The organism is Bacillus sp. FJAT-26390, from assembly GCF_001682865.1.
Taxonomy (GTDB): domain Bacteria; phylum Bacillota; class Bacilli; order Paenibacillales; family Paenibacillaceae; genus Pristimantibacillus.
In genome coordinates this window covers 862989-978331 of record NZ_MAQX01000011.1, presented here as the reverse complement: position 1 = coordinate 978331, position 115343 = coordinate 862989, and the positions used below count along the sequence as shown (strand labels likewise).

Below are 115343 nucleotides of genomic sequence, written 5' to 3'. Positions count from 1 at the left end.
CCCGCAAATCATGGATGATGCGAAGCTTGAGAACAAGATTAAAGATTTGGGATATGGCACGATCAAGCTTGCCGATGATTCGGATGAGAGCGCAGGCGACTACAAAAAACGTGAAATAAGAATGCAGCAGCTGCGCCTTGGCGTTGCGATCCTCCTTTCACTGCCGCTGCTGTGGGCGATGGCTGGGCATTTCACGTTCACTGACTTCATTCCGGTGCCGGAATTGTTTATGAACGCTTGGTTTCAGCTGGCATTAGCTGCCCCTGTCCAGTTCATAATCGGGTGGCCGTTTTATGTAGGAGCCTTCAAAGCGCTGCGCAACGGATCTGCCAACATGGATGTGCTTGTGGCGCTTGGCACTTCGGCTGCTTTCTTCTATAGTCTCTACGTAACGCTGCAAACATTAAGCCAGACGGGACATGGCGCGCACGAGGTCGAGCTTTATTACGAAACGAGCGCCGTGCTGATCACGCTGATTGTGCTTGGCAAGCTGCTGGAAGCATTAGCGAAAGGAAGATCATCCGAAGCGATCAAGACGCTTATGGGATTGCAAGCCCAGACGGCTATCGTGATTCGGGACGGCTCTGAGCAGCGCGTGGCGATTGAAGAAGTAGTCGCAGGGGATGTGCTGATCGTGAAGCCAGGCGACAAAATCCCGGTTGACGGCATCGTGCTGGAGGGTGCTTCTACAGTTGATGAATCGATGCTGACCGGTGAGAGCATGCCGGTAGAGAAGCGGCAAGGCGATATGTTAATCGGCGCTACGATCAATAAAAACGGCGCGATGCGCATGCAAGCGGAAAAAGTCGGCAAGCAGACGGCACTCGCGCAAATTATTCGAGTGGTGGAAGAAGCGCAGGGCTCAAAAGCGCCGATTCAGCGGGTAGCGGACCGAATATCGGGCATATTCGTGCCGATCGTAACGGCTTTGGCTTTAATCGCTTTTTTGGTCTGGTATTTCTTCGTAGAGCCCGGTGACATTGGGAATGCGCTGGAGAAGGCGATTGCCGTTCTAGTTATCGCTTGTCCTTGCGCGCTTGGTCTTGCAACGCCAACCTCTATTATGGCTGGCTCGGGAAGAGCGGCTGAGCTTGGCGTGTTGTTCAAGGGCGGGGAACATTTGGAGAGCACGCATCATATTGATACGGTTGTGCTGGACAAAACCGGTACGGTTACGAAAGGCAAACCAGAGTTAACCGATGCTAGAGTGGCGGCTGGCTTCGACGAGGCGAAGCTGCTGAGCTGGGTTGGCGCGGCAGAGAGAAGCTCGGAGCATCCGGTTGCGGAAGCGCTCGTAGCAGGCATTGCGGCTCGGGGAATCGACCTGCCCAGTGCAGAACAGTTCGAGGCGGTGCCGGGCTTTGGGATTGAAGCGCAGGTAGAAGGCCAACAATTGTTAGTAGGCACCCGGAAGCTGATGGAGAAGCATGGCGTTGATATCGAATCGGTAAGGGAAGAACAGCAGCAGCTGGAAACGGAAGGCAAGACGGTAATGCTCATTGCCGTTAATGGAAAATACGCTGGCCTCGTTGCCGTAGCCGATACCGTCAAGGAAACGTCGGCGGCAGCCGTTGCTCGCTTGAAAGAAATGGGATTAGAAGTCATCATGCTCACTGGCGACAATGAGCGTACGGCGAAGGCGATCGCAAGTCTTGTCGGCATTGACCGCGTGCTTGCCGAGGTGCTGCCGGAACAGAAAGCGAAAGCTGTGCAAGAGCTGCAAGCAGAAGGAAGAAAGGTCGCCATGGTAGGCGATGGAATGAACGATGCGCCGGCACTTGTAGCAGCCGATATCGGGATGGCGATTGGCGGGGGCACTGACGTGGCGATCGAAGCTGCGGATATAACGCTAATGCGCGGCGATTTGAACAGTATCGCAGATGCGATTCGGATGAGCAGGGTAACGATGGCCAATATCAAACAAAATTTGTTCTGGGCGCTCGCGTACAACGTGATCGGCATACCGATTGCCGCAGCCGGTTTTCTTGCCCCATGGCTGGCGGGAGCCGCGATGGCGTTAAGCTCGGTATCCGTTGTACTGAATGCGCTTAGGCTGCAAAGGATGAGATAATGTAATGGTGAAGGAAACGGTACTAACAACAAAATATCGCAAGCGCTCCGCAGCAGCGGCATTAATCGTGCTAAGCTTGCTAGCCGCAGGCTGCGGCAGTGCAGCGAAAAATGAGCATGCAGAGCATGCAGCAGCAAATGGAAACGAGGCAGCGGCGAGCGGACATAGCGGTCATGCAGCTAATGCGGCGAAGAATGCTCCAGGCAATGATGCAGCGGAAAATCATAGCGAGCATGGCGGCAAAGCTGAGAATGCAAATAGCTCTGAGGCAGACGTGAAGCTGGAATGGCAATATTCGCCGGCAACACCAAAAACGGGCGAAGAGACAACGATCGAGCTGCTCTTAACTGACACGGCTGGAGTGCCTATCGAGAAATACGATGTCAATCATGAGAAGCTGATGCATCTTATCGTCGTAAGCGAGGATTTGTCTACGTTCAACCATATTCATCCCGATTATAAAGGGAAGGGAAAGTTTGAAGTAACGACCGCCTTCCCTAAAGGCGGTTCGTACAAGCTGTATGCGGATTTTATTCCGACAGGCTCCGCGCAGATGACGGTAACGTCGCTCCTTAAGGTAGATGGCAAGCAGCAAGCCGCACAGCCGCTGGTGAAGGATGCAACACTAACGAAAGAGGTAGACGGAGTTAGCGCTTCACTGGACATATCGACCCTCAAATCGGGGCAAGAGGCGGATTTAATCTTTACGCTAAACGATGCAAAAACGAAGAAGCCGATTACCGATCTGGAGCCTTACCTAGGAGCTATTGGACATGTCGTCATCTTGAGCGAAAATTTGAACCGTTATTTGCATGTCCATCCGAAGGACGGCAATGAGAGCGGTCCAACTGCCGAGTTCTCGACCAGCTTCCCGGAGCCGGGCATGTATAAAATATGGGGTCAATTTCAACGCGGCGGCAAGTCGTTTATCGTTCCATTTACGGTGGAGATAAAGTAAGTTTCCAGTGATCAAAAGAGTGGAACGGCTACAGTCAGTCCCGATGATGTAGAATTCATCGGGATTTTTTTTATGTTGAGGCCGAAGCCTTGTCCACGAATTCTTTTACCCATTCAAGTCAACAATACTTTTGAACTACAGTAAACTTCAAATTTTTCCCTTATTATAAATTTATGGGATGCGATTACCGATCTTCGGCAATAGAACCTTAGACCTGAAAAGAGATGATTAAAATATTGGGCTACTTCTTTATTTTCATAGGGAACTTTGTAATAGCTTACTTTATCTATGATCAATCAAGCTTAGTTAAGCCATTATTGCAATCGGTTCTATTAGTGATTTTGAGTGCTGCGGTGGATTTAATCAGGCATTGCTACAAAAAGAAAAAACAAGAGCAATTAAGTTAGCGGATTTTGGTAGGGAAGAGGCTGTGACTTGCGATTTAAATCCTATATTCATTTACAAAAATACTAATCACCCCAAGAGGGTGATTTTTTTGTTTTATTCCGAAAGGAGAAAAATGGGAAATATCCCGTCGTTACGCGGTTTCTCAGGAGCTATGCCAAATACAGTGGAAAACGCTTACTAGAAAAATTGAAAGAAACCCAAATTAGGGCTTGAAAACCTAAAAATCCATGTTAAACTAATCATGTAATAAAACTATTAATTGATTAATATATTAGTTAATTCTTGTGGAGGTGAAGCGAAAACCGAATAAAGTTAAGGTTATTATGAGGGTCTAAGCTCATGGCCGACTTTACGGTTAACAAAATGATTAAAAGATAAGCATGCAAATTAGCTGTACGCATTGGCTGCTTATCCTTAGAAGCAAAACGGCCGTTTTACAGGCAGTAAGCCGTTTGCGTTTTATGCTGCTGATCATTAAAGGGAGTCATAACAGCATGTAAGACAAAAAGAAAGTTTCAGTGCTTCATCTAAGCGGTTAGGTCCGATTAACAAATGTGTTAAACGTAGTGATTGCACCCGTCACGGCAAACAGTGAAAGGTACTAATGACTATATCGTTTAAGAGATTAAATGTAAACGCTTTATTTAAAAATGCGAGGGAGGATTTTTAGATGAAAAAGGTTGCAAGCACTTTCATTTTTATGTTGGCACTTATCATGCTTATTACGGCTTGCTCAAGCGGAGCAGGTACAAACACCGTGAACAACGGCAAAGAAACGACGCCTGCGAATGCCGGGGGCAATAAGGAAACCGCAACAAACGATGGCGGAGCCGAAAATGCCGAGCCGGATGACGGGACGGTCAAATCGGCCATCGATCCATCGATTTCCGGTGAAGTGACGTTCTGGACATTCCTTGACAACAAAGAGAAGGACGCTGCGCTTCAAAAGGCGTTCAACGAGGCGTATCCGAACATTAAGCTGAAAACGATTTTTGTGCCGTTTGCTGATTTGCACGATAAGCTGCAAACGACGCTCGCGGCAGGCAAAGGCGCACCGGATGTGGCGCTTGTCGAGCAAGGCCAATTTACGCGCTACAGCACAGGAAACGTACTAGAGGATTTGCTTCAACCGCAATATGACGCCGGCAAATATCAAAGCCTAGTGTCGGAGTACAACTGGAACCGCTGGTCTTCCATCGACGGCAGCAAATTGCTTGGCATGCCGTGGGATGTTACGCCAGCCGTCACGTATTACCGCGCAGATATTTTTGAAGAGCTTGGCTTGCCCTCTGATCCCGTAGAGCTTGGCGAGTACATTCAAGATCCAGACAATTTCTTCACGCTTGCCCAAACCTTGAAAGCAAACGGCAAGTATTCGATGGAATGGCGCGATTCACCGGTTCACTGGTTAGGCGATTCGCTTGGCTACTTCGACAGCGAAATGAACTGGGTTCGAAACACCGATGAATTCGTGAAATTCCTTGATATTTCGAAGCAGGTCAACCAGCTCAAGATTGCTCCGCATGACGGCATTTACAGCGATAAAGGCAAGCAGCGCGTGAAAAAAGGCGAGTCTCCGATGTATGTAGCGGGAACTTATGGCGCGCGCGACCTCGAAATCAACTTCCCGGATCAAAAAGGCAAATGGAAAGCTACGACTATGCCATTTGGCTTGAATGTAGGCATGGGCGGCTCGACCTTCGTTATTCCTTCGCAAAGCGGCAACAAAGATGCGGCATGGGCATTCGTAGAGTTCATTACGACCTCAGAAGCGGCATGGAAGCTCTGGATCGAGCAATCCGTCCAACCGGACTACAAGCATATTACGAGCCAAGAATGGTACCTTGCGCATACGAATCCTTATCTCGGCGATCAAGAGGATTACAAGTTCTACAATGAGCTTGCAAGCTTGATTCCGGTGAGACGCTTCACGCGCCTTGACGGTTTGGCGTGGCCGCTATGGGTAGAAGGCGTGCTCGCTGCGCTTGATAAAAATATCGACTCGAAAACAGCCATTCAGCAAACGCAAGAAAACATCGAGAACAAGCTGAAGGCGGAGAAGGAAAAACTGCTCAAAGAGCTTCAGCAGTAGCTGGCTGCGTCAACGATCGCTTCTGCTCGGGCCGAATCATCCTTCCTCATCAAGGATGATTCGGCATTTTAATGCAAAAAACAAATTCTAACTTTCATCGCGAAACGATAGCTGCGCCACCTGAGGATGACGTCAGCCGTTTACGCTAGTATGGCAAGGGGGTGCTCCTTGGTGATTCGTTGGCTAAGCAAGTATAAAGTAACATTGATTGTCATTGCCGCATTGCTCTGTTTCTTCTTATGGTGGAACAATTCAAGAGGCTACAACGATGATGCAATGGCTGGCATTGCACTGGAAGCAGGAATCGATGAATCGTCCATTTTGGAAGGTGAAGACGCCAGCAGCAAGCTGGAGCCGTCTTTTAATAAATATGTAGACAGCTGGAACGAGCAGGGCGCGGCGGATACTTCGGATTACAGCGTCACGCTTTCTTCCGCTGATTATTTGGCGATCAGCGAATCGGGAACTCGGATGGTATCCGGGCTCGGCGATCTAGCGGGCGAAACACTCGCGCTAATCGATGAGGACAGCTGGGCGGATTATGCCTTTGAGGTGCCGCAGGATGGCTATTATCAAATGGGCATGAGCTATTATGCGATGGAGGGCAAGCGCTCATCCATCGTGCGGAGCGTGCAAATCGATGGCAAATATCCGTTCTACCAAGCAAAAAAACTGGAATTCCAGCGGATGTGGAAGGAAGCCGGCGAGCCTTGGTTCGATAATCAAGGCAATGAATTCAACCCGCGCAGGGAAGAGGCGGCGGGCTGGCAATACCGCGATTTCCGCGATGCGGAGGGCAAGACGTACGAGCCGTTCCGTTTCTATTTGACGAAGGGCAAGCATACGCTTCGCCTTCAAGCGGTTCGCGAGCCTGCGGCAATCGGGCAAATCGATATTTATTCGCCAAAGCATGTGCGGGCTTACGCCGAGGTCGCTGGCGAGTACGAGCAGAAGGGGTACAAGAAAACGGCAGGCCAGCTCATTAAAGTGCAAGCCGAGCTGTCAACCTTGAAGTCCGATCCGACGCTGAAGCGCATCGAGGACCGTGAACCGGCTACGGAGCCGTTCAAAAAGGATTCGATCGTGCTTAATACGTTCGGCGGCGCGAGCTGGCGGACAGGCGGGCAGTGGGCGGAATGGGAAGTTGAGGTGCCGGAGAGCGGCTTGTACGAAATCGGCGCCCGGTATGGACAATGGTTCCTGAACGGCATGCCGACGCAGCGTACCGTTACGATTGACGGCGAGCTTCCTTTTAAAGAAATGAACGAAATCTCTTTCCCTTATAAGTCGGAGTTCCAAATTTCAAAATTTGGCGGCGATAGCCAGAGCAAAGAGCCTTATCTCTATTATCTAGAGAAGGGCAAGCATACGATTCGAATGGAAGTGCAGGTCGGGGCGCTTGGGCGGATGCTTGAAACGGTTACCGACACGACCCGCAAAATGTCGCTGCTCGGCCGTGAGGTTATCCAAGTAACGGGAACAAATCCCGATCCGAACGGCGACTGGCGCTTGGAGCAAAATATTGCAAACCTAGTGCCGCGCCTGCAGCTCATGGCAAAAAGCTTCGATGAGACGATCAAAGGTCTGTACGCGCTTGGCGTTGATGAAGGCAGCTCGGAGGTCAGCACGCTCTACGAGGCGCGCGATGTGCTCCTGAGCATGTCTAAAGAAACGACATCGATTCCTGGCCGGATGCTGCAATTCAATGATTTGCAGGCTTCGCTTGGCACATGGGTGAACGGGCTAAGCAAGCAAAGCCTGCTGCTCGATTATCTGATCATCAAATCGCCAGATACCGCTTGGCCGACTCCGGCTGCGGGGTGGCTGGCTAGAACAGGCACGATGGTTTACGACTTCACGAGCTCCTTTACGAAAAATTACGGTGGCATCGGCAACGTGTATGAAGACGAGAAGGTGCTGGACGTCTGGGTAGCCAGAGGCCGCGATTGGGTCGATATCATCAAGCAAATGATTGATGAGGACTTTACGACGGAGACGGGCATTAAGGTCAACGTCAACGTGATCCCGGCGCAGCAAATGCAGGTGCTGCTGCTTGCGAGCACGGCCGGTCTTGCGCCGGATGTCGCGCTTGGCGTCGAGGGCGAAATTCCGATCGACTACGCGGTTCGTAACGGGCTGGTCAACTTGGAGGAATACGACGATTACGACGAGGTAGCCGCCCGCTTCAGGCCGGGCGCGCTTATTCCTTACAAGTATAACGGCGGCAGCTACGCTCTTCCGGAAAATCAAAACTTCAATATGCTGTTCTACCGCAAGGACATTATGCAGCAGCTAGGCATCAAAGAGGATCAAATTCCGGAAACGTGGCAGGAAGTGATGGATCTCATTCCGATTTTGCAGCAAAACGGGATGGACTTCTTCTACCCGCATGCCCCGAACAACCCGGCGCTTGCGATCAATGAATTCGCGCCGTTCCTGTTCCAGCAAAACAGCGAGTTCTACCGGGAAGACGGCAAATACTCGAACCTTGATTCGCCTGAGGCGATGGAGGCTTTCAAGCTGTGGACGGGACTATTCACCAACTTTAAAATTTCGAAGCAGGCCGATTTCTATAACCGTTTCCGCTCCGGTGAAATGCCGATCGGGGTGGCGGATTACTCGACGTACGTGCTGCTCTCGACAGCGGCGCCGGAGCTTACCGGCTGGTGGGGCATGAAGCCAATGCCAGGCATCAAGCAAGAGGACGGACAAATTAACCGTTCAACCGGAGGTCTCGCACAAACGGGCATGATTTTCAAAGACACCGATATGAAGGACCAATCTTGGGCGTTTCTGAAATGGTGGACCAGTGCCGATACGCAGGAAAGATTCGGCTCCGAGCTCGAAGCGCTGCTTGGCGTTGAGGCGCGCTGGAATACCGCTAATATCGAGGCTCTGCAGCGCATGCCATGGCAGTCCTCCGATATTGACGCGATTCTCGAGCAGTGGGAATGGTTCAAGGAGCGCGAGGTTGTGATTGGCGGTTACTACACGACAAGGCATATCGCGAATATTTGGAACCAAATTGTATTGAACGGCAAAATACCGCGTGAAGCGGTGGAGGAAGGCGTTAAGGAAATCGATAAGGAATTGCGCAAGAAGCGCGAGGAGTTTGGCTTAAACGACGAATCTACCGATCAGGCAGCTTCAAAAGGAGGCGACAGTCCGTGAAAATGAACACAGAACCGGCGGTAACCGCGGCTGCACCGGCAGCGGAGCGCCTCCGCAAGCAAGGCAAGTTGTCCTTGCTGTGGCAGGAAATGAAGAGAAACAGGGTATCGTACCTGTTTCTCGCCCCGTTTCTCATCCTGTTCACGCTGTTTACGATTGTACCGGTCGTGACATCGGTAGTGCTGAGCTTCACGTACTACAACATTTTGGAGGCGCCTAGATTTATCGGCCTGTCCAATTACAGGCTCTTATTCGTCGACGACGACATCTTCCTGAAAGCGATTGGCATCACGCTGAAGTTCGCGTTCATTACGGGGCCGGTCGGATACGTAATGGCGTTTCTGCTGGCTTGGCTCATTAGCCAAATCCCGCAAAAATACCGCTTTTTCTATACATTGTGTTATTACACGCCTTCGATTACGAGCGCAACGGCGATGTCGGTCGTATGGCTTTATCTGTTCGCGGGCGACCGCAAGGGCTTGCTTAACTACTTTGCATCCAAGCTTGGCATTATCGACGAGCCTTATTTATTTTTGCAAAATATTCATTCAATCGTTCCCGTCATCATTATCGTCTCGCTTTGGATGTCCATGGGGGTAGGCTTCCTGGCCTTTCTAGCCGGACTTCAAAACGTGCCCAAGGATCTGTATGAAGCGGGCGAAATCGACGGAATCAAGTATAGGTGGCAGCAGCTTATCTACATTACGGTTCCTTCGGTTAAGCCGCAATTGCTGTTCGGAGCGGTACTTCAAGTCGTTAGCTCACTAACCGTATTCGACGTCAGCGTGCAGCTCGTCGGATTGCCGAGTCCGCTTTATGCGGGCCATACGATTTTGACGCATTTATTCGATTACGCCTTTATCAAATTTGAGATGGGTTACGCAGCGGCGATAGCGGTTGTGCTGTTCGTCATGATGATTGGACTCAACCGTCTCATATTCAAATGGCTAGGAAAGGACTGAACCGATATGACTGGCGCAGTGAAAGGCAGGAAGGATTGGGGCGGCTTTTTCCTCTATCTATTTCTAACGTTGTTCGGTCTCTTGATGCTTGCACCGCTCGTTTACATGGTGTCTACCGCCTTTAAACCAACAAGCGAGCTGTTCCTGTTTCCGCCGCGATTTTTCGTGAACAACCCGACGCTGATCAATTTTCGCGATCTATTGCTCATCACGGGAACTACGAGCGTTCCATTTTCAAGATTTATATTTAACAGCCTGCTGATCAGCTCCTGCATCGTTGGCTTCGGCATCATCGTGTCGGCGATGGCGGCTTATCCGCTGGCGAAGCACAACATGCCGTTCCGCAGCGCGATTTTTAACATGGTCGTGCTTGCGATCATGTTCTCGCCGATGGTCGTGCAAATCCCGCAATATTTGCTCATTAGCAAAATCGGCCTGATTAATACGTACTGGGCGATGATTTTGCCATACTTGGCCGCTCCGATCGGGATGTTCCTGATGACGCAGTTTTTGCGCCAAATACCGGACGCCTTGCTTGAGGCGGCGCGCATGGACGGCGCTTCCGAGTGGAAGGTGTTCTGGGTTGTCGTCATGCCGATGCTGAAGCCGGCGATCGCCACCTTTGCCTTATTCAGCTTTATATCCGCTTGGAACGATCCATATCCGGCGATGGTGTATACGACCGATCAGGATATGAAATCACTGCCGCTGGCCATCCAGACATTAAGCGGCGGCTACGGCGTCGTCGCGCGTGTCGGTACGCTCGCTGCCGCCAGCTTATTGATGATTGTGCCGACGATTATCGTCTTTATCGTCACGCAGCGGCTGGTGCTGCAAACGATGGCGCATTCAGGTCTGAAAGAGTAGGAGGACAACCGGGATGAAGCAGGTTACGATATTCCGATTCGTTGTCAGTACGGCTGTCGCTTTACTGATGCTGGTTACGGCTTTGCCGGTTCAAACGTTCGCGGCCTCCCCTTATGAGGGATATACGAGGAATAAGCTAGGCCAAGACGTTCACTCGATTAACGGGTACATGTACGAGAGCTCGATTGACGGCTACAATCTGGCATCGGGTCCGTTTAATGCGCCGGAGGATATTTTTCTCGCTGATAATGGAACGATTTACGTGGTCGACACCGGAAATAGCCGGATCGTCCACTTGGATACGAATCATGAGGTGCTGAGCATCATCGGCGATGCGGAAGGGGACGGCATGCTAAACGAGCCAAAGGGCGTTTACGTGAAGCAGGATGGAACCGTCTATGTCGCGGATACCAAAAACCAACGAATCGCTATTTTTGATCCAAACGGCAAATTCATCAAGCAGTTCGGCAAGCCGGAAAGCCCGCTGCTGGGGGCGACCTTCTCGTATTCCCCGTCGAAGCTGCTTGTCGACAAGCGGAACTATATGTTCGTCGTGAGTGACGGCAATACGCAGGGGCTTATCCAAATTGATCCGAACGGTCAGTTCAAGGGCTTCTACGGCGCGAACCATGTTGGCTTCAGCTGGAGCAGGCTGTTCGTTAAGCTTGTCGCGACCGATGAGCAGAAGGCGAAGCTGTCTGTCGTGAAGCCGCTGGAGTTCTCGAATGCCGTGCAGGATGCCGAAGGCTTTATTTATACGTCGACGCTTGGAACGGAAATGAATCAATTGAAGCGGCTGTCGCCCGTAGGGGTCGACACGCTCAATGTTGTTCCTAAGAGGTACGGTGGACGATTAGAGGCTGGCCCGTTCGAGGTGCCTTCGTTTCTTGACCTTGCCGTAGACAAGGACGGCGTCATTACCGCGCTTGATCTGCAATCCAGCAAGGTGTACCAGTACGATAAGCTTGGCAATTTCTTGTTCGTGTTCGGCGGCCTCGGAGACCAGAACGGCTTGTTCATCACGCCGTCCAGCCTTGCGCAGTCGCAGGACGGCACCGTCTACGTGGTAGACAAAGGGCGCAACCGGATCGACTTGTTCCGAACGACGCCGTTTGCCGATCTCGTGCATAACGCGTCGCGGTTATTTGTAGACGGGCGGTATAAGGAGGCAGAGGGGATGTGGAACGAGGTGCTGCATTTGAATGCCAACTTCGACCTCGCCTATCTCGCGATTGGCAAATCGCTTTACAAAGCGGAAAACTACAAGGATGCGATGACGTATTTCGAGCTGGCAAGATCACGGTTCGATTATTCGGTCGCGTTCAAGGAATACCGGAAGGAATATGTTAGAGAGCATTTTGCTTGGATATGTCTAGCCATCATTGTCCTTATCATCGCTCTGCGGTACGTTATGCCTTTCCTATGGCGAAGGGTGTCCGCCATGCTGGCAGCCCGCAATACGGCTAGAGCCGTTCACATGAAGGGAGGGGTGCAGCATGATCGCAACCTTTAAAATGATGCGGCAAGTGCTCGTGCACCCGATCGACTTTTACCACGACATCCAGGAGCCGGGCCGCATTAAATGGGGGCAGGCGCTGTTTATCGTCGCGCTTGCTTATGTCGCAAGGATGATTGCGATTCTAATTACGGGCTACGCCTTCGAGACGAGAGAAAACTATGAGGTGTCACTCGTGCATGAGCTGATCTGGATCGTCGTGCCTTGGCTGACTTGGACGGTGTCCAATTGGGGCGTAAGCGCGATTCTTGAGGGCGAAGGAAAGTTCAAGGAAGTGTTCGTCGGCAGCGCGTTCGCGCTGGTGCCTTATGCGATCTTTATCATCCCGATCACGCTGCTCACGAATGTTTTGGCTCTGGATGAAAGCGGTATTTATTCGTTTTTGATCAATTTCACGATTTATTGGGCGGGCTGGCTGCTTCTGCTGAAGGTAAGGATCGTTCACGATTTTGAGCTGGTCAAAATGATCTGGATTACGGTGCTTAGCATCGTTGGCATCTTGATTATCTGGTTTATCGGCATCCTGATGTTTGGCCTGGTCAATCAGCTCATTAACTTTGTCGTAGACATGTTCAAAGAAATAAACTTCCGGAGGTAGGTGTACGAGATGAGGAAACAACGGAAATGGCTTGGTATCGCGGTGCTGCTGCTCGTTGTCAGCATATTCCCTCACTTCGGGACCGCGGAAGATAAGCTTCAGGTGCAAGCGGAAGCGGAAGCCGGCAAAGGCGAAGCTGCATCGCAGGAGACCACTGCGGATGCGGAGGCGGATACGCCCGTTGCTGAAGAAGCGCCGGCGGCTGCGGCTGCGACGGACACTGCGGTGCCTGCTGCCACGGGCGAAGTGAAGCTTTATCCCGTATCGGCTAAGAAGCAGATCGCAGAGAACGCCGGCTTTAAAATGTACATCGATGAGAAGACAGGAAATGTGCGCCTCGTGGATAAGCGAACAGGCAAGGAGTGGCTCGGCACACCGCAGCTGCCTCGAACGACGATGCCTAACAACAAGAAGTTTATGGATGCGGCCGTGCACGTGAAATATACGGAGGGCTCGGATACCGTTCAAACGTATTTGACGAAGGAAAAGGAAAATAAGCTGAAAATCGAGACGATCGACGGCGGAGCGAAGGTAACCTTCCAATTCGTAAAGGAAGAGCTTGAGTTTGCGATAGAGTACCGCCTCGTCGAGAACGGCTTCGAGCTTACCGTTCCCGAGGCTTCGATTAAAGAAGCAGGCAAAGCGAAATTCGTCAGTATCGAGCCGCTGCCTTTCTGGAATGCAGCTGCGGATACCGAGGAAGGCGCGATTTTCCTGCCGGACGGCTCAGGGGCGCTCATGAAATACAGCGCGAAGCATCCGCAATATTTTGCCGGCTATTCGGAAACGATTTACGGAGCGGACCCGGCTTACGTGACGCAGTCGCATGAGAACATCGACCAAATGTGGAGACAGAAGCTTGCTCCGAAAGAGATGGTCGCGCTGCCGGTATTCGGCAATTACCGAAACGAAGTTGGCTCTTTGGGTATCGTAACGAAGGGCCAGTATGATGCGAAAATCAATGGCACGCCTTCCGGCATCCGCGCAATCTCCTATTACCGGACGTCAGCGGAGTTTATCTACCGGTGGAGCGACGTTATTTTTATCGGAACATCAGGGGAAATACCGTTCTTCCAAGGCGATTGGATCAAAGGCGATCGGCAGACGCGTTATGTTCTGCTGCAGGATCAGGAAGCGGATTATGTCGGGTTGGCGCAGGCATACGGCAAATATTTGCAGCAAGAGCAAGGCGTGAAGCCGGTGGAGCAAACGGCGGTTCCCGTAAAGGTGAAGCTGCTTGGCGGCATTTTGCGCGATGAGGTGCTTGGCAGTACGTTTATTTCCATGACAACTTTCGATCAAGCGCGTGAAATCATTGATGCATTCCAGCAAAAAGGGATAACGAACCTCGAGCTGACGTTCTCCGGCTGGTCGGAAGACGGCTTGTACGGCGATCAGCCCGACCACTTCCCTGTCGAGAAGAAGCTTGGCGGGGCGAAGGACCTTAAGGATCTGGCTGCCTATGCGGCGAACAAAGGGGTATCGCTTTATTTGGAAGCGAATTACGCGCGCGCCTTCTCCGAGAGCGACGGCATGAAAAAAGCGAAAGACGCGATTCGCGGCATGGACCGCGAGGTCGCGCCAAGCACCGATTATTTCGTAGGCAGCAGATGGAACGACGACAGCAGGCTCTACTATTGGATGAAGCCGGAGCGGGTTATCAGCAAACATCTGGATAAAGAGCTGAAGGATTATGCGAAGCTGGGCATTGCCGGCGTTCATCTTGCTTATTGGGGAGATACGCTTTATTCGGATATCGATCCGAAGTCGCAAACTTCGCGCGGCGAGACGGCAGCCGCTTGGGTGAAGGCAACCGACGCAATTCGTGAAGCAACCGGCGGTACGTCCGTCGATTACGGCTTTGCTTATATGCTCGGACACATTGACGGCATCAGCGGGGCGCCGCTCGATTCCAGCCACTTTATCTACAATGACGAGACGGTTCCTTTTTATCAGATTGCGGTGCGCGGCCTGGTTCCTTATTCGGCTAATGCGATTAATCTGCGCAATGACGCGCAGAACGAGCTGCTTCGGAGCGTGGAATACGGTGCGCTGCCAAGCCTTGAGCTGACGTATGAGCCAACGACGAAGCTGCAGCGAACGCTGGAAGATCGCCTTTGGAGCTCGCAATATACGACGTGGCTCGATGACGCCGCCGAGCAATATAAGGAGCTTGAGCAAATCTATCAAGCGATCTCGAATCAGCCGATTGCGGATCATGAGAAGCTGAGCAGCAGCGTGTATAGAACGACATATGCGAATGGCACGAAGGTCTTCGTCAATTACGGCGGAGCTCCGGCAACAATTGAAGGCAATTCAGTTCCAGCGGCAGGTTATCTCATGCAGAACGGAGGGAAATGAGCATGGGCAAAAAATTAGGACTCTCGATGAGGGGCCGCCACATCTTTGAGGGCTATTCGTTCATTTCCATATGGATCATCGGCTTCTTGCTGTTCATGGTCATTCCGCTCGGCAAGTCGCTATACTACTCGCTTAACAATCTGGAAGTGACGAAGGAAGGCTTGAGGGCTTCTTATGCCGGCTTAACCCATTACCGCGCTGCTTTCACGACGGACATCGATTTTGTTCCGCTGCTGCAAGCGACGCTGACCACGATGCTCTCGCAGGTGCCGCTCATTCTTATATTTGCGATGTTCAGCGCGCTGCTGCTTAACCGCCAATTTCGCGGGCGCACGCTGTTTCGCGGCATCTTCTTCCTGCCGGTCATTATCGCGTCAGGCGCGATTTTAAGAGAATTGCTGGAGCAGGGCGCGGCCCAGCTCCCGATCTTTTATCAATACGATCTGTACAGCAAGCTGAATGCGTTTATTCCGGACAGCATTCTTGATCCGCTTCTGCAATATGCAGATTCATTAACTCTCGTTATGTGGGACTCGGGCGTGCAAATCTTGATTTTCATAGCTGGCTTGCAGACGATTTCTCCCGCGCTATATGAAGCTGCCAAATGCGATGGAGCGACGAAATGGGAGAGCTTCTGGAAAATCACGTTCCCGATGATTATGCCGATGATGTTCGTAAATACGCTGTACAGCGTCGTGAACTCATTCACCAAAACGGATAATCAAATTATGAATCACATTATGAACAACGTATTCAAAACAAATAATTACGCTTATGGCTCTGCCATGGGCTGGATTTACTTTATTGTCATTTCGGTTGTGCTGGCGGTCGTGTTTTTCATTTTCCGCAAAAGCTTGTCAGCGACCGAAGGTAGGGGGTAGAAGGCATGAGTTCACCAAGTGTGACCGAAAAATATGCGGGTCTTCAAGGCAAAGCGGAAGCGGTCTGGAAGATTACGTGGATGAAGCGCGGGCGCGGCATAATCGGAACGTTCTTCTACTATTTAGTTATTCTCAGCTTGGCGTTCGTATTCGTCTATCCGCTGCTGTACATGGTATCCAAATCGCTCATGCGGCCGGAGGATGTTGCGGATGCGACGATTCAATGGATTCCGAAGCAGTTCAGCTTAACGAATTACTCGATTGCGCTTAAGGCGATTAATTTCTGGCCCGGACTATTGAACAGCACGATCATATCATTCGGGAGCGCGATTTTGCAGGTCATCAGCTGCTCGATAGTCGGCTACGGCTTCGCGCGTTACCGCTTCCCTGGGCAAGCGCTGTTTCTGGCGATGGTGGTGTTCACGTTTCTAGTGCCGCCGCAGACGATCGTCGTGCCGCTGTTTACCTTTTTCCTTGATCTAGGCTGGGTAAATACGCATTTGCCGTTCGTTGTGCCGGCGCTGCTTGGTCACGGATTAAAAGGCTCTTTGTTCGTGCTAATCTTTATTCAATTTTACCGCACCCTTCCGAACGTGCTCGAGGAGGCGGCGAGAATCGATGGCGCAGGCGCATTCCGCACGTATTGGATGATTATGTTCCCGCTAGCCAAGCCGGCTATGCTGGTCGTCTTCTTGTTCTCGGTCGTTTGGCATTGGAATGACTTGTTCGAGCCTAACATGTATTTGCTCGTTCCAGAGTATTTCAACTTGGCGCAAAATATGGCCTTCTTCAACGGAAATGCGAATTTGGATCTTCAGCAGGCTTCAAGCTCGGTATCCGCAGGCACGCTTGGCATGGCGCCAACGCTGCAAAACCAAGTTATGGCGGGCGTAATGCTCACGATTTTGCCTGTGCTCATCCTATATATGTTCACGCAGCGCTACTTCGTGGAGAGCGTTGAACGTTCGGGTATCGCAGGCGAATAGCAAGATACGGCTGTTCAGCTATCGAAAAAGAGGTGCAAGTTGATTAATAAGCGTATAGGGAGATTTTTGGTCTTGCTGCTGCTGGCCGCGATGGCAGCAGCGATCTGGCTGCTAACGCGGCCGCAGCAGGGGGAGCAGGTAAAGGAAAATGCGGAGCTGGATAAGCGGTCTGCGTATGAGCAATCTCTAGTCCTTCGCTACACGTTTGATGAAGTGGAGCTGCCAGAGCCGGGCAGCGCTATTCATGCAGCTGCCGATGCAACGGGCCATGATAACGGAGCTAGTTTGAATGGCGGCACGCTGCAGGCGGAAGGGAAGTTTGGCAGCAGCTATCAGCTTGACGGGGCAAGCGCCTATGCGGAAATGCCGACGGCGGTGCTTAACGGGTTGGAAGAGCTGACGATATCGGCATGGGTCAATTTGAACGATCTTCGGACTTGGCAGCGGATATTCGACTTCGGCAACGGAGTGAATCGTTATTTGTTTCTGACCCCAATGTCAGAAACCGGAAATATGAAGCTGGCGATTAAAAATGGCGGCGGCGAGCAGATCATTCATGCCGAGGCGGAGTTTCCGGTGGATAGCTGGACGAATGTTGCCTTCACATGGTCGGGCACAACAGGCGTTCTCTATTTGAATGGCCGTGAGGCTGCCCGCAATGATGAGCTTTCGATAAAACCAACCGATATGGCAGGCACAACGGGCAATTTTATCGGAAAATCACAATTTGACGTCGATCCGTTTTTGTCCGGACAAGTAGATGAGGTACGCATTTATAGCAAAGCGTTAACCGCCGATGAAGTTGCCGATCAACTGACTGCAGGCATGAGCGATGATGAAATCGTTGCTTTTGCCGCGGATTGGCTGACGATTGAAGGCAGCGACCGTGTTGTCGATGCACTAGTGCTTCCGCTAGTTGGGCCGGGTGGGGCTAATATCGTTTGGTCCTCGGATCATGAGGTGGCGGTAGGTTCAGAAGGCTCCGTTACGAGGCCGGCGAGCGGTGCTGGCGATCTTGAAGTCGTACTGACTGCGGCCGTCACGAAGGGCAAAGCCTCAAGCAAGAAAGAAATCCCGCTCCTCGTATGGGAGGAAGGCGCTGCCGATTACGCGGTATCGATTCAAGCTGATCAGCAAGGCGCTCCCGTGAGTGATCACCTTTTCGGCATTTTCTTCGAGGATATCAACTTCGCCGGTGATGGCGGCGTGTACGCGGAGCTTGTGGAGAATCGCTCCTTCGAGTTTGGAGATTCGCTTTGGAACTGGGCGAGCAGAACATCGGGCTCTGGTGACGGAACGATGGAGGTGCGCACGGAGTACCCGCTAAATGCCAATAATCCGAGCTATTTATCGGTAATGGTGAACGCGCCTGCCGAGGCAGATGAATTTGCGATCGTGAACAGCGGATTCGGAGGCATCGCCTTGAAGCAGGGTGAGAGCTACGATTTCTCCATGTACGTTCGCAGCGGCAAGGGCGATAAGCTGAAGCTGACCGCTTATTTAGAAGGCGACGACGGCAAGAGGCTCGGTGAGACGAAGCTGTCTTTAGGCGAAGTGGCTGCTTCTCCTTATGCTGGATGGGGCAAGCTGACTGCAAAAATAACCGCTTCTGCTGATGCGCAGAGCGGAAGATTTGTTCTGGGCATGCAGGGAGCAGGTGCGCTTGATGTCGATATGGTCTCGTTGTTTCCTCAATCGACTTGGAAGAACAGACCGGGAGGCTTAAGGGCGGATTTGGTCCAAATGCTGGCTGATTTGAAGCCGTCATTCGTAAGATTTCCCGGCGGCAGCATTGTCGGTGGAGACGGAATCGGCAATCGCTACAACTGGAAGGATTCGATTGGAGATCCCGCGCAACGAAAACAAAACGCCAATATGTGGGGCGGCGGTTCGTTAACGACGCCTTATTACCAAAGCTATGGGCTTGGGTTCCATGAATACTTCCAGTTAAGCGAGGATCTTGGGGCAGAGCCGCTTCCCGTCGTCAATGCGGGGATGGGCGATCAATTCCGCCAGTCGGATGTGGCGCCCATGGATGAGCTTTCGCCCTTTATGCAAGATGCGCTTGATCTAATCGAATATGCCAATGGCTCCGTAACGAGCAAATGGGGAGCGCTGCGAGCAAAAAACGGGCATCCAGCTCCTTTTGGGCTTGAATTTATCGCAATCGGCAACGAGCATTGGGGTACGGATTATTTTATAAGATACGAGCAGTTTGCAGCAGCCATTAAAGAGAAATATCCGAACATCCAGCTGATCGCCTCGGCAGGCCCATCGCCATCCGGTCCTATTTTTGACGATGCATGGAGCTGGCAGCAAAGGCAGCCGACGGATATTGTGGATGAGCATTATTATATGAACCCGGATTGGTTCAAAACAAATGCAAGCCGCTATGATTCGTATGACCGCAAAGGTCCAAAGGTGTTCGTTGGAGAATATGCCGCGCACAACGGCGCAAGAGCGAACAATTTCGGCTCGGCGCTTGCGGAAGCGGCTTATATGATCGGCCTGGAGCGAAATTCCGATGTTGTAGCGATGGCTTCATATGCGCCGTTGTTTGGCAAGGAAGGTTATTCGCAGTGGTCGCCGGATTTGATATGGTTCAACAATTCGGAGGTTTATGGAACGCCGAATTATTATGTGCAGCAATTGTTTAGCCAGCATGTGGCAAGCTCGGTGCTTCCAGCGACAGTCGGCATGCGAAGCGGGCAATCGTATGAGGCGGGACGCGGAGGCACCCAGGGCGAAGCTCCCTTCTATTTCATCGCGGGCAGAGACGAGAAGACGAATGAGATGATTTTGAAAATCGTAAATGGCGAAGCGTATGACGTGAAGGTATCCATTCATGTAATGGGGCAGTCCATTTCTCCGCAAGGGACGAAGCTGGCGCTACAAGCGATGCTGGATACGGAAAATTCGTTTGTGGAGCCTGCGGAGGTGCAGCCGAAGGAACAAGCAGTCGATGGTCTGTCGAATACGTTCACCGTGGAGCTGCCGAAGCAGTCGGTTGCGATCTACAGGTTGAAGACCGCGTAGTAAACAGAAAGAGAAAGGAGCAGGCGGCTGATGCCGCATGCTCCTACTCGTTTCTTTCATAATATAGCTTGAAGACGATGTCCTGATTATAGTTCCCAAACCCGGCGCCAAATAGCGTAACGCCGCCTACATTCTCAGCGTCTTCCTCAACAGCTATGCGGAATTTCCACTGCTTGTTTAAAATATCGACATCATCTAGGGTAACGTCGGATATTTGCTGACCGTCAATAAAGGTGCCGTTTGGCGTAATTTTTAATACTTTCAGCAGGCCGTATTGATTGATCTCGTCCCACCACCAGTCAGGCGTGTACTTGCCTCGTTTGCCGCCGAAATCGCCGGGGCTTGTCCATAGGCCGATTTTGGTGCCGTTGATATAGAAGGAAATGTCGGACGGCCAATTCTCATTGGCAAACGGAGCCTCGGACGATATTTCGAAAGAAATTTCGAGCTCGGTAGGCTTCTCGCTTTTCAACAGGAAGTTAGCAATTTTGTATTCGATGAAGCCGCTGCTGAACCATAATATTTTTGCATTGGTGCGCTCCGCATCAAGGAAAAAACGCGGCTCGTCGAACATGCCGATTACCTTCACGGTAGTAGCTAGGCCGCAGGTCGGCTCTACTTCGAAGTCGGTGTAATGACCGACGGAAACGATAGATTCGTGATAGGTGCGCAGCGCAGGACGGCTTTTGGACGGGAAATCGATTTCAATGCTGTCGGTAATGAGCTTGCACATTTTTTTGGTGCCGCCGCTGCTGGAAACCATCTCGGAGCTAATGAGCCCGGCTTTCTCCAGCTTTTTGACATGCATTGTCATGATCGGACTGCTCAGTTCGAGCGCTTGCGCGAGATCCTTAATGTTCATTTCCTGCAGGGCAAGCAATTGAATGATTCGAAGTCTTACATCGCTCGCCAATGCTTCATAAATCGGTAGATGCGTATCTGAAATATCTATTTTCATGCCTTCACTCCGCTCAACTTTATTAACCGTGCAATCGCTTTGCATTAAATGAATCGAAATAATATGTCGTAAGGTTTGGTTCGTTCATTGGGTATGATCATTTAACTAAAGTGAACTATTTGTTTATTTTATATGTTAATAGTTGGCTTTACAAATTATATTTCCGTCCCAAGTACATAGGATTTTTAGCTGGAGGATTGAGAGGAATCATGAGTATGCAAGCATCCGAGCAGTCGCGCAAGCAGCTGCGAAATCCATTGGTAGAGCAACGGGCAGATCCTTGGGTTTTGAAGCATTCGGACGGTTTTTATTATTTTACAGGCTCCGTGCCTGAGTACGATAGAATTGAGCTTCGCAGAGCGGCTACAATTGAAGGACTGACCGATGCCGAGCAGGTTGTCGTGTGGAGAAAACACCATTCCGGGCCGATGAGCAAACATATATGGGCGCCCGAGCTGCATCTGATCGGTGGGAAATGGTATATCTATTTCGCCGCTGCAAGGGAAGACGCGCCGTTTCGGCATCGTATGTATGTGCTGGAAAATGAATCGGCTAATCCGCTTGAAGGCAGCTGGACGGAGAAGGGACAGATCGCCACGGATTGGGATTCCTTCTCTCTTGATGCTACTAGCTTCGAGCATAACGGCGAGCAATATTTAGTATGGGCGCAGCAAGATCCTGCCATTCAAGGCAATACAAATTTGTATATCGCGCTGATGGGTAATCCATGGACGCTTGCGAGCAAGCAGGTGCTGATCACGAGGCCTGAGCTTGATTGGGAAGTCATTGGCTTCATGGTGAATGAAGGCGCGGCCGTGCTAAAACGCGGCGGCAAGATCTATTTGACGTATTCCGGCAGCGCGACGAATCACAATTATGCGATGGGGATGCTGACGGCTATGGAAACGAGCGACTTGCTTGATCCTGCCTCTTGGGTGAAGTCGCAGGAGCCGGTGTTTGTGAGCAGCGAGGAGAACAGCCAATACGGTCCGGGGCATAACAGCTTTACGGTGTCTGAGGATGGCGAGCAGGACATACTCGTTTATCACGCTCGCAGCTATAAGGAGATTGCAGGCGATCCATTGTTTGATCCGAATCGCCATGCGCGCGCCAAAGTGTTTACGTGGAATAGCGACGGCACGCCAAACTTTGGTACTCCGCCGGCGGATTCGGTGTAGATTTAGTTAGAAAGGAGCACCATGTGCGAGGTCTTTCTCCTATAGGATGAAGAAATCAAAGGAGCAGCGATGAGGAATAACCTCATTGCTGCTCCTTGATTGTGTTATACCGCCTGCAACCCGGCTTGGTTAAGCAGGTTCCATGGTTTGTTGTAGTGTGGCTGGAAGAAGAAATCGACGTAGCTTAATTCGTCCATGGTCATGCCGTTTTGGATACAAACCGATAACGTATTTATCGATTGCGTCAGATCGACCTTCGAGAGCACCTGAGCGCCAACGATTCTGCCGCTGTCTGCTTCGTAAACAACCTTCAGCGTTACTTGCTCGTAGGTCGGCATAAACTCGGGACGGTAATTGTCGATGATTGTGACATTTTTCACATTCATTCCCGAAGCAATTGCGGCTGTTTCGGTTAAACCAGTCGATGCGATGTTGTAGTCGTAAATCTTAATGCCCGATGTGCCTTGCGTCCCAAGATATCTGACGACTGGCTCCATAAGGTTTTTGGCAACCAGCGTGCCCATGCGAACGGCGTTTGTTGCAAGCGGGATATAGGCATTTTGACCAGTCGGATTATAGTGGACGGCACAGCTGTCGCCAGCGGCAAAAATATCAGGCTTGCTCGTTCTCATATAATCGTCGACGATAATCGCACCGTTTGGCAGCATGTCGACTTGACCCTTGAGCAGCTCAGTATTAGGACGGAAGCCGATGCAAAGCACAACGAGGTCCGCTTCATATTGGCCAGCAGTCGTATTAACGGTTGTTACGCGGCCCTCGGCGCCCGTGAACGAAGTGACGGTTTCGCCGGTTGCGATTGTAATCCCTTTATCAATCAACGCTTGCTCAGTTAGATCGGTAAACTCTTGGTCCAAGTATTTATATAAAATGCGCTCCATATTATCGATCAAAGTAACCTGCTTGCCAAGCTGCTCAAAGGCTTCAACAAGCTCAATGCCGATATAGCCGGCCCCGATGACGGCGATGCGGTTCGCATTTTTTGCTTTTTCAATGATCGTTTTCGAATGGTTATAGTTTTTGCAAAGAACGATATTTTCGAGATCAATGCCGTCCATTTGAGGAACAATCGGCCACGAGCCAGTCGTTACGACGAGCTTATCGAAAGTGTCTGTAAATTCGCCGCCGGTTAGCAGGTTGCGGACTTGAATCGTTTTGGCATCCGTATCTACTGCAAGCACGTCATGGCGCATATGCGTCGTAACGCCTAGCTTAGCGAGCTGGTCAGGTGTTGCGTAAAATAGCTGCTCGGCATCCTTTACTACACCGCCAACGTGAAGGGCAATGCCGCACGATAAAAACGAGATGTTGTCGTTCCGTTCATAGACCGTAATGCGGGCCTCCGGGTAAAGCTTAGCCATTTGGGTAATAGCAGCAGTTCCTGCATGTGTGCAGCCAATAACAGCAATGTTCATCGTCATCTAAAACGCCTCCTATTGTATGTGTAAAGGGCGTGAGCCGCGTCGGCTGTCGACCTTACAACGTGAATTATTTCACAACCTATAATACAATGTGAAAACATTCACAACCTTTTCTTGCTTTTATCATATGCGCTTTTGGAGTAATTGACAAGGGCTTTTGAAGCCTTTTTCAAAACAATGATTAAATTATCAGACAATTTGACACGACTTAGCCACAACTTTTGGAGGCAGGCAAATTTGATTGAAGCATCAGCCCTGCAACGAGCATTAACAACGGAGAGCCTTAGCCCGAACGCAGCAATCGGCAAGATGGACATAAGTGATGTACGTTGCCGCACTATGTTTTTAGCTGTTTTCATTTTAGATGATTTTCGATTACACTTTTATTGAAAGACCAGCTACAATCGCTAAGGAGGAATTCGGATGGAATCAGTCTATGACGATAAAATAGTACTCATAACGGGTGCAGGAGCGGGAATCGGCCGTGCGCTTGCGATCGCCTATGCCGAGCAAGGAGCGCTTCCCGTGCTCGTCGATAAAAATGAAGATGGGCTTGAGCAGACCGGCGACCTGCTGCAGGAGGCTGGCTATGATTCCTTATCCTTTGTCATCGATATGAGCAAGCCGGAACAAATAGTAGGTTTGCTCCGCGATATCGAGACGATGCTGGGCAGACTGGACATCGTCATTAATAATGCAGGCTTTGGCATATGGAAGTCACCCTATGATTTATCAATCGACGAGTGGGACAGCGTAGTGGACACGAATCTGCGCGGCACCTTCGTCTGCTCGCGTGAGGCGGCGAAGCTGATGCGGACAAGCGGCGGAGGCGCTATCGTGAACATTTCCTCGACGAGAGCGATGATGTCGGAGCCGAATTCGGAAGCCTATGCCGCCTCGAAAGGCGGTATTCTGTCGCTCACGCATGCGATGGCGGTGTCACTCGGTCCTGATCGCATAACCGTCAACGCCATCTGTCCGGGCTGGATCGAAAATGGCGACTACGATAAGCTGCGGCCGGAGGATCATGCGCAGCATCCGTCACAGCGCGTTGGCAAGCCGGCGGATATCGCGCGTGCGTGCCTTTACTTAACCGACCCTAACAATGATTTTGTAACGGGTACCCATATAACGATTGACGGCGGCATGACGAGGAAAATGATTTATGAGGAATAGCCTCATTGTTTTACAGCAGCATGTGATGCATGGCGAAACTGAATAGGCGTCATGCCGATAAGCTGCTTGAACAAGCGGTGGAAATGCTTCATGTCGTGCAAGCCGACGAGCGGAGCGATTTCTGCCGCTGTTTTTGTTGTTTGTTCAAGCAGCATACAACTTCGCTCAATGCGCTCCTTGCGCAGCAGGCTCGTAAACGTAAGACCCGTTGAGGCAAGGATAAGCCGCTGTACCTGGCGCTCGCCAAGCTGAACTTGCTTTGAAATGTCTCGCAGCGAAATCGGCTCATGCAGATGTGATCGCATATAGTGGATAAGCGTGTCCACACGATCGCCGGGCTCGATAACATGCGATGGGCTGTTATGCCTCCCAGTCTCTAAACGGCGCTCAAGCAGCAGAAGCAGCTCGAGCAGCATAGCGAGCAGCATCGTATGAAAGCCCAACCGGGCTTGTTGAAACTCCTGAAGCATCCGGTCGAATAATGCTCCGAATTCATGCGCTTGCTCGCGAAATGAGATCCAGCTCGTCATGGCATCAGCGCCAATATGTTTAAAGCGGTACGAGTTTAGCGTATTTGGCATCGTGCTTGTAAGGGACTCTAGGATCGACTGCTCAAAGATGCAGTTGCCGACAATTAGACGACTATCCGCGGCAGAGGAGGAGGGCCTAAATACATGAGAGATGCCGATCGGAATCAAAAATAAATCCCCCTTCGTTACGCGCAGCGCCTTATCTCCAATATAATGAAAGCCGCTTCCTTCCCATACGTAACAAATCTCCACAAATTCATGCGCATGCTCGCGAAGCTCGAATCGTTCACTTACCCGATTAACGAATATCGAAAGCCCATCGTTGAAATAAAGCTCGGCCTTGGTGAGCATGACATTTTTTTTCATCTGGAAGCGCTCCAATGCTATCAAAATAGGAACCGACATTTGTGACTCGTCTACGCTTACAAACCACTCTTATGTCATTTTACACCTATATATTTGTCGTAATCAACCCATTAGTCCGTTCTTTCGCTGCTGTACAATCAGAGGTAATATGGCGAAGGAGTGGTTGCTGAAATGAGTCGTGCATGGCAGGCAAATTGGATATGGACACAAGGTGAGGAGAGCCCTCGCAATGAGTGGCACTGCTTCCGCAAAACCTTTATGGTACCGCAGGAAGGCTGGAGCGACAGCTCGCTCCGCATAACGGCGGATTCAAGATATGTATTGTATATCAATGGAAAGAGGCTGGGGCGCGGCCCCGTCCGTTCTTGGCAGACTGAGCAATCCTATGATACGTATGAGGTTGGACATTTGCTTGAGCGCGGTAAGCAGAATACGATTGCGGTGCTGGTCATGCATTTTGGCATAACGACCTTTTATTATATCCGCGGTCGCGGCGGATTGCTGGCACAGCTGGATTTGCTGAGCGAGGACGGCAGCCTGCTGGAGACCGTGAGCAGCGATCAGTCATGGCGGACGTCCCGTTATCTCGGTCAGCATTCAAGAGCTACACGTATGGCTTGCCAGCACGCTTTCTCTGAATATGTGGATGCCTCGGAGTGGGATGACAGCTGGAAGGAACGTGATTATTCCGATATAGGCTGGGCTTCGGCGCTCGTCATAGCGGCAGTAGGGGAAGGGCCATGGACGACATTAATTCCCCGTGATATTCCTCTTCTGACGGAAGAGCAGGTTTATCCGCAGCGCGTAGAAGCGCTTAACCAAATAAAAACCTTCCACTGGACAGCTGCAATAGATGTGCGCAATCATTTGGCAGCAGGCAGTGAAAATCATTCGAATCATCTCGAATATATAGGTTATGCGGCGACGCAATTGGTATTAGAAGAGCCTGCATCGGTTGTGCTTGGTGCCGCATTTGGCGAAGGAATCGTTGCAGTTACGCTAAACGGAAAGGTTATTGATGCCTTTGGCAGAAATGACGTTGAGCGCTACGCGGAGCTGGAGCTTGAAGCCGGTGAGCATCTGCTGCTTGTCGACGTGTCCGGCCAGTCGCATCCCGGCATTATTCATCTGGGGCTTTATTGTGAGAAGCCATTTGTTTTCCGATCGCCTTGGGAAGACGCTGGTGAAGCGCATTCGGTGTTTTGTTCGATTGGGCCATTCGATACGGCTGTTCAAATCGATCATCAAGGAAGGCAGCCGTTTAATCGCAAACATCCTCTTTATTTGGAGGTCACGGGCTCGGTTGCCTCGGCGGGAGACTTATCGAAATATGCCGAATGGGTGAAGCCGATTCCGAACAAATTCGTCAGCGAGGCCGATGTATTTGCCTTATGCGTGTATAAGAAGGAGAGTACGGCGCTTGCGATTCCGGCATCGCTGCAGCAAATGGTCATTCCGAATGCGGAGGCAGGAACGGTTCCGATTTTCCACGGGATGGATACGGAGCTCATTATTGATTTTGGCAAAGAATATTCCGGTTATTTGACGTTCGAGGTAGATGCGGATGCGGGCACGGTTATTGACTTTTACGGCTTTGAATATATGAACAGCCATTACAGGCAAGACACATACGGACTAGATAATACGATCCGGTACGTATGCAGACAAGGTAGACAAGTATATGTATCCTCGGTAAGACGCGGCTTCCGTTATCAGATGGTAACCGTGCGGGGGGCGACGAAGCCTGTTAAATTTTATGGTCTGACCTGCTTGCAGAGCAATTATCCGGTTGCCGAAATCGGCAAATTCCAATGCTCGGATCCGCTGCTAAATGATATTTGGCAAATTAGCCAGCATACGACGAAGCTTTGCATGGAAGATACCTTCGTTGATTGCCCGGCTTACGAGCAGGTATTTTGGGTGGGGGATAGCCGCAACGAGGCGCTTATCAGCAACTATTTGTACGGCGTAAACGACATCGTCAAACGTTGTCTCAAGCTCGTTCCGGGCTCCAAGGATCAGACTCCGCTGCTTGTCAATCAAGTGCCAAGCGGTTGGAACAGCGTCATTCCGAACTGGACTTTTTTCTGGGCGCTAGCTTGCCATGAGTATTATTTGCAGACGGGAGACCGTGATTTTGCGAAGGAAATGTACGCGCATATGCAGTTTACGCTGAAGCACTACTTGGAGAAAATCGACGGAAACGGCCTCTTTAACATACAGGGCTGGAATTTCCTCGATTGGTCGCCGATCGATCAGCCTAATGACGGAGTCGTGACGCATCAAAATATGTTTTTAGTCAAAACGCTGCTTGCGACAGCTGAATTAGCGGCAATCGTTGACGACGCTGCGGGTGCTGCATGGTTTGCGGACGAAGCGAAGAAGCTGACGAGCGCGATTAACGAGCATTTATGGGATGAACAGAATCAGGCGTATATCGACTGCATTCATGCGGATGGGCGCAGATCAGAGGTGCTCAGCATGCAGACGCAGGTTGTTGCGACTTTGACCGAGGTGGCAATCGGCGAGCGTTATGAGCGTCTATCGAAATATATGCAGCAGCCGCCAGCGCATTTTGTGCAAATCGGCAGTCCGTTTATGTCTTTCTTCTATTATGAAGCACTTGCGAAGTCAGGCAACGCGCAGCAAATCATAGATGACATCCGTCATCATTATGGCGTCATGATCGACAACGGGGCAACGACCTGCTGGGAGATGTATCCAAACTTCTCCGAAAATCGCGCGCATGAGGATATGCTAACCCGCAGCCACTGCCACGCTTGGTCCTCGGCACCAGCCTATTTCCTAGGGCGCGAGCTGTTAGGCGTAAAAGCATTGACTGCAGCATGGACTGAGGTGGAAATCGCGCCTAATCTATGCGGACTTGCTTGGGCGAAAGGAAGCGTCCCGCATCCAGGCGGAGGCAGAATCGGTGTTTCTTGGCGCTTGGAGCAGGGCGGTTCGGCGATGAAGCTGGAGGTTGCTTATCCAGCGCATGCGAAAGTGAGCATTAAAGTGCCTGAAGGAGTAACGGCCGAGATTCATGAGACAAAGCTTGGATAGAAGGTAGCTAGGGGTGGATGCCTATCCGTGAAATTAGGGTGGGCATAACCCCATTGCTTCGGGCTCATAATAGTTCAAGCGACTATTATGAATAGGTCAGGAGCATGCCTTTATGCTTACAGAAGCGGTTTCCATCGTTGATCACAAAATCAGAGTCATTGAAAGCGACAAAGGTATTTTATATTTGGTTGGGCCGATCCAGCTTCCTGTGAAGATGGAGGAAGGCGAAGCGATTTTTCAGTGGTATTGCTGGCTGCTATGTGATGAAAAGCTGGACGATGCAGAGCAAATTATCGAGAAGCTATCAGCCATTAATTTGGCGGAGATGCAGCAGTCAAGCGTGCTTGTGTATGGAGACTTTGAGCAAGCGGAGGAAGCTTGGATACGCATGCACAGCATATGCCACACAGGCGACATTTTCGGAAGCAAACGGTGCGATTGCGGCTATCAGCTGCATGAATCGATGCGTATGATTGTTGAGAAAGGAACAGGCGCTTTATTTTATTTGGCGAATCATGAAGGCAGGGGCATTGGACTGTTCAGCAAAGCGATGGCTTATTTGCTGCAAGAGAAGGGCTACGATACGGTAGAGGCTAATGTGGAGCTCGGTTTTGTTGACGACGCCCGCAGCTATAGCGATGCGATCCGTGTATTAAAGGCGCTGAGGTCAAAGCCTGTCTCCTTGATTACGAATAATCCGAAAAAGCTTGATGCGCTGAAGGCTGCTGGACTTGACGTAGCGAACCGTATTCCGCTTTGGGGAGACCGCTCGGAGTATAATGAACGGTACTTGGATACAAAAATAATTCGTTCCGGCCATTTTGCAGCATCAGCTTGTCCGAACGAATAAAGGTATTGGAAATTGGATAGGGCTGCCCTGCTAGCACATTAATGAACTAGCCGGACAGCCCTTGTGTATCTTATATTTAACCGGACCTCTTCATGAGCGAAAGGCCGTATGGAATCCCCTTGTTAACAGCAAACAGCATGTGTACCAAGTTGTCTTAAACTCGCATTCTAAAACAACGAAAGCCCTACCTCTCTTCCGTCCTCGCGGCTCCGAAGACCGCGCCAGTGTGAATCAGAAATACATCACGTAACAGGTTTGAGAATTAACAGCAAAGAAATCAAAATCCGAGGAAAACGTTGAATCTTACTGGGGATTTGCTGGGGTTAAATATAATACGTTCTTTTTATAATACTATACTTCGCAATGAAATGCAACATCTTATTGAAAGACGCATGACTTTTACCTTTCTGGATACTCTAGAAATGGAAAGGGGGAAGTCAAGATGCCAAGTTGGATTGAAATTGTCCTTCGTACGTTAGCGGCAATCGTTATTTTATTTGCGCTCACGAAGGTGTTAGGCAAACGTCAAATTTCTCAGCTGTCTCTATTCGAGTACATAACAGGGATATCTATAGGTAACATTGCTGCCTATATCTCGCTTGATCTCGATAATTTATGGTTTTTGGGAATGGTTTCGTTAGCGGTGTGGGTAAGCGTTTCTGTCGCGATGGAATTTTTGACGATGAAAAGCAAAAAAGCCCGAAATTTCATTGATGGAAAAGGGACGGTTCTTATTAAAGACGGCCAGCTGCTCAAAAAGAATTTGCATAAAGAACGATTGACCTTGGATGAAATGCTAGAGCAATTGCGGAAAAAAGACGTGTACCGCGTGGCGGACGTGGAGTTTGCGGTCATGGAATCGAGCGGTGAAGTCAATGTAATGCTGAAGAAGGAATATCAGCCTATTACGCCTGATGTGCTTGGATGGAAAATGCCGATTGAGCGGGAAGCACAGACCGTGCTGATGGACGGGGATATTCAAGATGAAGTGCTTGATCAGCTTGGTCTTGATCGACAATGGCTGCTGCATGAGCTGACAAAAAGAAATCTGAAAGAAGAAGAAGTGTTTTTTGCACAAATCGACAGCAACGGTGAACTGCTTCTTCAAACAGGCGAGGAGAGCAAGCAGCCGAAAAATTCGCAATCCAAGCCGAAAGAGCGCGTTTCGATGCTGATCGAGCAGTTTGAGGCGGAGCTGCTCCGCCTTGAACGGTTGTCCCAAAATGAAAGTGATCGGCGTGTCTATCAAACGGCTATCGACCGTTTTCAAGCCAGCACAAAATCGCTGCCAGATCATTTGCTGAAGTGAAGCGTTAAGCTAAGTCCACATTGCAGCCCAACGCTTCATTTCTTTTAAAATATGATGCAGATCTTCACCCTTTGGTGTCAGCGTATACTCGACCGTAACCGGTACGGTTGGAAATACCTTGCGTTCAAGCACGCCCTTCTCTTCCAGATGACGGAGCGTGCTTGTTAACGCGCGAGGGCTTACCGCAGGAATTAACCGCTGTATTTCTCCGAATCTTCTGGTGCCGCAAAATAATTCTCGAATGACTAGAAAAGCCCATTTTCCTCCGATAACGTCCAGCGTCTTCTCGATATTGCACTCGATGTTCACAGGCTCTTTAGGGATGTAATTATGTGCGCTCAATTGGTGGACCTCCTCTCCGTATGCTACTAACAATAAGTATAGTATATATATTAGAGATAATAAAATGAAAAAACATTCACTACTTTAATTAGAGAATGAAGTGCTATACACTACTACTTGAGTACAGCGGGAAATGACTAAGAGGAGTGTTGGCAAATGAAATATAGAAAACTTGGCAAAAGCGGTCTTAAAGTTAGCGAAATCGGTCTTGGCAGCTGGTTAACGTACGGAACGGCGACGGAAGCCGAGACAGCCCAGGCATGCATTCATAAAGCATATGATATCGGCATTAATTTCTTTGACACTGCTAACGCTTACAATAATGGTGAAGCAGAGAAGGTAATGGGACATGCCTTAAAAGAATATAACCGCAGCAGCTATGTGCTTGCAACTAAAGTATTTTTCCCAATGGGCTCAGGTCCCAATGACCGGGGATTATCCAGAAAACATATTGTCGAGCAATGCGAGGCGAGCCTGAAGCGGCTCGGCACCGATTACATTGATCTGTATCAATGCCATCGCTTTGATTCCGATACGCCGGTTGAAGAAACGCTTCGTGCGCTTGATGATTTGACCGCTCAAGGTAAAGTGCTCTATACCGGGATCAGCGAATGGACGGCTGCACAAATTACGGATGCTGCTGCAACGAGCAAGCGACTTGGACTGCGCCCGCTCATATCGAACCAACCGATTTATAATATGTTCGAGCGATATATTGAGCAAGACGTCATCCGTACAAGCGAGCAGGAAGGAATGGGTCAGGTTGTATTTTCCCCGCTGGCTCAAGGCGTTCTAACTGGTAAGTACAAGCCGGGTCAAGCCGTTCCGTCTGACAGCCGTGCAGCAAACGATAAGACAAACGGCATTCTTAACAGCTATCTGCGCGAGGATGTGCTGCAGGTTGCCGGGAAGCTCGAAGCGCTTGCTGCAACCATTGGCGCGACCTTGTCACAATTCTCGCTTGCTTGGGTGCTGCGCCAGCCAAATGTAAGCTCAGCCATTATCGGCTCTAGCCGTCCGGCACAAATCGAAGAGAACGTGAAGGCCATCGATATCGCATTGCCGGATGAGCTGCTCGCTCAGACAGATGCGATCTTAGCAGGGGTTAGTACGTTCTCGCCGATGCGCTAATATAATAGAAGCAACGCAAAAAAAAGGCTCTTCGGTCGAAGAGTCTTTTTTTTGCTATATATAATAGAAGCGATTTTTTTATTGATCCATTTGGGCCTCGGAAGGGCTGTAAGTTCCTGGCTGTGTGATAGGAGCAGGCATCTCCTTGCCGCCGGCAAAGTGATACTTAACGATCTTATTAAAGGAATCAACCCAAGGCATAAGCGACCGTCCGCCCCAAGCCTCCTTGGCAAATTCATTGAAGTAATTGACGAACTCCATGTTAGCTGAAATGTGAACCTCTTGCACCGTTGGGGCGAGTTCACGAACTCTTAGCGCGACGGTTTGCTTAAGCTCATCTGACAAATCATTAATATCGTTGACGGAAAAGTAGGAATTGTAGGGCGAGACGAGCACGCGGCTGTTGCCGTAAGGACTACCGGTATCATGATTATAGACTCCTTCATTCGTTCCGGTATTGTCTTGTTCCGTTTTGCCGCCGTGATTGCGGGTGCCAACCGCTGTCCAATCCAGCATCAATGCTACGTAAGCATTTTTGTCCGTCAGCATGACGATAGCAGAGGCAACGCCATTAAGATCAGACACTTTTCTTGAAATAACGGAGCTGTATTCGAAAAATGCGTTGTCATGCTGATGCGGATTATTTGACGTTGGACCATACGACTTGCCGCCAAGCATTTTCGGATCGTTTACTTGACGGCTGCCGTAATCGGTGTCGCTATTCTGGGCAAACTCTTTGTAATTGCAACCGGCGGCAGTTGATAAGACGATTGCGGAAAGCATCAGTGCGGCCATTCGTTTTAACATAAAGAACGGACCCCCATTCATACGATAATGGCTTTAGTTTTTGCCTTGCCAGCGTAAATATACGTTTCGGACAGCATACATAATTGACCATGGGTTTGGTGCACAATGTAGGGTAGAGAGTCCTTCATGCTGACAGGTCGAACTATGTGTCCGAGAGGCTTGAAAAACGTTGCAATAATGCGTTTTTGACAGCTTTGAGAACAATTTGTGAACTCTCTGTGGAACATTGACAAATAGGGGCTTCAACTTTATATTTAATAAAGTGATTTAAGTTGCAGGAGTTGTAATAACATCTGTGAAACACGCAGCCAGCCGTATGCCACGTGAAAATCAGGCAGCTGCGAAAACGTCAAAAGTGGGGTTGATTAATGATGAAACGGTGGCGATTTGTAAAACGGCTTGCGCCGCTTATGGCCATGATGGTACTGGTGCTAGCGGCTTGCGGGCGGAGCGATTTGTCGACGCTGAATCCTCAGGGACCTGTAGCGGAAGAGCAATTCGGGCTGATGAAGCTGGCAATCGGAATCATGTTAATCGTGATTGTTGCCGTCTTTGCGATTTCTTTGTATGTAATTATTCGTTTTCGCAGACGCAAAGGTGACAATACGATTCCTAAGCAAGTGGAAGGTAACCATAAGCTGGAGATCATTTGGACAGTTATTCCGATCATCATGCTTATCATTTTGGGTGTTCCGACCGTACAATCCGTATTTAACTTAGCTAAAGACTACAGCAAAGATCCGGAAGCGATTCAAGTAATCGTTACTTCACACCAATACTGGTGGGAGTTTGAATATCCGGATTACGGAGTAAAAACAGCGCAGGAACTTATCATTCCAAAAGGCAAAACGATTTCCGTAAAAGCGAAATCCGCAGACGTGCTTCACTCGTTCTGGATTCCATCGCTAGCAGGTAAAATCGATACAAACCCTGGCGCAAACGTAAATGCGATGTACTTCTCGGCTCCAAAAGAAGGCGTTTACCTAGGTAAATGTGCCGAGCTTTGCGGACCTTCGCACGGTTTGATGGACTTTAAAGTCAAATCAGTGGACGAGTCTTCATTTGATCGTTGGGTAGCAGCGCTCCAAGAGCCTGTAGCATTGCCAAGCGATCCTGCGATTGCGAAAGCATTCGAAAGCAAATGTCTATCTTGCCACGCTGTGGGCGACCTTGGCGGACCGGCTTATCCTAACTTGACAGGTATCGGAAGCCGTGAGACTGTCGGAGGTATACTCGTTAACACCGATGATCCGCAATATTCCAATGAAGGTTCAGTCTACGATAACTTACACAAATGGATTAAAAACCCGGATGAAGTTAAACCCGGCAACCAAATGGGCAAAATCGATTTGACTGATCAAGAACTTGAAGGTATTGCTAAATATTTATCTGAACTGAAGCTTAACTACCAACAATAATTTATCGGTGATTGAAGGAGGTACCTACTTTGGCTCATGCGCATTCGCATCAGGTCAAACGTTACAGCGGTCTGATGGACTGGCTCACAACGGTTGACCATAAAAAAATTGGAATACTGTATTTGATCGCTGGAGGATTTTTCTTCCTTGTCGGCGGTTTGGAAGCGATTTTGATTCGGGTTCAATTATGGAAGCCGCTTAATGACTTTGTTAGCGCGGATACATACAACGAGCTACTTACGATGCACGGTACGACGATGATCTTCCTAGCGGCCATGCCGCTGTTGTTCGCGCTAATGAATGCGGTCGTTCCGCTACAAATCGGCGCGCGCGACGTAGCCTTCCCTTTCGTTAACTCGCTTGGCTTCTGGACATTCCTGTTCGGCGGCGTGCTGCTTAACGTCAGCTGGTTTACTGGTGGAGCACCGGATGCTGGCTGGACATCTTACGCACCGCTCGCAGGCACGACCTATAGCGGTGATCATGGCGTAGATTATTACGTTCTCGGCTTGCAAATAGCCGGTATCGGTACACTAATCGGGGGGATTAACTTCCTCGTAACGATTATCAACATGCGTGCGCCAGGCATGACGTTCATGCGTATGCCGATGTTCACATGGACAGCGTTCATTACTTCAGCGCTAATCTTGTTCGCATTCCCTGCTTTGGCAGTTGGTCTTGCGGCACTTATGTTCGACAGATTGTTTGACGCAAATTTCTTTGATCCTTCAGGCGGCGGTAACGCTGTACTATGGGAGCATATTTTCTGGATATTCGGGCATCCTGAGGTTTATATCCTCATCCTGCCGGCCTTCGGCGTTATTTCCGAGGTAATAAGCACATTCTCGCGTAAACGTTTGTTCGGTTACAGCTCAATGGTATTCGCTACAATCCTGATCGGCTTTTTGGGCTTCATGGTTTGGGCGCATCACATGTTCACAGTTGGTTTAGGACCGGTTGCGAATGCGCTGTTCTCGATTGCGACGATGCTTATCGCAGTACCGACAGGTATCAAAATCTTTAACTGGCTGTTTACGATGTGGGGCGGCTCCATTAAATTCACTACAGCGAATTTGTTTGCTGTTGGATTTATCCCAACCTTCGTAATGGGCGGCGTTACCGGCGTCATGCTGGCAGCAGCGCCAGCCGACTTCCAGTATCACGATTCTTACTTTGTCGTAGCGCATTTCCACTACGTTATCGTAGGCGGATTGATTCTTGGTATTTTCTCGGGCCTTCACTACTGGTGGCCGAAAATGTTCGGACGTGTACTAAACGAAACGCTTGGTAAACTGACTTTCTGGACATTCTTTATCGGCTTCCACTTAACGTTCTTCATTCAGCATTTCCTTGGCTTGCTCGGTATGCCGCGTCGTATCTGGACATATCTTGACGGTCTAGGCTTTAATGAAATGAACATGATTAGTACGGTTGGCGCATTCTTGATGGGCTTCGGTACAATCTTCTTCTTGCTGAATGTTGTGATTACGGCATTCAAACCGCAAAATGCGCCGGCAGATCCTTGGGAAGACGGCCGTACGCTGGAGTGGACGATTCCATCTCCGCCGCCAGAGTACAACTTCGCTCAAACGCCGCTTGTGCGCGGTTATGATGCATACTGGAAAGAAAAATCGGATGGCCACAAAGGCATGACGCCTGCGGAGCCAATTGGTCCGATTCATATGCCATCTCCTTCAATCTTGCCGTTCTTTATGGGACTTGGATTGTTTATCGCAGGTTTAGGTTTCATGTACGCTCATGATTGGGGCAACTTGTTCGGTTCATTCAAAACAGGTTATGCTGTTGGTATTTTTGGCCTACTGATCTTGTTCGGATGCATGTTCCTGCGTTCTACAATCGATGATCATGGCTTCCACATTGAAGAAGAAGAAATCCTTAGAGATTTGGGGGGGAAAGCATGAGTGCGCATTCGCATGTAGAGGGGCAATTGCCTCATGAGCCCGAAAAGGCGACCCTCGAGGGACGCAATAAAGTATTAGGCTTCTGGCTTTTCCTTGGCGGCGAGACGGTATTGTTCGGAACTTTGTTCTCAGCGTTCCTAGCTCTACGCAACCAAGTGCTTGACGGTCCAACTGCAGATGAGCTGTTTCAGCTTCCGCTTGTCGCGCTTGCGACTGCACTATTGCTTACATCAAGCTTGACCAGCGTATTCGCTGTTCACGCGTTGCATACGAATAGGGTAAAGGCGCTTATTAATTGGCTTATCATTACCGTTGTTCTAGGCGCAGCATTCCTTGGACTAGAGATTTATGAGTTCTACCACTATGTACATGAAGGCCACGGCTTTACGACGAGCGCATTCAGCTCCTCGTTCTACACGCTCGTTGGTTTCCACGGAGCGCACGTTGCTTTCGGTATTACGTGGATCACATTGATCATCATTCAGCTCGCAAGAAAAGGCTTGACTGTCGTTACCGCACCAAAGGTATATGTAGCCGGTATGTACTGGCACTTTATCGACGTTGTATGGGTATTCATTTTCACCGTCGTTTACTTGATGGGAAAGGTGGTTTAATCCATGGCCAGCAATCACACTGCCACAGAGGAAAGCCCCAAGCGTCATAAGGTCGAAGGACCGAAGAAGCATATCATCGCCTTTATTTTCTCCATCCTGCTTACGTTCATCGCATTTGCGACTGTAATCAGCGGAGAGATCAACAAAGATTTCATTTACATTATTTTAGTCGGATTAGCCGTTTTGCAAGTATTCGTTCAAATGGCATTCTGGATGCATATGAAAGACCGCGGTCATACATTCGCCATTATCGGCATTTTGACTGGCGTATTCATCGTATTCACTTGTGTCATCATGGCCGAGTACTGGGCTTGGTGGTAATCGCCGATTGATTGGAGGAGAGGAGGGTCCCGAGGCTTGGGTCCCTCCTCTTTTGTAAAAATAGGTTAGCGTTATTGAAAGGAGCTTCCACGATGCTTGGCTTACAGTATTTCCGCTTCGAGGAATTGTGGACCCCCATGTTTCTGTTCGGAATGGCGGCTATTGTCATTCTATATTTCTACCTAATCGGTCCATGGCGTGAAAAGAATGCCCCGCAAGCACCGGCTGCAACTAGGCTGCAAAAGGTAATGTTCGTCTCCGCTGCCGTTATGTTTTATTTGGTGCACGGTGGGCCTTTTAATCTATTAGGCCACCTTATGTTTACATTTCATATGATCAATATGTCTGTATCTTATTTGATTGTACCGCCGCTCGTTTTGCTTGGCGTGCCAAGCTTCTTATGGAAAAAGATGTTCTCGGTTCCTTTTTGGAAAAAGTTCAGCTTTATGATGCACCCGGTCATTTGTCTCGTGCTGTTTAATGTATTATTTTCGGTATACCATATTCCAATCGTCCATGACTATGTGATGACGCACTTTGCTGTGCATCGTCTTTATTATTTAGTATTGCTTGTAACTTCATTTATGATGTGGTGGCAAATTGCCGTCCCTGTACCGGAGTGGGCAAGACTAACCGATTTGAAGAGAATGGCTTATGTATTTGCAAACGGGATGCTGCTCACGCCGGCGTGTGCCTTAATTATTTTTGCGAAAACGTCTATGTATGCGATCTACAGCGATCCTAACGTATGGGTAACTGCGATGGGATATTGTGTTTCTGGCGATCCAAGTCGATTGCTAGAGAGCTTCAGCGGCCCGCAGTTTTTTAATATAATGGATGTCGTTGAAGATCAGCAGCTTGGCGGAATCGTGATGAAATTCGTGCAGGAGATTATGTACGGCATTATTTTGGCGTATATTTTCAGGCAGTGGTTCAAACGCGAGCATACGGAAGATGATTTGCCAAATACGAATACCGGTACGGCATAGCAACATTCATTATAAGAACAATAGGTGGGGTAGAGTTGAACATTAATAATATTATGCCGACAATAAGCACCTTCTTCATCGTGCTAAGTGCAGTACTGGTAGCCGTAGGGTGGAGGCTGGCTATCAAGCGCAGGCTGGAGGAACATCAGAAGGTGATGTTCTATGCTGCGGTAGCTGCGACAATCTTTTTTATCGTATACATGTCGCGAACGATTTTTGTAGGGAACACCTCATGGGGCGGTCCGGATGGCTTAAAGCCCTATTATCTCGTATTTTTATTATTCCATATCGTTCTTGCGACAGTTGCTGCCGTATTTGGCATTACGACGCTTACGCTCGGCTATAAGAAGAAATTCGCTAAGCATCGTAAGTGGGGAAAGGTTACTTCGCTCATTTGGTTCGTGACCGCCATTACAGGTACAATGGTATACGTCTTGCTTTACTTGATGTATCCGGGCGGGCATACAAAACCTGTAATTGATGCGATTTTCGGGTGGTAATACGTGTAACCATTTATGCGGAAGCCTTGCATTCGAGAGAGAAAACTCTTTCGGAAGCAGGGCTTTTTTTATTTTATTGGTAAGGGTTGACAATGGTGTATACAGTGAATATACTGTGTATAAAGATATATACAGTATAATGACTGATCGATCGAGGGGAGCGAGTGCTGTGGGTTTATGGAAGGGCGCTTGGTATTTAACAAAGCATGAGCTGACTAAGGATGGTTGGAAAAGTCTTTTCACATTATTGTTTGTCGGCTATTTATTGTTATTCACGGTTCCATTGTTAAAAGATGTCGCAAGCGGACAGCGAGATGTCATGTTGAATTGGGCAATGGATTTTATTTATTTAACGTTACTTCCTTGCATGGGGTTTGTACTTAATCAAACGATGATGCGTTATTGGAAGGATAATTCCTATACGAAAAAAATGGCATATTGGAGAACGCTGCCTATCTCCTCCAAACAAATAGCGATTGGACGCATTACGCATCTAACGATCGTGTTGGTTATAACGCAGCTAGTATTTTTTATACTGCAATTCCTTATCTTACGAAACATGGGAGCCGAAATATCTGTCTTGCACTTTGTACTGTATGCCATCTTCTGGTTTGGTTATTCCTTATCGATGGCGGTTGCTTACGTCTACTGGGAAGTCGGTCATTCCGGCAAAATGTACTTTCTGTTTAATTTGATTTATATTTTTGTATTTCTCGCAATTTCAATTAGTTTAACCTACTTCAAGGTTGGCAATATCGTTTCCGCATCACTGCAGGCTATCGATGATGGGCACTGGTGGATCGCAATAGCGTCAATCGCCGTAAGTGTCATAGCAATCCTTATAGGCGTGAATCGAATCGAAAATCGACTGGAAAAACGCAGCTATAGCGCATAGTCATTAGAGAATGGAAGAAGGTGAAGGTCATGCGGCTGCCCATACAAATAAACGAGCAAAGCGCAGAGCCGCTCTATCATCAAATTGAAGTACAGCTGCGTGCATTGATTGTAAGCGGTCAGCTGGCGGAGGGAACATTGCTCCCTTCGATCCGCGAGCTGGCACAGACGGTGAAATGCAGCGTTATCACCGTAAAGCGGGTATATAACGATTTGGAAGCAGAAGGCTTGCTGCGAACGCGGCAAGGCACCGGAACTTATGTCGCGCAGGTCGGAGAGCAGGAACGTGATCGGCACCGGCTTGCTGCAGTCATCGAGGCGCTGGAGCTGGCGGTAGTCGCCGGCAAGCGGGTTCAATGTACGGAGGAAGAGCTGGAGACGATGTTTAAAGAAGCGATGAATAAACATTTTGAGTAAAGGGATGGGACGCATGATAGATGATACGATCGCAATTCAACTGGACGGCGTTGTGCAGAATCGCTCGAACTTCAAGCTAGGGCCACTTCATATGAGTATTCCGAGCGGCTACATCACAGCTATTGTTGGTCCGAACGGCTCTGGCAAGAGCTCGACGTTCCGCTTAATGCTTAATCTTGACAAAGCGGATGAAGGGTCGATTCAGCTGCTTGGCCATCAAGTGGAGAAGGGACTGGGAACAGAGCTGAAGAAAAGAATCGGTTACCTGCATGACCAGTCTTCTATACATGAGAATGGCATGAAGGGGACGGAGAAGGCGGAGTTTCACCGGTTCTGGTATAACAACTGGGATGTTAATCGTTATCGTGAGCTGCTGCATCTGCTGGAGGTCGACGATAACCAGTTGCTTGGCAAAATGTCCAAAGGGATGCGCCGCAAGTTCGAGTTTGTATTATCGCTGGCCCATCATCCTGACCTTCTGCTGCTGGATGAACCATCCTCAGGGCTTGATCCGCTTGCTTGGAAGATGATGATCGAGGTGCTTCACCGGTATATGGACCAAGGTGATCGTACCATTCTTATGAGTTCCCACATTATTGAAGAAGTGAAGCGTCTTGCCGATTTTATCGTATTTATGGCTCAGGGACGGGTGCTTGGCATCTATGAGAAGGACGAATTGTTCAGCAGCTGGTTTACGATATTTGTCAGCGGCGCCGGCCTGACTCCGAAGAAGGCAGCATTCATGCCAGGGCAATGCGGAGTCGAGCATACGGGTGGAATGACGTATCGCGTCACGACGAACAAAGCAGCTGAAGCAGAAGATTGGTGTGCAGCAGAGGGTTATCAAATCGTCAGCAGACAGGCGCTCGAGCTTGATGAAATTATGAATGCGTTACTGATGCAAGATAGGCTAAGCTCAAGAACGAATGAAACAAAGGGGGCAACAAAATGAATCCATTAATAGTCGAAGATGTTGTAAAGCAGTACGGGGATAAGACAGCTGTCAATGGTATTAGCTTAGAGGTTAGCGAGGGTGAAATCTACGGTCTGCTTGGCGCCAACGGGGCGGGCAAAACAACGACGATGCGGATGGTGCTTGGCCTCATTTACCCAGACGAGGGGAAAATTTTGTACAACGGGAAAGCTTACAGCAATGATCAGCTTCGTAATCTCGGTTATTTGCCGGAGGAAAGAGGCCTGTATCCAAAGGTGCGCGTTAGCGACCAGCTCATTTATTTAGCTCAGCTGCGCGGCATGTCGAAGAAGGACGCGGAGCAAAACTTGAAAAAGTGGCTCGATCGCTTCGAGGTACCGGAGTATTACAATAAGAAGGTCGAAGAGCTGTCTAAAGGCAACCAGCAAAAAATCCAATTTATCGCCGGCGTCATTCATTCTCCGAAAATCGTCATACTGGATGAAGCGTTCAGCGGACTCGATCCGGTTAACGTCGAGCTGTTAAAATCAACGGTCAAGGAGCTGCGCGACGCAGGCACAAGCATCCTATTCTCTACTCACCGCATGGAGCATGTCGAGGAGCTATGCCGGAACATTACCATTTTGCATCGCTCAAATGTAGTATTAAAGGGCAGCTTGAAGGAGATTAAGAAGCAATTCCCGAAAGAGCGCGTCATTCTCAGCACGGAGAAGGAAGTAACGGGGATTGAGCGGATTACCGGTGTTACCAGCGTGAACCGCCATGAGTACGGCTATGAAGTTGGGATTGCGAACGAGGCAGTAGGCGGAGAGATATTGCGCCATGCTTTGGAGCAAACGAACATTTCGAGATTCGAGATTAAGGAACCAACCCTAAATGAAATCTTTATCAAAACAGTAGGCGGTGATAGCCATGAGTAACTTTTGGACGGTTGTTGGCTTTACGTTAAAAAACAAATTCAGAGGCAAAGCGTTCCTCATTACGACGATTATTATTGCCGTTATTATGACAATCGCTATTAATCTCCCTTATATTTTCTCGCAATTCGGCAGCGGCGACAAAGTGACTAATATTGGTTATATTCAATCCTCGCAATCGGAAGGCTCAGCCACGGGCGAAAAGCTTAATGCTTATTTCGAATTGCAGGAGAAGCCGGGAGTAAAGTTTGTTCCTTACGAGGATAAAGGCTCAGAAGCAGAGAACGAGAAGCAACTGAAGCAGGCGATTACGGACAAAGACATTAAAGGTTACTTGGCCTTTGGCAAAATGACTGACAGCGGATTTCCTGAAATCACGTATAAATCCGAAAAGCTGTTGGCTTTTGATCTGACTAGCTCGATCCAAACGGGTCTACAAGCGATTCGTCAGGCTACCGTTCTCCAGGATGCCGGCTTAACAGATAAACAGCTAGCGCTGCTTAATGCGCCAATCGAAATCGCATCGGTACAAATTTCCGCAACGGAAGGCAATGCTGCCGAAGGCAAGACACCGGAAGAGCAAGCGGTTAATATGGGTCTCGTCTATTTCATCGTCGTCCTCTTGTTTATGGCGATTATGATAACGGGCCAATTGATCGCATCGGAAATTACGGCTGAAAAAAGCTCGCGCGTTATGGAGCTTCTCATTACGAGCGTATCGCCGCTTAAACAAATGTTCGGCAAAATCGTAGGCATGTTTTTGGTGGGGCTTATCCAAATCACCATCTATGTATGCGTCATTATCGTGAACGTTAAGATGCCGCATAATGATAAAATTTTAGGCCAATTTAATATTGATTTAACGCAGATTGATCCTATGCTGCTGCTGTATTCGGCTCTATTCTACCTGACTGGTTACTTCTTGTTCGCAACGTTGTTCGCTGCAGTTGGATCGATTGTCAGCCGTACAGAGGATTTGGGCCAAGCGGTGCTGCCGATTACGATGCTGTCGCTTGCAGGCTTCTACATTTCCATATTCAGCATTTCAAGCCCGGACAGCATTCTAGTGAAGGTATCCTCCTTCGTGCCATTTTTCTCGCCATTCGTTATGCTGCTAAGACTAGGCTTGACCGATCCGCCGGTGTGGGAAGTGTGGGCATCGATTGGCATTCTGCTCGTCACGATCTACGCGGCCGTATGGGTATCGGCAAAAATTTACCGCACAGGCGTACTCATGTACGGCAAACGTCCTAGCTTTAAAGAGCTTCGTAAAGCGATGAAGGCTTATAAGATTTAGGGTTGGGTTAATACTGTGGGTAATATCTATAATTGAGACAGTTTTTATTAAGACTTGAGATTTTTATATCATACTTGAGACAATTATAATGAACCAGTAGGATCAAAACCCTTGATCTTACTGGTTTTTTTTATTTTGACCCAAAATATAGGGTTAAACATGAAAATAACCTGAAAAAACAAAAATAATAGGTTTAGCAAAAAAATGTCAAGGAGAGAAATGTTTTATGAATTGTAATCAAAGACGAGACCGAATAATCGTGGCAACAATCCACCATAAGGATGACTTTTAAATTATTAATTGTGATATTTAACGACTATTATCGACAGTTAATGACATGTAATATCTGGTACAATATTACTAAAGTCATACTTGGGGGGTATTCTAGTTGAAAGTAGTTATGCCTACAGAAGCTCAGATGCAAGCACTATTATCAGGTAGATCTTCGAGCATGAACGTTAGATTGGAACTTCAATCTCAGGAAATTCGTCTCCAAAAAGGATTTGATCGTTTAGTATGTCTTTCGGAAATAGAAATAGAACCACGCCCATGGCAAACTGATGCAGCATTGAAAGTATTGCGTGATATGCAAGGAAGCGCGATATTAGCTGACGAGGTCGGACTGGGTAAAACAATAGAAGCAGGGTTGATTATTAAGGAACTTTACACTAGATGGCTCATCAAGTCCGTATTAATCCTTGTACCTGCCCCACTTGTGGAACAATGGAAAGAAGAATTAAATGAGAAATTTCATATTGAGCTTAAGGACAGCAAAGAGTCAGGATGGGAGACATCTAACTTTATTATTTCATCCATTCCTGGGCTCGTGCGTTCTGAGGAAAGAAAACGAAAAATCAGTGAACGTACTTTTGATCTACTTGTTGTGGACGAAGCACACTGTCTTAAGAATCATACTACAGCTACATACAAGTTCATTTACAGCATAAGTAAGATAAACACGTTGCTTATGTCTGCTACGCCTATCCAAAATGACATTAGAGAATTATATAATCTCGTGAATATATTAAAACCAGGGTATTTACGTAGTCGAAAATTATTCAGAGAAGAGTATATTATTAACCGTTATACACCTAAAAACATTCAAAACCTTAAAGAACTTCTTAATAATGTAATGATCAGAAATCGAAGAGCTAATACATTAGTGGAGCTACCAAGACGACATGTTTATAGCATGGAGATCGAGCTGTCTGATCTCGAGAGGGAATTCCATAATCAGGTGATAGATTTCTGTAGAAATATTTATCGTAAATATGTCGATGGCCAAATTCCTATTGGCTGGGATAAGACGGAAATCAATTTAATTGTTCTCATTCTTATGATGCTTCTTAAGCAAAATTGCAGCAGCCCACAATCAACCTTGAGGACCCTTAAGAATCGAATGCTGCCGCGGTTATCAGGATTAGATGATCAAAAAATATGTGAAGATCTTATTGGTTTCGGTGAAAGTATCACTGTTCCTACAAAAACATTAGAACTATTGAAAATTATTAAAGCCAATAACACTCAGGTCATCGTTTATTCAGAATATCTTGCGACCATCGAAATGTTAAAGTCAGTGTTTACCGATCACGGTGTGACATTTACAACTTATCAGGGAGGGCTCTCCTCGAGTGAAAAACAAATGGCTATTGAACGATTTCGAGATGGAGAGTGTCAGGTTTTTATATCAACTGAATCAGGTGGACAAGGCCTCAATCTACAATTCTGTCATCGATTGATCAATTATGACCTTCCTTGGAACCCGATGAGAATTGAACAACGGATTGGACGAGTACATCGTTTCGGGCAAGTAAATGATGTTGAGATATTTACGATGCCTACTAAAGGAACCATTGATGAGTACCTACTCTATATTTTAACTTCGAAAGTTAATTTATTTGAGATTGTTATTGGGGAGCTAGATACGATCCTCTCCTATATGAAAGTAGAGGACGATTCACTCGAAGTTAGAATCGGTAAGATTATTTTAGAGTCAGTCCACGCATCCGAAATTGAACATAAACTAAGAGCGATCGGTGAAGATATGCTTAAAGCTAAGCAAGAGTTGGAAGGGGATATCGATCAGACAACAAAAATATTGGATCATATTGGAGTAGGTGCCTAAATTGGAATTTTTCAAACTTAAAGATTATATAAAAGAAAGCTGTTTGTACTTGGAAATTGATGTATTAATGATTTCCGATCATCTGATGCATATTATGATCCCTCAACATCTTAAGAATGAGTTCTCTGGTATCGGTGAATATCAGATAAGTTTTATTAAGACTTCAAACCCAAAGCAAACATATATTACGTTCGAATCGTTCTTCACACAGAAGTTAGCCAAATTAGTTGCTGAGCAAAATCATGGGGTAGGGCATATTCTATTGCAGCACCCGATTGAGCGATTAGTGGATGATATTACAACTAAGTTTCCAAGCTGTGAGTTTGAATTATTAAATGAGGAAAGTATCAATTCGGATAAGCTGTATGTTTGGTGTAAAACAACAATTCACGGACAATTAATAGAGGAGTACCTTAAAGGATTTCAGGTTGATGTCGAGACAGGAGTAGTAATCCCTCTACTTGAAAGTTTGGAAAAGATTTTAATTGAAGGTACAACTGCTCCGGTAGATGGGCTATCCAGAGAAAAATTAGATTTAGCTCTTTCTAATGTATTAACTGAGGCTTCTAAAGACGCTGAACGATTTGTTGACAAAATTACAAAACAAACAAATATCCAACTACTAAATGAGATCAACCGGATAAACGACTATTATGATACCCTGATTGCAGATAACCAAGCTGGAGAAACATCAAAAGGAAATGAGCCCAAGACGGAAATTGATTTACTGCTTAAAGAGCGTGCAGCACTAATTCATCAGCAAGAAATAAAATTCTCGATGTCAGAAAGCGAAGTTATGATTGAACCTGTAGCTATATTGGTGGCAAGAAATATTGTTGAACATGCGACTGTACGAATCGATAGCAAGGCTGGGCATACTCTTCTCAATGTACATGGTGATAAACCAGTAGACGTTCATTGTTTAATTAGTGGTTCCACTGAAGGACCTTTTACAATCTCTAGTGATCATGTCTTAGTTTCAGAGAAACATACGTTTGTATGTATGACATGCAATAAGCTTTTTGATGATAGAAAGTTGAATAAATGCAAGGTTTGTACGGATCCCATTTGTCTTTCGTGTATGACGCTATCAAGTGTAACAAAGCTTCCATTATGTAACTCTCATCATATCAATTGCCATATCTGCTTACAGGCTTGTGCTGAAGAAGAGCAGCATCTCTGCACAAATTGCAACCAATTCTATTGCGGTAATTGCAATCCAGGCAGCCTTTGTCCTCTGTGTAAGTCCATAGCTCCCATAAGCTCAATAACACCTATAATTCAACGAATATTAAAGGCTATTCCAAATCCAACTAAATCAAAGAAGTTTGAATACGCAGAGAAGGGAAACCGGATTGTCCTACTGGGAAAAGGTCTTTTATTTAAAGAGTTTTTTGTCATTTATGATAAAAAAGATGATCGCATTGTGGAGATTCAAGAATTCGGAATGTTTAATAAGAAGAAGTAGAAAAGCTGTAAGGGTCCAGCCTGAGTATATTTATTGCTAATAATTAAAACTTCTGGTCGATACCACACATAAGGATAGAAACGAGTTTATCAATCAGTCAATTGATAATTATATGATTTTGGAAATCTTTCATCGAACAAGAGACAAAGTTGACGAGATAGTAATTCTTATCATTAAGGGGAAGAAGTTATGATTGAAAAGATAACTGCGAAAGATATAGCCACCTATGGTCAAACAGGAGTTACATTAAAAGACTTAAAAAAGGTTAATGTTATTTATGGAAATAATGGATCAGGAAAGACAACGCTTTCTGAAGTAATAAGTAATGCTGATAAATTTCCTTCTTGTATAGTTGAGTGGAAGAATAAGAAGATGGCCACATACGTCTACAATAGGAATTTTGTTAAAGAGAACTTTATGGAGGGTCCAATTAAGGGGATATTTACTCTTGGAAAAGAATCTGTAGACGTACTAGTAAAGATCGATGATTTAAAAGAGAAGATCAATCAACATGAAGATGAAATTATTAAACTACTCGAACTAGAGAAAGATAAAACAAACGAGCAAAATAATTTGGTTAAAGATTTTACTAAATCATCATGGAGAATAAAGTCTCAGATTGATATCGATTTTAAAGATTTAATTAAAGGGTTTAGAAATTCCCAAGAAAAGTTTATGCAAAAATGTGTTGAAGAGGCTCAAACAAATCAACGACCACTTCTAACTATAGACATAATAAAAACAAAACGAGAAAGCCTCTTTGATCGTAGTACAGAATTATTGAAAAAAAAATTGCGAATAAATTACGAAGAAAAGTTGGAGAAAGATTCTATTTTTAAAGCTAAAATTATCGGACGTGATGATGTGGATATTTCTAGATTAATCACCAAGCTACAAATAAGTGATTGGGTGAATCAGGGTTCTATAATTGTAAAAAATACAGAAGGGGTATGCCCCTTTTGTCAACAAACCCTTCCGGACTCTTTCGAAGAAAAACTAAATAAATATTTTGACCATACTTACGAAGAACAGATGAAATACCTTCAAATAATTTCCCAGAGATACATTGATAATTATGAAAAAACTATTATTGCGATAAATGAAATAATTAATGATGGAAATAGTATGTTTATTGATAAACAAAAATTGATAAATAGTCTAGCCATAATCAATGCTAGACATGACGAAAATAAATTATTAATTGATCAGAAAATGAAAGAGCCCAGTAGAAGTATAAAATTAGTTGAGATTCACGAAATAATATCTACAATTAATTATGAGATTGAAGCATCTTATGAAAAAATTGATGAAGTTAATAATCTAATTGAAAATAGTAGATCAGAGAAAGAAAATCTTATAAAAGATGCTTGGAGATACATTGTTGAGAAAAATAAGAATAATTTTAAAGATTATTCACTAAAGATAGAAAAGATAAATCGTACATTACATGGAATAGAGGAGAGGATTCGACAAAAGAAACAATATAAGAGTAAATATGAAAAGGAGTTAATTCAATATCAAAAACAGATTACAAGCGTCCAATATTCGGTTGATGAGATAAATAGAATATTAAATTCATTTGGATTTAAAAATTTTAGACTTGCAACAACATTAGAGAATGGCAACTACATGATAGTAAGAGAAAATGGAGATGACGCTAATGAAACGCTAAGTGAAGGTGAAAAGACATTCATAACTTTTTTGTATTTTTATCAATTAATAAAAGGGAGCAACAATATAGAGGACATCATTAAAGATAAAGTCGTGGTAATTGATGATCCTGTCTCAAGCTTAGACACTACCGTTCTATTTATGGTTAGTAGTTTAGTAAGACAATTGCTATTTGATGTTAAAAATAATTCCTCAGATATCAAGCAGATTTTTCTTTTTACTCACAATATTTACTTTCATAAAGAAGTGACATATAACAAAGGCAAAAAGAACTTTGGTGAAGGAACATATTGGATATTACGTAAGAATAATAATATCACAACCATTCAGTATTTTAAGGATAATCCAATCAAAACCTCGTATGAACTGTTATGGAAGGAATTAAACAACATACATAATCAGAGCCCAATAACAATTCAAAATACTATGCGAAGAATAATTGAAAACTATTTCAAGTTTTTTGGGAATATGGATATCGACGAGTTGGAGAATAATTTTGATACCGAAGAGAAAATTGTATTTCGCTCATTGTTATCCTGGTTGAATGATGGTTCACATTCTATTAATGAAGATTTGTATGTCGAAAACAATGAAGATCTTATCGAGAGATACATGCAGGTATTTAGAAATATATTTATTAAAACAAATCATCAAGCACATTATGAAATGATGATGATGGGAACTGATTCTCAAGAGAATTTCCATCAAAATCATGAAATGGTCTATTTAGGTGTTAGAGAAGCTGCTAGTGGAATTGAGCGAATAGAGTAGTAGTGATTTATCAAAATGCTCTTGGGTAAAAATAGGTATGTAATGTAATATTTCAATTAAATTATCTTATAGGGAGAATTCGAATATTGGCATTCCTAATATCTACAGCCAGTCCTTACTTGACAATGTGAACAAGTTAATAGAGTTGTGGGACGGTCTAACCGAGCAACATCGCCAAAAAGAGCTTAGCGATTTACGCACAATTTATTGTAGGTAACAGTTATAGTTGAGTCTTAAGAAATCATTATAAACTACGTCGCTAGTCAAACATTTATGAGGAGATTAAATAAATTATGTATGAGTTGCAGAGTGGTCAACTAAATATTGAAGGTAATATCATTAGTATACCTAATGTGATATTTGTAAAGGAGTTAGGCAAAGGTAAAAATGGATTGTGTTTTGAAGGTCAGAGTGAATTTCCAAAAAGAAAAGTAGTCATCAAAATATGGCTTCCTCGCAGAGATATAAGTATACCAGACGAGGAGAGATTCAAAGAAGAAGTTAATAAAACGGCCATGTTTAACTCTGAGAGAATTGTGCAAGTATACAACGCAGGAGTTGTTAATGAAATATTCTATGCTGTCATGGAATATATTGAGGGCAAAACTTTAAAAGACTGGCTCCTCTATGAGAAACCACCCTTTGAGCATCGGAGAAATGCTCTGCAATCTTTATTAGCAGGAGTACGTTTAGCTAATAATGAGAAAATAACATTAGGTGATCTCCATTGGGAAAATGTAATGATATTAAATAATAACACTTCAAAAATAATTGATATCGGAACCAGTGTATATGCTAATTCTGCTAAGGCAAGTCATGAACGCAGTAAGAGACTGCTATTAGAAACTTCACTGAAATTGTTGCAGGAGGAAGGAGAATTCAAGCTTTTGGATTTATCCAATTTAATAAAATGTCCGAAACATATTATGATACATTGTTTAGAAGGGCTGAAAGATACTATCTCCTATATTCATGGTTACGGTGTTTTAGACTATCAGCTGGATGAAGTAATGTTTATTGTATCGGATATAGTTACCAAATATCCGCTTTTTGATCTGGAAAATGTAATCAATCGTTTCTATGCCACTGATGCTTACAAGTACCAAACAGATGTGATGATATATTTAGTTAAAAATGAATGTTACAAACTTCTTGATATGCCTATGAGCGTTGAATTTGGTGAATCTATAACTCCTGCGTATATAAGTGAAACTATAGAAAATTATGAAACTGTAAAGAGAAATTATATTATGAAAATTAGTGACTAGTTTAATTGTGTAATTAGTTAATTAACGTGGAATAGTAAGATTCAATTGATTAGAGTATTACTTAGAGACTATTTCTTATTCAATTCTTTAGTAGTATCAGTGCTCCGTTGAAAACCGCTAATCGGTATATGAGGTATATTAAAGCGGATCTTTGCTCGGAGTTCTTTCTGCATAATGCTTATTATTTCCCTACAAAGTAGCCATGTAGGCAGACAGTATGTATGTTATTACTCTAGTGGAAAAGACAAGTCTCAAATTTTATAGTAATAAGTACGACAAGTCTCATTTTATGATATCAAAAGTCTCAGCTATAACTATAAATCAGGTTATATTCTTATGTTTTTTGTCTCATTTATAACCATTACGCACAATACGGATGGTTCGTTAATGCTAAACGTAATGAAGCAGGTTTTAAAAAATTAAAAAAACCTTGATGGCCAAATTCCTTGGTCAATCAAGGTTTTTTTGTATTCTTCCAAACCTACATCCGGTTTCTTTCTATGCGACGATTTTTCGGTTTAAAACCGCATCATCATTCCCTTCTTTGTTTCAAATTGAAATAAAGTATCTAAAAACAAAGAGTTATTAAGTCAATTCGCCCGATTACAGATATAGATAATTCCAAAATGAAAAAAAGGTGTTATAATTGAATGGTACTACGGTAGAGGGGGTTCAAGATGGATAACAGAAAAGGGTTAGCTAAGAAGCTTTTTGAATTGTTTTGGACGTTCTTTTGTATAGCTCCCGCTTCTTTTGGTGGCGGATATGCTATGTTGCCCGCTATTGAAAAGGAAGTTGTCGATAAAAGAGGCTGGTTAGACAGCGCAGAAATGAACAATCTGATTTCAATCGCAAGCTCTGCTCCCGGAGGCGTGGGAGTTAACGCAGCTGCTGTTATCGGATACCGGCATGCAGGCGTTTATGGTTCGGCAGCTGCGGTTGCGGGAATAACGCTGCCTACGTTTGGAATTGTGTGTATCCTTAGTTTTGTTTACGGATGGTTTGATGAATATCCTAAGGTTATAGCGGCTCTTAAAGGAATTCATGCTGCTATCGTCGCGTTAATTGTTGTCGCAGCCTTCAAGATTGCCCAAACCTCTCTGGTGGACAAAACAACAATCGGGATCGCGCTCTCTACGCTTGGTTTGCTGCTTTTCACAGACATCAATCCCACATTCATTATCGTCACTGGATTATTTGCAGGCATTATTCTCGTTAAAGCAAAGGAAAGCATGGGGAAAAAGGTGATCTTGGATAAAAGCGCGAATTTTCATCGCCAAGTAGAGATGACTTATCCGGAGTATTATATTTGAGGGAGGAGGGAGCATGATTTTTTGGCATTTATTTTTAACCTTTTTGAAGGTCGGATTTGTTTCCTTCGGGGGAGGTTACGCGGTCATTCCGCTCATTCAATACAAGGTTGAGCAGGAGGAGTGGATGTCGGGGCAGCAGCTTCAAGAAGCCGTTTCGCTTGCAGGGATGGCACCAGGGCCGATTGCCACGAATACGGCTACGCTAATCGGTTATCAAACCTATGGTATAGGAGGGGCGATTGCCAGTACGCTTGGCATTGTTTTGCCTTCATTAATCGTTATTATTATATTAGCTGGAGTATTTTACAAACTTCAACGAAGCAAAGGGCTGAAAGCCTCTTTCTATGGGCTGCGCCCCGTTATTTTAGGCTTAATGGCATACGCGGCTATTCACTTTATGATGTCGGGTAAAACCGTGCAAGCATTAGACTGGACATCGGTAATTACGGTGTTGCTTTGCGGAGCAGCCGTTTATGCCATATTGAAATACAAGCTTCATCCCGTTCTGATCATTGTTTTATCTGGGATTGCGGGCATTGTCCTATTTTAAAAAATATCTAATGATTTCCACACCATAAGGGCGGCGCCGGTCGCAACTGCGTCTTCCTTTAATTCCCCCTTGGAGAATTGAGGCTCATACTCGGGGTAATAGTAGGTGTTTTTCTGTGCCGTCTCAACGGCTGTGTTATAAAACCGCTCATCGGAATTGATCAATGCGCCGCCAAGAATGATTTTATCGGGATGGAACATATTGATTAGGTTTGCGAGTCCAACGCCAAAATATCTGGCAGACCGATGGAACAATTCAAGCACATAGGCGTTGTCCATCCTTAATTCCCTAAGAAGCATCTCGTACTTGATATGCTCCGGGTCGACATGATAATGTTTTACGATGTCAGCCCGATCCAGCTTTGCTTCCATGCGGGCTTGTCTCTCCAACGCGTTGACGGAGACGAATGCCTCCAAAGCGCCGTAGTTTCCTTGCTCACTCAGCCTTGGCCCGTCGGTTTGAATGATCATTTGACCTATCGAGCCTTCCATGTCAACTTTACCATGGACGATCTTGCCAAATGACATCATCGCGGAACGCAAGCTTACTCCTGCATGTACATACAGCATATGCTGCGACTGTGATTGACGAATAGACCAATGCTCTCCCAAAAGGGCTGTATTGGCTCCGTTGTCCAAATAGGCGGAAATTCCCGTTTCATTGGTCAAAAGCTCGCAGATGGCGACATTCGTCCATCCTTTGGCAGGAAAGTATAAAGGTTTTAAAATAAGGCCCTTCCCCCGGTCCAGAGGACCAACCGCTCCAATCCCGATACCGAGGATTCGCTGCTGCTCCAAACGGTGGTCCTTAAGGAACGAACGGATATTTTTGGCGACCAATGCGACAAAAACTTCGGGGGTCATGTCTTCATCCATTCTCCACCGGGTGAACGACATGGGATTCATGTTCATATCGAACAATCCGAGCGCAGAGTGGAACCGTGAGATTTCTAATCCGAAAAAGTAGCCGTATCCGGGATTGATCTGAAACAGGATAGGTTTCCTGCCTCCGTTGGAAGGCCCAAGCCCGGATTCCATAATTAATTGATCCGCCAGCAATTCATCAAGCAAACGATTCATCGTGCTGGTCGTCATTTTGAAATAAGATAAAAGATCTGCTTTAGAGACGATGCCAAGCTCGGCAATCCGGTAGTAAAGTAAATTTTTTGACGATTGTTTGTTGAATGCACTTTCCATCTTTATTTACCTGCTTCTCTAATTAATAATATAAGAAGTACGATTATGTTGTTATCATAACCTAATTACCGCATGCAAGCCAGATATCACTTGTAGTTTGGATTACGGCAACCTATTTGCATTCATCATTGGAGGTTATAGAGATATGGATAAACGGCCATCATGCTGCGCTGCAGCAAGAGAAGCTGGACCCCAAAGCACGGATGGACCACTATTTTCGGGCGAAAAAAACCAGATCATGGACAAGCCTGCTTTTGAAAATATGATTGTCATTCCAGCGGGAACTTTTACGATGGGTACTGACGCGCAGGACGGATTTCCGGCCGATGGGGAAGGCCCTGCCAGGCAGGTGACTGTCGATGCGTTTCAGATTTCTCCATACGCGGTTACAAACGCAGAATTCCAGGCTTTTATTGAAGCAACAGGTTATGTGACGGAGGCCGAACGTTTTGGCTGGTCCTTTGTTTTTCACCTGCTAGCCTCCGAAGAGACGAAGAGACGGGCAACAAACGTGCCGCAAGGCGCGCCTTGGTGGCTTGTCGCAGAAGGAGCGTACTGGGCAGCGCCGGAAGGTATCGATTCTTCAATTGATGATAGGATGGATCATCCCGCCGTCCATATTTCATGGCATGATGCCGAAGCCTATTGCCGCTGGGCAGAGGCAAGATTGCCGACAGAAGCAGAATGGGAGTATGCGGCGCGCGGGGGATTGGAACGAAAAACGTATCCTTGGGGCGACTTGTTGAAGCCGGATGGCGAGCATCGATGCAATATATGGCAAGGGAAGTTTCCGGTCAAAAATAATGGGAGCGACGGCTACGTCGGAACCGCGCCAGTACATGCCTATGAACCAAACGGCTATGGACTTTACAATATGTCGGGCAATGTGTGGGAGTGGTGCCAGGATTGGTTCAGTTCCGCCTATCACCGCCAAACGGCAAGTGAAAATCCGATCTTCAACCAGCCTACAGGCAATCGCTCCATGCGGGGCGGCTCGTATCTTTGCCATAGGTCCTATTGCAATCGCTACAGAGTAGCAGCGAGAAGCTCGAATACGCCGGACAGCTCGACTGGAAATTGCGGATTTCGTGTCGTACGGCCATTATAAGGAGAAGCTACATAATCAAACCAGCAAGATCAAACCATTGATCCTGCTGGTTTTTTTCTACTTTAGGCTAGAGTTATAAAGCATGCTTTTTACTATTGGAAATAGGCAACAATAAACTTTATCAGCTTAGTGTTGCTAAATTGACGATGCCCACATATAATTTTACCTAAGGAAACATTTTGTCGTTGATCAAAGAAACATTACCTCGTGCAATGTTCTAGACATAAATGAGAATGGAGATGTTCTGATTGAACGAAGCAGCCAAAGAACAGTCAGTGAATGAGTTGTTATCAGGACGAACGAAAGGCCTCAAAAAATTGCTGCCGTTTCTTGGCCCTGCTTTTATCGCCGGCGTAGCGTATATTGACCCGGGGAATTTTGCCACCAATATCGCTGCCGGCTCCCAATACGGATATATGCTGCTTTGGGTGGTGCTAGTATCCAATTTAATGGCTATTCTTATTCAGGCGTTATCGGCTAAATTAGGAATTGCAACGGAAAAAAATCTTCCGGAGGTTTCTCGCGAAAATTTCCCTAAACCAGTCTCGTTTGGGTTATGGATTCAAGGGGAGCTAGTCGTCATCGCGACCGACCTTGCCGAATTTATAGGCGCGGCGTTAGGCTTATACTTATTGTTTGGCATTCCGCTGCTGCCATCCGCGATCATAGCAGCCATCGGCTCCTTTGCCATACTTGAGCTGCAGCGCAGAGGATTCCGCTCGCTGGAAGCGGGGATCATGGGCATGGTATTTATCGTGGTTTTAGCATTTGGCCTGCAGGTTTTATATTCACAGCCGAACACGGGAGAAATTCTTAACGGGCTGTTCACTCCACAGTTTAAAGGCGTAGACAGCGTGATGCTGGCTGCCGGCATTTTAGGGGCGACGGTTATGCCTCACGCCATTTACCTTCACTCTGCATTGACTCAGAAGAGGATTGTAGGGAGAACGGAAGGTGAACGCAAACGGATTTTCCGCTTTGAATTCATTGACATTATGATCGCAATGATCATAGCCGGTGTGGTTAATGCGAGCATGCTCATCGTTGCTGCAGCTTTATTTTTCAAAAACGGGTTGAATGTTCAGGATTTGGACGTAGCGTTTACTAAATTCGGCGATCTTGTCGGTCCTTTCTCCGCTATCTTATTCGGAATTGGTTTGTTGGCGTCAGGACTCGCAAGCTCGGCAGTGGGCACCATGTCCGGGGATATTATTATGCAAGGGTTCATTAGACGGCGAATTCCGCTTTATTTAAGAAGGCTCATTACCGTCATTCCGCCTATTGTCATCATCGCGATTGGGGTAAATCCAACGACGGCGCTCGTGATTAGCCAAATTATTTTGTCGTTCGGCATTCCGTTTGCGCTGATTCCCCTCATTATGTTTACAAGCAATAAGAAGATCATGGGCAGCCTTGTGAATCATAAAGTAACGAATGTGTTAGCATGGACAATAGCGCTTGTTATCATTTCTTTAAATGTTTTTCTGCTGTTCCAAACGTTGACTCATTTTTAAAGGCAGGATAGAAAGCTGCAAATCCCCTGAGAAGATCGTGCTTCGATCTTCTCAGGGGATTTTTGTGTTCATTCGTATGCTTGAGGCGAAATGCTGCGTTTGCGGAAAGCGGTTGGCGATAGTCCGAGTCGGCGGATAAAAGCTTTGCCGAAATAAGCAGCATCATCGAAACCGACGCTGCTTGCAATTAATTGCACAGGAAGATTCGTCTGGCTCAGCATGAGGCAAGCTTTTTCCATCCGGTAGCGGATTAGAAATTCATGGGGGGAGACACCCATTTGGGCATGGAACAGCTTGGTGAAATAGGAACGGTCCAAATCGACTTGCCGGGCAATGACAGAGATCGAAATACGCTTATGATAATGCTCTTCTATAAACTTTACTGCTTGCGCGACATATAACTCGTTGCTGTTTCTTCCTCCGCTGCGCTGCGGCTGCTGCAATTCCTTCTGCCTGTTCAGGAAGGTTGAGAATACTTGCAGCAACAATCCGCAGCAGTAGGTTTCGGCAGCAAGATCATTGACAGCGGAATGCTGGAGCAGCTCGGCCAGCAATTTCTCCGCTCGCGCGGGCTCGAGATGCGAATGGGTAGGCGATTGAACGGTCAGTCCTGCCGAATGAAGCAGCTTGGAAGCAAGCTGCCCGTCAATTCCGACCCAATAATACGTCCAAGGGTCCGTCTCGCTCGCGCGGTAGGAGGCCGGCTGATTGGGATACATGCAGAAGCTGTCTCCTGCTTTCAGCTTGTAATCGCAGCCGTCCATCGTAAAGATGCCGGAGCCTCTTACGATAAAATGGAGCAAAAAATGATCGCGCATGACCGGACCATTCTGATGAGAAGGAAGGCATTGCTCCAGTCCGCAGTAGTGAAGCCGAATATCTGTTTCCAAGCGACCGATCAGAAAATGTTCCGTAAATTGTTTTTCCAACCTGAATCCCTCTTTTCATAAGCTGCGATTGGATAAAAATAGCACAAAGTTACTAGTCATATAAGCGATAAAGCAATGGTTATATCAAAATAATAACACAATATAACTACTATTAAACACAAAACTCTCTATAACTTCAACCCATTCAGGAGATATAATAATCTCAAAAATAAAAGAAGCTCAGGGAGGCTTTACAGCATGCAGCTTACCGCTAAAGGGTTATATGAATATAAGCTTGAGAGCGTGGACTCCGTATTCCGCGCAACGCTTTCGGTTGAACGCGAATCCGAAGACATTGAAATTGTACGCGTGAAAATAGAAGCGGACGCTCCGGCCGTGCCGCCCATATTCAATTTAAAATGGAGCCATCCCGTTATAGACGTGCAAGGCGTATGGCATCCAAACGCTCTGTATCAGAAATCGATTCGGGCAGATTGGATCCCGCTGCTGGATTCCAAATCGACCAGCTCCGCTCCGGTAGTCAGTTTATTCGGCGGAAAGGGAGTTAACAGGCTGACCTTTGCTTTTTCCGATGTGCTGAACGTCATTAAGTACGATGCCGGCCTCCACGAAGAGACCTCTGATTTTAACTGCATCGTTGCGATGTTCGACACGCCGACTCCGGAGCTTGCTTCATATGAAGCGGAGCTTCGGATTGATATTCGCGAAATTCCTTATTACACCTGTTTGGGTGATGTGAGTAAATGGTGGAGTGAATACGAGTCGAATAAGCCTTCCCGTGTGCCGGCAGAGGCGCTTGAGCCTATGTATTCCACATGGTATAGCTTCCATCAGGAGCTGACGCCGGAAGCCATTGAGGAGCAGTGCCGCCTTGCACTTTCGATCGGCTGCAAATCGGTTATCGTCGATGATGGCTGGCAGACGGCAGACAATGCCAGAGGTTATGCGTTTTGCGGGGACTGGCAGGTATGCGAGGAGAAGATGATCGATATGAAAGCACATGTTGGGCGCGTGCATGCAATGGGCCTCAAATATTTGCTTTGGTATTCGGTACCTTTCATTGGAGTAAACAGCGAGGCTTGGACTCGATTCCAAAATAAATTGCTCTACAAAATGGATCACTTGGGCGCTGGCGTCGTTGATCCGCGTTATCCGGAGGTTAGGGAATATTTGATCGGCATATACGAGAAAGCGTTACTGGACTGGGATTTGGATGGCTTCAAGCTTGATTTTGTCGATGTATTCCAGCAGCAGGAGCAGGAAAACGAGAGCGCTGATCCGGGTCGCGATATCGCCTCGGTGCCGCAAGCGGTGGACGTGCTTCTAAGTGATGTCATGTCGCGTCTGCGCGCAATAAAGCCCGACATCATGATTGAGTTCCGTCAGCCCTATATCAGCCCGCTTATGCGGAAGTACGGCAACCTATTCCGTGCGGGGGATTGTCCAAACGATGCGGTGCAAAACCGTATCCGCACGCTCGACATCAGGTTATTATGCGGCGAAACGGCGGCGCATGCCGATATGATCATGTGGAATCCGAACGAGCCGGTTGACAGCGCAGCACTTCAATTAATCAACATTTTGTTTGCGGTGCCGCAAATTTCCGTTCGCCTAGAGACGCTTCCGCAGAAGCATCTGGATATGCTGACCTTCTGGCTTTCCTTCTGGCGCGAACACCGTGACGTGTTGATGCATGGACAGCTGCAGCCTCAGCATCCTGAGCAGCTCTTCCCGCTTGTGACTGCACGCAATCATGACCGTTCCATTACGGCCGTATATAACGATTGCGTTGTTTCGATTGATGATGCTGCTACGCAAAAAATCGTGGTCGTAAACGGGACGCGCGGTGATCGGTTGATCGTGGAGACGGCTAAGCCTATTGGAGCTAGAAAGGTTCGCATACTTGATTGCATGGGCGTAGCGGTTAGCGGATTTGAGATAGATGGCGAGCAAAGCTTGCTATCGCTAAGCGTTCCGCCTTCCGGCCTCGTAATACTGGAATCGGTCTAACCTAACGACTATTGGAAAATGAGGTTCCGATCTTAAACAAAGAGGGTGTCTTCAGGCTTATGCCTTGGGAGACACCCTCTTTGCTGTATTCCGCTGCAAGGTTCCTTATTTCGCAGAGCCCAGCGGCATGCGGACATTTTCTCCGGAGAGGGAGCAGGCTTGCTCTTCAGCCATTTGTTTGCTTAATTTAGTATCGATAAAATCGACAACCTGCTGCAGGGAATCGATTTGACTAATGATTTTGTTTTTGTGGTTCAGCATCATGTCATGGAGCTCTGGAAATTCGGTAATATCAGCATCGGAAGACAGGTTTAAAAAAGGCTTCATATCCTCTAAAGGCATGCCTGTTTTTTTCAAGCAGGTAATGAGCTTCATCGTATCAACATCTTCCAAACGATACACGCGATGCTGGTTTTGTTTGCGCTCCGCTCGCGGCAGCAAGCCGATTTTCTCGTAATATCGAATCGTATCCCCCGTTAAGCCGGCACGTACTGCAGCTTCCTTAATGGAGTAGCCGTTAGCCTCATTCAAACGTTTCAACCTCCTCTTGCTCACGCTTTTATGTGTAGATTATATAACTTGGAGTCAGCTCCAAGTCAAGTTCGCTTTTTTGCTAAATGGCGCGCTTGACTTCGAGTAGGCTCCAAGTTATACACTGAGCACATCTCATCGATGATGGAATCGAAAAAAACAGTGGTGGAGGCAATTAGAATGAACAAAACAGGATATGGTCGAACCGCTCTTATAACAGGCGCAAGCAATGGAATCGGTCTGGAGCTTACTCGGAAAATGCTGGCTGACGGCTGGGAAATCATTGCTTTGATCCGTTCAGCATTCCCAGAGGACGACAAGCTGATCCAAGCGTCGATTAGCGAAAAAAAGCTTCGGATCTATCAAGCGGACTTAGCTCATTTCGATAGCTTGAGGCATGCTTTGAACCGGATCAAAGCGGAGGAAGGGAAGATTGATCTGCTGTTCAACAACGCAGGCGGCAGCCTCGCCGAGCCGACCTTCTCAAAGCAGGAGCGCGAGCTGCATTATGAGCTGCACACGGTCGTTCCGTACATTATTTTAATGGAGCTGAAGGAGCATCTGCAAAAAGGCGCTTTGAAAACCGTTGTGAATACCTCTTCCAACGCTTTTAAATTTCGCAAACGGTTTGATGCTGACACGTTGGAGCGTCCGACCGATTTCACTATGCTGTTTGGGCCTTATGCAACCTCGAAGCTGGCGCTTTCGTTATGGTCACGGGAGATCGCTCCGCAGCTTGCGCGCGATGGCATAAAGATTTATAGCGTAGATCCGGGAGGAAACAATACGATGAGAAATGGCCAAAAGTCGGGGATACCTTTTTATATGCGACCGATTATTAAGCTTTTTTTCTCTCATCCAAGCAAAGGGGCTGCTCTTCTGTACCATGCTGCTTTGGGCGAAAATAAAGTGAAGTCAGGCGCATACATGATGAATGGCCGCCAAACGGAGCTTCATTTTACCGAGCAAGGCGGCAAGGTGCTGGAGAAAGTAAGGATGATTTATGAGCAGGAATTTGCGGCAGACACTGCACGGAAATAATGAAACGAAGCTGCAGCTCGGTCCGGGCAGTTTAATCCTGTCATTCAATCAGGTAAAATGGACGTATAAGCAGAATGGATGATTTCGTTCATTCAGCCATCCCTATTTATAAGGAGACTCCATTTATGACTACACCGCTCGCACCACAGCTAGACCGCGAATATATCGTCAATCAACTAGAAGCTTTGCTGAATATACCAAGCCCTAGCGGATACTGCATGGCAATTATCCAGCATGTAAAGGCTGAGACGGAAAGGCTAGGCTATTCGCTTGAGATTACGCCTAAAGGGAACGGGATGATTACCATTCCGGGCAAAGAGACGGGCGAAGTGATCGGGATCACGGCGCATCTCGATACGCTTGGCGCGATGGTTCGTTCGATTAAGCCAAACGGCATGCTGCGCATTACGCCGATCGGCGGTTATACGATGCATACGGTTGAGGGCGAGTATGCGGTCATTCACACGCGTGACGGCCGAACATACGAAGGAACCGTCTTGTCTACGAAAGCTTCTGTGCATGTATACTCGGATGCAAGAGACTTTAAGCGCGAGGAAGCGAATATGGAAATTCGCATCGACGAGTTGGTGAAAACAAAGGAAGATACGGAGAAGCTGGGCATATCCGTTGGCGATTTCATATCATGGGACCCTAGAGTCCGTGTTTTTCCAAACGGCTTAGTTAAATCGCGGCACTTGGACGATAAAGCGAGCGTAGCAGCTTTGCTTGGCTTCATGGAATGGTTGAAGCGCGAAGGGAAAACGCCTACCCATACGCTTAAGCTCATTTTATCAACCTATGAGGAAGTTGGGCACGGAAGCTCCTATATCCCTTCGGATATTACGGAAATGATTGCCGTCGATATGGGTGCGCTCGGCGACGATCTCTCCGCAACGGAGCTGGATGTATCGATTTGCGCCAAGGATTCGACCGGACCTTACGACTATGAGATGACCTCGCGGCTAATTGAACTGGCTAAACGTGAAAAGCTCGCGTATGCCGTTGATATCTATCCGCATTATGGCTCTGACGCATCTGCGGCGCTGCGCGGCGGGAGCAATATTCGCGCAGCCTTGATCGGGCCAGGGGTTCATGCATCGCATGGCATGGAAAGAACGCATATGGATGCTGTCGTTAACACGGCGGCTTTGCTGCTTGCTTATGTGATGGAATAACACTCGGAAAATACGGATAAGCGATCAGTTTTGATATCTTGCTTTTACATTCCATAAAGCGTACAGCATGCCAGTTATGGGGGTATACTGTGTGGTATGGAGGTGGGAGGAATGAAGGCGGAGGAACGAATACCGGAAGAGAAGTGGCAGGCGATTATAAGCAATGACGCTTCTTATGACGGCAGATTTATTTATGCGGTGAAGACGACAGGCATTTTTTGCAGGCCTTCCTGCAAGTCCAAAGCTCCGAATAAAGAAAATGTCAGGCTGTTTGAAAATGCGGAGCAAGCGCGTTCCGCTCATTTTCGCCCATGCAAAAGATGCAAGCCGACTGGTGAGCGAATGCCGGATGACGAGTGGGTCGATATCATTACGCAATATATTGACAGCCATTATAGAGAAATACTGACCCTCGACACGTTGGCTGATATGTGTCATGGCAGCCCTTATCATTTGCAGCGTACTTTTAAGCGAATGAAGGGAATGACGCCCGTTGAGTATATACAGCAGACGAGAATAACGAAAGCTAAGGAGTATCTTGCCCACACGGACCGAGCTGTTTCGGATATTGCGTTGAATGTCGGTATGGCAAACACCTCCTACTTTATTACGCTGTTTAAGAAGAAGACCGGGCGTACGCCAAATGATTATCGTCATTCCAAACCAAACAACGAAGCGACGGAGGTGCCGCAAGGTGGCGGAGAAAATTAGTTCATTTATGTATTGGTCTTTGCTCGTTCATGGAAAATGGAGCATGTATGTTGCCGCGACGTCTCAGGGGTTATGCTTTGTGGGATCGCAAAATAAACCGTTCGAGGAGCTGGCCGCTTGGGCTGATGTGAAGTTCCCCGGCAGCAAGCTTGTTCGGGACGATGAGAAGCTGCAGCCATATGCGGCACAGTTGAGCGAATATCTTGAAGGAAGCCGCAAAGCGTTTACGATTCCTTTTGATTTTCGCGGGACATCGTTCCAACTTGCGGTGTGGAAATCGCTTTGCGAAATTCCATATGGGCAAACCCAGTCCTATTCGGATATCGCTAACACTATTCAAAAGCCGGCAGCAGTTCGAGCGGTAGGGGCAGCTATTGGGGCAAACCCGGTTTTAATAACGGTGCCTTGCCACCGCGTAATCGGCAAAAACGGCTCGCTCACCGGTTATCGGGGCGGCTTAGAGATGAAGACCCAGCTCCTGCAGCTGGAACGGGATGCATGAAGACGGCGCTGTTATATAAAAACCCGAAGACGCTTCTTAATAAAGGCACAGGTTATCTAGAGGAGTACAGCCACTCGCTTAATCCCTACACCGGCTGCTCGTTTGGCTGCTCGTACTGTTATGTTCGGCAGATGCCGGTTTCTACGTTCCGTCAGGAAGAATGGGGCACGTGGGTAGACGTGAAAATGGGAGCCGCGGCTCTGCTGCGGAAGGAGCTGCACCGCGCGAAGGGCAAAGGAAAGGTCACGATTTTTATGTCATCGAGCACGGACCCCTATCAGCCTATTGAACATACAGAAAAGGTAACGAGATCGCTGCTTGAGGTAATGGTTGAAGACCCGCCGGACTTTCTGTTCGTACAAACAAGAAGTCCGCTCGTCCATAGAGATATAGATCTGCTTTTGCAGCTGGGAGACAAGGTACGGGTTAGCATGACCGTCGAGACGGATCTGGAGGATGTACGCAAACATTTTTCGCCGGCTGCGCCTCCGATTGCGGCGAGATTAAAGACGCTGCAGCTGCTGGCGGAAGCGGGTGTACCCGTTCAAGCGACTATCGCGCCGATATTGCCAAGCAGCGAAGCCTTCCCGGATAGGTTAAAAGCGCTGGTCAACCGTGTCTGCGTGGATGATTTTTTTATGGGAGACGGCAGCGGCGGGCGAAGAACGCGAAGTCTCGGCATAGACAAGCTTTATGCAGAGCTAGGTTTAGAGGAGTGGTTTTCGAAAGACGCATACCGGATCGTATACGACCGGCTTAGGCGAGTTTTTCCTGAGGATCAGATTTATCTGAGCCAAGAGGGTTTTGCGCCTTAATAGGTGAGATTGGGGTTAGCCCGCAGCAGGTTTATTCATTGGCTGCGTGGCTAGCCCTTTTTTAGTTTCGGGGAGAAGTGGCTTGTGGAATTACCGGGTATTTCTCCCGTTAATTTACTCTAGATGGAGCTGGAAATTGATTTAACTGGAAATTCTCCCGTTAATCTAAGCGAAAATGCCCTCAACGGGCAAAATCGAGCGGATTAACGGGAGAAATTCCATCTAATGCGAAAAAAAGGTCGTTTGTAGCGATATTAGCTGGAGAAATTCCTTCTAATTGTAACGTGGTGTGAAAGTATTGGATTGGTGCTCATCGTGCTGCCCCACAAGTAGATATAGAATGCATGGAACGACTCCCGCTAGGAGTTCCTTCTATTAAAGGTAGATCGTTTGTAGAGAAAGGAGGCAATAAGCGACTATATAAAGCAGCGATATGTCCATATGCGCAGAAAGTTTGCGATGAGCGCTACTACCGTCAGCAGCACACTAACCACTAATCGTAGACGGGCTGTTGATCAGCATGTCATCAGCGGCTCTATGCCCTCCCTACACAGTTAAACTGCGTAAAACACCAGCTCCCCGCAGTCGTGACTCCAAGGCATGCATGCGCTTTCTTTCGCCAAATTCGGCATTAGTAGGACGTTTGGAGAGGAGGAGGAGGTAGTTATTTTGGAATGAGATCCAACGCGATTACGGCGCAATTACAGTGCTTTTGAAGCTTTATATTTATCCCGATTCATGGAAGGAAATCCTGAATGGCTGTTCAGCATGGAAGTCAAAAATCCGAAAAAGTAAGGGTCAAATCTGTTTAATGTACGTTTTTAGCAGTTAAGTGTTGGTGTTTTTGAGCGAAATACTGAATTATGATTTTTTTTTAATGTAAATCTAACGTTACGATGTGAGAAAATATGCGCAAAATCAGGCTTCGCGAATAATGTCGAACAGGGATTTTGTCCTGCTTAGGTAGGATACTGGTCAATAGTCCCTCCTTTTTACGTCAATAAAGCGCATTCATTTGCAAATTAAAAACGTTGAGCAACCTAACAAAACAGGAAAAACCCTTTAGCTATGGGGGAAAGTAGCGAATGAAGGTTTGGTAAAAATGAGTCTGAAGTGGGACTCTCTCAGAAAATTCATAAAGCGCTTCCAGTTGTCAGAATTATTAATTTCGACATCAAAATAGTGCCGTTTTATTTCCAACTATTCACATCAATTAGGAGTCCGTACTTATGAAAACCAGGATGAAAATGAGTACGAATGGCTAATCGACACCATGTCTTTATTCCCTCAAGAATTATTATCATCTGTGTCATACTAGAGTGCAGGAAGGGTTTGACGATTCAACGTTAAGGAACGAGCGAGCCGAAGAATGGAGGTTTCAAAGATGAACATTTCAAATCAGGAGCAGAAGCGAGTAAGGCTGAAGCAATTTTTGAAAATACTATCCGAGGATCCTTCTCTCGTGCAGCAAGACGGGAAAACGGAAGCAAGAACATTGCCTGAGCTCCTTATGGCTACAGGATGCCGTCCGTGCAATGAACCAGTAGATATGGCTGAGCTGTTCTCGCAGCTTCTCGGCAAGCTGGGCAAACAAGCCTGCTCTGCCGATATGATGGAGCATGTTATGAATGGCGGAACAGTCGATGATTTTATGAACACTGCAAAATAATAGGTTCCGTCCTTGTTGTCAGGCATTCATGAAACAGGATATACCTAATCAATAAATCACGTCTAAAAGGTCGCGTTTTGAATAATTAAAGAATTTTAATATTCGATAAGAACAACTTTCATGAAGCTGCAAGGACGGATGACTTTATTAGTAACGGAGGAAATCAATTGGAATTAAAACAGTATTGGATCATCGTGAAGAGAAGGCTATTGATGATTGCTTTAATTATTGCCGTCAGCTGTCTAACCATCGGAATTTACTCCAATTACTTCATCACACCACAGTATGAAGCATCCGCCAAATTAATCGTCAACGATTTTAAAGGCAGCAGCTCGCTGCTTCCAAGCATAGACGTTGGCTCGATCAACTCCACGATTGGACTTATCAAAACCTATAAAGAGATTTTAAGAACGCCGCGAATGATGAAAAAGGTCGTTAAGCAGTATCCGGACCTTGGCGTCACGTACGGCGAGCTGATCAGCAAAGTATCCGTAAGCTCGGTGAATGAGACGCAGGTCATGTCCATATCCGTCAGGGATGATTCTTACGCGCAAGCGGCTAGAATCGCCAACGCGATTGCGATCGTTTTTCAAAAATCGGTTCCAGAGCTTATGAAGGTAGACAACGTATCGGTTTTGGACCAAGCCGACCCGAAGGAGAATCATGCGCCGGTAGCACCGAACCCAAAGATGAACATTGCCGTCACCTTTATGCTGGCCTTGATGGTAGGTGTAGGACTTACCTTCCTGCTTGATTATTTGGATGACACGATTAAGACCGAGGAAGACATCGAGGCGCTCCTTGAAGTTCCGGTACTATCGTCCATTCCGAAGTTTGAAGAGAGGGATGCGCTTGAGAGAAGCAGCGCACCGGCAAAGACGTTAGCAGGGAGGGAACAAAATGTCTCGCTTGATACCTAAATGGAACCTTATTACCGAGCTTAATCCAAAATCGCCGATTTCAGAGGGCTACCGCATGCTGAGGACAAACATCGAGTTCTCGACCATTAACCAAAAGCTGCAAATCATCATGGTTACCTCCTCCAAGCCGAGCGAGGGCAAAAGCACAACATGCGCCAATATGGCGGTTGCATTCGCTCAAGCCAACAAAAAGGTACTGCTTATCGATGCCGATTTGCGCAAGCCGTCACAGCACCATATTTTTGGAAAATCGAACCGCAGCGGCTTAACGACCGCATTGTTTAACCAGCTGAAGCTGGAGGACATCATTCAGTTCACCGGTACCGAGAATCTATCGATTATTCAAGCGGGGCCAACGCCTCCTAATCCATCGGAGCTGCTCTCGTCGGATCAAATGGCAGATTTGCTGAAGAAGGCTAGGGAGCGCTACGACGTCATTATTATCGACACGCCGCCAATTATGTCCGTAACGGATGCTCAGATCGTAGCGACTCAAAGCGACGGCGTCGTTCTGGTCGTCGATTCCGGAAAAGTGAAAAAAGACGTGGCGCTCAAAGCGAAGGCTTCACTTGAGCATGTGAAGGCGCGGTTGATCGGCGTCGTGCTCAACAAAATCAATCGAAATCATTCGGATATCTATTCCTATTACTACGGAGAGAAGACGGACGCTTAAATGCGAGCCGGTCCCGAGTAGCCAAAAGCAAGGAATGGATAGGTAATGTCTCCTGCACCTCTATCACCGGAGGCACTCGGTCATGCTGTGGGTCAGCCGACCTTAGACGTTAATCGTCAAGGGTGTGACGTGAGGAGGGGTTCGATGCCCCTGTATATATACAAAAAATATAATAGGATAGGGTGAAGTCAGATGAAAAAAGTGAGAAAAGCCATTATCCCTGCCGCAGGACTCGGCACCCGTTTTTTGCCAGCAACTAAAGCGATGCCTAAAGAAATGCTTCCTATCGTCGACAAGCCGACTATTCAGTATATCGTAGAGGAAGCGATTGAATCAGGCGTAGAAGACATCATCGTCGTCACAGGTAAAGGTAAACGTGCGATTGAGGATCATTTTGATATCGCGTTTGAGCTTGAGCATATTTTAGAGGAAAAAGGGAAATTCGATATTTTGGAAAAGGTAAGAAAATCATCAAATGTGAATCTCCATTACATAAGGCAAAAAGAAGCAAAAGGACTAGGGCATGCCGTTTGGTGCGCGCGCAACTTTATTGGCGACGAGCCGTTTGCCGTTCTGCTTGGCGATGATATCGTCGAGGCTGAGACGCCATGCACAAGGCAGCTTATCGAGCAGTATGAAAAAACAGGGCGTTCCGTCATTGGCGTTCAAAGCGTGGGCGTCGATCAAACGCATCGTTACGGTATCGTTGATCCCGGACAGCGGTTGGACAATTTATACGAGGTTAATAGTTTCGTAGAGAAGCCGCCGCAAGGACAAGCGCCTTCCAATCTAGCGATCATGGGACGTTATGTGCTAACACCGGAAATTTTCGAATATTTGGGGCGGCATGAGCGCGGCGCCGGGGGAGAAATTCAGCTTACGGACGCGATTCAAAAGCTTAATATGGACCAAGGCGTATATGCTTTCGACTTCCAAGGCACTCGGTACGATGTCGGCGAACAGCTTGGCTTTATTATGACGACACTCGATTTTGCGCTTAGGAACAATGAGCTGAAGTACAAGCTTATGACCGAGCTTGAGGAATTGATGGAGCGGGAGCTCAGCAAGCAATTATTATCCGGAAGGAGCGATAGAAGATGACACCTCCACAATATCAGGATGAAGCGGTAGTCGGCGTATCTGATTACTACTCGAATACGATTGCAGGGCGCGATGATCGCCAAGCGGTTACGATGTATTCAGTAATGAAGCGTACGATTGACATTGTTGGTTCGCTAGTCGGTTTAATGCTGTTAAGCCCGCTGTTTATCATCATCGCTATCCTTATTAAGTGGGAGGATCCGAAAGGATCTGTCTTCTTCTATCAAACAAGGATCGGCAAAAATGAGAAGCCGTTTCGGATGTTCAAATTCCGCTCGATGCTGACCGGCGCCGAGGATAAGCTGAAAGAGTTGCTCGATAAGAACGAAATTAAAGGCGCAATGTTTAAAATGAAGGACGATCCGCGCATTACGAAAATCGGCAAGCTAATCCGGAAAACAAGCATTGATGAGCTGCCGCAATTGCTGAACGTGCTAAGAGGCGAAATGTCCTTGGTCGGTCCAAGACCTCCGCTTCAACGGGAAGTGGCGGAATATACCGAGTATGACAAGCAGCGCCTGTCCGTAACGCCTGGCTGCACAGGGCTTTGGCAGGTTAGCGGCAGAAACAATCTTTGCTTCAAGCAAATGGTTGAGCTGGATCTGGCTTATATCGAGAAAAGATGCATTTGGTTCGATATTAAAATCATGCTGAAAACGGTGAAAACCGTCGTTAGCTCGGATGCTTATTAATAAACAAAGTTTTGCTTCGCGAAACTAAGCCTATGCTTACGATGATAGTTTTGCTTCGCAAAACTTTAAGGAGTTGATGAAATGGCAAGAGTCCTGCATATATCGGAGTTTACGAAGGGCGGCATTGAAACCCACCTGAACGAGGTGCTGAGTTACCAATCGGGCAGACATGATATCTATCTTATGGCTTCCGAGCAGAACTCACGCCCTGAGTCGCTTCAGATTAGCCAAGACCGTTTGTGCTTGTATCCATACAAGCGGAAGCCGGCTTATTTCCTTCAAGCGATAAAAGCCATTCATCACAAGGTAAAGGCGTTTAAGCCGGATATCGTTCATGTCCACGGAACGTTCGCAGGTGTTTTCCTGCGGACGTTGTTTTTTTTCAAGAGCCGCAGGCCGGTCGTCATTTACAACGCGCATGGCTGGGCTTTCCTGATGGACACGAAGCCTTGGAAACAACGGGCCTTTGCTTTCGTGGAGAAGGTGCTGGCACTCCGTACCGACTACATTATCAATATCTCTAGGCATGAATATGAGATGGCTATGCATTACGGATTGCCAGCCGAGAAATCGGGAGTCGTCTATAACGGCGTTTCCGATACGATTGCTTCCAGCAAACCACCCTTTGAGACGCAGCCAGACAAAATCAATTTGCTCTACGTCGGCCGCTTCGACCGCCAAAAGGGCTTTGACCTGCTGCTGGACGTATTCAACGAGCATAAGTTCAAGAACGTCCATCTCTATTTGGTCGGAGACACGGTGCTGGAGGAAGTTGAATATGTTTTCCCTGACAATGCGGTCAAGATTGGCTGGGTAGACAACTCCGAGATCGACCGTTACATGAGAGCCTGTGATGCGGTTATCATTCCATCGCGCTGGGAGGGCTTCGGCATCGTCGCCATTGAAGCGCTGCGGAACAAGAAGCCGGTCATTGCAAGCAATCGGGGCGCGCTTCCGGAAATTATCCGGCATGGCCTGAATGGTTACATCTTTGATTTTGAGAACAAGCAAGAGCTGGCTGACATCGTCCATAGGCTGGACAAGCCGACGCTGGAGGCGATGGGACAGACCGGGCTGAATATTTTCCAAGATAAATTTCATTCGGTTCAAATGAACAAGCAGATTGAGCGGCTTTATGAGGAAACGTTGCAAAAACGAAAAGATCCGTATTCCGCAGCAATCAAAAAATATGTCTAGATTTACGGGGATGGAGAGAAGATGAGCCTAAACTTGCAGAGCAACCTTACGACTAATGATAAATTAGCCAAGAAAGAGGGCAAGGAACAGGTCTTTTTGGCGATCTACCTGAGCCTATTGCTGGTGCTGACCGTCTATCAGGATTTCCCGTTAGTCAATATGATCGGTGAGATCGGCAGATCGCCTATTATTCTTATGCTGCCGCTGTTTATGTTTTGCGAGATTGCAATGCTTGCGAAACATAAGAGGGTGATGCATGGGTCGGTGCTGCAAAAGTATCTGTTCGGCTTTATCCTTTATTTGAGCTTTATCAGCATCGTCTACCTGCTCGTTCAATTCATACAGGGCAGCTACAGCTTCGGCTCGGAGGGGTTGCTTGGCAAAGCGATAAAGGTTTTGATCTATTTTGTGCTGATCCTGCTTTATATCAGGCATATGCAGCTCGTATTTTCCAAGATCAAAAGCTTTAAAGTGCTGTATGGCTGCTTTCTTGCAGTCGTCACGCTGCTTGCGGCCATTATGATTTTGGAGCTTATGAGCATGCCAAACGCCTTTACGTATTTGCATTCAGGGAACCATCCTTATTGGCGGGTTAGAATGTTAACCTCGGAGAGCAGCACGACAGGCTCGATCGTCGTTGTATACTCTGCGATACTCGTTTATTTGACCAAATATTTAAGCAGCTTTGGAAGAACGCTGTCCATTGTTTACGCTTCAAGCTTCTTTCTGTTTTATGTGTTCATTACGGGTTCAAAAGGGTTCATGATCATTATTTTGCTCACGCTGGTCGTGACGATGATCAAGTTTTTGGATTTTCGAAAAAAGAAAAACTTTATTTTGCTAATCTCAGTCGTACTGGCCATGTACATGTTCATTACCAACTTTTCGGCAGGGCTGGTCAGCTCGTTTAGCAATGACATCGAAAACTACACATCTTCCTACACGCGAATGGGAACGATCATTATCTCGCTGGCCACCGTACTTCACAATCCGCTCGGGGTCGGCACAGGAGCATACCTCATGTATTTTGATAAGTATGTGAATGATTCGATTAGCTTGATGTCCCATTTTTACTACAACATGTTTGGCATTAGCCAAATTAATGCGGGGGAGCTGTTGCAATATTCGGGCTCGGATAAAAACTTAGGCGTTAAATCAGGCTTTTTCCAGTGGGTGATGTTCGGCGGAATTTTTTCGGTGCTGTTCTTCTACCTGCTCGCCAAAAACCTGATTATTAAAGTAAAATCCAGCTCCATTCTTTTTTTAGCGCTTGTGTTCATTTTATTCTCCATGCTTCTCGTTACCTTAGAAATCAAGTACGAGGTATGGCTGCTGTTTGCTTTTATTAGCCTTTTTCTAGGCAAGAACGAAATCCAATCATCAAAAAGGTCGGGGGTAGTCAAATGAAAATGCTAGTAGTGTGCAGTGATTTTCCATATCCCGCCGACCATGGCGGAAGAGTCGACACTTGGGGCAGAATCAAGGTGCTCGCTGAGCTCGGCTGGAAGCTTCATCTGCTCGTATGCGGCAAGCAGACGCCGTCTAAGGAAGAAATGGAAGCTGTGTATGACTATGTAGAAGAAATTACACTCTGCGATCGCAGAAGCAAGCTTGCGGATCTGCTCCACGTCATTCCGATGCAGGTACAGTCCAGAAGCGAGCTGCGAAGCGTCAAGCTGTCAGGAGATTACGATTATGTGCTGCTTGAGGGCGACTATGTGTACCCGGTGCTGCAAAATCCGAAGATCAGGCAAGACACGGCGATCCTAAGAGTTCACAACGATGAAGCGGTCTACTTCAAGGCGCTTGCCAGAAGCACCAAAAACGTCGTCCATAAAATGTATTACCACATGGAGAGCAGCAAGTTCGCGATTTTGCAAAAAAGAATGCTCGAGAAGGTCGACAAATATTTGTTTATATCGAGCAAAGAATTTGAAAATTTCCAAAAGCAAAATCCAGCGGCAAAGAGCTTGTTCCTGCCTCCGCCTGTCTCGAAGGTCAGCTTCGAATCCAGTGATTTTCAAAACAAAAATGTCGTATTTATTGGTTCGTTATTTATGCCGAATAACCGGGAGGCGATTCAGTGGTATCTCGAGCATATCCATCCGCTGATGCTGAAGGAGCCGGAGTACAAGTTCATCATAGCAGGCAACAGCAGAAAGCAGAGCTTAAGCTGGCTTGATCCGTACGATATGACGAACGTGATCGTGCATGATACGCCGAAGAGCCTCGACGACATTTATAGAAGCGGTTATTTATTCGTTAATCCGATGCAAAACGGAGCGGGCGTCAAGCTGAAGACGATTGAAGCGATCCAGAACGGCTTGCCGGTCATCTCGACCTCCATCGGCTATGAAGGAACCGGGCTAGTCGATAATGAGCATATTATGGTCGCCGACCGGCCGGAGCTATTTTACGCGAAAATCAAGCAGCTGTTCGATAACCCGCAAGCGGCGAAGGCGCTGCTGGAGTCGTCGCAAAGCTTCTTGCGCACGCATTACAACCATAAAGAGGTGCTGAAGTCGTTTATTCAGTCCTTAAATAACAGTTATAAAGTAAAGCAGGTGCTGTAATGGACAAGCGAAAAATTAACGTTATGTTTGTGACCCATGCGGATAAAAAAGGCGGCGCCGAGCAGAGCCTCATCCATCTCATCAATTATTTGGACTCGTCGAAATACCGGATCTTCTTGTTAAGCCCCGGCGATGCGTCGTATTTGCATGAGATCCGTGCGGAATATGTACATTTCCCGCTGCATCTGAACAGCATTAAGCAGAAGTTTGGCTTAGGCTATATCGAAACGGTGCTTAAGATCAAGTCATTCGTTCGGAAAAATAAAATCGACATCGTGCACGCCAACGGCTGGCGGGCTCCGTGGTACACGGCTCCGCTAAAATTTCTGGCGAAATCCAAGCTGGTCTGGCATCACCGCGATTATACGCATTTGCGCATGTTCAATCAGGTGCTTCCGCGTTTCTTTGACCGGGTTATTTGCATCTCGCATTTTGTGGCGAACTCGATCCAAGGCAGCAACAAAACGATTATTTACAATGGCGTTGACCCTGAGCTTGCCTTGACGAAGAAGAGCCGGACTTTTATGGAGGATGACACGCTTGTCATCGGCACGTTCGGCCGAATCGTGGAATGGAAAAGGTATCATCTCATGATTGAAGCCGTCAAGAAACTAGCCGACAGCAACCGGAAAAACTGGAAGCTGCTTATCGTAGGGGACGCTTCCGTTGACGGGTCGGATGGTTATTACAACGATATGATCCAGAAGGTGCTCTCTTATGGACTAGAGCATCAGGTTATCTTCTATGGCTACAGCAATAAACCGCTTGATGTCATGAAGGAATGTGATCTTACGATCAACTTCTCGCTTAACGAGCCGTTTGGCAGAGTCATTATCGAATCGATGCTCGTTGAAACGCCTGTTATCGTAGCGGATTCCGGCGGAGCGCCAGAAATCATCCATCATACGAATGGCGGCTTTATCGTGAAGGACGGCGATGTAGACGAGCTGTATCAGACGATCCAGCGGGTATATGACAAGAACGTCGACCATCAGGAGATGTCTAATCGCGGTTACACCAGCGTAATGAACGATTTTAACATGAGCACGATTGCCAAAAAAGTAGAGTCCACTTACAGCCGTTTGCTCGCGCCAAACTTGAAGCCGGAAGCGGCAGGAGGAACGGATGAGTACAGCATACAGTCAAATTAGCTTCGGCAAGCTGCTGGCCGTTCTGAAGGGAGCGGCTGTACTTCCGATCAAGGCGAGCTCGGTCGGCAGGCTTGGCAGAATAGCCGGGAAGCTTAATGTGAAGAACAAGGGTAAATTTGATATCGGCAAAAATGTTTCCTTCCAAGGAAAGCCGTTTCCGTCTTCGATTACGGTCGAGAAGCAGGCTGAGCTGTGGGTTGGCGATAACGTGTTTTTTAATTATGGCCTCGATATCGGCTGCACGCAGTCGATCCGAATCGGCAGCAACACGATCATCGGTCCGATGGTGAACATTATCGATACGAACTTTCATCCTGTTGACATGGAGGACCGGTCGGTGAGCAAAAACATTGTCATCTCGGATAATGTCTGGATCGGACGCGGCGCCGTGATTTTGCCGGGCGTTACGATTGGCCAAGGCTCGGTCATTGCGGCAGGCAGCATCGTAACGCGGGATATTCCGGCAAATGTGCTGGCAGGCGGCACGCCTGCCAAGGTGATTCGCGAGCTCCGGGTAACGAATGAATGGATTCGCAGATACAACTGATCGAGAGCGGAACGGCTTTGGAGGAATATCCAGCGGCAATGATTCAGGTTAGGCTAGGGAGCGTATGGCGATGAAAGTATGGATGTGGCCAAAATCGAGTGATTTGAACTTTTACAATGATTTGTTAACGAATTCGCTGAGCGGCGCAGGTATGGAAGTAAAGGATTTGAAGCATGGCAAGCTGATGCTGAAGGTCGGCGGGACGAGAGCAGGAGACATTGTCCATATCCACTGGATGCATCATGCCTATCAAAATCGCAATTTGCTGCTGTTCATCGTAAAATCGTTCATTTTTTTCATGACGATGGTTTATTTGAAGGTGCGCAAGGTGCAGCTTGTCTGGACGATTCATAACCTGTATCCGCATCAAGTGAAATATAAGAAGCTGGAGCGCTTCATGCGCGGGTTGATTTGCAAATTTTGCAGCAAGCTGCTGGTAGCGTCCGAGTCGATCAAACGAAAGGTCATGATGGAATTCGGAGTTCCGGCAAGCAAGCTTTTTGTGGTGAAGCACGGACATTATCTGGGCGTTTATAAGCCAAAGGGCATCGATTGCAGGAAGGCTTACGGCATTAGCGAGGATGCGGATATTTATTTGTTCTTAGGCGCGATTAAAGCCTATAAAGGCGTCGAGGACTTAATAGAAGCTTTCAATGCGGTGAAGACGAAGCAGTCCTATCTGATCGTAGCCGGCAAAGCGGACAAGCAGATGGAGTCTTATTTGAAGCGTGTAGAGGATAAGGAAAATATGATTTTGGATTTGCGCTTCATTCCAAATGAAGAGGTTGCCGATCTGATCAGCGCCGTCGACGTGATGGTCATGCCGTACAAGGAGATTACGACATCAGGCTCGGCGATTCTCGGCTTGTCGTTCCGAAAGCTGATCGTCATGCCGGACAATGATTTTATCGACGAGTACTTCAAGGAAGACATGGTCGTGAGCTACAACCCGAATGATTACAACGGCTTGGAGAATGCGATGAAAGCAGCCTTGAACGTGAAGCGGGAGCAGCGCTCGCCGCAGTATGAAGAGGTGCTGAAGGAACTCGAATGGAGCACGATTGCGCAAAAGATAAAAAACGTTTACCAAGGATGGGGATAAAGGATGAAGGTAACGGTGGCCATCTGCACCCATAACCGGGCAAAGGATACGGGAGAAGCGATTGAAAGCGTCCTTGCTCAAAGCTATGAGCGGGAGCAAATTGAAATTGTCGTCATCGACAATCGTTCGACGGACAATACGGCAGAAGTCGTAGGCGGGCTGGCGCGGATTCATGGTCCGGCCGTGCGCTATATTTTTGAGGATAAGCTCGGGTTATCGGTGGCACGCAACCGGGCGATTAAGGAAGCGAGAGGCGAATATATTCTCTTCCTGGATGATGATGCGATCGCCTCCCGCCACTGGGTGCGGCAAATTGTGGAGGTTTTCGAGAGCGATCCGCTGATCGGCTGCGTAGGCGGCAAAATCGATCCGATCTGGGAAGCAGCGGAGCCCGATTGGATTCCGAAGGAGCATCGCTCGGTTTTTACGATTCTCGATTATTCGAATGAAATTAAGGAAATGCCGGCGCCGGCGATTCCATACGGAGCTAACGTTGCTTTCCGAGCCAGCGTCTTTCGGAAGTTCAAGCCTTTCCGCGAGGATCTTGGACGGGTCGGCAACAATCTGCTGTCGAGCGAGGAGAGCGAGCTGATTGCACGGATTCGTGAGAGCTATAAGGTGTACTATACGCCGTTCGCGCCCGTCCAGCACAAAATCGCCAAAGAGCGCACGACGAAAAAATGGTTTTTAAAGCGGATCTATTGGCAGGGAGTCAGCGATGCAGTGAAGCGGCAGGATCGAAGCATCCTTGCCGTTGTGAAGCATTCGATTCGAATGGTTCAGGCGATCGGAACGTCGCTGCTGTCTATCTTTCATTTTAAGAGATTCATTAGCCAGGTTGTGAAAATATGTTACCGCAACGGATCGCTGGTCGGCATCCTGCGATATAACGGTAGGGGTTGACTTGATGTCACAGCTTGCCATTCATAAAGCTTGGAAGGGCAACGGACTCGTACAGACGATTATGCGGACTAGCGCGACTAATTTATTAGTGATGGTCATTAGTACGCTGACCTCGATCGTAACGGCGCGCATGTTCGGCGTTGTCGGGAAAGGCGAGTTCTCAGCTATCTTATTTTGGCCGACGCTGCTCGCTGGTCTCGTAGGGTTCGGCTTGCCAACCTCGCTTATTTATAACATGAAACAAAATAAAGGCAGCGGCGGCGATTTTGTCAGGGCGGGCTTCCTCTTCCAAATTCCGGTCAGCATCGTCATTGGCGCGGTTGCTTGGATTTGGCTGCCGGTCTGGCTTGGCAATTACCCCGCTGACATCGTTCAAATCGCTAGATGGTATACGGTGCTCATGCTGCCGATCCTGCTTGCGATCAATTTAATATCGGCTCTGGCACAGAGCACAAGCAAGTTCAACGTATACAACGGCGTACGCTTATATGTTCCGCTGTTCAACCTGGCGGGACTCATGGTGCTATGGGCGATCGGGGATTTAAGTCTTCAGAACGCTTCGCTCATCTTTCTTGTGACTAGCGTGCTTGTCGTATCGTGGTCCTTATACAGCATAAGGGATGCGCTCCGCATCAACTGGCTGAAGGGGCTTGGCAATCGGTTGGCGGCCAAGGCGCTGTTCGGCTACGGCAGCAAGGTATTCGGGGTAGAGCTGCTCGGCACGCTGTACTCGCAGTTCGATAAAATCGTCATTCTATCGATGCTGACAGCGAGGGATCTTGGGCTTTACACGGTCGTTTATGCGCTGTCTCGCGTATTCAATGTCGTGCAGATGGCGATTACGAATGTTGTGTTTCCAAAGGTAACCGGCATGGACAAGTCAGCCATTATCGCTACGGTTGGCAGGGCATTTCGGTTATCGATGCTGCTGATGACGATCGTCGTTATTCCGAGCATGTTCATCGGCCGTTATCTGATGGGCATCCTGTTCGGAGCGCCGTTCCTCGAAGCAAGCAATGCCTTCTACCTGCTGTCTATCGAATGCATTCTCGGAGGAGGCTCTTGGATTCTAGCCTCCGCTTTTAATGCGATGGGACGGCCAGGGCTTGTGCTGGTGCGCCAGTTGATTGCCTTGGCGGCAACGATCGGTTTGTTTTTTGTGTTTACGCCGTTGTATGGGCTGAACGGCATCGCGCTCGCCTTATTGATCGGCGCTGTCATCCGCATGGCGGTAACGATGACGTCGATGCGGTTGATTTTTCAAGTAAGGCTTAGCAATATGCTGTTTGATAAAAATGATTTCCGTTTTCTGATCAATCGTTTGAAAGAGAAAAAACAACGTAAAGGAGCGCGCTGATATGCTAGTGGAAACGAACATACACCCGATGGAGGGTCTAAAGAGGCAGCTTCTCCAAATACTGAAGGTCATTCCGCCTGGCTCAAGCATTTATTATGTCGATTATCCGGTATACAACAATGGCGGGGATCTGCTGATTATGAAAGGGGCAGAGGCTTTTTTCAAAGACAATCATATCCGCGTTGCGGCGCGGTACAGCGTCCTTGATTTTCCAGACAAGCTGACGATTCCAAACGATCAGATTATCGTGCTGCAGGGCGGAGGAAACTTCGGCGATCTGTATCCGGTTCATCAGAAGCTGCGTGAGAAGATCGTTGTCAGCTATCCAAACCATCGGATCGTATTGCTTCCGCAGACGATTTACTTTAAGAGCGATGCGGAGTATGAGCGGACAGCGCGCCTCTTCAATAGCCATAAGGATACGCATCTCTTCGTACGGGACACCTTAACCTATGATTTGGCGGTGCAAAAATTTCACAAATGCTGCGTTTATTTATCGCCGGACATGGCGCATCAGCTATGGCCGATTTTGCCGAAGAGCAGCCCGGGCAAGGAGCTGCTTTGCTTCTTCCGCACCGACATCGAGAAGACGAGCGAGCAGGAGAGCTTTGAAGCGGTAGGGCGGGGCGATCATTTGGACTGGGCTTCCCTCTACAACCGAGTGGAGAAAAAGTCGATTAGGGTGATCGGACAAATGATGACCAAGAGCGGCGTTCCGCTGCCGATGCAGGCGATATGGGGCAAGTATTCCGATTATTTGGTCGATAAAGCAGTCAAGCGCTTCAGCGGCTACCGCGTCGTGCAAACCTCAAGGCTGCATGGACATATTTTGTCCTGCTTGATGGACAAGCCTAACACGCTGCTCGACAATTCATACGGCAAAAACTCGAATTACTATAATACATGGACCAGCAGCGTGAAGTCGGCTCAATTAGTGGTGAGTAACGAAGCTAACTAGCCGGTGCTGCTCCTGTTGACTATATCGTTTAGAAAAATGCTGCTTATGCGGCGGGTTTAGTGTCGAAGGGAAGATAGTTCAGCGGATGGATGCATAGCGCGTTCGTGAATGCGGGCGTTAGCAAGGCGAGAGAGCTGCGCGGGAGAGGGAGAGTTAACGGGAAAAACTCCTGTTAATGTAACCTCTACTCGGCGTATAGATGCAATTAGCTGGAAATCCTCCATGTAATTTGGGGGATTTCTTAATTTTAAGGCCATCTTAGCGGAATTAGCGGGAGAAAGTCCTGTTAAGTGCGCTATGAGGCTGGATATGAGCAAATTAGCTGGAGCTTTTCCTGTTATTTAATGAGATAGCGCGTATGTGCGTAGCTTTCGAAGCAAGTTTTGTTGCGAAGACGTTCAGGTAGTAAATGCTCCACAAAACGAAGCTTATGCTTTCGAAGCAAGTTTTGTTGCGAAGACGTTCAGGTAGTAAATGCTCCACAAAACGAAGCTTATGCTTTCGAAGCAAGTTTTGTTGCGAAGACGTTCAGGTAGTAAATGCTCCACAAAACTAAGCTTATGCTTTCGAAGCAAGTTTTGTTGCGAAGACGTTCAGGTAGTAAATGCTCCACAAAACGAAGCTTATGCTTTCGAAGCAAGTTTTGTTGCGAAGACGTTCAGGTAGTAAATGCTCCACAAAACTAAGCTTATGCTTTCGAAGCAAGTTTTGTTGCGAAGACGTTCAGGTAGTAAATGCTCCACAAAACGAAGCTTATGCTTTCGAAGCAAGTTTTGTTGCGAAGACGTTCAGGTAGTAAATGCTCCACAAAACTAAGCTTATGCTTTCGAAGCAAGTTTTGTTGCGAAGACGTTCAGGTAGTAAATGCTCCACAAAACGAAGCTTATGCTTTCGAAGCAAGTTTTGTTGCGAAGACGTTCAGGTAGTAAATGCTCCACAAAACTAAGCTTATGCTTTCGAAGCAAGTTTTGTTGCGAAGACGTTCAGGTAGTAAATGCTCCACAAAACTTTTTAGGGGGAATCAGCATGAAAATTGTTCTTCTATCAGGTGGTTCGGGCAAGCGGCTGTGGCCGTTGTCGAATGAGTCGCGGTCCAAGCAGTTTCTGAAGGTGCTCAAAAACGCCAATGACGAGCGTGAATCGATGGTTCAGCGCGTATGGGGACAAATATCGAATGCGGGGCTTCGCGAGCATGCTTACATCGCAACTAGCAAACCGCAGGTGGATATGATCCATAGCCAGCTCGGAAGCGAGATCGAAGTGATCGTCGAGCCGGAGAGAAGAGATACCTTCCCGGCTATCGCGCTGGCAGCAACCTATTTATACTCGGTGCAAGGCGTAAGCCTGAACGAGACGGTAGTTGTCATGCCGGTCGATCCTTATGTAGAGGAATCATTTTTCCAGAAAACGAAGGAGCTAGAGCTGGTTCTGAATGAATCGGGTGCTGATTTGGCGCTTATGGGCGTCAAACCGACCTACCCTTCCGAGAAGTACGGCTATATCGTTCCGGAACAATCCGCCGAAGCGGATGAGTCCTATGTGAATGTACACAGCTTTAGAGAAAAACCCCGCGAAGAAGAAGCGGCAGCGATGATTGAGCAGGCTGCGCTTTGGAACTGCGGGGTTTTTGCATTCAAGCTCGATTTTCTCATAAACATCCTGATCGCCAATGAATTCCCGATTCAATACGACGAAATGCTGAAGCAGTACGGCAAGCTTCCTAAGAACAGCTTCGACTATGAAATTGTTGAGAAATCGAATCATATCGTGGCGCTGCCTTATGAGGGCGATTGGAAGGACCTTGGCACATGGAATACGCTGACCGAGGAAATCGAAACGCCGCTTATCGGCAAAGGAATCATTACCGGCGACTCGTTAAATACGCATGTCATCAATGAACTGGACATTCCGATTACGCTGCTGAACGTATCAAACGTCGTTGTTGCAGCAAGCCCTGACGGCATTCTCGTATCGGATAAAGCTTCAAGCCCAATGATCAAGGAAGTCATGAAGCATTCGGACCAGCGCCCGATGTATGAGGAACGGCGCTGGGGACGCTACCGGGTGCTCGATTACTTAAAATATCCGGATGGCAAGGAAGTATTGACGAAGCGGATTTGCGTAGCGCAAGGCCAAAACTTGAGCTACCAATATCATTTGCTGAGAGATGAGGTATGGACAATCGTTGCGGGTCAAGGAACGATGGTTCTCAACGGGAAGAGCTTTGTCGTGAAATCAGGCGACGTATTGACGATCTCCAAAGAAAGCCTGCACAGCCTGCGCGCGGAGACGGAAATGGACATTATCGAAATTCAAACGGGCTCGGAGCTTATTGAAGAAGATATCGTCCGGCTGGCTTTTGATTGGAAAGAAATTTTGGGACTTTGCACCGTATAAACGAAAAATGCGATGAAGGAGCGATAAGCATGAACATTACGGTTATTGGAACCGGCTACGTCGGGCTTGTATCAGGCGTTTGTTATGCCGAGCTAGGCAACCGAGTCATCTGCGTGGATAAGGACCCGCGCAAGATCGATACATTAAATGCCGGCGGCATTCCGATTTATGAGCCTGGCCTTAAGGAGCTGGCATCGGCGAATCGCGAGGCAGGAATGCTATCGTTCACGACCGATTTGCCAAGTGCGGTGCGCCAATCGGACATTATCATTTTAGCGGTAGGAACGCCGCCGCTGCCAAACGGCGAGGCGAACCTCTCTTATATTAACCAAGCGGCCATCGAGATTGCAGAGGCGATGAACGGCTACAAAATTATTGCGGTAAAGAGCACCGTGCCGGTCGGAACAAACGAGCGACTGGCTGAGCTGATCCGCTCCCGCACGAACGAGCGCTTCGACAGCATTTCGCTGCCGGAGTTTTTGCGCGAGGGCTCTGCGATCCAAGATACGCTGCATCCCGATCGGATTATTATCGGAGCCGATTGCCAAAGCGCGTCAGACATTATGACGCTGCTGCACATCCCATTAACCGAGCAAATCGTCGTAACGGATATCCGCAGCGCCGAAATGATCAAATATGCATCCAATGCCTTCCTCGCTACGAAAATATCATTTATTAACGAGATCGCCAACATTTGCGAGAAGGTCGGCGCTGACGTGACGAAGGTAGCGGAAGGCATGGGTTATGACAAGCGAATCGGCCCGTCGTTCCTTAAAGCCGGGATCGGCTATGGAGGCTCTTGCTTCCCGAAGGATACGAGCGCTTTGATTCAAATCGCAGGCCACGTCGACTATGAATTCAAGCTGCTTCGCTCGGTTGTGGAAGTGAATCAGGATCAGCGCTTCAACGTTATCCGCAAGCTGGAGACGATCTTTGACGGCCAGCTGCATGGCAAGACCATTGCGGTATGGGGGCTAGCTTTTAAACCAAATACCGATGATGTGCGAGATTCGCCGGCACTTGAGATCATTCAGCACTTGATCGATAACGGCGTGCAGGTGAGAGCCTATGACCCGATCGCCATCGATAACTTCCGCTCTATTTACCAAATAGAAGGAGTCGAATGGTGCGCCGATGCGATGGAAGCAGCCAAGGATGCGGATGCGCTTTGCTTGTTGACCGAATGGGAGGAGTTCTCGAGGGTCGATCTTGGCCTTCTTCAAAAGGTATTAAAAAATCCAATTCTGATTGACGGCCGCAATGTTTTCGAAGAAGAGCATCTCATTGGAACTGAATTCGTGTATTATTCCGTTGGCCGACCAAGCTTAAACCAAGGCGTGAAGCAGCAAATGCCCGTATTGCAATTTTAGTCCAAACTTATGACTAGAGGTGAACGAAAGATGACGATTAGAAAAAAGGTGACCTTATCCGCGCTTGCGATTTCAATGCTTACCGCTTCACTTGGCGGTTTGCCGCTAAGCCAGAAAGGATTGTATCAGAAGCTCGGAATTATCCAAACGGCAAATGCCGCGGAAACCGAATTGCCGTCTAGCGTGTTCCTGGAGCGCATGAGAGGTCTTTATGACGCGCTTGCAGCGGGCGACAAGACGGATATGCAAGAGGTTAGAAATTTGCGCGATGAAATCGCCGGTCTAGATGAAGCGGTAAATCAGCAGCTGATTGATCCGGTATGGAATAAGATTAGCGCTAAGCTGCCTGAAACCGTAGATCAAGCGGAATTAAAAGCGAGCCTGTTTCGTCTGGTCAAAGCGGTCGGCTCCTTCCGGTATGATCCAAATGCCTCCGATTTGGAGGCCATTCGCACGAACCCGGAATATCGCGCTACCTTGAAGACGATTGCGGCCGCAGGCGGCGACGAAAATATTAGGCTTGATGATTTTCTTGTGTTCCTGTTTGGCGACGGGGGCAGCCGGAAGGGCGTAGAAGGGACGATCGGCAGCTTGCTTGCCGAGAAGACACCGACGGAGCTGATTCAATTGCTAGGCAACAAGCAGGGCATTACGGCTGTCCTGCTTCAAGCGACGGAGAAGCTGCTAGGCGATACGGGTTCCTACAAGTTTAGCTCAATATTGAGCAACCTTGGCGTAACGCCGCAGGATGTAAGGGCAACGGTGCTGAATTTTCAGCTGAAGCTGCAAAAGGATGAACCTGCCATTAGTGCGATGACCGTGGCGTACATTCGATCGGCAGCGAAACCGAATGTGAAAATAACGGCTGACGGGCGCGTGCATACGTATACGCTAAACGTGTTTGGCGTATCGATTATTCCTCTTGTCCTTCAATGGTCGAAGGTATCCGGTGATGCGCAGGTGAGCGTATCGCCAAACGGTGTCGTTTCCATTCCAAGCAATGTTGCAAGCGGCAAGGCTGTTATTCAAGCGAGATTGATCAATCCATACGGCGGCTCGGCGAAGGTTATTTTTGAGCAGGAAGTTTCATTGACGACTGCTCAGGAAGAGGAAACGGAATTCCCTACGGCTCCTTTGATTGAACGTCTGAACAAGCTGCACAGCGCCCTTGCGGCAGGCGATCCGGCTGACATTCAAGCGGTTCGCGATTTGCGGGATGAAATAGCTGGGCTTAATTTTGCAACGGATCAGGCTTTAATTGACCCGATCTGGAACAAGCTCGCTGCCAAGCTGCCGGCAACGGCAGATCAAGCCAAGCTGAAAGAAACCTTGTTCAACATAATGAAGGCTGTTGGCTCGATTCAATATGACCCGCAGGCATCCGGCTTAGAGGCGATTCGTACGAATCCCGAATACCGGGCAGCGCTGAAGGCGCTTGGAGCAGCGGGCGGCGAGCCGAGCTTCGTCGTAGACGATCTTCTGCTATATCTATTCGGCGATGGCGGCGCGAAGCTTGGCGTGGAAGGAACGATTCGGAAGCAGATTGCAGCCTTGTCCTCCACGGAGCTGCTGCGTTTGCTCGGGGACAAGCAAGCGTTTGCCGCGTTGGTGCCTAAAGCGATAGAGCAGCTGCTTGGCGAAACGGATGACTATAAAGTAAGCTCGCTTCTAAGCAGCGTAGGCATTACGCCTAACGAGCTTAACGCGACATTGGCGGCCTTCCAGCTGAAGCTGAAGAAGGATGAGCCGGCTCAAGCAGCGTTGACGATTGCCAGCGTGCGCGCAGGAGCTGTAGAGACGGTAAAAACGAGTGAAGACGGCCGCGAGCAGGCATTTAGCCTAAAAGTATTTGGCGTAGCGGTTCCATCGCTTGCGCTGCGGTGGAGCAAAGTATCCGGAAGCGAAAACGTGAAGGTGGCGGCGAACGGCACGGTTACACTCTCGCGGGGCACGCAAACCGGTTCGGCCGTTATACGTGCGACATTTATTAATCCTTACGGCGGCACAGCGAAGGTTATTTTTGAGAAACAAGTGACGTTAACAGCCGCGGAAGGCGAGGGAGACCACTTCCCTGCCGAGGAATTCCTGAAACGAATGAACAAGCTCCATGCGGCGCTGCTAGCCGGAGATCCGTCGGATGTGAAGGATGTCCGCAACCTTCGCGAAGAGATAACGAAGCTTAGCTTCGCTAAGGATCAAGCGTTGATTGATCCGGTCTGGAACAAAATCAAGGCGAAGCTTCCAGCATCGGTTAATCAAGAGGAGCTGAAGAAGAGCCTATTCCAAATCATTCAAGCAGTAGGCTCCATCCAGTATGATCCGGAGGGCAAGGATCTCGAAGCGATTCGTACGAATCCTGAATTCCGAGCAACATTGAAGACGATTGCGGCAGCAGGCGGCGTAACGACCCTGACGATGGACGACTTCCTATTGCTACTGTTTGGCGATGGCAATGATCGTCCGGGCATTGAAGGAACGGTTCGCGACATCATCTCGGACATGAATACGAAAGAGCTTGCCCAGCTGCTTGGCAATAAGGATAAAATGAATGAAGTGCTAATGGAAGCGATGGCGGAGATTATCGCAGAGAAGGACGACTACGCATTAAGCGAAGCCCTTTACAACTTAGGCGTTAAATCGACGGACATTCGTTCGACGGTTTTGAAATTCCAAGTGAAGCTGAAAAACGATGAGCGTGCGCTTAACGCGTTGACTGTCGCTTATATCCGTTCAGAAGTTATATCGGCTGTAAAAGTAACGGCAAACGGCAGACAGCATGATTACACGCTGAAGCTGTTTGGTAAAGAGCTGCCATATTCATTATTGAGATGGAAGAAAGTATCGGGAAGCAAAGATGTTACCGTTGATTCCAAAGGTAAAGTAACGCTTCCGAAGAAGGTGGCTACAGGCACGGCCGTTATTCAAGCGACGCTGATTAATCCTTACGGAGGCTCGGCTAAAGTAATCTTCCAGCAAGAGGTGACGCTCATTAACGGTGAAGTGGAAACGGATCCTAAGGCTGAGCTGCAAAAGATCGCTCAGGCACTTGATGATAAGCTTGCAGCTATTAACAAGAAGCTGAAAGCAGCGACGAATGACGAGCAAAAAGCGGAGCTGGTTCTAGAGGTTGTGCAGGCAAGAAACGAAGCAGTCAATGCTATCAACAATGTTAAAGCGACTAACTCATTGAAGAACAAAGCGATCAACGAAACAAAAAGCAAGGTCAATAAATTGTTGACCGCTATTATTATGGAAATCATGCGTTCTTAATCTCTAGCCAGTCTTCCTTCTCCGATTGGGGAAGGAAGACTGGCTTCTTTCTATTACAAACGAAAGGTGGTAGCCGCATATGAGTCAACGGCATGCACGAAGGAAGAGGCGTCCCCGCTTTCAAAAACCGGATACCATTAACATTATTTTAGGCTCGTTAACGATTATTCTGATCGTAGCGTGGGGCGGGCTTTATTGGAAGGATTCCTCGCAGCAAGCGCTTATCGTAAGCGCGGATGGAGCAGCGCAGAATGAGCAAGCGGAGCTGATTGACCTTGATGAGGTCGTGACGGATCCGAAAAGCACGCCTCCTGCGGATGAAGCGAAGCCAGCAGTCACAGATAAAGCGGGGCAAGCAACCGATAAACCGGCTGTGGGCGGAGAAGAAGCGGCGCCTCCTGAGAAGGAGACGACTGAGCCGGATAAAGGCTCGGAGCCCGTTCAAACTACGAAGCCTGTCCATACGGCGAAGCCAAATCAAGTGAAGCCAGGCGCTGGCGGCGGAGCGAAACCGGGCACAACAAAGCCAGGCACAACGAAGCCGGGGACGTCAACACCAGGCACGACAAATCCGGAAACGCCAGCCGTAACGGAACCGCCGGTAAATATGTCCGAGAAATACGAGCAAGAAATTATTCAGCTTCAGGCAAAATGCACGCAGGATATGAATGAGGTGCTGGTAGGCGCGGAAGCAAGCATCGAGCAGTTGGATATGTCAGATCCTTATGCGTTTCAGCAGTTGAATCAGAAGTGGATGGACGGTCTTGCGAATGTGGAGAACACATGCAATACGAAATTCCAAGAGAAGATCGACAACGCGGAGAAGGCTGATGTGGATTCAGCGATTACAGAGGAGTGGCAGCAGAAGTTTAGCGCATTGATGCTGCAGCTTCAAGGTGAGTTCGAGGCGAAGCTGCTGCAGCTAATGGGCGGTTAATGACGGATTGATTATTCATCCTTTGGCAAGGTGCGGTCGCGGAGCACACGTTCGAGCAGGCTGCGAATGAGCACCAGATCGTCCCTTTCCAGAGGCACTCCGTCCCAGTGGAGCTGTTCGTAATTCAAATATTCCTTCGCATTATGGTTAAGCTCGATTGGAGGCTCCGGATAATCAGTTAGCCCGAGCAAATAGTCCGCCGATGTGCGCAGCTTACGCGAGATCGTCTGAATGGATTCGATGGTCGGCTGCCGGTACCCGGATTCGTAACCCGCATACGTGCTTTTGGCAACCCCTAAGTAATCGGCCACTTCCTGCATGGTCAATTTCCTCGTTTTACGCAGCTGCTTCAGGCGCTTCGCAAACATCGTAATCCCCCTCTCTCTAACGTCTCTGTTATCTATTTCATTGCTGGTTAAACGCACACATAATTATATCATGTTTACCATTTGCATGTACAAGGGAATGGATCAAATTACCCTTGTCTATTTTAGATAACGTGCAATGCCATCCTCAAAACCTTCCAGAATTGTGAAAAAAATAGATTAAAACGATCGTTCGAAAATAACAAATAGCCTTGCAGGTCAACCACTGGCCTGTAGGGTTCTTTTTTTTTCGCTTCTTATTTGCCTTAAAAGCTATTAAATGATAATGCCGAACTCATATGATGCATATATTAATGAACAAGCTGCATCCCGTGAGGAGGTTGTAAATGAAATCAAGCATTTCGGGAAAAGTGATGACCATCTACGGAAGCATCTTTCTGCTTATTATTGTGTTGACCTTCTGGTTGTCCTACCGGGGAACGGTTGGACCGCTTGAGGCCGATCTGACCAATACGAATCTCGCTCTGCTCAAGCAAGTAGACCAAAAGATCGAAGTCGCATTCCGCCAGACCGAGAAAGATTTGCTTGCACTTATGGAAGAGCTTGAGTTCGTGTATTTCATGCTGGACAGCTACAATGACGACGCCCAAAAATACAGCAACTATTATGGATTAACGACAAAATTAAAAAACTTTATTAACGCGAATCCTACTTTCTCATCCATTTTCGTTTACTCTGCCGTGAACGGCGATATTTTGACCGAGAAGGCCTATATGAATGATATTGCTCCGGTAGACAACTGGCTGGCTGCTTACATGGACATGCCGGGTTATTTCAAGTGGATGACCACCCATCCGGTGTGGGATGGAACGACGACCCAAAACGTGGTCACGCTGGTTCGCTCCTACCCGACGCTAAGCAGTCCGGGCTACCGCAACGGCATCGTTGCCGTCAACATTAACGAGGATGTTCTCTACGGCATGATTAAATCCGTCTATGAGGAAAGCTCGGCTGGCCATCTGTTTATATTCGACGCGGATGGGAAAGTCGTCAGCCACGACGACAAAACGCTGCTATATCAAAATTTGAAGCAGTTGCCTTATATGAAAGACGTGCTCTCGTCAGAAGGCAGCGGCTCCCTATCAATCAAGCTGGACGGCGTTCCGCAAACGGTGTTTTACCGGACATCCGCCTATACGGGGTGGAAAATGGTCAGCATTATGCCGGAATCGCAAATTTACGAGCCGCTCCAGATTACACGCAATCTGCTGTTCATATTAGCTGGTGCTATGGTCGTCCTTGCGTTAATTGTGCTGTTCTACGTCAACCGCTTAACGTTCAAGCCGCTTGACCGGCTGGTTGGCAAGCTTGCAGGCACCTATCAGCCGGATAAGAAGCGCGGATTCGATACGGCGGGCTTCACCTATTTGGAGACGGTGTTCGAGCAGATGATGGAGGACCGGGAGCATTTGGAGAAGCATGTGCGCGATTCCAAGTCCGTGCTCAAATGGAGATTGATCATGGATATGCTGACCGGCTACCGAACGGACTACCAAGCTTTGCGGCATCACCTTGAATTTACCGGCATTAAGCTCTATTCGGAGCGCTACCTTGTATGCACGGCGGAAATAGGCAAAGCGGAAGGCAGCTTGAGCCCGCGCGATGAAACGCTTTATACGTATGTGTTTTGCAACGTGGCGGAGGAGCTGATGGGCAAGGAGGATGCGGGCGTCGCTATCGATTTGGGCGGCGGACGGGCGGCGCTTGTGTTTAGCTTCGCGGAAGGCGAAGCGGAGCAAAACCATTTGCGCGCGCTTGCTATTTTGGAATGGATACTGGAGGTCATTAAGAAGCAATTCGGCTTAGTCGCCACGGTTGGCGTCGGCAGATGCGTCAAGGAATTGGGCGATATTCAAAGCTCCTACGGCGAATCGCTTAAGGCGCTTCGCTACAAGATGCTTTTTGGCAGCCATTCGGTCATTTCAATCGAGGATTTGCAGCCGCCGGACAGTCAGGACTATTACCGATTGAACCGGAAGGCGACGCGGATTATGGAGGCGCTCAAGCAGACGGATACGGACAAAATGAAGGAGGATGTGCATCAAGCCTTCGAGAAGGCGGTGGAGCTTGGCTTGCCCCCCGACCTTATCCGTCAGTTTTCGTTCGATTTAATTGTGAAGGCGCTGCAGGTTGCGGATGCAATCGGGATCGGTCCCGAGGAGTCGATGGGCAACTTGGACAGCATTTACGAGAAGATCGAGCGCAGCGAGAATTGGAAGCAGGCAGAGAGCCTCGTCCTCGCCGTTCTTGAGGAGCTGGCGGCCAAGCTTACGAGCAAACGCAGCCAGAGAGGAAAAAACGACACGATTGAGCGGATGCTTACATACATTCAAGCCCATTACCATGAAAATGATTTGTCGCTCGACCTTCTAGCCGAACAGTTTCATTTGAGCCCGACCTACATCAGCAAGCAGTTCAAGGAATATACCGAGCGCAACTTCATCGACTATCTAATCGAAATTCGTATTGACGCCTCGAAAGCGCTGCTGGCCGACACGGATAAGAAGGTGAACGACATCGCGGAGGCGATTGGGTATATGAATACCCGGAGCTTCCTGCGGACGTTTAAAAAATATACGGGGATGACACCGACAGAGTTCCGCGAGCACGCCATCAGGAAGCTATCGGGGCAAGATACGGAGCAAACGTAAGACCGGTGGCACACTTCCATAGCGGAGGCGTCGCCCCGGTTTTTTCTTTGCTATGGCGGGCTTTGTCACGTGTCACAGCAAAAGAATGAACCTGTTCAAGAAAGGTGACTGCGCCATTTCACAATAAAAGAGACCAGTCACAGAACATGTCTATTTCCAGCTTTCCGCGCTTTGTGTACGATCGAATCGTAGACGGAACATAAAGGGGGGGAGGACGATTTGGATACGGCTTAAGCGGGATCGTCACTTATATTTGATGCTTCTGCCTGTCATCTTGTTTTATGCGGTCTTTAAATACGCACCGATGGCGGGCGAGATTATCGCATTCAAAAATTACCGGTTTATTGATGGAATATGGGGAAGCGAGTGGGTCGGGTTTCATCATTTTCAAATGCTGTTCGCAAGCTTGGATTTTTGGAGAATTCTTCGCAACACGCTGCTTCTGAACATCTATAGTCTGGTGTTTGGTTTTCCGGTGCCTATCCTGCTTGCCCTGCTGCTAAACGAGGTGCGCAGAGAATGGTACAAAAGAACGGTGCAAAACCTGTTGTATTTGCCCCACTTCATTTCTTGGGTTGTGCTGGGCGGAATCGTCATCGCGATCCTATCGCCAAGCACAGGCGTCGTGAATCTGCTCCTAAAACAATTAGGCATAGAGCCGGTTTATTTTATGGCGGATTCGAGTTGGTGGCCTGTCGTGTATACCGTATCCGGCATTTGGCGCGATGCGGGCTGGGGGACGATTCTTTATTTAGCGGCGATGGCTTCGATCGATCCACAGCTTTACGAAGCAGCCAAAATCGACGGGGCAAACAAGCTGCGGCAAATTTGGCATATTACGCTTCCGGGCATTCGCAGCACGATCGCCATCTTATTGATCCTCCGCATGGGGCATATGATGGATGTTGGCCTCGAGCAAACGCTGGTGCTTCAAAACCAATCCGTGCTGGACGTAGCGGATGTCATAAGCACCTACGTATACCGGGTCGGCTTGCAAAATATGAATTACAGCTACACGACAGCGCTTGGTTTATTCCAGTCCTTGATCGGCTTTATTCTAGTGGTGGGCGTTAATGGGCTCATACGAAAGTTCGGCGAGAGGGGGTTATGGTAACGGTGAAAAGAAATGCTGCCGCGGCCCTCGCGCTGTCTTCGATTAGCAAAATCATCCTTTATACGTTTCTTGGCCTCTCGTCCTTAATCGCCCTGTTCCCGCTTTGGTACGAGGTAGCCGCCTCCTTTAGCAGCAGCCGGGCGATTACAGCCGGAGAAGTGATGCTATGGCCGATTGAATTCAACCTGCATGCTTACGATCGGCTTTTTGATGACGGGCAAATTTTGATCGGCTTGCGAAATACGGTTTTGATCACGGTTGTCGGTACCGCGCTGAACATGATTATGACGATACTGGCCGCCTATCCGCTCTCGAGACGCCGCCTGGTAGGCCGCAGCGGATTGCTGATGTTCGTTACGTTCACGATGTTATTCGTCTCCGGCATCATTCCGAGCTTCATTCTCGTCAAGACACTGGGCTTAATGGACACTTACTGGGCCTTATGGCTGCCAGGCTTGATCAGTACCTATAACATGTTTGTCATGAAAACGTTCATGGAAGGGCTGCCCGAGGAAATTGAAGAGTCGGCGGCTATGGACGGAGCGGGGGATTGGCGGGTTTTAATGCAGATCATGCTTCCGCTGTGCAAGCCGATCATCGCATCCTTGTCGCTGTTTTATGCCGTTGGCTGGTGGAACTCTTATTTCAGCGTTCTGCTTTATATCACAAAAACGACGTCGCAATCCTTGATGGTGAAGCTGTACCAGATGATCAATCAAGTGGATGCAAGCCTGCTTAACAATACCGGGGGAAGCGAGGGTGCCGGGCAAATCTTGTTAACGCCGGAGGGGATTAAAGCAGCGGCAATCGTCATTGCGGTCACGCCGATTCTGTGCGTATATCCGTTCCTTCAGAAACATTTTGTGAAAGGTGTCTTGATCGGTTCGGTTAAAGGTTAATAAGGAAAAGGGGATGATGTATTTGATGAAAAAGAACAAAATCCGCAATTTGATCATGATTGCTAGCTTCATTCTTGTACTGCTGGCTGGCTGCACGGGGAAATCCGAGCCGACTAAACCTTCTGCCGCGCCGAACGAGACCGATGCGCCAGCGCCTGTGGTTCAGGAAAAGAAAGAGATCAGCGTATCTATCCTTGACCGGGGCGAAGTGGCAACGGAGGAAGGCAGCTACGAAAACAACCGCTGGACGAAGTGGATCAATGAAAATGCGCCTGCTAAGGTCAAATGGGTACCCGTGCCGCGTACACAGGTGCAGCAAAAATTAAATACGCTGATCGCATCGGGGACGGCGCCGGATTTAATATGGGAATACGACCGCAGCTACATTAGCCAGCTCGCTGCGCAGGGCGCGATTCAGCCGATTGACGAATATATCGAAAAGTACAGCACAACCTACAAGGCGTATTTGGAGAAGCATCCGGAGCTAAAGCCCTTCCTCACGATCAACGGGAAAATGTATGCGATTGCAAGCGCGCGCGGACAAGAAACGATAGCCAATCACGGCATTATGATTCGTCAGGATTGGTTAGATAAGTTGGGTTTGAAAGCTCCTACTACAGTTGAAGAATTAGTTGAGGTTGCGCGCAAGTTCAAAGAGGGCGATCCGGACGGCAACGGCACGGCGGACACCGTTCCGATCACCTTTAACTACAACGGAGTACAAATTTTAAGAGCCCTTTTCTTCGATAACGAAAACCAATGGTATCTGGAAGACGGCAAGCTTACGTTCGGCCGGATACTGGATCGGTATACCGATTCGCTTGCTTTGCAGAAGCAGCTTTTTGACGAAGGGTTGATCGATAAGGAATACATTACGGATACGAATTTTCAGCGCTCGCTTCAGCTCTGGACGACAGGCAAATCCGGCATCTATCTCGGCTCATGGACGATGGGCGCGGAGTTTGTTGATTTGAAGAAAAATGTGCCGGATGCGAAAGTTGTGCCTTTGGAGCCTGTCGCTTCGAAGTACGGAAAAAATGGCCTTTACCAGGAAGTGCCGGCCAATATGTATATCGCTTTTAATACCAATATGAAAGAGGACAAAATCGAAGCAGGCGTCAAGTTTTTGGACTGGATGCTGGAGAAGGGCTGGGAGCCGCTCAGAATCGGAGAGAAGGACGTCCACTATAAGCTCGTTGGCGAAGTTCCGCAGAAGACCGACGCTGATAAGTTCAAGAAAGAAGTCTTCTATGCAAGAGAGTATGCCATCTTGAACGAATGGGATCCGAAGCCGGAATGGTATGCGGTGATGGCGGCCCAAGATCCGATTTCGCAAGAGCAGGCCGTGCTTAAAGCAGCGGGCCTTGAGACCGCGATGAAAAATAAATACAGACGGGACATCGCCTATAATCCTGACCTGCCTGAGGTAAGCCAGCTGATTGCAACCTTCGCTCCGATCGCGCAGCAAATTGAAGCCAAGATCGTGACTGGAGGGGGCGCGCTTACGCCGCAGGCCGGAATGGAGGATATTCGCAAGGAGTGGAAGCGTTTGGGCGGAGAAAATGTAGAGAAGCTGGTGCAGGAGTGGTACGAGACGAATAAGGAGCATCTGAAGTAGAGGGGAAGGCCCTTCCCGTATTCGGTTATAGCGATGCGGGAAGGGTTAATCGCCGATCCGAGTAGCAAAGGATGGATGGAAAATGATGACCATGAAAAAAGTTTTTTCATTATTCCTCGTCTTTGCATTGATCATGACGGCATCCGGTACGCTTGGCAAAAATGAACCTGCAGCGGCTGCGGAAGCGGTGGTTGCAGAGCTGCAAGCAGGCGATTATGAAAGCTCCGACGAAGTATGGGACTTCCTGCTGGGAGCCGAATTTCCCGGGGCGCAAGGAAGCTTTACAAGAGATCAGTCCGCGTTCCAAACGGGGCTCTCCTCGGCCAAGGTGACGGGCGACTTTAATGGCGGGGGCTCCTACGTTGCATTGGAGCGGTATTTGACGAAACGGATTGTTCCGGCAGACGCGGTCAGTTTATCCTTTTGGGTAAAGACTGCGGACGCCGCATCGATATACCTCGTTCTAATGGATGGCACGAACCAAAATCATTCGCAAAGGCTGGTGCTTCAGCCGACAACGGCTTGGCAGAAGGTTACCGTGAATGCTTTTAATACAGGCAGCGAATATACGCACTGGGGAGGAGCCAATGACGGAGCGTGGCATCCGTCGCTTAAGAAGATGACCATCAAGGTGGCACGGGCGGGCTTGCGCACAGGGCTTAAGAGCGGCACGGCATGGTTCGACGATGTCAGAATCAAGGTGACCGTACCTGATCTAGCCATCGCTCAAACGCAGGTTGGCAACGTATTTGCCGGTGCAAGCAAAGGTACTTTTGATGTGCTGACGACAGGGGATACCGTCACCTGGCAAACCTATGACGCTTGGGGGGAGCCCGGTTCAGCTGGAAGCGCGCCGGTTACCGGTGGAAAGATCAGGCTGGAGGTGCCGGTTCAGTCAGACGGCTATTACCGCTTAAAGCTGTCCGCCTATCAAGCAGGGGCTTTGCTCAAAACGACAGAGACGACCTTCGCCACGGTGCCAACGTTTGATTTGGCGGCAGTGACCGCATCGCCATTTGGCGTTCAGACACATTTTGCCCATAGCTGGAACCGCGAGATGATTCCTTTGGTCAAGTATGCAGGCGCCAAAAGCGTGCGGGATGCGATGTTCTGGTCCGAGATCGAGCTTAAAAAAGGCATCTACACCTATAACCCAAAATTTACGCTCTATATGGAAGGCTTGCTCGAGAACAGCATCGATCCGCTTATGACCTTCGCTTTTTCCAATCAATTTTACGATAATTTTCAAACGCCATATTCGGCAGAAGCGCACGCCGCCTATGCAAATTATACAAAATCCGTGCTGAACCGATTCGGAGGCCAAATTAAATGGGGCGAGATGTGGAATGAGTTCAACCTGCCCGGTTTTGGAGGAAACGGTCCAGCCGCATCCCAGCCGGATGTTTACTTCAGCTTAATGAAAGCAGGCTACGAGGCTGCCAAATCGGTGCGCCCGGATCTGAATGTGCTTGGAGGCGCGACCGCAGGCATTCCGGAAGAGTGGCTGGAGGACTTGTTCCAGCTCGGCGGATTGAATTACATGGACACCTTGTCCGTACACCCTTACCGTTACCCCGACAAGCCGGAAGGATTGCTTAATGAGGTAGCCTCGTTAAACCAACTGGTGAAAACGTATAACAACGGACAGACGAAGCCGATCTGGTTCTCGGAGATTGGATGGCCGACGCAGCTTGACCCTCGCGGGGTGGATGAGAAGACGCAGGCAGCGTATTTGATACGCACCTATGTACTTGGCATGGCAGCGGGCGTGGAGAAAATGTTCTGGTACGATCTGATGGACGATGGAACGGATAAGAAATATAACGAGCATAACTTCGGCATTATTCATAATGGCGGCGATCCGCTTGGCGCTTATACGCCGAAACCGGGTTATGTGGCGTTAGCGACGGCAGCGCGGCAGTTGACCGGCGCAAGCTTAACCGGCCAGGAGATTGCGAACGGCATCTATCGCTATAAATTTAATAAGAACCAGAAAACCATTCATGTGCTTTGGTCAGGAACGGATACGGAAACGAATCTGACTTTGAAAACAAATGGACCGCTGGTCGTAACGAACATGATGGGACGCACGGCAACCTACACGCCTAAAGATGGGGAAATTTATATTACGGCTTCTAGCGAGCCTTTATTTATCCAAGGGAAAATCGATAAAGTCATTCAAGGCAGCAAATACACGCTTAAGAGCGAGCCGTACTTTACCGGTGATCCTGTCAGCGTAACGTTATCCGTATACAAAGCATCATCTTGGAATCCGCTAAGCGCCCGCATTCAATTGCAAGGAGCCGTTCAGAATATACAGGCTTCCTCAGTCGGCACCTATCCTACCGTATTTCAAGGAATAGGTGAGCCTGGCAGCTACACAGCGACAGCGGAGCTTGTAGTTGGCGGCAAAAAAATCGGCGCGTTAAAAAATACGGTGGTGATCAAGCAATCGGAGGAGCTTTCTGCCAAGCATGTGCTGAAAGAGGGCAGCGACTTCCTGAGAGTTCGTATCGATAATACGAAACCGGTTGATAGGCGGCTGACACAGATCGATTGGCAGGTGGGCGGGACAACCGAATCGGAAACCTATAATACGGTATTGCCGGGCTTTACGGATTACACGATTGACCTTCCGATACCTCCTCTGCCCGCGGGAACCTTAACGCCTCACCAGCTTACCGTTTACTTGGAGGATGGCACCGTGCTGTCGCTTTCAGGCAATTTGCAAAATATCGCTGTCGCCAGCATGACGCCCATCGTTAACCGCACCGTGCAGGTAGATGGCCCGCTGGACGATGTCGACGATCTACCTGGCATCGACCTGTTTGCGGAAGGCCATTCAAGAGTGGTGCCGCATAATGGGCCGGAGGATTTGAGCGGCAATCTATGGGTCACATACGATAATGACCACCTCTACCTGTCGGCCAAGATCCATGACGATCTATTCTCGCAAACCAAAACCGGGGATGCGATTTGGAGCGGCGACAGCATTCAGTTTGCTATTTCCTTGGGAACGCCGGGAGAGGCGGCGGAATGGTATGAATACGGAATGGCGCTTACGCCAAGCGGACCGGAATTATACCGGTGGATGGCGATGACCGGCGTACTGACCGGACCGGTTACGAATCGCCAGCTCCAGATTACGAGAGACGAAACAAACAAGGATACGATCTACCGGCTGGCATTGCCTTGGACGGAACTGTCGCCGATCGCTCCGAGTGACGGAATGCTAAGCTTGTCCGCGCTTGTGAACGAGAACGACGGCAACGGACGGAAAGGATGGCTGGAGTGGGGCGGAGGCATCGGCTCCACTAAGCAGTCTAAACTATTCAAGCCTATGTTGATCGGCGGTGCGGGAGCGGTAAGCGTTAGCGGCGTGACGCTTGACAAAGCCACGCTGGAAATGACCGCGGGTGATCCTGCGGCTGCGCTTCTTGCAGCGGTGACGCCCGAAAATGCAGCGAGTAAAGAGGTGACGTGGACGACAAGCGATCCGAATGTTGCGACAGTAAACGCAGGGGCAGTGACGCCTGTAGGAGCAGGCACGGCAACGATAACGGTGACGACAGCGGACGGTTCGTTTACAGCCAGCTGCGTCGTGACAGTCGCAGCTGCTACAGTCATTGAACCGGAGGCGGGGACGCCTGCGCCCACTGAGGTTGTAGAGCCGGAGCCTAGCGAAACGCCGGTGCCTAGTGGAACGCCAGAGCCTAGTGGAACACCATTGCCTACCGGAACGCCAGAGAACGGCGCTTAACCGTTACACGTTGAATGGCAGGAGGTGAGCAGTTCGCCTTTATGGCGGCCTGCTCTCTGTCTGCTCTTGGCCGCTCTCATAGAGCCAAGAGGATACGTTAATTAGAGAGGATGGGATATATGGATAAGACGGACAACCCAATTGACCATAAGCCGCTGCTGCTCGGAAAAATCCAATACTGGGAGCCTTTTTTTGACCCGGAAGAAAACATGCTGAAGCTGCCCTTTCATAGTCCCGGCTACCATACGACGTTAACGGCAGTGGAATTCCCGCTTGTTCATCCTACTTATCCTTCCCTTCTTTATGCGCTGGCTCTGCTTGATAGCGGCCTGCTGGAATACGCCGAGCGGGCTTTTGATACCATCGATAAAGTGATCTCGCTGCAAGACCAAAATGCCGCACACCATACGTATGGCATATGGCCTTGGTTTTACGAGGAGCCGCTTGCGAAAATGTCTCCGCCAGACTGGAACTGGGCTGATTTTTGCGGGAAGCAGCTCGTGCAAATCGAAGTCCGGCATGGCTATAAGCTGCCTAAGGAGCTGCGGGAGCGGATCCGGCAGGCTGTTTTCTGCGCATGCGATGCCATTATTAAGCGGGAAGTTGGTCCAAATTATACAAATATCGCGCTGATGGGCGCCTTCGTCACGCTTATCGCGGGCGAGACATACAAGCGGCGGGATTTCGCCGATTACGGTCTTCGAAGGCTGGAGAAGCTCCATGCTTTCACGAATCAGCTTGGCACGTTTCATGAGTTTAACAGCCCCACGTATTCGGTTATCGCCATCACCGAGCTGTCCAAAATGTACACGATGACGGCAAGCGCTCAAGCCAAAGCGGTTGCGGAAGATTTGCTCGATGGCGCTTGGCGCATGGTTGCAGAGCATTTTCACCCGGCGACGAAGCAGTGGTCCGGGCCGCACAGCCGCAGCTACAGTACGCTGCTAACGGATATGGCGAAGTCATTTTTACAAATCGCTACGGACGGCAGGGTCGCTTTTGCATTTGAAAAAGAGCAGCCGTATGATGCGGAGTGGTTTGGGAGCGGGATACGCTGTCCGCACAAGTTTTTGTCGTATTTCACACAGTCTGAGGATAGGCATCTCCATCAGCTCTATTCCAGAAATGAGCAGACCGGGCAGCAAAAGTGGGCAACAACGTACATGACCCCTTCCTTTGCGATTGGTGTGTCCAGCGAGGAAATTATGTGGAATCAAACGCGGCCGCTGCTTGTCTACTTTGATAATGGCGGAGAGGCGGCTTATTTGAAGCTGCGCGTTCTGCATGACGGATACGATTATTGCTCGGCTGTACTAAACAGCAGAGTAGAGGGGAGCCAGCTGCTTCTCGGCATCCGCTTTCTAACCGATGGAGGAGATACGCATCCGAGCCTTGATCGAATAAAAGGCAGCATCGCTGCTTCTGATTTCAGAGTTCGGATAGAGCTTGGCGGCTGCTTGGACCATGTGGACGCGGAAGTGAACGGGGAACGGGCGCAAGCAATAATCGGAGGCTGCAAGGTTGCTCTGCGCACGCTGTTTGCGGCTTTTGGAGCAGGAACGGGGGCATGTGGCGATAAGCGAAGCGACAGCTGGAAATGGGAGCTTACAAGAAGCAATGGCATGATCTGTTTTGACCTGATATTACATGACGATGAGGATCGTAGAATTGATTTTGAAGCGATGGGCAAAGCAGCTGTTCTCTTTTCGCTAGTAATTGGCGAGGCAGAAAGCGAGGTCGCGGTGGTGTCTAGCGAGGATGCTGTAGAAGCTAGTTTTGAGAGCAAGCGGAATGGAGTGCCCAATAATGATCCAATTAAACTATCCATTGCCTTAAAGCCTGCCGCGTCACCTGTGTCTTAAAGAAGGAGGAGCTTCATCATTTCGCAAAAAAAGGGGTGTCGCGCATGCAAACGAAGTTATCGGCAGAAATAGTGAAGCAGGCAGCTGACCGCGTATATCACTACATGCTGGAGGATCATTCCGGCAGCTGGGGCATGGATTTGAACCATTGGGACTGGGTGCCGGGAGTCGGCGTCATCGCGATGTTGTCCTATTATGAGCTTTCGGGTGAAGCCGAGACGATGACGGAGTTAATAAAATGGTCACAAAATAATTTACACCTTGCGGAGAAGGTTAGGGTCATCAATGCGATGGCGCCTTATACGGTTTTTCCAGCGCTTTATGAGCATACGCATGACGCTGTTTATTTGGAGACGGCGGAGCGGATCGGGCAATGGATGCTGACGGAAGCGCCACGCACAAGAGAAGGAGCCTTTGAGCATACCGTTACGGAAAATGTGGAATTCCCGGAGCAGGTGTGGGCGGATACTATTTTTATGGCGGTATTGTTTTTGGCTAAGTTCGGCAGGCTCACTGGGGATGCTGCTTATGCGAATGAGGCCGTTCGACAGCTGGAGCTGCACTTAACGCTGCTTCAAGACGAGGATACGGGCGTATTGTTTCATGGATGGAATTCTGGGGCACGGGACCATCTTTCGGCTGCCCGCTGGACGAGAGCCAATGCGTGGATTGCGGTGGCGATGCCGATGATCGTGCAGGAACTGGAAGGCTTGGCAGACGTGCCGAAGGAAACGCTCAAACGCTACCAATTGTTCATGCGCAGCCTTATTCGTTTTCAGCAGGAGGACGGCCTGTGGGCAACGGTGCTGGACCGGCCTGACTTTTACCCGGAGACGTCGGGCAGCGCCGGCATTGCTTGCGGCATCGTGAAAGCAGTGCGTCAAGGGCTGCTCGATGCGGCATGCTTGAATGCGGCTTATGCTGCGGCAGATGCTATTCTTCTCCAAATAGAGCCGAGCGGAGAAGTGAGGGGCGTGTCCGGCGGGACGCCGATCATGCCTACAATCGAGGCTTACAATGAGATCGGATGTTATCCAACGCTCTATGGACAGGGGCTTGTGCTTATGCTGCTGTCGGAGCTATCGGATATCTCAAGCTGAGTAGAAAGGACCGTGTGCTTCGCGATTATGCGAGCATACGGTCCTTTTTTTTTAATCGGAGCATTAGGTTTTTTCGATAAGCATCGATTTGAGCGGCACCATCGAATCTTCCGGTACATAATATTTGAATTTATTGTCGCTGATTTGCCCTAGCAGCTGGCGGCGGATCGGATCGGCATCCTTCAAGAGATGCTCGTCTGCTTGATGATAGTCAATCGGACGCATCCAGATTGGGCTGTAGCCGAGAAAGAGCTGCCTTCTTGTAAAGTCGGATTGATTGATCGAGCCGGCATGCCATAGATTTTGCGCAAAAATAAATACATCTCCCGGCTTCCCGCACACCTGAACCTCTCCGTCCAATTGCTGGCGCACATCTTTATGGTTCGGATTATAGGGCTGCTTGTGGCTGCCTGGTATAACCTTCGTATTGCCGCGGTTCGGCTGTGTCATATCGCTCAAAATGTAACAGACTTTAATATAATAAGTAGCTGTCAAGCCGGCAATAACGGGGAACTGCGGATGAGGGCCGTCTTGATGCCAATCGATAAAGCTGTGGGAGGCGGTTTTGATATCGTTAGGATTAGGTTTTCTCACCGTTAGATGGGAGATGTGCAGCTGAATATTATGGCCAAGCAAATTAACGATTAAGGGCAGGATTTCATCGTGATCGATCAATGAGGCAATCTCGGGGTGCCGAGAGACGCTATTATAAATATTATGGGCAAGCGTGTCTTCCTCCTCTGCAAGGACTTCATCGATAGCTGCATTCAGGCTGGATACCTTCTCCTGTGAGAGTATATCGGGTAAAACCAAGTACCCTTGTTCATGAAATCGGCTCATTAATTCCGGAATATTCAGCGAAGCTGTGTGCATTAGCCTCTCCTCCTTCTTGTAATTAATTTAATTATATGTGAGAAGCTTTGGTTGTATAATGTAAGGAATGACCATATCTCTTGTAAATAATTTCAGCAAAGGAGTGGCGGAAATGGACCAGCCCCGGTTCCCTGAGCCCGTACTGATTTATCATGTATTCGTGAAGGATGCTGCGCATTTCCAGAAGACGGAGGATACTTACGATCACTGGGCCTTATTCATAGTTGAAGAGGGAAGCTTCGAGTACAGAATGGGAAATGCGGGGAGCGAGAGAGCCGTAAAAGGGGAAATGGTGCTTTGCCCTCCTAATTTGACCTTTTATCGCAAAACGACCGGCTTGTCGTTTCACTTAATCGGCTTTCAGTGGCAGGATGCCGTTAGTGTGAGGGAGGGATCGGATGGCGCTTTTCCTCCCGTTGGGAAACTGATCGTGTTGAATAACAAAAGATTGAATTCTACGCTTTCCCTATTTCGCGAAGCCCGTTATGTGAAGGATAGTCTAGCGCAGGATTACAAGAATCATTTGCTCAAAGACTTATGGTATGTCTATCAGATCGAAAGCTTTAATCGGAAGATAAATCTTTTATATAGCGAGAATCCGGTCTTGCAGCGCGCGGTGCATAGGCTTCAGCAGCAAGCGGAAGCGGGCGTTTCTTTGAAATCGGTAGCGATCGAGCTTGGCATAAGCCAAGTGCAATTGACTAGGCTGTTTAAACAAGAGTTTCAAATGACGCCGAGCGCGTATGCTGCCAATCTCAGAATGGATAAGGTCAAGCTGCTGCTCGTTAATTCGTCGCTAACGCTTGCCGCTATTGCGGAGCAGTGCGGGTTCACGGATGAGCACCATTTGAGCAAAAGCTTCAAGCAAATGTTCAGCATCAACCCTTCCACCTATCGGAAAACGTATACGGTTTAATGAAAGGCATAAGCACAAATGTGTGCTTACTGCCCATTTTCGCCGCTCCCCTCTGCGGTGATTGCATTCGCGCTTTCATAGAGCCGACCTTTTTTCATGCCCACGATCAACATCCTCAGATTAATGCTTATATTAATTCTCCCCCTATTTCATAACAAATTCATGATTAACACGGAAAAGTGAACAAACTTCATGGTTTTTTGTAATGTAAGCGCATTCTTATAAGCGTTACTATGAGTAGGTAAATATTTTTTCTTATACGCTCACAAGCCCATACTCCTGACTCTCAGAAATATTTGCCGCGCACATACAAGACGAGCAAATCTGACGGCACCTTTGGCGTGAATGAGCTGATCTCGCGGCAGGATATGGCGGTCATGGCGCACCGAGCAGCTGGGCTTGCCAATCTGAAGCTGGCAGGAAGCAGCGCGACATCGTTCGCCGATCAGTCAGACATTGCGGATTATGCTGCCAAGGCTGTGCAAGACATGCAGGCTGCGGGCATCCTAAACGACAAGGCAGGCAACAAATTTGTTCCAAGCGGCTTAGCTACTAGAGCGGAAGCGGCTAAAGCCATTTATTCGATTTTGAGCAAAATAGAATAGGGTAAGCGATAAAATCCCCATAGCAAGTGAACTCCTGCATGACAGAGAGCTCACGAAGCTATGGGGATTTTTTTCGAGAATGGATTAGCTGGCTATATCTTGAATCCGCCAAGGCGACTGCGCAGACTCCCTTTTAAAAAAGAATGTGTAATAGCCGTTTTTTCTGGGCATGTTTAACTGATGAATCGATACGGGCAGCTTTAGCTCAGTCGTTAAAGCTTCGCTTAGCTTGTTTTCATCTGGCGGTTCCTTGCCTTTTGCCTTCGGTGGGGTCTGCTCTCTTATCGAAACGAGCGTTTCCGTAAGCTGCATGAACGAAGCAAGCTTTTCCTTAGGCATTTTCTCGCCAAGCAGCAGAAGCATCTCATGATCCTGATGATACAGCATCTCGATAAAGCTTCTAGCCAGCACAAGCGGAGTGGAGGCGTCCAAATAAAGCTGTGCTTGACCCGCTGCCTTATGGACCATCATTTGATGGGCTGGGTCGGGACTATCGGACTTATGGGTGGAGCTGCCTTGAAAATGAATGCAGAAATGGCCAGAGAAGCCATTTTCCGGTATTCCGTCCCCGCCATGCGGCATGCCGTTCATGGAGGCTGCGATCCAAGCATCGCTTGAATGGATCAGCACCGCTTTTCTCTTCCAGCTCCACTTATCGTTATAAATCTGCTTCATAATGCGAGTATCTTCCTTCGTTAAGGGCTGCACGTCGGCGTGGTCGCTGCCAGCGCGCCGCTGCACTTGAAACGTTAACCCTGTCTCGAGCTCCGTTACGGAAAAAATGCTTTTATTAGGCAGCAGCTGCCGTGATTCCTGCCATGAGATTAATCGTCCATAATGCTGTACCCGAAGCGCCTTGGCAAATCCGACAAGCTTCTTGGATAGCTTTTGGGGCAAAATCGTTCGTTCAGCCGTTGCTTCGTTCCATAATTGGCCGGATTGCTCCAAGCGGAGATGCTTCTCTCCGCTGGTTGACAGCATCGTGATGTCGATATCGGGAAAAACAATGGCGTCTGCGGCAGGCATTTGTTTCGCTTGAAGCAAAGCGGCGCTGAACTCGCGGCTTTCAATTTGAAGATCGCTGACCAGTGCAGCATGCGGGCTTGAGCGAACGGTAATCGTAAGCTTAACTTGCTGCAGCTTTTTAGCCGATGCTTTAGGTTTCTGAATCTTTCCTTCAGCTAATGCCAAATGCGGTTCTGGCTGTACAAGCAGCGTTAACATGAAAATTAACGTAAAAAGGACTATTTTTTTTCGTTTCACGCTCTCCACTCCGTCTAACGATTTTTGCTTATTTTCAACCATTCCTCCACGAATTATGTAGACCAACGAATATGTATGGTTCTAATCAAAATGATTCATACTAGCTTGGATACTAACCATACGGGGGGATCATGGCAATGGGACTTCATTGGATTTTAGCTATATTCATGCTGTTTCAGCAAGGACATTATCCCGATCCTTTGGTCATTGAGCAGGAAGGAATGGCCATTGTAGAAATGAAGCGGACGCAGTACAGCCATCCACTGCCAGGGGTGCCGCTAATTGATCAAGACAAGCTGAATCGATTTATGGACGATTTAGAAAAAAAAGTGGAAAAGCCGCCGATGAATGCGACTCTTGACGGAGCAGGACGAATACTGCCTGAGCAGGCAGGGAAAAAGCTAGACCGAAAGATTTTTACGGAGCAATTTTACAGCTTTATGTTTGAAGGGGGATTTTCGAAGCTGGAGGTTCCCATGCAACCGACTTATCCGAGAGTGGACAGCGAGCTTTTATCGGTGATAAAGGTCAAAAGAATTGGGCAGTATGCTACATATTACAATTCCAACAATAAAAACCGATCTCATAATGTAAGCTTAGCGGCAAAAGCCATCAACAATTATGTGGTGTTTCCTAATGAAAGCTTTTCGTTTAATGAGGTTGTCGGGAAAAGGACGAAGGAGAAAGGGTATTTGCGTGCTCCTGTTATCGTTAGGGGAGAAATGTCGGAGGACGTCGGCGGAGGCATTTGCCAAATATCGTCGACGCTATTCAATGCAGTGGACCGCGCCGGACTCAAAATTATTAAGCGTTACTCCCATAGCCGAAATGTAAAATATGTGCCGCCCGGGCGCGATGCGACCGTGAGCTGGTACGGACCGGACTTCGTGTTCCAAAATAAATACGATCAGCCGATTCTCATTCGAGCCTATGCAAGCGGCGGCCAAGCCAGCATCGTCATTTGTTCTTCTGAAGATATTCACGAGAAGAAAAGACAGGTTCCCAGCGCTTCGAAAAAGCTGCCTGAAGAAGTAAGGTCAGAGATGGATGCTAGCGGCACGAAGTAGCAAGTCGGTAAATGCGAATAAGTGAAGAAGAGCAAACCAGTTGTGGCTGGTTTGCTTTTTTGTTGTGATTTTAGAGCAATATTTAAGAAATTAACCAACTTCGACATAAATCAACAAAATTCTGCAAAATGTCTTAATGAAAAAAGTCGAAATTAAGTGTATCTTAATAACTTAAGTATGATATGGAATTTTTTATCAGGATAAGGGGTTGTATAATGGCAGGAACCATACCTAAATCTACATCAGTAAATACGGCAATCGGAAAGGCAGTCGTTACGGCTGCAAAGGCGCAAGCGCCGGCACCACCAGCGCCAAAGCCGCCGGCCCCGCCAGCGCCAAAGCCGCCGGCCCCGCCAGCGCCAAAGCCGCCGGCCCCGCCAGCGCCAAAGCCTCCAGCCCCACCGGCACCAAAGCCGCCAGTTGTGACATCTACTCCACAAACAACGGCGACTGCAAATCAACAAATTTTAAAGGCAAAAGAAGAATATCAAGCAGCCTTGGATAAGGGCGACCGTGCTGCAATGGAAGCAGCCCGCAAAAAAGCGGATGCTCTGCGTCAACAGGGCGGGACAATAGGAGCAGACCAAACGTTAGAGCAAGCTCGCGTGATCGTATCCACCCCTACAACAAAACCGACTACTTCCAGCCCCAGCACAACGTATAACTCCCAGGGGCAAAAAAACACTGGGACGCCAAGTCAACAGAGCCTAAATGCTTCATTGGAACAGGCAAAGAAAGACTGGTGGGATGCAAAATTTAAAGGCGATCAGAAAGGGATGGAGAATGCAGCGCAATTGGGTGGACAATTGCGCAGCCAAGGTGCTCAAGAGACAGATGCAATTCGCCAGCTGGATGCAGCAAACACAGCTAAGCTGCAAAGTGCTGCACAAAACGCCAAGGATAAGGATTTGGATGCAGTGAAGCAGCTCTGGTGGGAAGCGCGTCTCAAGGATGATCAGAAGGGAATGGATGCTGCTGCTTTAAAAGGAGACGAGTTAAGAAGTAAGGGAGCCAAAGAAACGGATGCATCTAAGCAGCTTGATATCGAATATGCGGCTAAGCTAAAGATAATTCAAGAAAACAAGAAGCAGCTTGAGCAGAAAAAGCTGAATGAGCAGCTTGCTACCGTAAAAGAGAAATGGTGGATTGCTAGACTTAATGATAATACGGCAGGTGTCGATTCTGCTACAGCGGATGGTAAAGCTTTAAGGGATAAAGGAGCGCTAGAAACCGAGCAATCCCGCGCAATTGATGATCGTTATGGAGTCTTATTGCAAGAGAAGGTTTCCAATGAAAGTAAACTGCTGGATGAGAAGAAAAAGTGGTGGGATGCAAAGCTCAACCTAGATGCGTTAGGAATGGATAACGCCAAACGAGCGGCAGATAACCTGCGGGGAAAAGCGTATGTAAATGACCATACGAAAGCAATGGTTGATTTGGAGCAGCAGAACCTAAATTTTTTAAACGCTAAAGTCAGCTATTATAAAAATGTTATGGATTTGAATGCGGCTGGGAAACAAGCTGATCTACACGCAATGAATGAAGCGGCATCCAAAGGGGCGAGCCTTAAAGCTGGTATTAGCTATAAAATGGATGAAGCAAATAACAATATTATCGAATTTAGAAAAGAATACTGGCGCGAACGTGCTGACTATGACAGTAATGCCTATCAAGAAAGCGGAAAAGAAAATACATATCGTAATCAATTTGGGACTCTTTCCAGCTTACTTATTACAGGCGATAAGTATAACTTTGATAACGTCGCTAATGACATCATCTATAAGACATCAGTCAAATGGAGCAGCTATGCCGGGTATACGCAGAAAGAGATGTCAAATCATACAGCTAACGATTCGGCCATTCAAAATAATATTCGCCAAATGAATTCCGCAATGGGTACCGTTTTTACGAAAACAAAGCTTGATGTCGTAAATGAACAGATTATCGATTTACGCAAGCAGTATTGGAACGCAGTTGATCAGTACAAGGATTCAGGGGCATTTGAGAGCCGAATTAATAAAATGTTAAAAGATTATGGCAATATGGATGGTGTACTGAAAAAATCCAAACAAGAAACCATAAACAGGGAGTATAAAGCGAATCGTGATGCATTAAATAATTCCCTAACGACTGGAAACCACGAACAATCGATTCATTATATTAGAGCTTTGCAGCAAATGACCGAGCAATCCGGCAGTGACTTATCGATTCGTCGATCTGGTGCCGTGTTACAGCAATCCGTTGATCAATTAATGGTTCATATTAAATCGCAAGAGTGGGACAATCTCGTTAATCTTCGGAGCGACGAAGGCAGTCGGCTTGCGAAGGCGAAGACGGCAGTGAGAAATAACCTGCTGGCTGATATTGATAGTGCAGCTATTAAAGAACTCGACAGAACAAACTTTGTTATTATTTCAGCCAAAAAAGATTATTGGCAAGCGGCAGCCAATCTTTCGACAGCGTCGATGGAGCAGGCAAGGAGTACTTTGAGTAATGCTGCGAACAGCAAATATGCAAGTTTATCAGCGTCACTAGACACTGCATATGACCGCCTCTATCGTGAAGGTTTAGAAATCAGTTTGATGGAGTGGAGTAATAAAGGAAACGCAAGCAAAGATAGCGAAGTATCGAATAAACGTGAAGCTTTAACACGGTCTCTTAACTATGCCAGCAGCTTGACGAATAACATGATGGGAGCTATAGGGCAATCTTTTAGCGTGAATCGTCTAGATGCAGGAACGACACTTGATCGAACGTTAAATACGGTTTATCAAAATAAGGTAGCGCAGTGGCAAAATATTGCACGCTACGGGACAGAAATAGAGCCGCTTAACACGAGTATAGCGTCTAATATGCGATCCATTCAAAGCGTCCTTGATACCGTTAACATACAAATTGGCAAGGATCTGACACTTCCTGCTTTTGCTTTGGATCAGGCGAATGATCGATTATTGAAAGACCGAAATGGAATACTGAAAGCGATTGAGAGCGGAGACCGTGACCAAGCGAATGCTTTGTTTAACCAAGGTCTAAGTAGAGGAAGTGAAGGGGCATCTCTCAAAATATGGGAGCTTGTACCGAATTTAAGTACTGTCAATTGGAACAGGCAATCAGAATTAGAAGCAATGAATTTCAAAATAGACTACACGATTGAGTATGTAAATAAACAGTTTACAGAAAAAGAAATCTCAACATTACAATCCAACCTCGCCAAAATGAAAATCTATGAGGGACCGATCACAGGCAAATATGATAAACAGACCTATGTAGCGGTGTATGGTTACCATAAGCTTTTGGAGAGCGATGCTCGGGCTGTTAAATGGAAAAATGATGGTTATGATTTAGGCAAAGACGGATCGGTTACGAAGGAGCTATTAAATTTTGCAACAAGTGATGCGGGATTAGGCCGAACAAATAAGTATAAAATAGATAGCGAAAACTTAGCCAAAGCTGTGACTGTATTTGGCATTGGTGATGGAATGGTTTCGCAATTGGCAGCTGATGGTGTGGAATTTCTAAATGAGGCCGTTCAAATAAGCCCGATGAATCCATCGTTTTGGACAAAAACGCTTCCAGAAGCATGGTCGCTTGCTAAAGGAATTGTTACCGGAGAAATAACCGCTAAGGGACTGTTTGGAAATTTAGCAGACAGCTTGAAGCAGGAATTTGTGGAGCCGTTTACCTATATTAAAAACCATCAAAATGTGCTGAATGGAGATGCATCATACGAGGATGCTCGCCAGTTTGGCAAGAACCTTATGAAGGCCATTGAGGTGGTCGCTGCCGCTGTCTCTCTAGGAGCAGCAGGAGTAGCCAAGCTGGCATCTAAGATGCCGAAGCTTGTTGAGGGAATTAGGGATATTGCGACAACATCGCATGGCAAGTTGGATGAGCTTGAGAGCAAGGTTGTTAGGGGGACGGGTAATGGTCATCCTAATGGGACACCTAGTCCAACGCATAACGCTAAAGGTGAACGGCTTGATAATGTTGAAGTTCCAAAAGTTAAAAGACCAACAGGCTATGATGATTTTATCATGCAGGAAAATAAAGCCATAGAAATGTATAAGGGTTTCATAGCAATAAAAACTGATATTGGACAAATAGCAAAAAATACTGGTTGGAAGGAAGCGGATATTCAGCAGATCAAAAATCATCTGTTTATAAACTCGCATAAATTTGATAATGGAGAAGTAAGGAAATTTGATCCAGATTACCAACAAGCACTAGCTTGGAAGAGATTAAACGATGGTAATTATAATAAGTATGATATCCTATTGCTAAATCATGAGTTATTCGAATCAAATTATATGAAAAAGAACTCAATTACTTATGAAAAGGCACATAAGGAAGCTAACATGCATTATAATTGGGACATGGCTATACACGAATGAAACGGAGATGATTTTAGTGGCGATTTATGTAATGTTAGTGAAAGAAGAGGAAAATGATACTCATGTTATTTATCAATTCGGACCAGAAGAAGACAAATTGGGAAAGGTAAAACTAGACAAACGAACAGGAGATTTCGAAGAATTGTTACCCGTTCCTAATATTTCAAGAGAATCTAATTTTTATCTTTTTAGAGCTGTGTCTAGACTCCAAAAAATACTTAAAGAAAATAATGGAGTGTTTCCTGATACAACTTCGTTTGCATCTTGAATATGGACAATGTATGTTCATTGGTAACGGAGGCTACCCAGTGTCGAATGAATCCATTATTCAACTAATTACACCTGTAATCCATATAATGCTCATATAATGATTTAGTCATTTCGTTTGTATGCGCTGTAATGCTTGAACAGTATAACCAAAATAACGCTATTTCGTTACATTAAACAGGTTGATTATGGTCAGATACTACCATGATTGACCTGTTTTTTGTTATCTTCGCAAAAACTAGGATATTAATGGTACCTATCATTGAAGGGTTGACACCATTGCGCATATTCGTGATGATGGAGATAGTAAGAAGCGGAAGGGGATTGCGGCGATGAAATTGATAGTGGAACAGTCGGCGGCACACTGGTATAAGTCGGAAATGGGATTAACGGATGGAGAATCGGTTCGTATCTATGTCCGCTTGGGAGGCTGTGGCAGCGTTCACCCAGGTCTTTCGCTTGGCGTCACGAAGGAAGAGCCGAGAAACATTGGTTTAAGAGATGACGTAGCAGGCATTACTTATTATATAGAAGAAGATAATTTGTGGTATCTGGAAAATAAGTCGCTTCGGATCTCATTTGACGAGAAGTATGAAGAAATCAAAATGACTGTGGAATAATGACGCCAACGAGCCTTTAGAATCGCTTCTAAGGCTCGTTTGTCGTTTCTGTGACCATAAATAGTCGCAGTATCCTCTAAGTTATTTCGGTTGCGTATCCGCCGCATATGCAGCCATAGCCCACTCTCCTCCTACACTCGGCATATTTCAATCGGGCATAGCTCGCATCTGCAAGTATGGCGGAGATAGTCCATATTTTTGATGACAATGGTGCCGCTAATGATATCGAGCACCTCTGCCTTGCGCATATCGCTTAGCATCCGGTTGACGCTCTCCCGCGTTGCGCCAATCATTTCCGCGAGGTCCATGTTCGTCGCTTTGTAGTTGATTGCAATGTGGCTGCCTTGCTGGATGCCATACGAATTACTCATGCGGATAAGCAGCGAGCAAAGGGCGCCAGGCTTGCCGTAAAGCAGCAAATCCCGAAACTTGGCCTGCGTCATGCGGTACATCGCCCCCATCCAGCGCATGAATTCGATCGCTAGATCCCCGTTTTTAAGCAGCAGCCGCTCCAGCTCAGCTTGCTCAATTACCCCAAACTCCGCATCCTCGATGACCTCCGCGCTAAACGCCTGTACCGATGGCTGAAACGGTGTAATATGCCCGAACATATCGCCTGTATGATGAAGGTAAAGCGTAATTTTGTTGCCTGTGTCCGTCGTTTTAGTGAGCTTAACCCGGCCTTTTTTGACAAAATACATATATTCGGCAGATTCGCCCTCTTGAAATAGATATCCGTGGACTTCTACTTTTTTGGTATGCATGATCCCTTTTAGCTTATTGAAATTTTCCTCTGAAAAAAACGCGGCAACCCCTGTATCCTGCTTAATATCCCTATCATTCGGAAGCGCATTTATGCTAATCGCCATATGTGCCAGCCCCTCTCGGCTTATCTCTTTCTTCAATTATAAATAAGGGATCGCGGCAGTCCTATCGGGGAAGCTCCCTATTTATGAGGCACCTTTCGCGCAGAAACCCTGAGCGATAGTTCAGGGAGTTCCCCGACATACAAATGGAAAAGAATACCCTAAACTAAAGGTGTGGCAAGGGCAAGCGAAACGAGCCAAACTTCAGAGCTAACAACAAAACATTAGGAGGACTATCAGATGGAGCATGCTCCTTTGAGAAGGGTTGAGCAGCTTGCTTTGAAGAAGCAAAAAGTGTTTCTGACGAGCAAGCTGAGGTATATATTGCGAGCCATGCTGGCGAGTATGTTTATCGGGTTTGGCGTCATCGTAGCGTTCAAGACAGGCAGCTTCTTCTATGTCACGCATAGTCCGCTCACCTATCCGATGGCTGCCATCACGTTTGGGGCCGCGATCATTCTAATAGCCTACGGCGGAGGGGACCTGTTTACCGGCAACACCTTTTACTTCACCTTCACGGCACTCCGCGGCAAAATGAAATGGGCGAACGTAATCAAGCTATGGTGCACGAGCTACGCAGGCAATTTCCTGGGGGCAGTCGCCTTCGCCTTGCTGATCTGGGCAACGGGATTGTTTGAGGATGCATCGGTCAACGGATTTTTGCTTAGTGTCGTAGAGAAGAAGCTCCACGCACCGGTATGGGAATTGTTTTTCCGAGGGGTATTGTGTAACTGGCTCGTCTGCTTGGCCTTTTTTGTTCCGATGTCGCTGCGGGGAGACGGGCCAAAGCTGTTCGCGATGATGCTGTTCGTTTTCTGTTTCTTTATCTCAGGTTATGAACACAGCATTGCCAATCTTTGCACCTTCGCCATTGCGCTCGTTCTTAACCATCCGGGGACGATTTCACTCGGCGGCATGATTCATAACTTAGTGCCGGTGACGCTTGGCAATTTAATCGGCGGTTCAGTCCTTATGGGCTTCATGTATTATTTCGTAAATAAACCATTTGATGAGGTGGAATAACGATGAAAAAAACAAAAGTAGTAGTTATTGGAGTAGGGGCCGTAGGATCAACAACAGCATATACGCTGCTTCTTCGCAGCCGGATGGATGAGCTGGTGCTTATTGACGCCAATGCAGGCAAAGCAGTCGGAGACGCGCTCGATATGAATCATGGCATGCCGTTTCTCGGGCAGACAAAAGTATGGGCAGGCACTTACGAGGATTGCAAGGGCGCCGATATCGTCATTATTACGGCAGGGGCAGCCCAGAAGCCTGGCGAGCCAAGGCTTAACCTATTGAAGCGCAACATCGCCATTTATGAGAGCATCGTAACGGAAGTGTTGAAATACAATGATGACGGCATTCTGCTCATTGCGACAAACCCGGTAGATATTATGAGCTACTTCTGCTGGCAAAAATCCGGCTGGCCAACGCATCGCGTCATTGGCTCAGGCACATTGCTCGACAGCGCGCGCTTCCGCTATCTCATAGGCGAGCGGCTGCAGCTTGATCCGCGCAGCGTGCATGCCCATATTATTGGAGAGCATGGTGATTCCGAGCTGCCGGTTTGGAGCCTAGCCAACGTTGCAGGATCGTCGATTGCGCTTAGCGAGGAAGAGAAATCGGACATTTTTGCCCATACGAGAGATGCAGCCTATGAAATTATTGAAGCGAAGGGCGCGACTTATTACGCCATTGCGCTGGCATTGGATCGAATCGTAACAGCTATTTTGCGCAATGAATCGGCGGTGCTCAACGTGTCCACGCTCGTAGAAAACTATCACGGCTTATCGGATGTGTACATGGGCGTTCCATGCGTCGTCGATCGCCAAGGAGTGAGAGAAGTGCTTGATATCCCGATTACCGAAGAGGAAAAAGCTTTGCTCCACCGTTCCGCAAACAAGCTGAAGGAGCTAATAACAACGATTTCGGTATAACAAGCAGTTCAGGCATTGGACCTGAAAATAGGCTATCAATCCTGCTAAGAATGTGAAATGGATCACATACTTTACGCTAAACAAGGCTTATAGTGAAGATAGATCATAAAAAAAGGAGCTGATCCTCATGGTGATCAGATGGCTAAGCGAAAATAAATATGCAGCGGGTTTAATGCTTTTGCTTCGTGTATACTTGGGCTGGCAATGGCTGAGCGCGGGCTGGCATAAGCTTGGAGGCTTCGATGCGAGCGGATTTTTGAAGGGTGCAATCGGCAATCCGGTGGTAGATAAGGCTACTAATGAATTAGTTTATCCGACGTTTACCGCGTTTCTTGAGCATGTTGCGCTGCCGAACGCCAAAATCATTAACGTACTCATTCCTTTAGGCGAATGTTTGGTCGGACTTGGACTTATACTAGGGGCGCTAACGACGGCCGCCGCATTTTTTGGGCTCTTAATGAACTTCATGTTCATGTTCGCAGGCACCGTATCGACTAACCCATGGCTGATGCTGATCGGGATACTCGTATTCGCGGCAGGAGCGAACGCAGGAAAATTCGGCTGTGACTTCTTTGTGCTTCCGTATCTGCGCACGCTGATTCAAAAAATCAGAAACCGTAACGGCACCGTTCATTTAAGCAATAAGACATTCCCTCGTTAATTAGGCAGCCGAGAGTGCATTGTTCACTCTCGGCTTTTTGCTAGGAAGTCGAATAACGGAACACTGGGCCGGATGCGGCTAAACGAATGTTTGATTGACAGCGAACGTTTAGTTTGTTATTTTTAATTAAATATATTCTCATTGGTTTAGTCGGTATTAGGTGAGCGAGGGGTGTTTCCTATCAATATTGAAAATATCGAGGCATTCGTCTACGTCATCCATTGCGGGAGCTTTAATAAGGCTGCTGAAGCTTTGTATTTGTCCCAGCCTTCGGTAACGGCCCGGATCAAGTCGCTTGAGCAGGAGCTCGACTGCAAGCTGTTCGACCGGCAAGGCAAGCAGATCCAAATTACAGAGGATGGCAAACGGTTTTTGCCATACGCGCAGCAGCTGCTTCTTATTTATCAAAAGGGCAAGCACCATATCAACCAGAAGAAATCGCTGCCGAATGAGTTCCGAATCGGCTGTACCGTATCGGTTTCCAATTATATCATCCCGGATTTATTGCCGCGTTTAAAGCTAAAATTTCCGAATACTCATTATAAGCTGGTCACAGGCACTACGGATGAGATTATGAATAAAGTGCTCAGCAAGGAAGTGGATATCGGTTTTGTGCGCAATGTGAATCATCCGAGCCTGCAGTCCACTAAATTTTACGAGGACCCCATCCGGCTGTATGCCTATGACGGGCATCCTTTTTTATCGACGGCTAAGCTGACGATTGAGGCCATTGCGGAGCAGCCGCTCGTATTTTTTGAATGCGGCTCCTTAGACTGGCTTCGCATCCATCGCATCTTCGAACATCTGGAATCGCCGCCCAATATTCAAATCCATACGGATAACTCTGAAATGGCCAAAAAGCTCGTCATTCAGAAGGCGGGCATCTGCTTTCTCCCCGACTTGTGCGCCAAGCAAGAATTAGAAGACGGGAAGCTTTACCCGATCCGTGTTCCCGAGACGGAAGGCATCTCATTGCAGACCAATCTGATTTCGCAGCACGGCGAGCATCTTGAATTGCTGGATGCCATTGCGGACATCGGCAAACAATTGGCTGAAGCAAAGCTGAGCTTATCGGCAATTTGAGAGCTGTTATAGAAAAGCTCTATTATCAAAAAGCGTGTTTGTCATGATACATTTATATTGTCAGTAAAGCCGATTGGAATAATGTAGTTAAGCCTATTCGTCCGCTGCTCCTTCTGAAGCAGCGGTTTTTTTATTGGAATGGGATCGATCGGACAAATCAATTTACTTATAGAAGATCTCTATAAGGAAGAGGATTGACGAAGGCAGCAATCAGGTGGTAAAGTATGTTCAACGCTAATCCTTACTTAACAGGTAGGAATTATAAGAATTTAAAACTTAACGACTTTGGGGGAGAAAAAAATGAAAAAACGTTTTATTCTATCGATCGCACTTATCCTTACGCTAACGATTGCAGGCTGCGGCAGCAAAGAAAATAATGCCGGAAATAAATCAGAACCAGCAAGCGGAGAAGCTTCCGAGAAAGTGACTAAGATCGTTGTAGGCACAGGAACACAATTCCCTCAAGTTTGCTTTATTGACGAGAACGGCAAGTTGACGGGCTTTGACGTAGAGCTTGTAAGAGAAATTGACAAGCGCCTTCCTGAATACGAATTTGATATCCAAACGCTTGAATTCACGAACCTGCTTCTAAGCTTGGAAACGAAAAAAATCGATCTGGTCGCTCACGAAATGGAGAAGAACCCAG

At 47.8% G+C, this 115343-nt stretch carries 91 protein-coding genes (2 of these 91 cut by a window edge); 79 read left to right on the top strand and 12 right to left on the bottom strand.

Annotated elements, in window-relative coordinates:
• The 12 genes from A7975_RS15975 to A7975_RS15920 all read left to right on the top strand — a co-directional run.
• Positions 1–2071 carry the 3' portion of a heavy metal translocating P-type ATPase gene (locus tag A7975_RS15975; protein WP_065385726.1) on the top strand. Its footprint begins 143 nt before the window's first position, so 2071 of the gene's 2214 nt are visible here — the last part of the coding sequence; the start codon falls outside the window, past its left edge; it ends in the stop codon at positions 2069–2071.
• A 4-nt stretch (positions 2072–2075) separates the two neighbouring features.
• A complete protein-coding gene (locus A7975_RS15970) occupies positions 2076–3029 on the top strand; it encodes a hypothetical protein (RefSeq protein ID WP_065385725.1) in 954 nt (317 codons plus the stop codon).
• A gap of 1078 nt (positions 3030–4107) precedes the next feature.
• The gene (locus A7975_RS15965; protein WP_053372433.1) at positions 4108–5529 is read left to right on the top strand and encodes an ABC transporter substrate-binding protein; all 1422 of its coding nucleotides are present in this window, start codon (positions 4108–4110) and stop codon (positions 5527–5529) included.
• Positions 5530–5700: 171 nt separating this feature from the next.
• Positions 5701–8700 (top strand): extracellular solute-binding protein, encoded by a 3000-nt coding sequence (locus tag A7975_RS15960; RefSeq protein WP_065385724.1) that lies wholly within the window; start codon positions 5701–5703, stop codon positions 8698–8700.
• Between the two features lie 2 nt (positions 8701–8702).
• Positions 8703–9662 carry a carbohydrate ABC transporter permease gene (locus A7975_RS15955; RefSeq protein WP_065385924.1) on the top strand — a complete coding sequence of 320 codons (960 nt, stop codon included), beginning with the start codon at positions 8703–8705 and terminating at the stop codon, positions 9660–9662.
• Positions 9663–9668: 6 nt separating this feature from the next.
• Complete coding sequence (locus tag A7975_RS15950; protein ID WP_053372431.1) at positions 9669–10529, top strand: carbohydrate ABC transporter permease; 861 nt, start codon at positions 9669–9671, stop codon at positions 10527–10529.
• A gap of 13 nt (positions 10530–10542) precedes the next feature.
• Positions 10543–12042: an NHL repeat-containing protein gene (locus A7975_RS15945; protein ID WP_065385723.1), complete on the top strand. Its 1500-nt coding sequence runs from the start codon at positions 10543–10545 to the stop codon at positions 12040–12042.
• Positions 12026–12643, top strand: coding sequence for a YIP1 family protein (locus A7975_RS15940; RefSeq protein ID WP_065385722.1), 618 nt, complete (start codon positions 12026–12028; stop codon positions 12641–12643). Before A7975_RS15945 ends, A7975_RS15940 begins: the two co-directional genes overlap by 17 nt.
• 9 nt (positions 12644–12652) lie before the next feature.
• Entirely contained in the window at positions 12653–15004 is a 2352-nt protein-coding gene (locus A7975_RS15935; protein ID WP_065385721.1) for a DUF5696 domain-containing protein, read from the top strand.
• A 2-nt stretch (positions 15005–15006) separates the two neighbouring features.
• Positions 15007–15885: a carbohydrate ABC transporter permease gene (locus A7975_RS15930; RefSeq protein ID WP_053372427.1), complete on the top strand. Its 879-nt coding sequence runs from the start codon at positions 15007–15009 to the stop codon at positions 15883–15885.
• A 5-nt stretch (positions 15886–15890) separates the two neighbouring features.
• A complete protein-coding gene (locus tag A7975_RS15925; protein ID WP_053372426.1) occupies positions 15891–16871 on the top strand; it encodes a carbohydrate ABC transporter permease in 981 nt (326 codons plus the stop codon).
• Positions 16872–16910: 39 nt separating this feature from the next.
• Positions 16911–19907 carry a LamG-like jellyroll fold domain-containing protein gene (locus tag A7975_RS15920; RefSeq protein WP_141680306.1) on the top strand — a complete coding sequence of 999 codons (2997 nt, stop codon included), beginning with the start codon at positions 16911–16913 and terminating at the stop codon, positions 19905–19907.
• 43 nt (positions 19908–19950) lie between these two features.
• Here A7975_RS15920 and A7975_RS15915 read toward each other — a convergent pair whose 3' ends face one another.
• On the bottom strand, positions 19951–20865 hold the full coding sequence (locus tag A7975_RS15915) for an ArsR/SmtB family transcription factor (RefSeq protein ID WP_053372423.1): 915 nt from the start codon (positions 20863–20865) through the stop codon (positions 19951–19953).
• 209 nt (positions 20866–21074) lie between these two features.
• Between A7975_RS15915 and A7975_RS15910 the strand changes: the two genes are divergently transcribed.
• Positions 21075–22043: a glycoside hydrolase family 43 protein gene (locus A7975_RS15910; protein ID WP_053372422.1), complete on the top strand. Its 969-nt coding sequence runs from the start codon at positions 21075–21077 to the stop codon at positions 22041–22043.
• Between the two features lie 104 nt (positions 22044–22147).
• Here the strand turns inward: A7975_RS15910 and A7975_RS15905 are convergent, their stop codons facing one another.
• A complete protein-coding gene (locus A7975_RS15905) occupies positions 22148–23476 on the bottom strand; it encodes an FAD-dependent oxidoreductase (protein WP_065385923.1) in 1329 nt (442 codons plus the stop codon).
• Positions 23477–23905: 429 nt separating this feature from the next.
• Here A7975_RS15905 and A7975_RS15900 point away from each other — a divergent pair, with 429 nt between their 5' ends.
• Positions 23906–24658: an SDR family NAD(P)-dependent oxidoreductase gene (locus A7975_RS15900; RefSeq protein WP_053372421.1), complete on the top strand. Its 753-nt coding sequence runs from the start codon at positions 23906–23908 to the stop codon at positions 24656–24658.
• A gap of 2 nt (positions 24659–24660) precedes the next feature.
• Here A7975_RS15900 and A7975_RS15895 read toward each other — a convergent pair whose 3' ends face one another.
• Positions 24661–25554, bottom strand: coding sequence for an AraC family transcriptional regulator (locus A7975_RS15895; RefSeq protein ID WP_065385719.1), 894 nt, complete (start codon positions 25552–25554; stop codon positions 24661–24663).
• A 171-nt stretch (positions 25555–25725) separates the two neighbouring features.
• On the opposite strand from A7975_RS15895, the gene A7975_RS15890 reads away from it, so the two are divergent.
• From A7975_RS15890 to A7975_RS15880, 3 genes are all read left to right on the top strand, one after another.
• Positions 25726–28617 carry a family 78 glycoside hydrolase catalytic domain gene (locus A7975_RS15890; protein WP_065385718.1) on the top strand — a complete coding sequence of 964 codons (2892 nt, stop codon included), beginning with the start codon at positions 25726–25728 and terminating at the stop codon, positions 28615–28617.
• A gap of 112 nt (positions 28618–28729) precedes the next feature.
• On the top strand, positions 28730–29467 hold the full coding sequence (locus tag A7975_RS15885) for a GTP cyclohydrolase II (RefSeq protein WP_065385717.1): 738 nt from the start codon (positions 28730–28732) through the stop codon (positions 29465–29467).
• A gap of 442 nt (positions 29468–29909) precedes the next feature.
• Positions 29910–30776 (top strand): DUF421 domain-containing protein, encoded by an 867-nt coding sequence (locus tag A7975_RS15880; RefSeq protein ID WP_053372417.1) that lies wholly within the window; start codon positions 29910–29912, stop codon positions 30774–30776.
• A gap of 9 nt (positions 30777–30785) precedes the next feature.
• Here the strand turns inward: A7975_RS15880 and A7975_RS15875 are convergent, their stop codons facing one another.
• Complete coding sequence (locus A7975_RS15875; RefSeq protein WP_053372416.1) at positions 30786–31118, bottom strand: winged helix-turn-helix transcriptional regulator; 333 nt, start codon at positions 31116–31118, stop codon at positions 30786–30788.
• 156 nt (positions 31119–31274) lie between these two features.
• On the opposite strand from A7975_RS15875, the gene A7975_RS15870 reads away from it, so the two are divergent.
• Positions 31275–32249: an aldo/keto reductase family protein gene (locus A7975_RS15870; protein ID WP_065385716.1), complete on the top strand. Its 975-nt coding sequence runs from the start codon at positions 31275–31277 to the stop codon at positions 32247–32249.
• Positions 32250–32327: 78 nt separating this feature from the next.
• Here A7975_RS15870 and A7975_RS15865 read toward each other — a convergent pair whose 3' ends face one another.
• On the bottom strand, positions 32328–33056 hold the full coding sequence (locus A7975_RS15865; protein ID WP_053372414.1) for a YhcN/YlaJ family sporulation lipoprotein: 729 nt from the start codon (positions 33054–33056) through the stop codon (positions 32328–32330).
• A gap of 368 nt (positions 33057–33424) precedes the next feature.
• Here A7975_RS15865 and coxB point away from each other — a divergent pair, with 368 nt between their 5' ends.
• The 17 genes from coxB to A7975_RS15780 all read left to right on the top strand — a co-directional run bounded on the left by coxB (position 33425) and on the right by A7975_RS15780 (position 52445).
• Positions 33425–34474, top strand: coding sequence for a cytochrome c oxidase subunit II (gene coxB / locus A7975_RS15860; protein ID WP_053372413.1), 1050 nt, complete (start codon positions 33425–33427; stop codon positions 34472–34474).
• A 74-nt stretch (positions 34475–34548) separates the two neighbouring features.
• The gene (gene ctaD / locus A7975_RS15855; protein WP_065385922.1) at positions 34549–36396 is read left to right on the top strand and encodes a cytochrome c oxidase subunit I; all 1848 of its coding nucleotides are present in this window, start codon (positions 34549–34551) and stop codon (positions 36394–36396) included.
• Entirely contained in the window at positions 36393–37010 is a 618-nt protein-coding gene (locus A7975_RS15850) for a cytochrome c oxidase subunit 3 (RefSeq protein ID WP_053372412.1), read from the top strand. Before ctaD ends, A7975_RS15850 begins: the two co-directional genes overlap by 4 nt.
• Before the next feature lie 3 nt (positions 37011–37013).
• On the top strand, positions 37014–37331 hold the full coding sequence (locus A7975_RS15845; RefSeq protein ID WP_053372411.1) for a cytochrome C oxidase subunit IV family protein: 318 nt from the start codon (positions 37014–37016) through the stop codon (positions 37329–37331).
• Positions 37332–37423: 92 nt separating this feature from the next.
• Positions 37424–38320 (top strand): cytochrome c oxidase assembly factor CtaG, encoded by an 897-nt coding sequence (gene ctaG / locus A7975_RS15840; protein WP_053372410.1) that lies wholly within the window; start codon positions 37424–37426, stop codon positions 38318–38320.
• A gap of 53 nt (positions 38321–38373) precedes the next feature.
• Entirely contained in the window at positions 38374–38820 is a 447-nt protein-coding gene (locus A7975_RS15835; protein WP_483295923.1) for a DUF420 domain-containing protein, read from the top strand.
• A gap of 169 nt (positions 38821–38989) precedes the next feature.
• Positions 38990–39715, top strand: coding sequence for a hypothetical protein (locus A7975_RS15830; protein ID WP_065385714.1), 726 nt, complete (start codon positions 38990–38992; stop codon positions 39713–39715).
• A 29-nt stretch (positions 39716–39744) separates the two neighbouring features.
• Positions 39745–40131: a GntR family transcriptional regulator gene (locus A7975_RS15825; protein WP_053372407.1), complete on the top strand. Its 387-nt coding sequence runs from the start codon at positions 39745–39747 to the stop codon at positions 40129–40131.
• Between the two features lie 13 nt (positions 40132–40144).
• Positions 40145–41083, top strand: coding sequence for an ABC transporter ATP-binding protein (locus A7975_RS15820; RefSeq protein ID WP_065385713.1), 939 nt, complete (start codon positions 40145–40147; stop codon positions 41081–41083).
• Positions 41080–41985, top strand: coding sequence for an ABC transporter ATP-binding protein (locus tag A7975_RS15815; RefSeq protein WP_065385712.1), 906 nt, complete (start codon positions 41080–41082; stop codon positions 41983–41985). Before A7975_RS15820 ends, A7975_RS15815 begins: the two co-directional genes overlap by 4 nt.
• A complete protein-coding gene (locus tag A7975_RS15810) occupies positions 41978–43279 on the top strand; it encodes an ABC transporter permease (RefSeq protein ID WP_065385711.1) in 1302 nt (433 codons plus the stop codon). Before A7975_RS15815 ends, A7975_RS15810 begins: the two co-directional genes overlap by 8 nt.
• A gap of 388 nt (positions 43280–43667) precedes the next feature.
• Positions 43668–45404 (top strand): DEAD/DEAH box helicase, encoded by a 1737-nt coding sequence (locus A7975_RS15805; protein ID WP_065385710.1) that lies wholly within the window; start codon positions 43668–43670, stop codon positions 45402–45404.
• 1 nt (position 45405) lies between these two features.
• Positions 45406–46872 (top strand): hypothetical protein, encoded by a 1467-nt coding sequence (locus tag A7975_RS15800; RefSeq protein WP_065385709.1) that lies wholly within the window; start codon positions 45406–45408, stop codon positions 46870–46872.
• A gap of 189 nt (positions 46873–47061) precedes the next feature.
• Positions 47062–49314: an AAA family ATPase gene (locus A7975_RS15795; protein WP_065385708.1), complete on the top strand. Its 2253-nt coding sequence runs from the start codon at positions 47062–47064 to the stop codon at positions 49312–49314.
• Positions 49315–49607: 293 nt separating this feature from the next.
• Positions 49608–50582 (top strand): protein kinase domain-containing protein, encoded by a 975-nt coding sequence (locus tag A7975_RS15790; RefSeq protein WP_065385707.1) that lies wholly within the window; start codon positions 49608–49610, stop codon positions 50580–50582.
• Positions 50583–51259: 677 nt separating this feature from the next.
• Positions 51260–51895 carry a chromate transporter gene (locus A7975_RS15785; RefSeq protein ID WP_065385706.1) on the top strand — a complete coding sequence of 212 codons (636 nt, stop codon included), beginning with the start codon at positions 51260–51262 and terminating at the stop codon, positions 51893–51895.
• A gap of 13 nt (positions 51896–51908) precedes the next feature.
• Positions 51909–52445, top strand: a complete 537-nt coding sequence (locus A7975_RS15780) for a chromate transporter (protein ID WP_331459219.1) — start codon at positions 51909–51911, stop codon at positions 52443–52445.
• On the opposite strand, the gene A7975_RS15775 is transcribed toward A7975_RS15780, so the two are convergent.
• Positions 52442–53641, bottom strand: coding sequence for an ROK family protein (locus A7975_RS15775; RefSeq protein WP_065385705.1), 1200 nt, complete (start codon positions 53639–53641; stop codon positions 52442–52444). The genes A7975_RS15780 and A7975_RS15775 overlap by 4 nt on opposite strands.
• A gap of 145 nt (positions 53642–53786) precedes the next feature.
• Here A7975_RS15775 and A7975_RS15770 point away from each other — a divergent pair, with 145 nt between their 5' ends.
• Both A7975_RS15770 and A7975_RS15765 read left to right on the top strand, forming a co-directional pair.
• Positions 53787–54749 (top strand): formylglycine-generating enzyme family protein, encoded by a 963-nt coding sequence (locus A7975_RS15770; RefSeq protein WP_065385704.1) that lies wholly within the window; start codon positions 53787–53789, stop codon positions 54747–54749.
• Positions 54750–55024: 275 nt separating this feature from the next.
• Entirely contained in the window at positions 55025–56263 is a 1239-nt protein-coding gene (locus A7975_RS15765) for an Nramp family divalent metal transporter (RefSeq protein ID WP_483295922.1), read from the top strand.
• Positions 56264–56331: 68 nt separating this feature from the next.
• On the opposite strand, the gene A7975_RS15760 is transcribed toward A7975_RS15765, so the two are convergent.
• The gene (locus A7975_RS15760) at positions 56332–57192 is read right to left on the bottom strand and encodes an AraC family transcriptional regulator (RefSeq protein WP_065385702.1); all 861 of its coding nucleotides are present in this window, start codon (positions 57190–57192) and stop codon (positions 56332–56334) included.
• Positions 57193–57390: 198 nt separating this feature from the next.
• Here A7975_RS15760 and A7975_RS15755 point away from each other — a divergent pair, with 198 nt between their 5' ends.
• Positions 57391–59163: a glycoside hydrolase family 36 protein gene (locus A7975_RS15755; RefSeq protein ID WP_065385701.1), complete on the top strand. Its 1773-nt coding sequence runs from the start codon at positions 57391–57393 to the stop codon at positions 59161–59163.
• A gap of 105 nt (positions 59164–59268) precedes the next feature.
• Here the strand turns inward: A7975_RS15755 and A7975_RS15750 are convergent, their stop codons facing one another.
• Positions 59269–59694 carry a MerR family transcriptional regulator gene (locus A7975_RS15750; protein WP_053372396.1) on the bottom strand — a complete coding sequence of 142 codons (426 nt, stop codon included), beginning with the start codon at positions 59692–59694 and terminating at the stop codon, positions 59269–59271.
• A 180-nt stretch (positions 59695–59874) separates the two neighbouring features.
• Here A7975_RS15750 and A7975_RS15745 point away from each other — a divergent pair, with 180 nt between their 5' ends.
• From A7975_RS15745 to A7975_RS15635, 23 genes are all read left to right on the top strand, one after another.
• Positions 59875–60735 (top strand): SDR family NAD(P)-dependent oxidoreductase, encoded by an 861-nt coding sequence (locus A7975_RS15745; RefSeq protein WP_065385700.1) that lies wholly within the window; start codon positions 59875–59877, stop codon positions 60733–60735.
• Positions 60736–60860: 125 nt separating this feature from the next.
• Positions 60861–61910 (top strand): M42 family metallopeptidase, encoded by a 1050-nt coding sequence (locus A7975_RS15740; protein WP_065385699.1) that lies wholly within the window; start codon positions 60861–60863, stop codon positions 61908–61910.
• A 111-nt stretch (positions 61911–62021) separates the two neighbouring features.
• Positions 62022–62621 carry a bifunctional transcriptional activator/DNA repair enzyme AdaA gene (locus A7975_RS15735; protein ID WP_255314297.1) on the top strand — a complete coding sequence of 200 codons (600 nt, stop codon included), beginning with the start codon at positions 62022–62024 and terminating at the stop codon, positions 62619–62621.
• A gap of 7 nt (positions 62622–62628) precedes the next feature.
• On the top strand, positions 62629–63123 hold the full coding sequence (locus A7975_RS15730) for a methylated-DNA--[protein]-cysteine S-methyltransferase (protein WP_065385921.1): 495 nt from the start codon (positions 62629–62631) through the stop codon (positions 63121–63123).
• Positions 63120–63938, top strand: coding sequence for an SPL family radical SAM protein (locus tag A7975_RS15725; RefSeq protein WP_065385697.1), 819 nt, complete (start codon positions 63120–63122; stop codon positions 63936–63938). The genes A7975_RS15730 and A7975_RS15725 overlap by 4 nt, the downstream gene beginning before the upstream one ends.
• Before the next feature lie 1384 nt (positions 63939–65322).
• Entirely contained in the window at positions 65323–65607 is a 285-nt protein-coding gene (locus A7975_RS15720; protein WP_053372391.1) for a hypothetical protein, read from the top strand.
• A 167-nt stretch (positions 65608–65774) separates the two neighbouring features.
• Positions 65775–66527, top strand: a complete 753-nt coding sequence (locus A7975_RS15715) for a YveK family protein (RefSeq protein ID WP_053372390.1) — start codon at positions 65775–65777, stop codon at positions 66525–66527.
• Positions 66508–67200, top strand: coding sequence for a CpsD/CapB family tyrosine-protein kinase (locus A7975_RS15710; RefSeq protein WP_053372389.1), 693 nt, complete (start codon positions 66508–66510; stop codon positions 67198–67200). The genes A7975_RS15715 and A7975_RS15710 overlap by 20 nt, the downstream gene beginning before the upstream one ends.
• Before the next feature lie 192 nt (positions 67201–67392).
• The gene (gene galU, locus A7975_RS15705; RefSeq protein ID WP_053372388.1) at positions 67393–68301 is read left to right on the top strand and encodes a UTP--glucose-1-phosphate uridylyltransferase GalU; all 909 of its coding nucleotides are present in this window, start codon (positions 67393–67395) and stop codon (positions 68299–68301) included.
• Entirely contained in the window at positions 68298–68993 is a 696-nt protein-coding gene (locus A7975_RS15700) for a sugar transferase (protein WP_082198210.1), read from the top strand. Before galU ends, A7975_RS15700 begins: the two co-directional genes overlap by 4 nt.
• Before the next feature lie 81 nt (positions 68994–69074).
• Positions 69075–70190 (top strand): glycosyltransferase family 4 protein, encoded by a 1116-nt coding sequence (locus A7975_RS15695; protein ID WP_065385696.1) that lies wholly within the window; start codon positions 69075–69077, stop codon positions 70188–70190.
• A gap of 21 nt (positions 70191–70211) precedes the next feature.
• Positions 70212–71597, top strand: a complete 1386-nt coding sequence (locus A7975_RS15690) for a hypothetical protein (RefSeq protein ID WP_065385695.1) — start codon at positions 70212–70214, stop codon at positions 71595–71597.
• Positions 71594–72763: a glycosyltransferase family 4 protein gene (locus A7975_RS15685; protein ID WP_065385694.1), complete on the top strand. Its 1170-nt coding sequence runs from the start codon at positions 71594–71596 to the stop codon at positions 72761–72763. The genes A7975_RS15690 and A7975_RS15685 overlap by 4 nt, the downstream gene beginning before the upstream one ends.
• Positions 72763–73914 (top strand): glycosyltransferase, encoded by a 1152-nt coding sequence (locus A7975_RS15680; RefSeq protein WP_065385693.1) that lies wholly within the window; start codon positions 72763–72765, stop codon positions 73912–73914. Before A7975_RS15685 ends, A7975_RS15680 begins: the two co-directional genes overlap by 1 nt.
• The gene (locus A7975_RS15675) at positions 73889–74461 is read left to right on the top strand and encodes a DapH/DapD/GlmU-related protein (protein WP_053372383.1); all 573 of its coding nucleotides are present in this window, start codon (positions 73889–73891) and stop codon (positions 74459–74461) included. The genes A7975_RS15680 and A7975_RS15675 overlap by 26 nt, the downstream gene beginning before the upstream one ends.
• A 70-nt stretch (positions 74462–74531) precedes the next feature.
• The gene (locus tag A7975_RS15670; RefSeq protein WP_053372382.1) at positions 74532–75563 is read left to right on the top strand and encodes a glycosyltransferase family 4 protein; all 1032 of its coding nucleotides are present in this window, start codon (positions 74532–74534) and stop codon (positions 75561–75563) included.
• 3 nt (positions 75564–75566) lie between these two features.
• Complete coding sequence (locus A7975_RS15665) at positions 75567–76466, top strand: glycosyltransferase (RefSeq protein WP_053372381.1); 900 nt, start codon at positions 75567–75569, stop codon at positions 76464–76466.
• A 4-nt stretch (positions 76467–76470) separates the two neighbouring features.
• Entirely contained in the window at positions 76471–77823 is a 1353-nt protein-coding gene (locus A7975_RS15660; RefSeq protein WP_065385692.1) for an oligosaccharide flippase family protein, read from the top strand.
• 1 nt (position 77824) lies between these two features.
• Positions 77825–78781, top strand: coding sequence for a polysaccharide pyruvyl transferase family protein (locus tag A7975_RS15655; RefSeq protein ID WP_065385691.1), 957 nt, complete (start codon positions 77825–77827; stop codon positions 78779–78781).
• Between the two features lie 1026 nt (positions 78782–79807).
• Positions 79808–81178: a sugar phosphate nucleotidyltransferase gene (locus A7975_RS15650; RefSeq protein WP_065385690.1), complete on the top strand. Its 1371-nt coding sequence runs from the start codon at positions 79808–79810 to the stop codon at positions 81176–81178.
• A gap of 29 nt (positions 81179–81207) precedes the next feature.
• Positions 81208–82548 carry a UDP-glucose dehydrogenase family protein gene (locus A7975_RS15645; protein ID WP_053372377.1) on the top strand — a complete coding sequence of 447 codons (1341 nt, stop codon included), beginning with the start codon at positions 81208–81210 and terminating at the stop codon, positions 82546–82548.
• A gap of 30 nt (positions 82549–82578) precedes the next feature.
• A complete protein-coding gene (locus A7975_RS15640) occupies positions 82579–85818 on the top strand; it encodes a DUF1542 domain-containing protein (RefSeq protein WP_065385689.1) in 3240 nt (1079 codons plus the stop codon).
• Positions 85819–85897: 79 nt separating this feature from the next.
• The gene (locus A7975_RS15635) at positions 85898–86755 is read left to right on the top strand and encodes a hypothetical protein (protein ID WP_065385688.1); all 858 of its coding nucleotides are present in this window, start codon (positions 85898–85900) and stop codon (positions 86753–86755) included.
• Positions 86756–86766: 11 nt separating this feature from the next.
• On the opposite strand, the gene A7975_RS15630 is transcribed toward A7975_RS15635, so the two are convergent.
• Positions 86767–87123, bottom strand: coding sequence for a helix-turn-helix domain-containing protein (locus tag A7975_RS15630; protein ID WP_053372374.1), 357 nt, complete (start codon positions 87121–87123; stop codon positions 86767–86769).
• Positions 87124–87467: 344 nt separating this feature from the next.
• Between A7975_RS15630 and A7975_RS15625 the strand changes: the two genes are divergently transcribed.
• The 7 genes from A7975_RS15625 (at position 87468) to A7975_RS15595 (ending at position 100145) form a co-directional block, all read left to right on the top strand.
• Positions 87468–89792, top strand: a complete 2325-nt coding sequence (locus tag A7975_RS15625; RefSeq protein WP_053372373.1) for a helix-turn-helix domain-containing protein — start codon at positions 87468–87470, stop codon at positions 89790–89792.
• A 256-nt stretch (positions 89793–90048) separates the two neighbouring features.
• Positions 90049–90906, top strand: coding sequence for an ABC transporter permease (locus tag A7975_RS15620; RefSeq protein WP_082198270.1), 858 nt, complete (start codon positions 90049–90051; stop codon positions 90904–90906).
• A gap of 2 nt (positions 90907–90908) precedes the next feature.
• Positions 90909–91805, top strand: coding sequence for a carbohydrate ABC transporter permease (locus A7975_RS15615; RefSeq protein ID WP_255314296.1), 897 nt, complete (start codon positions 90909–90911; stop codon positions 91803–91805).
• 25 nt (positions 91806–91830) lie between these two features.
• Positions 91831–93423 (top strand): extracellular solute-binding protein, encoded by a 1593-nt coding sequence (locus tag A7975_RS15610; RefSeq protein WP_065385686.1) that lies wholly within the window; start codon positions 91831–91833, stop codon positions 93421–93423.
• 82 nt (positions 93424–93505) lie between these two features.
• Positions 93506–97183 (top strand): Ig-like domain-containing protein, encoded by a 3678-nt coding sequence (locus tag A7975_RS15605; RefSeq protein WP_065385685.1) that lies wholly within the window; start codon positions 93506–93508, stop codon positions 97181–97183.
• A gap of 119 nt (positions 97184–97302) precedes the next feature.
• Positions 97303–99045, top strand: coding sequence for a hypothetical protein (locus tag A7975_RS15600; RefSeq protein WP_065385684.1), 1743 nt, complete (start codon positions 97303–97305; stop codon positions 99043–99045).
• A gap of 44 nt (positions 99046–99089) precedes the next feature.
• Positions 99090–100145, top strand: coding sequence for a glycoside hydrolase family 88/105 protein (locus tag A7975_RS15595; protein WP_065385683.1), 1056 nt, complete (start codon positions 99090–99092; stop codon positions 100143–100145).
• 63 nt (positions 100146–100208) lie between these two features.
• On the opposite strand, the gene A7975_RS15590 is transcribed toward A7975_RS15595, so the two are convergent.
• The gene (locus A7975_RS15590) at positions 100209–101018 is read right to left on the bottom strand and encodes a phytanoyl-CoA dioxygenase family protein (RefSeq protein ID WP_053372365.1); all 810 of its coding nucleotides are present in this window, start codon (positions 101016–101018) and stop codon (positions 100209–100211) included.
• 112 nt (positions 101019–101130) lie between these two features.
• On the opposite strand from A7975_RS15590, the gene A7975_RS15585 reads away from it, so the two are divergent.
• A complete protein-coding gene (locus A7975_RS15585) occupies positions 101131–101934 on the top strand; it encodes a helix-turn-helix domain-containing protein (RefSeq protein ID WP_065385682.1) in 804 nt (267 codons plus the stop codon).
• Between the two features lie 341 nt (positions 101935–102275).
• Positions 102276–102539, top strand: coding sequence for an S-layer homology domain-containing protein (locus tag A7975_RS15580; RefSeq protein ID WP_065385681.1), 264 nt, complete (start codon positions 102276–102278; stop codon positions 102537–102539).
• A gap of 84 nt (positions 102540–102623) precedes the next feature.
• Here A7975_RS15580 and A7975_RS15575 read toward each other — a convergent pair whose 3' ends face one another.
• Positions 102624–103802, bottom strand: a complete 1179-nt coding sequence (locus tag A7975_RS15575) for a hypothetical protein (RefSeq protein ID WP_141680304.1) — start codon at positions 103800–103802, stop codon at positions 102624–102626.
• A gap of 137 nt (positions 103803–103939) precedes the next feature.
• Between A7975_RS15575 and A7975_RS15570 the strand changes: the two genes are divergently transcribed.
• From A7975_RS15570 to A7975_RS15555, 4 genes are all read left to right on the top strand, one after another.
• Positions 103940–104869, top strand: coding sequence for a VanW family protein (locus A7975_RS15570; RefSeq protein WP_065385679.1), 930 nt, complete (start codon positions 103940–103942; stop codon positions 104867–104869).
• A gap of 215 nt (positions 104870–105084) precedes the next feature.
• Positions 105085–109260 (top strand): hypothetical protein, encoded by a 4176-nt coding sequence (locus tag A7975_RS34195; RefSeq protein ID WP_065385678.1) that lies wholly within the window; start codon positions 105085–105087, stop codon positions 109258–109260.
• A gap of 16 nt (positions 109261–109276) precedes the next feature.
• Positions 109277–109528 (top strand): hypothetical protein, encoded by a 252-nt coding sequence (locus A7975_RS15560; protein ID WP_065385677.1) that lies wholly within the window; start codon positions 109277–109279, stop codon positions 109526–109528.
• A gap of 331 nt (positions 109529–109859) precedes the next feature.
• Positions 109860–110147 carry a HesB/YadR/YfhF family protein gene (locus A7975_RS15555; RefSeq protein WP_065385676.1) on the top strand — a complete coding sequence of 96 codons (288 nt, stop codon included), beginning with the start codon at positions 109860–109862 and terminating at the stop codon, positions 110145–110147.
• A 131-nt stretch (positions 110148–110278) separates the two neighbouring features.
• Here the strand turns inward: A7975_RS15555 and A7975_RS15550 are convergent, their stop codons facing one another.
• Positions 110279–111016 carry a Crp/Fnr family transcriptional regulator gene (locus A7975_RS15550; RefSeq protein WP_065385675.1) on the bottom strand — a complete coding sequence of 246 codons (738 nt, stop codon included), beginning with the start codon at positions 111014–111016 and terminating at the stop codon, positions 110279–110281.
• 237 nt (positions 111017–111253) lie between these two features.
• On the opposite strand from A7975_RS15550, the gene A7975_RS15545 reads away from it, so the two are divergent.
• The 5 genes from A7975_RS15545 to A7975_RS15525 form a co-directional block, all read left to right on the top strand.
• Entirely contained in the window at positions 111254–112036 is a 783-nt protein-coding gene (locus tag A7975_RS15545; RefSeq protein ID WP_053372360.1) for a formate/nitrite transporter family protein, read from the top strand.
• Between the two features lie 2 nt (positions 112037–112038).
• Positions 112039–112953: an L-lactate dehydrogenase gene (locus A7975_RS15540; RefSeq protein WP_065385674.1), complete on the top strand. Its 915-nt coding sequence runs from the start codon at positions 112039–112041 to the stop codon at positions 112951–112953.
• A 127-nt stretch (positions 112954–113080) separates the two neighbouring features.
• Entirely contained in the window at positions 113081–113614 is a 534-nt protein-coding gene (locus A7975_RS15535) for a DoxX family protein (protein ID WP_065385673.1), read from the top strand.
• 180 nt (positions 113615–113794) lie between these two features.
• Complete coding sequence (locus tag A7975_RS15530; RefSeq protein WP_053377433.1) at positions 113795–114697, top strand: LysR family transcriptional regulator; 903 nt, start codon at positions 113795–113797, stop codon at positions 114695–114697.
• Between the two features lie 300 nt (positions 114698–114997).
• On the top strand, positions 114998–115343 hold the start of the coding sequence (locus A7975_RS15525) for a transporter substrate-binding domain-containing protein (RefSeq protein ID WP_053372357.1). Its footprint extends 491 nt past the window's final position; the window shows 346 of its 837 coding nt (coding positions 1–346); its start codon is at positions 114998–115000; its stop codon lies off the right edge, out of view.

Coding starts and splice junctions, on each gene's coding strand:
- A7975_RS15970 (WP_065385725.1), top strand. CDS start 2,076: ATGGTGAAGGAAACGGTACTAACAACAAAATATCGCAAGCGCTCCGCA.
- A7975_RS15965 (WP_053372433.1), top strand. CDS start 4,108: ATGAAAAAGGTTGCAAGCACTTTCATTTTTATGTTGGCACTTATCATG.
- A7975_RS15955 (WP_065385924.1), top strand. CDS start 8,703: ATGAACACAGAACCGGCGGTAACCGCGGCTGCACCGGCAGCGGAGCGC.
- A7975_RS15950 (WP_053372431.1), top strand. CDS start 9,669: ATGACTGGCGCAGTGAAAGGCAGGAAGGATTGGGGCGGCTTTTTCCTC.
- A7975_RS15945 (WP_065385723.1), top strand. CDS start 10,543: ATGAAGCAGGTTACGATATTCCGATTCGTTGTCAGTACGGCTGTCGCT.
- A7975_RS15940 (WP_065385722.1), top strand. CDS start 12,026: ATGATCGCAACCTTTAAAATGATGCGGCAAGTGCTCGTGCACCCGATC.
- A7975_RS15935 (WP_065385721.1), top strand. CDS start 12,653: ATGAGGAAACAACGGAAATGGCTTGGTATCGCGGTGCTGCTGCTCGTT.
- A7975_RS15930 (WP_053372427.1), top strand. CDS start 15,007: ATGGGCAAAAAATTAGGACTCTCGATGAGGGGCCGCCACATCTTTGAG.
- A7975_RS15925 (WP_053372426.1), top strand. CDS start 15,891: ATGAGTTCACCAAGTGTGACCGAAAAATATGCGGGTCTTCAAGGCAAA.
- A7975_RS15915 (WP_053372423.1), bottom strand. CDS start 20,865: ATGAAAATAGATATTTCAGATACGCATCTACCGATTTATGAAGCATTG.
- A7975_RS15910 (WP_053372422.1), top strand. CDS start 21,075: ATGAGTATGCAAGCATCCGAGCAGTCGCGCAAGCAGCTGCGAAATCCA.
- A7975_RS15905 (WP_065385923.1), bottom strand. CDS start 23,476: ATGAACATTGCTGTTATTGGCTGCACACATGCAGGAACTGCTGCTATT.
- A7975_RS15900 (WP_053372421.1), top strand. CDS start 23,906: ATGGAATCAGTCTATGACGATAAAATAGTACTCATAACGGGTGCAGGA.
- A7975_RS15895 (WP_065385719.1), bottom strand. CDS start 25,554: ATGAAAAAAAATGTCATGCTCACCAAGGCCGAGCTTTATTTCAACGAT.
- A7975_RS15890 (WP_065385718.1), top strand. CDS start 25,726: ATGAGTCGTGCATGGCAGGCAAATTGGATATGGACACAAGGTGAGGAG.
- A7975_RS15885 (WP_065385717.1), top strand. CDS start 28,730: ATGCTTACAGAAGCGGTTTCCATCGTTGATCACAAAATCAGAGTCATT.
- A7975_RS15880 (WP_053372417.1), top strand. CDS start 29,910: ATGCCAAGTTGGATTGAAATTGTCCTTCGTACGTTAGCGGCAATCGTT.
- A7975_RS15870 (WP_065385716.1), top strand. CDS start 31,275: ATGAAATATAGAAAACTTGGCAAAAGCGGTCTTAAAGTTAGCGAAATC.
- A7975_RS15865 (WP_053372414.1), bottom strand. CDS start 33,056: ATGTTAAAACGAATGGCCGCACTGATGCTTTCCGCAATCGTCTTATCA.
- coxB (WP_053372413.1), top strand. CDS start 33,425: ATGATGAAACGGTGGCGATTTGTAAAACGGCTTGCGCCGCTTATGGCC.
- ctaD (WP_065385922.1), top strand. CDS start 34,549: ATGGACTGGCTCACAACGGTTGACCATAAAAAAATTGGAATACTGTAT.
- A7975_RS15850 (WP_053372412.1), top strand. CDS start 36,393: ATGAGTGCGCATTCGCATGTAGAGGGGCAATTGCCTCATGAGCCCGAA.
- A7975_RS15845 (WP_053372411.1), top strand. CDS start 37,014: ATGGCCAGCAATCACACTGCCACAGAGGAAAGCCCCAAGCGTCATAAG.
- ctaG (WP_053372410.1), top strand. CDS start 37,424: ATGCTTGGCTTACAGTATTTCCGCTTCGAGGAATTGTGGACCCCCATG.
- A7975_RS15835 (WP_483295923.1), top strand. CDS start 38,374: ATGCCGACAATAAGCACCTTCTTCATCGTGCTAAGTGCAGTACTGGTA.
- A7975_RS15825 (WP_053372407.1), top strand. CDS start 39,745: ATGCGGCTGCCCATACAAATAAACGAGCAAAGCGCAGAGCCGCTCTAT.
- A7975_RS15820 (WP_065385713.1), top strand. CDS start 40,145: ATGATAGATGATACGATCGCAATTCAACTGGACGGCGTTGTGCAGAAT.
- A7975_RS15815 (WP_065385712.1), top strand. CDS start 41,080: ATGAATCCATTAATAGTCGAAGATGTTGTAAAGCAGTACGGGGATAAG.
- A7975_RS15810 (WP_065385711.1), top strand. CDS start 41,978: ATGAGTAACTTTTGGACGGTTGTTGGCTTTACGTTAAAAAACAAATTC.
- A7975_RS15795 (WP_065385708.1), top strand. CDS start 47,062: ATGATTGAAAAGATAACTGCGAAAGATATAGCCACCTATGGTCAAACA.
- A7975_RS15790 (WP_065385707.1), top strand. CDS start 49,608: ATGTATGAGTTGCAGAGTGGTCAACTAAATATTGAAGGTAATATCATT.
- A7975_RS15785 (WP_065385706.1), top strand. CDS start 51,260: ATGGATAACAGAAAAGGGTTAGCTAAGAAGCTTTTTGAATTGTTTTGG.
- A7975_RS15780 (WP_331459219.1), top strand. CDS start 51,909: ATGATTTTTTGGCATTTATTTTTAACCTTTTTGAAGGTCGGATTTGTT.
- A7975_RS15775 (WP_065385705.1), bottom strand. CDS start 53,641: ATGGAAAGTGCATTCAACAAACAATCGTCAAAAAATTTACTTTACTAC.
- A7975_RS15770 (WP_065385704.1), top strand. CDS start 53,787: ATGGATAAACGGCCATCATGCTGCGCTGCAGCAAGAGAAGCTGGACCC.
- A7975_RS15755 (WP_065385701.1), top strand. CDS start 57,391: ATGCAGCTTACCGCTAAAGGGTTATATGAATATAAGCTTGAGAGCGTG.
- A7975_RS15745 (WP_065385700.1), top strand. CDS start 59,875: ATGAACAAAACAGGATATGGTCGAACCGCTCTTATAACAGGCGCAAGC.
- A7975_RS15740 (WP_065385699.1), top strand. CDS start 60,861: ATGACTACACCGCTCGCACCACAGCTAGACCGCGAATATATCGTCAAT.
- A7975_RS15735 (WP_255314297.1), top strand. CDS start 62,022: ATGAAGGCGGAGGAACGAATACCGGAAGAGAAGTGGCAGGCGATTATA.
- A7975_RS15730 (WP_065385921.1), top strand. CDS start 62,629: ATGTATTGGTCTTTGCTCGTTCATGGAAAATGGAGCATGTATGTTGCC.
- A7975_RS15725 (WP_065385697.1), top strand. CDS start 63,120: ATGAAGACGGCGCTGTTATATAAAAACCCGAAGACGCTTCTTAATAAA.
- A7975_RS15720 (WP_053372391.1), top strand. CDS start 65,323: ATGAACATTTCAAATCAGGAGCAGAAGCGAGTAAGGCTGAAGCAATTT.
- A7975_RS15710 (WP_053372389.1), top strand. CDS start 66,508: ATGTCTCGCTTGATACCTAAATGGAACCTTATTACCGAGCTTAATCCA.
- galU (WP_053372388.1), top strand. CDS start 67,393: ATGAAAAAAGTGAGAAAAGCCATTATCCCTGCCGCAGGACTCGGCACC.
- A7975_RS15700 (WP_082198210.1), top strand. CDS start 68,298: ATGACACCTCCACAATATCAGGATGAAGCGGTAGTCGGCGTATCTGAT.
- A7975_RS15695 (WP_065385696.1), top strand. CDS start 69,075: ATGGCAAGAGTCCTGCATATATCGGAGTTTACGAAGGGCGGCATTGAA.
- A7975_RS15690 (WP_065385695.1), top strand. CDS start 70,212: ATGAGCCTAAACTTGCAGAGCAACCTTACGACTAATGATAAATTAGCC.
- A7975_RS15685 (WP_065385694.1), top strand. CDS start 71,594: ATGAAAATGCTAGTAGTGTGCAGTGATTTTCCATATCCCGCCGACCAT.
- A7975_RS15680 (WP_065385693.1), top strand. CDS start 72,763: ATGGACAAGCGAAAAATTAACGTTATGTTTGTGACCCATGCGGATAAA.
- A7975_RS15675 (WP_053372383.1), top strand. CDS start 73,889: ATGAGTACAGCATACAGTCAAATTAGCTTCGGCAAGCTGCTGGCCGTT.
- A7975_RS15670 (WP_053372382.1), top strand. CDS start 74,532: ATGAAAGTATGGATGTGGCCAAAATCGAGTGATTTGAACTTTTACAAT.
- A7975_RS15665 (WP_053372381.1), top strand. CDS start 75,567: ATGAAGGTAACGGTGGCCATCTGCACCCATAACCGGGCAAAGGATACG.
- A7975_RS15660 (WP_065385692.1), top strand. CDS start 76,471: ATGTCACAGCTTGCCATTCATAAAGCTTGGAAGGGCAACGGACTCGTA.
- A7975_RS15655 (WP_065385691.1), top strand. CDS start 77,825: ATGCTAGTGGAAACGAACATACACCCGATGGAGGGTCTAAAGAGGCAG.
- A7975_RS15650 (WP_065385690.1), top strand. CDS start 79,808: ATGAAAATTGTTCTTCTATCAGGTGGTTCGGGCAAGCGGCTGTGGCCG.
- A7975_RS15645 (WP_053372377.1), top strand. CDS start 81,208: ATGAACATTACGGTTATTGGAACCGGCTACGTCGGGCTTGTATCAGGC.
- A7975_RS15640 (WP_065385689.1), top strand. CDS start 82,579: ATGACGATTAGAAAAAAGGTGACCTTATCCGCGCTTGCGATTTCAATG.
- A7975_RS15635 (WP_065385688.1), top strand. CDS start 85,898: ATGAGTCAACGGCATGCACGAAGGAAGAGGCGTCCCCGCTTTCAAAAA.
- A7975_RS15630 (WP_053372374.1), bottom strand. CDS start 87,123: ATGTTTGCGAAGCGCCTGAAGCAGCTGCGTAAAACGAGGAAATTGACC.
- A7975_RS15625 (WP_053372373.1), top strand. CDS start 87,468: ATGAAATCAAGCATTTCGGGAAAAGTGATGACCATCTACGGAAGCATC.
- A7975_RS15620 (WP_082198270.1), top strand. CDS start 90,049: ATGCTTCTGCCTGTCATCTTGTTTTATGCGGTCTTTAAATACGCACCG.
- A7975_RS15610 (WP_065385686.1), top strand. CDS start 91,831: ATGAAAAAGAACAAAATCCGCAATTTGATCATGATTGCTAGCTTCATT.
- A7975_RS15605 (WP_065385685.1), top strand. CDS start 93,506: ATGATGACCATGAAAAAAGTTTTTTCATTATTCCTCGTCTTTGCATTG.
- A7975_RS15600 (WP_065385684.1), top strand. CDS start 97,303: ATGGATAAGACGGACAACCCAATTGACCATAAGCCGCTGCTGCTCGGA.
- A7975_RS15595 (WP_065385683.1), top strand. CDS start 99,090: ATGCAAACGAAGTTATCGGCAGAAATAGTGAAGCAGGCAGCTGACCGC.
- A7975_RS15590 (WP_053372365.1), bottom strand. CDS start 101,018: ATGCACACAGCTTCGCTGAATATTCCGGAATTAATGAGCCGATTTCAT.
- A7975_RS15585 (WP_065385682.1), top strand. CDS start 101,131: ATGGACCAGCCCCGGTTCCCTGAGCCCGTACTGATTTATCATGTATTC.
- A7975_RS15570 (WP_065385679.1), top strand. CDS start 103,940: ATGGGACTTCATTGGATTTTAGCTATATTCATGCTGTTTCAGCAAGGA.
- A7975_RS34195 (WP_065385678.1), top strand. CDS start 105,085: ATGGCAGGAACCATACCTAAATCTACATCAGTAAATACGGCAATCGGA.
- A7975_RS15555 (WP_065385676.1), top strand. CDS start 109,860: ATGAAATTGATAGTGGAACAGTCGGCGGCACACTGGTATAAGTCGGAA.
- A7975_RS15550 (WP_065385675.1), bottom strand. CDS start 111,016: ATGGCGATTAGCATAAATGCGCTTCCGAATGATAGGGATATTAAGCAG.
- A7975_RS15545 (WP_053372360.1), top strand. CDS start 111,254: ATGGAGCATGCTCCTTTGAGAAGGGTTGAGCAGCTTGCTTTGAAGAAG.
- A7975_RS15540 (WP_065385674.1), top strand. CDS start 112,039: ATGAAAAAAACAAAAGTAGTAGTTATTGGAGTAGGGGCCGTAGGATCA.
- A7975_RS15535 (WP_065385673.1), top strand. CDS start 113,081: ATGGTGATCAGATGGCTAAGCGAAAATAAATATGCAGCGGGTTTAATG.